Raw genomic sequence first — 115,343 nt, 5'->3', positions numbered from 1 at the left:
CATTTGACGATCGACAAGGCTAAGCGCTACTTGTTTAAAATTGTTACTGATCGCCACGGCTCCTGCTGCATAATCGGCAGCGTTGAGCGACATCGGTGGAAGGGTCTGCTCCCACACGCTTTCAACCGGGTAATAAACGGCGATTTGGGCGGATTGAGCTCCGCTGTCCATCATGTAGCCGATCCTGCCAACGAAGTTGGCAAATTGCTGGTTCTCCTCGTCGCTCATCCGGTCATATTCGTAATAGGAGTTGAAATGATCCACGCCAAAGGCAAATTGAACCGCTATCGCAGCCAGCCGTCCAAGAAAATCCGCCTTTTCTCCGTCAAAAGCATCCGAAATCTCGCTCATCACATGCTCTTTTCCATAAAAATAAGCGGATGAGCTCGCCAGCTTGGCCGTCGTGACCGCCCATTCTTTGGCCAGTTTCGGATAGGCGGTGAGCAAGTCAATCCCCGGCATCTGCATATGACGGTAAATTTCCAGCAAATTACCCTCGTAAACCGCCTGGTGGAACATCTCCTCTTCCAGCAGTAAATGCCCGGAGCAAGCTACCCCTGTCTCGCCGCAGAACTTCTCCAGCGGTTCAAAATAGCTCTCTACAACTAGCTCCGCTAATGTCTGGTAGTAGTCCAAACGCACCTGCCGCGCTTCTTTGCTTGTACCGGCCGCCAAATAAGGCAGCACGGGAAGCAAATCGTAGCCCCGGCGCTGTTTGAAGACATCAGCCAGCTGATTCCCCCAGTTTAATGTTTTTAACAAGGGCACATCCGGGTCCGGCTGATCCAGTACGGCCGGCTGACGGGGCGGTGAAGTCAAATACGTTCCTGTCAAGGCCGGCTCATCAGTGAAAAACGCTTCGATCCCCTTACCAAAATACGAGCCGAGCCGCTCAAAGTATTGACGATGTGTGACATCAATAAATTTCTCGGTCGCTTCTTTCTCTAGCAGATTGATATATCTGCGCTGTTCATACCAATTGTTGACGGCATGCGTGCCTTCATAGAAAGGTTTTTGCACGAAATAAAAAACAACCCATTCTCCATCCGGGGCTTTCCATTTCAGATTTCCTGTATCATCCAAAAAGGCGGTGAGATCAGTGGCAGCATCTAGCTGAAAGTTTTCCAAGCTGCCGGGGTAGGCGCTGACTGACACTACTTTCCCATGCCCTTGTGGATGGTTGATGACAACATCGCCTTTCGCAGCTACCTCTTTCTCAATGACCGCCAGACCTTGCGCTTCCAGGTCCGGACGCTCTTTTAGCACAAGTCCGCCCGCCGTACCGCTCGGGTAGCCTTTTTCGTCGTAGATCCATACGCGGAGACCTAGCTTATCGATGGCATACTCCACATTTTGTTTCAATATCTCCCAATACTCTTCATTCTGCAAATAGCCTTGATAAGGAACATTGGTTACCATTCCGCCATAGCCCAAATCCTTGATTTTTTTAATTACACCTGTATGCAGATTTTCATGGATCATCAGCAAGGGCCGGTATTTTATGTTTGGATTTTTGAATTCTGCCTCGTTAAACGGAGGCGGTTTCTCAGCTGCCTGCTTGTTGGACGATATATCTGGCAGATCTGGTTTATCCGGCTTTTGGTTAGTAGCTTCATTTTTTGTGTTCTGCTCGCTCATCAGTCGCTTGCTTCCTTTCCCATCATCATTCATCCGATTCATCGCAACTACAATGGCTGCAATTCCGATGACCACTACTGCTGCTGCCCGCCATTTTTTCAACACAAATTGCCCCTTCCCGTTACTTCACAGACACTGCATCGATAAAAGCTGTATTATCGCCCGCAATTGTCCCTTGGAACTTGATGGTATGTGTGCCAGCCGCCGTATAGAAAGCACCCGTCTCGTATGTCATAAATTCCGCCGAATCGGGCGAGTACATCCCTACTTTCCTATCATCCACATAGACGTCGAAGCTCTGCCGGCCGCCATAGCCCGTTCTCATCGCCGCTTGGAAGCGGATCGTATGAAGGCCTGCCGTGAAGGCCACATTCTGTTCCATCGAGGCTATACCCTGCACGAAGCCTGTCTGATTGCCCTCGGGCGCATTTTGGGCCCCAAAGCCGCTTCCGTTGCGCTGAACACCGGCGAAACTGCTGAAGGTCCATAGTCAATGGGCCGTAGATATATGTTGCCGTTGCAGGATTTTCAAAACCGGCATTAGCTACAGGAATACCGGCTGCTGTATTTGTTAACGCAATATAATCGATGTTCATTGACCCTGAAGTTTCAAATGGATCAAACCTGAGCTGCTTAATCGTTCCATTCCAGCCGCTTACAGTACCCATGTCGACTACATATTCGGCGTAATCAGTCATATTGGGCGCGATTGTGAACCATTTTGATTTGACTTGTGTAAAGACAGTATCCGCATTCGTTTTGAAAAACACCTGCGCTTGTGTCGCATTCGTATTGTTTTTTAGCCTGATCCTGAAATAACGATTGGATGAGTCCAGATCAAGTCCTTCCGCAGAAATCATATACGGATCGCCCCCGGTAGACGTGAGCGTCAGCATGCCGCCGGATACGTTCCCGCTCAGCTCATGAGCCATGACCCATTGTTGAAAATCATTGGCCGCGCTTGCCGGGTCGAAATTCCAGTTCTGAGTTCCGTATACATGATTGTTCGTATACGTTAATGACGCTGGCATCACATTGAACATACCGGCAGAAGGCTTGTAGTTGATGAATTGCGTACCTGTAATCGCGCCCGTAGAGTTTCCTAGAATGCGGACAGCGAAGTTTTCATCCGGAACACCCGGATTTTTGGCATAATTGGCAATCACATTGTTCTCCATTTTCATATTTTTGTTAACCCCGGCATTATTGAAAATAAAAACGCCTTCGGCATCCGTGTCATGGATGTAATAGTTTTTCAGCGTAATATTCTCGTTTGCTCCTTCGAAATCGAACCCGACCCCGTCATAGAGAGCTGCATTGCGCCTGATATCGCCCAGTTCGCCCCCATCGAATATTAAATCTCTGCACACCTGCACGATAATTCCTCCAACGCCAAACGGGTTATACACGCTCCCAAGACCATTCACACGCAGATTGGTCATCGTCCCGCCTTCGATCCAATGAAAATCGAATCCCCACATGCCGCCATTTTCCGTATACAAATTAGACATCACAACATTTGTAAATTTCGGTGCATTCACCTCATGCATAAACCCGATCCCGACCCGGCCGAAGAAGTTGGCTGTATCGCAGTCGTAGAAGAAGGAATTGGTGAGTGAGAAATCGTCGAGCGCCGTCCGTTTGATGCTGAAATCGGTTGCATCCCCGGCCTGCCCACCCGGCCAAGGCTGCAAGCCGCGTACATCGACCCCTGCCGATATATGCTGGTACGTTTCCGGCGCACTGTTATACGTATGATTCATGTGCCGGAACACCATATTGTCGATGTGAATATAGCTCTTGTCATAGACATCGTTATACGTCAGCATAATGCCGATCATCGCATTTTTCAGCTCCAGATTGCTGATGCTCCAGCCGCTAAGGCCATCCATAGAAATGCAAATCGAATCCATCATGCCTGGCGCGATGACCGGCTTGCTGCCCGTTCCATAGGAGGACAGAACAATTGGATTTGCCGGCGTGCCATCCCCGTGCAGTGTCAACGTTTGTCCGGTCCACGTATCCCCGGATTTCAACAAAATTTGGTCGCCCGTGCTGAATGTCATGCCGGAAACCTTAGCCAGCGTCTTCCACGGCGCCGAAACACTTGTACCGCTGTTGCTGTCGCTGCCTGCGGAATCGCTTACATAATACGTCGCGGCAGAAGCCTCGCCAGTACGGGCTGTAAGCAAAAAAAGCATAGCGAAAGCAGCGCAACAAATTGTCATATAAATGGTCTTCTTCAACATCATCATACCTCCGTTTCATGTGAATAGGCTGAGCAGTTTAGAGGAACGAATTAAAAATAACATGCCGGCTGGCACCTATCTATCCCGATATGGTTGAATTCTATGCGAATTTGGCGATATCTGTCCGCATGACTCAAAGCCCTGTCTCCCCGCTTATTTGAAAGCCAAAAAGCGGCTGAGCATGAATGTGTCATGCCCAACCGCCTTATATTTCAAAATTATAGCTCCAGCTTCATCCCGTCATAAGCGACCATAATATGATGCGGCGCGAAAATCGCCTCCAAATCCTCATGCAACAGATGAGCATTATGCGAAAAGTGCGTGACGACGATTTTTCCGTCTGCCTTCAGCACATCGTTAGCGAGCAGCCATTCCCTTGTTTCGAGAACGGCATCGACGCTCATATGATTGTTCCGGTATTCGGCATGGCCTACCGTACACTCCAATATAGCCAAATCGAGCTTGCAGCCCTTCAGCCATTCCCACGTCGCTTCAGGAAACCAGCCGCTGTCATGGCCGTAAAAAACCGTCTTGCCATTGCGCTCTATGTAATAGAGCAGACAGGTCTCGCTCTTGTCATGATCGGCGGGCAGCGGGACGATATTGGCCGTCTGCATCTCCACCCGCTCGAATGGCCGTACGACCTGGAGCTTGAATTTCTGCAGCGCATTAGCGCCGAGTTGCTGAATGCAATGACGGATCGGCATATCATGGCCGTAAATTTGGATCTGATGTTCCTCTGACTGCGCGTAACCAGGCATGCGGATAACAAGATCTTCTGCATATAAGTGATCACTGTGAGAATGAGTAATAATCAGATCTTGAATTTTGTCCATATCGATCTGATCGCGGATCGCATGATGGCAGCTATCCGGCGGAAAATCAACCTTCAGCACCTCATCGATAATGACAGAAGTTCGAGTGCGGATATTTTTGCCGCCGCGCGCACGCGCCTGTTGGCAAGTATCGCATTTGCAAAACAGTGACGGAATCCCTTCGAATGCAGCCGTTCCCAAAAAATGAACAATCATGCCCTGTCCCTCCCAAAAGTGGTCGTTCAGCAGCGGCCGGCCAGGCGGAACTGCTCCGGCGTCGCGCGCACAAACTTGACGAATGCACGGTAAAACTGGCTTGTGCTGGAAAAGCCGAGACGATAGCTGATGTCTGTAATAGTCTCATTTGTCCGCAGCAAGCAATCCTTCGCCTTCTGAACACGCAGTAGAAGTACATATTGATAAGGGGTCATGCCGACAGCCGCTTTAAACGATCGCATAAAGTGGTAACGACTCTGCAAGGCTATGGATGACAGCATATCGATGCTAAGCGGCTCTGTGTAGTAAGCCTGCATATATTCGAGCACACGAGACATATGCTCCTGCGCGCAAGCCTCCTTGCGATACACTGCCGGCCCGCTCCCCCACAGCAGCTTATGCAGGCTGGCAAGCAATTGCGTTTCAATTTCTTCGGCAGCCAGAGCTTCCAGCTGCTCAGCGGCGCTTGGCCCGGAGGTCCAGGCGATAAAGCGGTCATATATTTCTCCGGGATTGAATCGATGCCAGGCGGGCGGTTCACAGCGTTCCAGCCAATCAGGCGGATACATGCTGTCCGCGTCCACTTTGAGGATAACGATGCCCGCTCCCGGCTCGATATGCAAAGAGTGCCGATCATTCGGATGCAGAATCAAGCCGCTGCCGGCAGTCAAAATCCGTTCCGAATTTTCCTGCCGCAAATAGCATGTTCCGCGGAAAGGTACCGTAACTTGAAATTGCCCCTCATGACGGTGCGGAATATTTTCAAATTGATGTTCGATCCGGTGCAGCTCCATTTGTGAAAAGTTCATTTGAATTTGCATCTGCGTTCACCTGATTCGATTATAGCAAATCATGCTTGAATAATGTACAATCAGATACACCTGACTATCGGAGGCGTCTTACAGTGAAGCAACTGCACAATTTAGATCAAGTAATAAACGACATCACCGGGGACTCGCTGGCGCTGCTGCTTATAAAAACCGGGCAATGCGGAGTATGCGAATCCGTTCATGTTAAAATATCCGCTATGCTTAATGACTTTCCGGCCGTTTCGGGCAGCTATGTCTATATAGCAGATGTTCCTGATATAGCCGCTCACCACTTGGTGCTGACAGCCCCAACTCTGCTCATATTTTACAGAGGAAAGGAAGTTTACCGGGCATCGCGCTTCATCCGCTTCGATGAGCTGAAACATGTGCTTACAATCTATTCGCTTGAAGCAACTTACGCTGAGAATTAAACACCCCTAATTTGTTGGACAATCTCACAATTCGAGCCCCTTGATGTATCTCGCTTTTTTGCGCACATAGAATGGTCTACCTCAACGCACAATAATATAACTGTAACCACTTTGTATACGGTTGACTTCTCCCATTGCTGTAACTATACTAGTTACAGTTATTGTTTTCATATGTCCATACGACCTTCCAGTTGAAATAAGCAATCGAAAATGGAGGTATTATCAAGTGACACTTCACAAGCTGCCTTTGTCGATTTTGGATCTGGCTCCCGTCATTGAAGGCGGAACGCCAGCTGACTCTTTGCGCAATACACTTGATCTTGCCCAGCATGCTGAACGCTGGGGCTACAATCGTTTTTGGCTGGCTGAACACCACAATATGCCAGGGATCGCCAGCTCCGCCACTTCTGTCGTCATCGGTTATGTCGCCGCCGGAACATCTACGATTCGTGTCGGCTCAGGCGGCATTATGCTGCCGAATCATGCTCCGCTTATCATTGCCGAGCAATTCGGCACCCTGGAATCGCTGTATCCTGGACGCATTGATCTCGGCTTGGGCCGCGCTCCCGGCTCTGACCAGCTGACAGCCAAGGCGCTGCGGCGGGGACTCGATAGCGACGGCTCCCAGTTTCCCGAGCAGCTAGGGGAGCTGCGCTCCTATTTCCAACCCGCTTCCGAAAGCGGCAGCCCGCTGCGCGCTGTACCGGGCGAGGGGCTCAACATTCCCATCTGGCTGCTTGGCTCCAGCGGATTCAGCGCACAACTGGCGGGTTTGCTCGGACTTCCGTTTTCTTTCGCCAGCCACTTTGCGCCGGATTATTTGCTGCCCGCTTTGGAGCTGTACCGCAGCAGCTTCCGGCCTTCTGGCGCACTAACCAGCCCATATGCCATGGTCGGCCTTAATGTCGTCGTTGCAGATACAGATGAGGAAGCGAAGCGATTAGCCACATCCCAGCAGCAGCAGTTCCTGAACCTGGTACGCGGCCGTCCCGGCAAGCTGCAGCCTCCGGTCGATCATATGGATGAACTATGGTCCCCCCAAGAGCAAATGCTCGTTCATAAGCAGCTGCGCTATGCCGTTGCCGGCAGCCAAGAAACAGTGAAAAGGCGATTGGAGCAAATATTGGCAGAGACCGGCGCCGATGAGTTTATCGTGACCGCCCAGATTTATGACCATCAGGCTCGTTTGCGCTCCTATGAGCTGATGGCGGAAATTGTACAATAACGGGGTGGCGCCACTGATGCGAAAAGACGCAGGAGGCTGTCGTTCAAGAATGAGCGTGAGCTGAACGCGGACCGTGGATCCGTTATTTGTGAACAAAACAGCAAAAACGACTTGCTCGTGCACCTCGTCTGTCCACATGACTCACTGTTGCCCGCTTCCGCGGCAAAAAAATCATTGTCCACAGAAAATCGACAGCCTCCGTAGATCCGTTATTTGCCTCGAAACGCCGCGAAAACCCGGCAAAACCAGCAAATAACGGATCGTCTGTCCGCGAAACTCCGAACTAGCCTAGTTTCGACAAAATAACGAATCCTGCGTCCGCATACCTAAAAGCTGGACGTGCAAAGCGCCCCCTTCTAAAGCCTGAGAGGATGATTCCGTCCGCTAATGTTGCAGTTTCTGCAACAAATCACTGCCCGAAAACGAAGCATGACCCAAATTGTTGTATAGAATGCAATAATCTGCTCTCCTGGCGGGCGAAACGTGGCGAAACGGGGAAGATTGTTGCAGAAGGTACAACATTTCCTTCAATTTCAGCCCAAATCTCCTCAAATGTTGTGTTTTGTGCACAATTTCGCCCCATAGCCGACAACGCCCCCGGCGCGAAACCATGAGAAAAATTTGTTTTTCCGCACGGCTTAGAAATTTTTAAATTCTGGAAAAAAACCGTTTCTTCACAGATAAAGCGGTCATCTATTAGAAGTGACCTCCGTCTGTTAAGAAACGGTTTTCGTTAATCGATATCTCCTGCAAGCCCTTGTTCCGTCAAATAATCCATTTCCGCTTCCAGTATCGCATCGATCATAATTTCAGTCAGCTTAATATCCGGACGGCTCAGTACATAATCAACCAGCTCATCGCTGTCGATATCGACTTCTCCCTGCGCATTCGCCTTTGCCTTCCCGATAAAAGCCTCCTCATGCTTCAGCACTTGCTGTATACTTTTTATATCAGCTTTTGTGCGGTCTGCAATGTATTGAAGCATTGCTTGTTCATCGATCTGTTCTGCCATCATCATACTCTCCTTACAATCGTGTAATACTGCTATTGTATCACGTACGCAAAATTTAATTAATTTGCGCATCAATTTGATCATAACCGCCGGCTGGTACCGCCAAAAACTAACTTTACTTGAGAAACATTATTTTTGTAAGTATAATGAGAAAAAAAGGAGGAGAGCTTAACGATGGAGATCGGAATCAGCACTTTTTTGGAAGCAACTCCAGACCCCGTCACAGGAGCCGCCGTAAATCATGCCGAGCGTTTGCGCAATGCTCTTGAGGAAATTGTACTGGCTGATAAGGTAGGCCTTGATGTCTACGGTATTGGAGAGCATCATAGAGCGGATTATGCCGGTACGGCACCCGCTGTCGTGCTGGCGGCGGCTGCAGGGATGACGAAGCGCATTCGCCTGACCAGCGCCGTTACTGTGCTGTCTTCGGACGATCCTGTCCGCGTATATCAGGCGTTTTCCACGCTGGACGGCTTGTCGAATGGACGGGCGGAAATTATGGCCGGGCGCGGTTCATTTATTGAATCCTTCCCTTTGTTCGGCTACAGCCTCGACGATTATGAGGAGCTGTTTCATGAAAAGCTGGATTTGCTGTTAACGATTCGCGACAATGAGAAGGTCACCTGGCAAGGCAAGCATCGGCCGGCCATCAAGAATCTGGGCATCTATCCGCGCTCTGTACAGACGCCCCTCCCAGTATGGATTGCCAGCGGGGGCAGCCCCGAATCGGTCGCCCGGGCCGGCGCGCTGGGACTTCCGCTGGCGCTGGCCATTATTGGCGGCATGCCGGAAAGATTCGCTCCGCTGGTAGAGCTGTACAAACGATCCGCCGAACGGGCCGGCCTTGATCCGGGGAAGCTGCCGATTGCGACCCACTCGCACGGATTCATCGCCGATACTACCGAGCAAGCTGCCGAGCTATTTTTCCCTTCCACGCAGGCACAGATGAATGTTATCGGACGCGAACGAGGATGGCCGCCGTATACAAGGGAAGCGTTCGATGCGGCAAGAAGCCTGCAAGGCGCACTTTATGTCGGCGATCCGGAATATGTCGCCCAAAAAATATTGCTGCTGCATAAAAATCTTGGCGTATCGCGCTTCTTCCTTCATATCAACGTCGGCACCATGCCGCACAAGGACGTGCTCCATGCAATCGAGCTGCTCGGCACAAAGGTAGCCCCGCTCGTGCGCAAGGAGCTCTCACAGCATTAACCGGCCTTGCAAGAGTGGGCCTGCAAGCAAACAAGCAACTATCCAGCTTTTGTCTGATCTGCTTGCTTGCTCACTCTTCCGGCGTGTACCGGTAAATACTCAGATCAATACGTCCGTCCTCGCCGACCTCTACCCCTTCAATGTCAAGATTCAAAATCTGCTTTAGACGCCCTTCTTCATCCTGAATGGCAATTTCGCCTTTGACATTCACAACCCGATGCCAAGGAAGCCGATGGGCCGTGCTCATGGAGTGTAAAATCCGTACAACCTGTCTTGCTCCCCGCGGACTGCCGGCCTCTGCCGCCACTTGGCCATAGGTCATTACTTTCCCGGCAGGAATATTTTTAATAACTGCAATTACGCGTTGTGTAAAAGGCTCCATCATTCACCTCAACCTTATCCGTATAGCACCTACTATATCATGAATCGTTATTTCCCGGAAAATAGATACCGCCCTTAATCATCCTGCGAAGGGCTCGCATGATGGTCAAGAGCGGTATTTAATGACAATGGCCGCGGGCTCGCATCTCCCGGCCTTGGCTTGGATCTATTTTGAAGCTGCTTCCCACTGGTATTGGTACAGTTGAGTGTCTCGGGCAAAGTAAACATGCCCTTGCGGGTCGGAGGCCAGCAAAAAAGCATCCTCATCAAGCACGTCAAGCTGTCCCGTCCGGATATCGTAGGTGAATAAACGCTTTAACGTTGAGCCGACCAGCTTACCGTCCTCTCGATACAGCAAATAGCCGCCACGCCAATAATGGCCTACGCTGCTCCAGTCGAAAGCAAACAGCTCCACCGTCTGCAGCACTTTCCGGCTCTCCGGATCGAATTGGAACAGATACCCTGACGTTAAACCCCACAGCATGCCGCTATCGTCGAAGGCCAGTGCCGAAATCGCTTTTTCTCCGGCCACCGATATCCCCTGCCAAACGACAGCAGCGCGCTCAGCGTCCCACACGGTCAGCAGCGCTTCCTCCGTCGCAGGCACAATCCCCAGACCGCCCCAAATCGAGCCGCCCGCATAAATAAGCCCGTTGCGATAAGCGAGCGAGACAATGCTTTGTCGGTCGGCAATGTTGGTGTACGTATCATAATGATTGGCAACAGGATCGTACAAAGTTAACGCTCCGCCCAGACAACCGTAGTCGGGCACCGTCCCGATCGCCAGCCGCTGACCGGCGGCGGTGAACGCGAATGGGCGGTCCTGGCGATGAGCACGCAGTGAAAACAGCAGCTCCGGATTTTGCCCATTCTCCCATACCGACTCGGGGTCGTAACAGAAAATATTCGCCTTCGGGTAGACTCCCATATATACCTTGCCTTGGAAAGCAATCATATTTTCGATTTGACCAATTTTTCGGTAAAGCTGCATCGTCACGCTTGCCGGCTTATATACGGCCAGCGCCCCGGCAAAGTAGCCGCCTACATAAATATTGCCGTCCGGGCCCTGGGTCATCGATTGAATTGTCACCGGCTGGCCCTGCGGCTGCGGATCAACGACCTTCATCGCCCCTGTCGCCGGATGATAGAGCGAATACGTGCCGTCGCGATTCATCCAGAGCAGGCTTGCACCCGGCCTTGCCGGATCCCGCTGTTCAATCCAGCCAAAGTCCGCCGCCGGTTCGGGCTGCGGAATGCCGGTAGAGCGCAATTGCTTGGTCGCCAGATGGTAAACATGCAAATAACCGCTTTTGACGAAGAACACATTGCCTTCCTCGTCTGCAGGGGACACAGCGAGTCCCGCCGCATCGTCAATGCGGTCTGTCCACTCTCGTTCTTCCATATCGTATACAAACATCGCATTTGAAGGTGTACAGCGAATGATCAATTTCGGATAAACAATGTCCAAATCATAGACAAGCTGTTCCTGCTGCGCTTCGGGCGGCAGCGGAATAATACTTTTGTCACCGGTATTCGTATCCATTTCAACCAAATAAGGCCTTTGAGTGCCGATTCCGATATACAGCTTGCCATCCCAAGCCTTCATGCAGCGCACATATTGCTCGCCCTCGACAACGACGCCGTAATTGCGGAACTGCCCTGTCTGCGGGTTATATTGAAATGCTTTTCCTCCCGGATAGCAGCCGCCATAGATCATCCCCTCGGCATCGGCTGCCGCACGCCATGTGTAATGCTCTCCGCTAATAATGGTGCCCAGATTTTCGAGCGCCTCGCCGGCACGGTAACGATACAAATTGCCGTCTCCCGTAATATATACCCCGCTTGCCGTCGCTACAACTCCCCAGCTATGGCTTGCCCCTTCGAGCGGCCAGCGCTCTAGACACTTGCCGGCATGAGGATCGATAACGAGCAGCACGCACGGTTTGCCGGAAGATACAGCGTAAATCCGGTCCTGTCCGGCTTCCTGCCCTCGCCCATATGCCGCCGCCCATACGCAGACGGCCTCAAGCGGCTCGCCAATCCATTTTACACCCATGGACGAATCACCTCTTCACTAGTACTGCAGCACGATGCCCAGCGTATCCCGCGGATTGTCACGGAATACATGATAGGCTTGCTCAGCTTCGGCCAACGGCATGACTTTGGAAATAAGCGGTGAAATATGAATGAGTCCTTCAGCCATCAAACGAATAAATTCCGCCATGTTTTTGCCTTCTGTCCAGCGCACGTAGCCGATCGGATAGTCAATTCCTCCGCTTTCATAGGTGGCATCGTAGCGTCCCGGACCGCCTGCGCGAGAAATGAGCAGCTGCGCTTCCTTCGCAAACATTAATTCGCGTGAAAATTCCATCTGCAGATCGCCGACGACGACGACCTTCCCACGGTCGCGAATCCACTGCAAGCCTTGGTCGACCAGCTCTCCGCCTTTGCCGCCGGCCAGTATGACGCAATCCGCACCCTGCTCAGTCAAACTCGTCTCCAGCTTCGCCTGGACCTCCTCCGGCGACTGGCAAATATGCTGTAATCCAATCTTTTCCGCAGCCGCACAGCGCTCCTCGACAATATCGAGCGCAATGACATTCAGGCCGGCAGCCGCAGCGATCTGCGCAATTATTTGTCCCAAAATACCGAGGCCGACGACGACGACACTTTCACCAAACTGCAGGCTGGCTTGACGCAAAGCGTGGATGGCAATTGCCCCTAGTCCTACAGTAGAAGCTTCTACCAACGTCACATGATCCGGGACAGGAACAGCAAGGTGACGCGGCACGGTAAGCATTTCTGCATGCTTCACATAAGGGGCGCCATAGCAGGCAACCCGCTGCCCTACCTGCAGATGGGTAACTTCCTTGCCCACCTGCTTGACTATGCCTGACGCTGAATAGCCAAGGGCGACTTCCTTGTGCCGGTTGACATCCTGCATCATAAGCTCTGTGCCCGGACTTATTGCAGAGTATTCGGTTTGAACTAAAACGGAACGATCATCAAGTTGCGGAACTGGAACGTCGGCAAGTTGTATCTGTCCATCTAATGCAACAATTGCTTTCATCTTTTTCTCTCCCTCTCGCTGAATCCCAGTGTCCCTGCTGCTATTCCTTCACAGCGCCAATCATAACGCCTTTAACGAAATATTTTTGTAAAAATGGATAAACAACCAATATTGGTACGGTGGCGACAACGATCGTCGCATATTTAATCGCTTCACTGACCTGACTCAGTTCATCCTGCGCTACATTCGTCGTTAAGTTTTGCGCTGTCGATTGAATCAAAATTTCCCGCAAGATCAATTGCAGCGGGTATAAGGAACGGTCCTGCAAATAAATCATCGCCGTAAACCAGCTATTCCAATGCGATACGGCATAGAATAATGTCATGACGGCCATAACCGGCAGCGAAAGCGGCAGAACGAGCGACCACAAAATGCGGAAATCGTTGGCGCCGTCAATTTTGCCCGACTCAACCAGGCTCTCCGGTATCGTGCTTTGAAAAAAGGTCCGCATCACTATCAAGTTAAAGGCGCTGACTGCACCTGGCAAAAGCAATGCCCACACTGTATCGTACAAACCGAGATCGCGAATGTTCAAGTAACCCGGAATCAAGCCGCCGCTAAAGAACATCGTAAAGACGATAAAAGCCATAAAGAAACGTTTGCCGCCCAGCCCCGGACGCGATAACGGATAAGCGCCCAATGTCGTCAGCAGCAGGTTAATTGCCGTACCGCCAAGAACGTAAATCAGTGTATTGCCATAAGCATCCAACACCATGCTGTCGGAAAACACCAGCTTATAAGCCTTCAAGTTGAATTCTACAGGCCAGAAGGTGACCTGACCGGCAGCGATCGCATGGGCATCGCTAAAAGAAGATACGATAACGTACCAAATCGGATATAAAAATACAAAGGAACATACCGCTAAAAATATGAGATTGAAGCCATCAAATAATCTTTCGCCGACACTCGGTTTGGAAACCATACCATTCACCCCTTACCACAAGCTGCTTTCAGTCGTTTTTCTACTAACCCGGTTAGCGAGAATTAGCAAAGTGAAGTTGATGACCGAGTTAAACAGGCCAACGGCTGCGGAGAAGCTGTAATCTGCCTCCATAATGCCTCGGCGGTATACAAAGGTCGAAATCACGTCTGCTGTTTCGTAGGTGGCCGAGTTATACAGCAAAATAATTTTGTCCCAGCCTACGCTCATCAATGAACCGATATTTAAAATTAGCAGAATGAGAATGGTCGGTAAAATGCCCGGAATCGTCACATTCAGCATCTGTTTCCAACGGCTCGCACCATCGACAACCGCCGCTTCATACAAGCTGGGGTTAATGCCGGCCAAAGCGGCCAGGTAAATAATTGAGTTCCAGCCAATGCTTTGCCACAGACCGGAGCCAATATAAATCGAACGGAACCATTCCGGCAATATCAGAAAATTGATCGGCTCGCTCGCGATGCCAAGCGAGACAATCATCCGGTTAATAATGCCGTTCGGGCTCGTAAAATCGATAACCATCCCGCAAATAACGATCAAGGACACAAAGTGCGGCAGATAAGACATCGTCTGTACAAATGTTTTATAATATTTGCTGCGCACCTCATTCAGCAGAAGCGCAAATATGATCGACGCCGGAAAGATGATAACGAGCGACAACATGCTGATAAGCAGCGTGTTTTTAAGCAAACGCCAAAAGTAGTAGCTGTCAAAGAAGTGATAAAAATGCTTCAATCCCGCCCAAGGACTATCCCATATCCCCTGGTAAGGATTGAAGTTCTTAAAAGCGATAATAGCTCCATACATCGGCTTATACTCAAAAATGATAAAGTAGGCGATGACAGGAGCCAGCATAATATATAAATACTTGTTCGCCATAATCCGCTTGAAAGCGCCGGATCGTCTCTGTTTCGGCTGCTTCGCTGGCTGCGAGGCTGCCGTATTTGCAGGCGTCGCCATAACAATCTCCTTTCTGGAAGACTTCCCGGGCCCGCCCCTCTAAGGCAGGGCCGGGGAATGTCTGCCACGAGCCGCTGGTTTATTTTCCTTTGAAACGGTCGTAACCTTTTTGGTACTGCTCGAGCGCCTGCTCGAATTTCATTTTCTTCAGCTGAGCGATGAAGTCGTCATATTCCGAGATCGGCTTTTTACCCATAATAAATGCATTGATCGATTCATTTACATAAGTGGTTACGTCTGCCATAATCGGTACGACAATATCATTTTCTTCCGGCAGCAATTGTACTGGCGGCATTTTGTAATCGAATTTGTTGAATTGGCCGTATAGCTCCTGCGGATTGTCCGTTTGACCGCTCGCGTCGCGAATTTGCTGCGAGTAACGCGGATCTTCCACGGTTGCCCACTGTCCGCCGCCAACAGTATGCGTCAGCAATGCCTCTGTATTCGACTCGCCATTTTCCGGATGGGTAACGGCATCTTTAAATTTCGGCTGACCGTCGACCATATCATACGATTTGCCTTCGACACCGAAGTTGTTCATCACAATGCCTTCTTCGGAGTATTGGTAATCAAGCCATTGAATAATGGCATCGGCATTTTTCGTTTGCGAGGAGACCGCAATGCCATTGGCGCCTGCCGGCCAACGGAAGGAGACATGGCGCTGATCGCCATTAGGACCTTTAGGCGGCAATACCGGCGCAATCTTGAAGGTTGGATGCTTGCCGTCCATCAATTGGGTAAAGTTGCCCATATAGGAACCGGCCCATCCGAACCAAGCACCTGCACGGTCGGTCGTCACTTTCTCTGTCAATGTCTTGAAGGTCGTATCGACGAGATAGTTCGGATCGAGCAGTTTTTCATTGTAAAGTTTGTTCAGGTATTCCACCAGATCTTTGAAACGCGGATCAAAAGGTCCGTATTTGACTTTGCCGTCCTCTACAAACAGTCCGAATTCCACGCCAAAGGCCGGAGCAAACAAGAACATGACGTTTTCAAGGTTGACGGTAACAAACGGAATTTCATCCGCTTTGCCGTTGCCGTTCGGATCTTTTTCTTTAAACGCTTTCAGCACGTTGTACCAGTCATCAGTCGTTTCCGGTGCTGGCAAGCCAACTTTTTCTAACCAGTCTTCGCGAATTTGGCCAAACATTTGCGTCAAATACTTTGTATCGAGCATCAAGTTAGGCAAATAGTAAATATGACCATCCGGCGAAGTAATCAAGCCGCGGATATCGGGATTGGCGTCCAAGATTTTTTTGATGTTCGGCGCCTTTTCTTCAATCAGCTGCTCAAGCGGCAGTAATGCGCCTTGCGAACCATATTTCGAAGCTTCTTTATCCCACATTGCCGTGTAAATCATGTCCGGCAGCTTACCCGAGGACATCAGCAGGCTGAATGCCTCTTCGCTTGCTTCGGTAGCATGCTGGAAGTTCACGTGGATATTCGTGACTTCCTCCATTTTTTGAAAGGAGTATTTCTCGTTAAAATCCTTCCCTTTAAAGTTGCCGCCGCTTGGCGCCCAGAGGGAAACATCCAGTTTTTTATCAGCAATCGGCACTTGCAGCCCATTGCCTGCATCCCGTTTATTGCTTTCAGTTCCACCATTACCCTCAGCAGCCGGTTTGTCACTGCCCGAATTTGATGGTTTATTTGATGTATCTTTGGAACAAGCTGACAACATCATTGATGTAGTCATCGTCAAAACGAGCAGAGCCGTACCAAATTTCATTCCTTTTCTCATGCTTTTGCTCCTCCTGTCATTTGTGGAAATCAGTTGCTTTACATGTATTTTCTATTATTTTAGCTACAGTTTTCCCAAACAACGCCCCCTTCATTTTATGACTGATTTACAATAAGTAATATATAATCAATATTGTAAATCAGATATATATCTGTGGTCTTATTATAGCTACTTGCTGTAAGCGGTGTCAACAAGAAAATAGCGGTTTCATTTTCTGTCCCCTCTGTTTGTCCAACAAAAAAGCGCGAATTCTCTTCGATTCGAAGAAAATACCGCGCCTTTTCCATGCAAATTTCGTCCATATATACATCAGGTACTCAGTTCATAAATATCATCGTACATCAGCTATCTGTTTCAGCTAACTGCTTTACAATCAATTCCTTCAAATGTTCCTGCAGCATCGTCTCGTCAATCATTTCCGACCAATAGGCCTTTAGGCTTCTGCTAAAGGTTTTCATTGCGCGAATAGGCAGACCAATCTCATGATGATATTTGAAAGTAGGGAACAGCTCCCGATAGAACAAGGTTCGGGAAGGCCGGTTCAAATGCTCCTGACCAGCACCCGCTTCGGCCGCTGCCCGCAACGCCGGAATGCTGACTGTACGGTCGCGAATAATTTGCTGCGCTTCTGCCGATGCCAAAAAATCAACTAATGTACGGGCGGCCTCCTTCTCCCGTGAATTGTGGCTAATTCCCGCACCAATCGTAATCAGCAGCGTTTTTTGCGGATCACCGCGATGTATGCCCGGAATGGGACACACGTCGTATGGCAGCTGCAATTGATTGAAGGCATTCATATTGAAATGTGTCGTTATAATAATCGATACTTGTTCCTGAGCGAACAGTTGAATCGTCTCATCGTCACTGCGGTCGGCAAAATATTTCGGAAATATCGTATGGTCCTTCACCAGCCGACTGTAGAGCCGCAGGCTTTCGGCCATTTTTTCCCCGATACGGATTTGGCCACCCTCATCCATCTCCATTTGCATGCCGCCCTGCAGCAGAAAGATCGGATAGCGGTTTTCCGATGCAGGCACAAAGTAGATGGAATGCTTGCCCCGAACTTCGGAGATCCGCCTGGCCGCCTGCAGCAGATCCTCCCAGGTCCAGTAGCTGTCCGGCTCTGGAATGCCCGCTTCGGCAAAGTGAGCCTTATTGTAACATAGCACGACCGGCGAGAAGGAAATCGGGCGCACAAAATATTCCTCGCCCACGCGAAACGCCTCTGAGGTAATCGGATACAGCCCGTCCACTTCCTCCAGCGGCTCCAACATGGAGGTCATCCCCGCCTCGGCCAGCTCCTGAAACTGCACACTGTTGAGCGATACGACATCCAGCAGGCCGTTGGACATCATTTCACCGACTAATTTGACATGCTCGTCAACCGACATCGGTATGGCTCGAACGTAAATATACGGATGCAGCCGCTGAAACTCGGCCAATAAATCACCCAGCACGAAGTCTTCGTTTAATGTCGAATTATAACCGAAATTCAACGTAATAATTTGCCGGGCCGTCTCCGTGACCATGCTGCCTACCCGGTCGATCTTCACAATAAGCCCTTCCTCCACCAGCAGCTCCAGCCCTTTGCGCACCGATTTATTGCTGAGCTGAAACTGCTTGGCCATCGTGCTTTCCGACGGCAAATAGGTGCCTGGCTTCCGCAGTCCGCCTACTATTTCCGTCCGAATCGTGCTAATGAAATGATCCAGCCGTTCCTGGAACGACATCCGCGCTAATTTACTACTCATGTATAATTCTCCTCAACGGTTTAAGGTAAACATTAGTGTATATCGCTATTGTGCGTGAATCACCGCTTATTGTCAACAATAAGAGAAGCTTCGATATACAGAAAACGCCAGAATTCAACTCTGGCGTTCACGTTATGAATTATAGTTTGAAAAGAGGATATACGCGGTAATGAGGACGATTAAGCAAAATATCGTAAAGATCGTAATTTTCCACGGGCTGCGCGGCACCGTCCCGGTTACGCGCCCCGTCTGTCCATTGACCATATAGCGAAAGGACTTGGAACGATACTTATAATGCGCGTTCCAGACCGGCAGCAAAATATGCTTGTATGTCCGGTTATAAAACCGCGTTCGGATGTGCAGGCCGCGAATTTCGTCCCCTCCGATCATGGAACGAATATCACTTTCGAGATGCTCATCCATCTTTCTCCCCGCCTGCGACCAGCCGTCACTGCGGGAAACGGAATATTTTTCGGCTGTATATCCGCTTAAGTATTCCGGCTTGTATCCGGTCAGGCGGCGCAGGTCAAAATGGCCCACCTCATTAAGCAGCTTGCTCTCATAACGGCTCGAAGCCGGGACAAGCACATCGTCGAACTGATAATCGTACTCTCCGCCTACCCGATGCCACACCGTATATCTGACCTGTTCAGTATAGGTTTCCGTCTTCCCGTTAACGGTACGTGTCCGCACCTCGGTCCGGTAATGGTAGTCTCCCCGCTCTGCTGTATAGACAGAAGCACTGTCGGCATCATAGGTCCAGTAAGGCATATAAATCCCCTTCAGCCGCGCAGTGATTTTTTCCTTTTTGAATGCGTTAGGGACAAACCAGCGCTTTTTCTTCCATTGCTGGAACTTGGCCCCTGCCTCTTGCAAGGAAATCTGGAAAGGGATCATCGTCTCCGGCCGGATGCTTGTCACATCGCTGCCCTGTGTCAGCACCTTGGGCGAGCCGCAAAAGGAACAGATGGTCGCGGTCTCAATCTCCGGTATGACGCTTTCGCCTCCACAGCTCTCACAGTGTACGGTCCGCGTCCGCATGCCCCAGTCCGTCAGCCCTTCTTCAGTGCCCTCCGATAAATCCAGATCATGCTCGATCGGCTGCTGCGGAGAGCTTTCAATGCTGTCTTCGCGCCCGCAATAATCGCATTTCATCATTTGCGTATCGGAATTGAAAAGCATTGGCCCGCCGCAGCCTGGACACGGAAAGGAGAAGGCGGACTGCTGCTTGGTAGTCGCTTCACTGGTCATGCCCGTTACACCTTAGTGCCACAGTTAGAGCAGAATTTCGCATTTTCACCTAATCGCTCGCCGCATTCCGAACAGAACTTCTTGCCTGTGTCTGACTGCCCCTGTGCGCCGCCAGCGTTCATCGGCTGCTGCGTTTGCTGCTGCTGGACCGGGGGCTGCGCCTGTTGCTGCGGCTGCTGATTCATCATTTGGCTCATCATTTGCCCCATCATTTGCCCCATGGCCATGCCTGCTCCCAGCTCAGCTCCGGTACCTGCTGCACCCGACTCCGGATTGTTGGCCGCCTCCCGAATCGCTTCGGCCGTCTGATATTTCATATATTGGTCCAGATTGCCGGCAATGTTCATGGAAGATTTGCGGTCAATCATCCGCTCCACTTCCTCCGGAAGCGACAGATTCTCGATGTTCAGCATCGTCAAAGAAAGGCCCATGCCCGCCAGCCGCGGCTGCAGCCGCTGGGCCGCGGTGGCACTCAGCTCTTCATAGGAAGCGGCCAGATCCATGACCGGAATGCGGGATTCACTAATAAGATCGCTCACAGCGGTTACAATGATCGACTTTAAAAAGCCGGAAATCTGCTCAGTAGAAAAATCGCTGCGCGTGCCGAACAACTCCCACAAAAATACAGCCGGATCGCCAACCTTAATGGAGTAGCTGCCAAAGCCGCGCAGCCGCACCGCGCCAAACTCAGCATCGCGCATAATAACCGGGTTGGTTGTTCCCCATTTCAAATTCGTAAAGTTGGCTGTGCTGACAAAAAACACGTCGGCCTTAAAGGGAGAATGAAAGGCATGCGGCCATGATTCCAAAGCCGTCATTAGCGGCATATTTTGTGTACTTAATGTATAAGTCCCTGGGCCAAAAACATCGGCAATTTGACCCTCATTGACAAAGATCGCAGCCTGCGACTCGCGGACAATAAGCTTAGCGCCCATTTTAATCGCATTATCATATGCCGGAAAACGATATACCATCGAGCCTGAATCGTCCAACCATTCAATAACTTCAATAAACTGACCTTTAATAAAGGAAAATAAACCCATATTAAACAACCTCCTAACCTACAAGTTGCGTCATCTTTCTACATTATACTTGAAGTTAAGGAATGAAGATACCTACAGATCGCTCCCATTTATTTATATTCGCTGGGGTGGACGAATGCTCTCAGCTGCTTTCGGGACGGCTGTTAGCCAGTCTACTCATTCAAATGTTCGCGATAATTGTCCAGACCTGCAAAATGACCGCCCGCCGTACTGTCCATAAAGGAATAGTAGATCACCATGCCAAATGGTATACAATAAAACAGTCCAAACCCAATTCCGCTGGGAGCAAGAAACAAGAGCGCCGCGGCGGCGTCTTTACGGAACCACTTTTTCACGCCAAAAACCCCATTTCTTCATTGCCAGTCTCCCTCCTGTCCGTACTCGTCCAGAATAGAAAAAACTGTTTAAAAAGAAATAGGGTAATCTTAAAATTTTTAATTCAATATTGTACTACTTCAATGATATCGCAAACTTGGAGCCAGCTTCGCCGGCAAATACGATTCTGCCGTTTTCCGGCAATACGAACTCATATTTCTCGCTAACCACCGTGTTGTTTATGCAGATCCCTGCTTGATCATATACGGCAAAGCCACCGTTCGAGGGCATATTAACCGTCATGACCTTTCCTTTGGCAGCCGCAGGCACTGAAAACCACTTGGCATGGCCGTCCGCTTGGATGGTTGTCGCAGATTGTTTACCGGGATACAGCGGCTTTACAAGTTCTTCACCTGCGAATATGATACCCGCTACCTCAATATACTCGACTCCATTCTTCGAAAAGAAGTTCAACTCCTTTGTATCTCGGCCGTATAGAGTGGGAATTTGTAGTTCATTCACTGCTTTGTTTGCCCCTTTAATCTTGTTGTTTAACATATACCCTGGAGCTTCATTAACCGTATGAATTTGAAGGATGGGCATAGACATAAAATAGTCCAATGATGTATATTTCTCATTCACTAGATAATATTTCTTGCCTTCGCGCTTCTTCCATGCGGCAGCTACGTCTTTGGGTAATGGGTTGGCTTCGAGCTTCTCGGCGTAATATTCGGAGAATGCTAGCTGCCCAAGCCCCGGCATTGTCCCATACACTCGGGACCACAAATAGGTGCGCCCATTTTTCTCAACAATAAATTTAAACTTTGCCGTCCCATCCTCATTCACAAAAGAACCATCCGCCGTATACGTATATTTCTGGACAGGATTGCTCGAAGCGGGAATCGCGGATACGGACATTTCGCCCCCAGGATTGATCTCTACCTTCATTAACGAATTTAAAGCACCATAAATGCCCGCATACCGTGATACTTCCTGCGGCATTTGCGCCTTCACAGGCACGCCAAACGACTTCGCTGGCTTCCGCTCTTGAATAAGACCCTTCTCTTGCAGCGCGCTTAGCAGCAGCTCATTCGCTAACAATTGATCTGTTGTGCTGGCGCCGCCTGAAGAGAGAACGGCCGCAGCCATGTTGTATTCCGGAAGCACGACGAGCGAGGAATGATACAATAGCGTATCTCCGATCTTCGTAAGTGCTTGGATGCCATATTCGTTGAATGGGAACAAGTTCACGCTATCCCAACCTAACCCGTATGCAAAAGACGCATCGGCATCCTCCGGCCATATGCCTTTTTTATACTCTTCTTGGGCCATGGCCGCGATCGACTTGCTGGAAAGAATGCTATCGACTTGTCCCGTGAAGATTTGCGAGAATTTAACCATATCTTCAGCTGTAGAGTAGATGCCTCCGGCTCCGATGGCATTATGAGTCTCTGTAGGGAGTTGTCCCTGGTAAGCAGGGGAATAGGCCCCTGCCACTTTGGCTTGGTCCACATCCAGCGGAGTTTTCGTGTGGGTCATTGCTAAAGGCTCCGTAAAATACTTACGGATAAAAGCCGTAAAGTTTATACCGCTAACTCTCTCAACCAGAATCTCAGCTAACGTAAAGCCATCGTTACAATATACCGAAAAAGCCCCTGGGTCTGCCTTTAAGCTCTGAGTCGCCAATTGCTCTAACAAAGTATCGTGTGCATACGTATCGTTATCGTTAAATAATTCAACATTGCCGTACGTAGATCCGTCAAGACCGGAAGAATGGTTCAGCAGCATGCGCGGCGTAATTTGCTTGTAACGAGCGTCTTTCATTTTAAAGTTAGGAATATACTCCGTAAGGGGCAAATCTAAATCCACCTTGCCCTCGTCTACCAGTTTCATAACAGCCGCGGCAACCACCATTTTGCTCGTTGATCCTATTCCATACATCGTATCGGAAGTGAGCGGTTTATTTTCCTCCATGCCGTTGATGCCGGAATGTCCCGAAATGACGATATCTCCATGATCGATGAGTGCATACTGCACGCTTGCGTTGCCGTAAGTTCCTGTTAATAGGGAGGCTTTCTCCGAAGCCATTTTTTTCGTAGCTTCAAAGTTATGCTTATTGCCGTTGTTGTTCGCCGTCGCCATCGCCGGAGCGAGCATCGTTAGCACGAGCGTCAAAGACAGTATCGAAAATCGTTTTCTTCTCATTTTCATTACCTCTCTTCGGTAGATTGCCTATCCCAAGATGAACCCTTTCCAAGCTGCTTCCAAATCGGCTTTTATTCGCATCTCCTCCCGTCCGCGTGTATTAGGCTGCCTGGAACGGCCCTAGGGGAAGCTTACACGACAAAGATGTACCCCCCGTTACCCCAATATGAACGGAATATGAACAGACACAAAAAAAATGCTGCGGCGCCGCAGCATGGAGAGAAGGGAGTTATATGGACAATATCCCGCGGATGCTTATGCGGTCGGCGAAACAATCGGCTTAAACGCTTCTTGTCTCTTGGGGTCAGCTTGGGACTTCGCGCGGCAGGCGCACCTCGAATACGGTCCGGACAATATCGCTTTGGGCAGTAATCGAGCCTGCATGCTGGTTCACGATATTTTTGGCAATAAACAGCCCGAGTCCCGTACTCCCCTCATGGTAGGTGCGCGACTCGTCGCCTGTGTAAAACATTTCAAAAATATGCGGCAGCTCGTAAGGCGGAATTTGATCGCCATAGTTGATGATCTGCACAACCGCCTCTTCCCCGTCAAAGTAACCGTTAATATCGACATACTCGCCATCCCGTCCGTAGCGAATCGCATTGGCCAGCAAATTTTCCAGCACCCGGGCAAGCAGCTCGCCATCTCCCAATATCGGCAAATGCGGCTCCACCTGCCACCTCCCGGTCAAATGATTGCTCTCCAGCATAGGATAGACTTCTTCCTCCAGTTGAGTCAGCAGCTCACTTAAATCGATCGGCTGGCTGTCAATCGTCAACATCCCGTAATTCATTCGCGTAATTTCGAACAGCTCGTCCACCAGTTTCTCCAGGCGCTGCGATTTCGTGAACGCAATGCGCGTATAGTGCCTGGCCTGCTCGGTCGTAAGCTGCTCATCCCGCAAAATAAAATCCAAATAGCCGATGACCGAAGTAAGCGGCGTACGCAAATCATGCGCCAAATTCAAGACGAGCTGGTCCTTGCTGCTCTCCGCGAAATCGCCGCGTTCCACGGCTTCCCGCAGCTTGATGCCGGCTTGGTTAATGTCTGCAGCGATCTGGCCGAATTCATCCCGCGAAGACAGCTTCATCTGATAATGAAAATCCCCGCTGGCCAAACGGTGAATTCCAGCGGATATTTCCTGAAAATAGCGGGCGTAGCGCTTTGTAAGAAAATAAAAGAACATGACCGATAGGGGGATAAATAAGATGAGGAAAAAATTCACATCGCCAACTTTGCCAATGAAGGCGCGGTACTCCGCCATCGGATCCTCCAATTTCACTTCGGAGCGATAATAGGACTGCAGCACTTTATAGACGGCATAAGTGATCATCCCCGAAATCAGCATGCTTAGGCCGAACAGGAACAGCATTTGAGAGCGGAAGCTGCGCAGCTTTTTAGGCATTGAAGGTGTACCCCACTCCCCATACTGTCTTGATCAGCTTGGTTTTGTTCACATCTTCCCCGAGCTTTTTCCTTAACGTGCGAATATGCACCATCACCGTATTGCCCCGCTCAAAATAAGCCTCGCCCCATACCTGCTGAAAAATATTTTCCGTGCTGAACACCTTCTTCGGGTAGCGCGCAAGCAAATACAAGATATCGAACTCCTTGGGCGTCAGCTCGATTTCCTTGCCGTAAAGACTGACCGTCCGCCGATCGGGATCGATCATTAATTCCCTTATCTCCAGAACCGGCTTCATCTCTGCTGCCGGCTGGTTCAACTGGATATAACGGCGCAGCTGCGCATTCACGCGCGCCACCAGCTCCATTGGATTAAAGGGCTTCGTCACATAATCGTCCGCCCCGCGTACGAGTCCGGTTATTTTATCCAAATCTGTCGTCTTCGCACTGACAAAAATAATCGGCATCCGGTGCTCCTCGCGAATTAGCCGCGTCACCTCATAGCCGTCCATGCCGGGCATCATAATATCTAAAACCGCCAAATCGACGGCATGTGTCTGCACAATCCGCAGCGCCTCCGGCCCGTTCGCTGCAAGCAGACAGTGATAGCCTTCCTTTTGCAGATGCAAGGCGATCAGCTGTGCAATTTCCGCTTCGTCATCGGCAATAAGTATCGTAATACGTTTCATCGTATCCACCTCTGTATATAGTCGACCTTTACTGTTATTTTAGCAGATTTATTCAGGGAATAAATGGTACACTGCGGCGAATAGGTTTTCCATAGGACCCGCCCGGGATGAGCAAGCTACAGAGATATGGCGAATGAAACGCTAAAATGTATTTATATTTCGAGGAGTACTAGAAAAGTTTGGTAGGGGCTCTAACACGCCACATTTGATGTTGCAATTTAACTTAATCCAAAATTACCGGCTTGTCCGGATGATCCAAAAACTCAAACATTAACCGTACTTGCTCAGGCGTATTGCGCTGCAGCGAAAGCTCGGGCAGGCGGTCGCGCTCGAAAAAGCCGACAGCGCTCGTCTCGATCCCGCTCTCCGCCGTACCGCCCACAATTTCACATTGAATAAAAAGCTTATACACATGGTATGGCTCGGGAGGATGGTTATGAAATTTTTTGTCAAGCACCGCTAGCAGACGCACAGGTGTAACATCAAACCCCGACTCCTCCTTTACCTCCTTCACGGCAATCTCGGATGGGGACAGACCGATATCTGCCCAGCCGCCCGGCAGCGACCATGCGCCGTCCATATTTTCGCGCACCAGCAAAATTTTATTGGCGTGGAACACCACACCGCGTATATCTGATTTAGGGGTCGCATAACCGCGTTCGCTTGCAAAGGCAAGCTCGATTTTTTCCTTGCTGACAGAGGTGTAGCTCGCTAAAATTTCCACGCTCAGCTCCCGCAGTGCTTCATAACGCTCGATATCGTAGATATCCTTCGTGTAGGTCAACCCCGTCTGCGCAAGAGCTTGCATTTGTTTAGCCCATTCCAGCCATCTCAGTTCCATGGCAAACCGCCTCCTCTCGGCGTGTTTCAACTTGTCCTGCAGCTATCTGCCATATTGCTTGCCTCAATGTCCTGCAGCAAAAAATCGAGCATCTCGTGATTGATCGTTGCCGGCTGCTCGTGATTAATGCCATGCCCGGCCTGCGGAATAATTTTGTAGCGGTACATTCCGTGCTGCATAATGCGCATAAAGTCCTTTTTAGATTTGAGCCGGTGATCGGCTATCAGAAAATATAACTTGTCGCGGGCCGCCAATCCTTGCATATGATCGTATTTTTTCAGTTGATGGACAAACATCGCTTGCTGATTATGATGCTTCATAAGCAGGACAAGATGTTCCGCTACCCATGGATGCTCCTCCAGCATGCCGGAATCCGGATGGCTCATTTTTTTCAGCACCTTGAGCAGGTTCTCTTCTGTCGGATTCAGCAGTTCCGGGAACATCAGCAGCAAGGTTTGCAGCATCGCCTTGAACGGCTTGATGACCATTCCGCCTTCCAGACAGACGACCCTCGCTACTTTACCTGGATTTGCTGCCGCATAATTATAGGCCATGTAAGCCCCGTTGGATACCCCGGCCATATAGACCTTCTCTGCAGTAAAATGGGCGATCACTTCCTCCAGCCACTGCAGCTGCCGGAACGTTTTTTTATGAAAATGCTCGTTGGGACGGCTTTTGCCTGGCCCGCCGAGCGTATCGACCGCGATGCAATAAAAGTGCGCCGCCAAAGCCTCTATATTCAATGCCCACATGACCGCCGAGTTGTCGCCAACGCCATGCAGCAGTATGAGCGGCGGATTGCCGGGATTTCCCGCCACGATGCAATGTGTTGTGCCGTAGCTTGTGTCAATATCAACTTCCTGGATTGCTACCGGCCATCGTTTAAGCAGACGATCATAGGATGTAATTACTTGCTGCTGTCCAGCTTCGCTTTTGAACACGTTGACCATAATAAGCTTGTTCCTCTCCATTACTTTTTCAAAAACCGCAACACAATATCAGCCGTCGGAAATGGCAGCTTGCCTGAGGTTTGCGCCTGAGCAATGCCGAGCCCCTGTATAAACGAAAAATAGGTAATAGCTTGCATCATCGGATCTTGTTCGACAAATTCTCCCGCCTGCTGGCCTTCAATCAGTAGACGGATGAGATGCCCAAATGGTTTTTGCTGCTGTTCCCTTACGATTTGCTTCGCTTCCTCCGGGATTGCCTCAGAGGTTGATGTCTGCAGCAAAATAAGCCGCCAATGCTGCATCGCCAGGCTGGATGGAGACAGAAAAGCCTCAGTCAGCCAAGTCAGGCGCTCCGTTGGCGTACCTGGCATCTGTACGGCATAATAAACCGACTGCTCCGCCCCGCGCGCCGCAAGCTCTACAATTTTAGTAAAAATCTCATCCTTCGATTTGAAATAATTATATACATAGCCCTGACTAAACCCGGCACTGGCGGCAATATCTTTAATTTTGCAGCCGGTAAATCCTTTTTTGGAGAAGACCTCAATGGCATGCAAAATGATTTGCCTGACGGCATGATCAGTCACCATGCGCTCAAAATCAGCATGAAACTTTAATTGCAGCTGTTCACTTTGTGGCGACACTTTCTTCCCTCCAGCGGTGAATGAACGTTCATTCATATTTTATCATTATTTAGCAATTTTTCAATAAGCAATTATACAGTGTCATGCATCGACGGTGGTCAGGGGGCTAAATCCCTGAAGGAGGGTACGCTGCAAAGCGGATTCATCTAACGGAAGCTACAGACGCTATTTCGCCAATTCTCTTCCTTTTTGAAATCTAACGGATGTGAGCGATCTTAATGGGACGTTTTGGGCGAAATCGTGCTCCTGATCGTCAAATAGCGGCGCACAGTTCCGTTACAATTTCAAATCGGTCGAATTTTCGAAAATAGCGGCCATGAGATCCGTTAGCTTGGGCCACGCTAAAATATCAAGAAGAAACGGCTGACGCCATCCTTGAGACGCAGCAAGTTTCTTCCCTTAGAAATATAAGCCAAGTATAAGGTAAAACTTATACTTTCTTATATTTTGAAAAAGATCCGCTAGCCGCTCTTCATGAACGGCCGGCGGATCTTCCCGGCTTCTAAACTAAACGTTAGCTACACCTTCCAGATGCTCCTGTAAAAACGTCGGCAGCTGGAAGCAGCGAGTCATCACGTCTTGATTGATATATTGCGTCTCTTTATCGAAAACGACGCGTTCCGGTTCCCGGAGCGGTTGTTTGGAGCCGAGCGTAAAGCTCCATAACCCTCCCGGATAAGTCGGCACGACTGCCGTGTATAGTCTGCGGTCGGAAAATAATTGACCGATACGGTCGTAGGATTGCTTCATAATGTCCGCATGGAAGATCGGCGATTGGCTCTGCGAGACCATTATCCCGTCATCTTTGAGCGCCCGGTGCAAGCTTTGATAAAATGCGGTTTCGAACAGCTGCACAGCCGGGCCGACCGGGTCAGAGGAATCTACAATAATGACATCGTATTCCCGCTGCGCTTCTTTGGCGAACTGCACGCCATCTGCATAATGAAAATGGACGCGCGGATCGGATAAATTGCCGGACACCTCCGGCATATATTGCTTGCTCGCCCGCACAACCAGCTCATCGATTTCTACCATATCGACTCTTGCTACCTGGTTATACTTAGCCGCTTCCCGCGCCGCGCCGCAATCTCCCCCGCCAATAATCAGCACATCCCGGGGATTCGGGTGAAGAGACAGCGGAACATGAGCAATCATCTCATTGTAAATAAATCCATCCTTCGAAGTTGTCTGTACTGCCCCGTCAAGAACGAGCATCGGACCGAAATCGTAAGAGTCCAACACCATCACATGCTGGAATTCGCTTGTTTCCTCAAACAATACTTCTTTAATGCGATAGCTGATTTTCAGATCGTCTCTCTCGTCCTCGGTCAACCACAGTTTACCCTGTGCCTGATGAATATACTTTGGCAACCGTTTCATTTTCAACCTCCTGTAATTGTAGAGTATCCTCTCATTGTACCAAAGTTCGATCAGCAGCAGTACCTTAAGCGGCGAAATAGCACAAAAATGGGCGAAAATTCCCGGTGAATAACGGATCGTGTGTCCGCCCCCCTCCATTTGCCCGCCGTCGCAACAAAAAACAGGGAAAACCCGCTTCCCGCAGGCTCTTCCCTGTTTCTCTTACATTCCATGCTCCAATCGGACCGTTAATGGAACTGAACGTCGATTTTTTTCTTCGTATCGCCTTGCAGTTTGGGCATCCTGATTTGGAGCACCCCATTTTTGTAGCTCGCTGTAACGCCTTCGGATGAAACAGGAGACGGCAGGTTGACCAAGCGGTGAAAACGGCCGACAAAACGTTCCTTTCTATGCATATGCTCCTCTTCCAAGCCGCTTTCTCGTTTGATCGTGCCGCTAATCGCTAGAGCATTACGGTCAATATCAATATGGACATCCTCTTTTTTCTCCAGGCCTGGAATATCGCATGTAGCCACGACTTCATTGTCCGTCTCATGGACATCCACGCTCAAATTGCCGAAATGCTGCGACAATCCAGATCTCAAACCGGAAAAATCGCCGGAGAAAACACGGTCGAATTCCCGTCTTATGTTTTCAAGGTGACGAAAAGGTTCATATGGTACTAAAGCCATTGGGCCAGCCTCCTGATGGTGATTTATTTTACAAGGTAATTGTTACCGAATAGCCGAAAACTTATGCTCGCAAAAAATCGAATAAAGGGTTTTTCTCTGGAATGTGGAATACCTGATTTGAACATTGGATCGGGAGGGAAAAGCATGTACACGGTTCTGGTTGTAGATGATGAAGCGGTTGTATGCCAAGGCATCAAGGAATTTCTGGAGGCGTCCAACCTCAACATATCGCAAGTATTCACTGCTTGGAATGGTTACGAAGCATTGGATTATTTGCGCATGGAGAAGATTGATCTCGTATTGACTGATATTCAAATGGACGGAATGAACGGGATCGAGCTGATGGAAGCCATCTTATCAGAGAAACCGGATGTCCCCGTTGTTGTTATATCTGCACATGACAATTTCGAATATGCACAGAAATGTATTCGGCTCGGCGCTCGCGACTATTTGATTAAGCCCGTTCTACTTCCTCAACTCATCGAAATTACGGAGAGAGAGCTTTCCAAACAGCATGAAAAATATAAGCTGCTGCTAGAGGACTCTCTTAAACTCAAATTCTCCATGACAGGCATGGCCTCCCTGCGCACCTATATTTTAAACGAAATGATTTCGGGTTCTTTAGAGGATGCCGATGATTATCAATTTATTTTCGAACAAATCGGGGTTACTTTGAACGGGCCTGATTATTCCGTTTTTGTTATCGAGCTGCTTTGGGAGCGTAAGGATTTTGCAGGTGAAGCGATTTGCTCGCTGCGTGACCGCAATTTATTGAAGTATGCAGCTATCAACATTGTCGAGGAAACTTTGCAGGATTGGAATCCGCTCGCCTTCTACGGACAGGGCAGCCGGCTTGTAACCATTCTTCAGCATAACGAGGCCGAGCCTGCCCGAAAGAAAAGCAGCCTGCTTACCAGACTGAATATGGCGGGGAAAACATTGGCTAGCAATATCCAAAGCTATCTCCATATCGGAGCCGTTATCGGCATCAGCTCTGCTTGTCAAAAGCTGCAGACGCTTCCCCATGCTTATCGTCAGGCCGCCGAAGTGATCAAATGGCGCGGGCTGTACGATACGCAAAATATATTTTATGCTGAGGATTTCAGTCTGAAGGAAGCATCCGTGCAGGTGAACTGGCAAGCGCGTGCCGATCAGTTTGTTGAATATTTGAAGACCGGGCAGAAGAAAGCGGACATCCGAGACATGGTGGAACAGTTTATGACGGATATTTCACCTATTTTCGAAAGAGAGGATTCGACCGCGGGCATCCCGCTCAGCATCGCTTACCGGATCTATGCTTTACTGCTGGAGATGAAAGAAACGGTTGGCGACCGCTATCTGGAGCTTGATCCGATCGTATTTTTTCAATTTCCGCTATCAGGGAATGCGATCAGACAGCGGCTGGCTGCATTTTTGGCGGAGGCTGCGGAGCTTATCCATACCTCTATGATGGTACATGATCAGGCGATCGTCCAGCGGGCGATAACCTATATCCGCCAAAACTTCCGCAACAAAGGACTGAAAATCCAGGATATTGCTGACCAGGTTTATTTGAGCCCCAATTATTTGAGCTATCTGTTCAAGCTAATCGCACAAGAGACCGTATGGGAATTCGTCACCAGGCTGCGCATGGAAGAAGCCCGGCAATTGCTCCTCAATACAAGCAAAAAGCGTTATGAAATTGCCGATGAGATCGGTTATGAATCGCCTGAGCATTTCAGCCGGGTATTCAAGCGTTTTTACGGGGAGAGCCCTAATACGGTTCGCGGGTAAATGAGGAGGAGTGCGTTTGTTCAAAAGAATGAAGTCGCGGCGGTTAATAAAAAAGGTGGTGCTGTTCGTCATCCTGTTCATCCTCATACCGATGCTGCTCATCTTTTGGTTCGCTTCCAATCAGGCCTCGCTAGCCATCAAGCAGCAGGTAGGCAAAGCGTTGTCCGAATTAAACAAGCAGAATCATGTGACATTGGATCGCATCATGGATTCAATTGATCAAAATATCGTGAAAATTTTAAGCTCTGATTTGATTCAGCAGTGGAATGACGAGAGCGCCATACCTGAGGAACAGCGCGTCAAAAAATATATGGCCACCGAGAAGCTGCTGGCCAACTATTCAGCCAAGGTAAAATATTCCCTGTTTGTGCTGAACAGGCAGCAGCAGGATTATTATTTTGCCCCGCTGACCGATGTATCGGCCTCCGGCGTATTTTTTCTGCAGGAGATGAAAGAAAGACCGTGGTTCGAGAAGGCGATCCAGGCTGGCGGCAGCAAATCGATTGAACTGATCGATCAGCTCGGCTTTAGCCCGCAGCCCCAAAAAACGATTGCCTATTTGCGTGCAGTCAGCGATCTTACCAATCGCGGTAAAACAAGCAGCGTACTCGTAGCTACGGAAATTGAAAATGTATTGCGGGATGAAATGAATGCGATTGCCTTGCCGGATCAGACAAAGGTGTATCTGGTCGATGTTGGGACCGGAACGGTAATGGTGGGTCCGCAAGGAAGTGAAGCGACCTTCTCCTTACCGGATAGCGGGAAGCAGCTTTTGCCTAATGTATCGATTACGAGCAGCCATATGTATGTCTATCATGACAGCCCGTCATATGCCAACAGGCTCGTTTACGAAATACCGCTTAACTCCTTGCTGGGGTCGCATAACGATGTACAGGAAATTATCCAGATTACGGCTCTCTGCTATTTCATTGTCATACTGGCCTTTCTGCTTTATTTTGCGAAATCGATCTTGCGGCCGATGGCCAAGCTGGCGGCCCTGACCCGTACTTATGAGCCGGGAAAGCAGATGAAACGCGTCAAGGAAGGCGACAGACAAGACGAGATCGGCTCCTTCTACAGCTCGTTCTATCTGATGACAGAACGGCTTAATCAATTGGTCAAAGAGAAATATGTGATGGAGATCAAGCAAAAGGAGTCCGAGCTTGCTCTTATGCATTCGCAAATTACACCGCATTTGCTCTATAACACGCTCGACTCTATTTATTGGTACGGAATCCGGGGCGGCGTTCCGGAAGTAGCGGATATGGTACGCGATCTGTCGACGCTGCTGAGGATCGGGCTAAGCCGCGGTAAAGAAATGATTACCGTCCGGGAAGAACTCGAGCATGTCAACGCCTATTTGCAATTGCAAAGGAAACGGTATAATCAATCCTTCCACTTTCATATCGTGCTGGAAGACGAGCTTGACGAATGTCTGCTGCCCAAAGTCATCATCCAGCCTCTGGCAGAGAACAGCATTCTGCACGGGATCGGCAAAATGGACGGGGAAGGCGAGCTGTGGATCCGTATTCGGAAGAAGGCAGATCAGCTTCTCATTTCTGTAGAAGACAATGGCTTCCGCCCCGTCGATCTGGAGAAAATTCAGGCATTACTAACCGATAAAGCAGATCCTGACAAAGGCTTCGGTGTCCGCAATGTGCACAAGCGCATTCAATTCCGTTTTGGCAATGCGTACGGACTTAGCTATTCTTTGCGTGAGGAAAGAGGCTTAAATGCTGTCATCTGCCTTCCGCTCATCCGGTCTGCAAGCGAGCTTGCCTCTTATACAGAAACATAATCATTAAAGGCCAGGTTAGGGACAAAACTTCAATCCCCGCCTGGCTCTTTTTGTTATGGTTATGAGGATTGATCACAATGTCCAGTGGATTCGTCATAGGATCGGAAAATAGCAGCGCTTACAATTAATGCGGATGCAACATCACCTCAAAGGAGTGAATCATCAGTGGCAAAGAAATGGCTGGCAAGCGTAATGTTGAGTCTCGCGCTGCTTGTATCCCCCATGAATGGGCTGAGCTCGGGCGAAAGAACGACCGTACATGCAGCAGATGCTTTGCAAAGCGTATTAATTGGCAATTTTGAGAGCGATGAGGAGGTTTGGCAGCTTGGACTTGGCGATCAGGCAGGAGCAAAAGGTGAATTTGTGCGCGATGATGTTGACGCTCAGTCCGGTCAATACGCTGGCAAGCTAAGCGGAGATTTCAGTACTGGCGGAAACTATGTTTCGCTGGGCAAGACCTTGGTCCCGCTCGATGTGCAAAGCTTGGCATTCTCGATCAAATCGTCGGATATTGCCAAAATTCTCATCCGCATAAAGGATTCTACAGGCCAGGTGCACCAGCAATATGTGCCGTTAACACAAGCAGGCTGGCAGCAAATTGAGATTACTAAATTTGACGGCGGCGATAATTATACGGCTTTCGGCGGCGCGAACGACAAAAAATGGCATGGCCCGGCACAAAGGGTGGAGTTTTTGCTGGAGAAGCCGCGCCTGCTTGGCGGCAAGGTTAGCGGTTCGCTATGGCTGGACAATGTTACTGCTATGGCACCGCCCCAAGAGCCTCTATGGGAAGCGGCAGTAGGCGATTTTGAGAAGGCTTCCGAGCTGTGGGATGTCGGCTATGGCATGGAATTTCCGGGTGCAAACGGCGATTTTACACGGGATTCCACCGATGCCAAATCGGGGAATTACTCGGGCAAGCTAAGCGGGGATTTCACCAATGGCGGAAAGTATATTGCCTTAAGTAGAGATATTCCTCCGATCGATATGCAAAAGCTGTCATTCTGGGTTAAAACCGCCGATGCGCAGTGGTTCACCTTACGCGTGAAGGACGCGACAGGGCAGGCGCACCAACAACGAATTGCGCTATCCAAGAGTACGGACTGGCAAAAAGTTGAGATTTTCAAGTTTGACGGCGGTCAAAACTATTTATCATTTGGCGGAGCAAACGATCAAAAATGGCACGGCCCGGCACAAAAGTTCGAGCTATTGCTAGAGCAATCTTCCTTCTATAACGGAAAATTAAGCGGGGAAATTCGGCTGGATCATGTAGTGGCAACCGCCCCTTTCCCAGATTTGACGGTTCAGCAGGTTCAGCTCGGAAATGTTTTTCTGGAAAGCGAGCCTGTGTCATTCCAGCTTGCCACAAAAGGCGACACTGTACGCTGGCAAGTACGCGATCACCTGGATCACAAGGTACTTGAAGGAAGCAACCCGGTACAAGACGGATTAATCGATCTGACCATTCCGCTTCAGCAGCTTGGCTACTATACCTTGACCATTAAGGCAGAAAAGGACAGTCAGCTGGTAAAGAGCACGGAGGTTTCATTTGCTCGCTTATCCAATGCTGATCCTACTCTGACTCCAAGTTCCCCATTTAGTATATCTACCCATCTGGCATGGGCAAAAGAAGGCTGGTCGCCGGAATTAAGTCAATTGCTGCGCCGTGCCGGAGCCAAAAACTTCCGCGATGAAATTACGTGGGAAGCGCTCGAGTATGAAAAGGGAAAATATCGAAAGCCTGCGAACCGGGACATCTTTATGAGAAGAACGCATCAGGACGGGCTGAACCCGTTTATCATTTTAAATTATACAAATCCATTCTATGATCAGAACAGCACACCTTACACGGATGAAGGACGTCAAGGCTTTGCCAATTATGGGGCAGCGCTGCTTGATCTATATGGAAACCAGATTCAGTTCATCGAGGTCTATAACGAATTCAACGGCAGCTTCGGATCGCGAGGAAACGGCATCGCTAATTCAAGTCCGGAATCCTATTTCAAGCTGCTCAAACAAACCTACGAAACAATCAAGCAAGCACGGCCTGACGTCACGATTGTCGGGATGGCGACAGCTGGAACACCACTAGACTGGATTGAGGGGGTATTCAAGCTCGGCGGGCTGAAATATATGGATGCCGTCTCTATTCACCCTTATCAAAGCCAACGTCCGCCGGATGGCATGGTTGATGCTGTGCGCAATACACAAAATTTGATTCGCAAATATAATGATGGCCAGCTTAAACCAATCTGGTACTCAGAAATCGGATGGCCGACAGGCGGAAGCATCGGCATTGCCGAAAACACACAAGCCAGCTATCTGGTGCGCACCCATGTACAGGCGCTTGCAGAGGGCGTCGAGAAGGTGTTCTGGTATGATTTGATGAATGATGGTATGCAGCCGGATTATCATGAGCATCATTTCGGCCTTTTGCGCAATCGCGAGGATAGCAAAGGCGCGTTTGCGCCGAAGCCCGCTTATCCGGCATACGCAGCTATGACCAGGGCGCTGATTGATGCCAAATTCGTAGAGAAGGAAGCTGCAGCAGCTGATATTTTCAGCTATAAATTCGATCATAACGGACAAGATTTAAGAGTTGTCTGGGCTGGAAAAATGATGCAAGCGGTGATCGAAACCGATTCGCCGATTCAAATCTCCGATATTATGGGCAATAGCGAAACCTATACGCCGCAAAACGGCAAGGTGTATGTGACCTTATCGGGAGAGCCGCATTATATCGCAGGCAATATTCGTCAGCTCGCGCCATCCGCGGAGTTTTCGATTACCGGAGAGAAAGTCGTCGTCGGAGAAGATATTGTTTTGTCTCTGACAATGAACAATCCGAACCCGAATCCTGTATCGTATACACTGCAATTTGAAGGCAACACATATGAACTGTACGCTGCAAGCGGAGCACAAGTAACCCAGAAGCTGACTGTGGAGGGTGCAAATCGTTCAGGAGCAAGAGTGCTTACTGGCTTTTTGTCGAACAACGGCGCCAAAGCAGGCAAGCTGCAATTTGAAGTTAATACGCTGCAGCCGTATCAAGTGAAGGTCCAGCCTAGCATGGACACGTACAATCCCGCTGACAAAAAGATCCGCGTACACATCAAAAATCTTTCCAGCTTGAACGAGCTGACGGTAAATGGCCTTGATTGGCAGTTCGGGGATCATTCCGGGCATGTGGAGTTGAATACGGCTATTCAGCCTGATTCCGCAAGCGATATTGAAATTCCTATAGGTGAAGCTGAATTAGAAAAAAGCTATCCCGTTAAAGTGACCGTAGCCTTCGATAAGGCGAATCCTTTTGTCTATGAGGGCAAGTTTGATTTCAATCCCATTTATCAAAGAACGGTTACAAATGATGGCGCGCTCGATCCAGAGATCGAAAATAGCGTTCCAACGATTCATTTATCGCAAGGTACAATTAAGCTGACCGACTATAAAGGCAAGGATGATCTGGATGGCGACATCTGGCTCCATTTCGATCAAGATAATTTCTACTTAACGGCTAAAATCAAGGACGATGTTCATGCTTATCCTGCTACCGGTGCGGATATTTGGAAAAATGACAGTATCCAGTTCGCATTGTCACGCGGAATACCGGGCGAATCCTTCGAATGGTATGAATATGGCGTGTCGGATACGGCGAATGGTCCGCAAATTTACCGCTGGAATGCGCCTTCGGGCGTAGCAAGGGGGCCTGTTAGCAACGGGAAACTTAGTGTGACGCGGGACGAAGATCATAAAATAACGCTATATAAATTAGCGCTTCCTTGGTCAGAGCTGACTCCGATCAAGCCCGTCAAAGAAGAAGGAATCAGCTTCTCCTTACTAGTCAATGACAATGACGGCGCTGGGAGAAGAGGCTGGATCGAGTGGGGCTCTGGTATCGGTGTGGAAAAGAAGCCAAGCCTATTCCGCTCTATGCAGTGGATGGCTCCAAATGTTGTCGTTCCTCTTCCGGAAGCACATAACGCTTCATATTCAACCCGGGAAGGAGTGCCGGTCGAAGGGCAGCTGCAAGCAGATCATGCGGAAGGCACTACGCTCACTTACGAAATCGTCGACAACGGTACCCAAGGCACAGCCGAAATCACCGATGTCGGAACTGGCGCGTTCATCTACACTCCGAATGCTGGTGCCGAAGGTCAGGATACATTTACGTTCCGGGTGTATGATGGCCATGCCTATTCGAATACGGCGGCCGTGACGATCACGATTGTCCGTCCGGGCGAAGATGCGTCGCTGAACGATTTAAGATTGAATGGTGCAACGGTTCCCGGATTTAATCCGAATACGACGAAGTACACGGTAATTTGGGATCAAGAGGATGCTTTGCCGGAAATAACGGCGGAGGCTGCAGATGAGAAGGCCATCGTTCGTATCGAGCCGGCGGCGCAGGTACCGGGAATAGCGAAAATTCATGTAACATCCGCAGACGGTACGCAAAGGCGCGTCTATGAAATTGAATTTGTTCTGCGCCAGGTCGAATTGCCACTGCCGGAAGCGCACAATGCTTCATACACGACCCGTGAAGGAGTTGCGGTTGAAGGACAGCTAACGGCCAATCATGCAGAAGGTACTACGCTGACTTATGAAATTGTCGCAAATGGCGCTAAAGGCGAAGCCAAGATGACTGATGCCGGGAATGGCCGGTTTGTTTATATGCCTCATGCTTCCGCAACAGGTCAGGATACATTTACGTTCCGCGTGCATGACGGCCATGCCTATTCGAATACAGCGACCGTGACCATGACAATCGAACCGCAGCCGGTAAATCCGCCATGGAATCCGGGAATTATCGACCCCGGCTCCAACATTTCCTATACGGGGCAATTGTACCTTCCTGGCGGAGCTGCCGGTGAGGTGAATTTGGGCAAAGACGTCAAATTTGTCATTCCTGCCGGGGCTACGGATACAGGAGGCCGGATCATAATCGAGAAGCTTTCGGAATCGGACGCATTGGTCAAGGCTGCGAAGCAACTGGCGAGCCCCGTTTTCGAGCTGCGCAAGGAACCGGCTGGCAGCTTGAAGAAAGCAGCAGCTTTGAGCGTAGCGTTCGATGCCGCAAAAATCGGCAAAGATCAATATCCATCCCTCCGCTTCTATGACGAGGAGCAGAAAAAATGGGTAGAAATTGACAGCAAGTTGGATGGCAATACGCTAACAGCGGAAATAGACGTTTTCGGCAAATATGCCGTGTTCGCCATGGATCGCATTTCTGCTGAGCCAGAGCCGGGATCGGGACAGAAGGAGGTATCTCTCTCCGATATTAAGGGGCACTGGGCACAGCAAGAGATTGAGCAAGCCGTGCGGCTTGGAATTGTGCAAGGCTATGCCGACCAATCCTTCCGGCCCAATCAGTCCATTAGCCGGCAAGAACTGGTGGCCATGCTCGCAAGAGCGCTCAAGCCGGCAAGCAGCAATGAGGCGGCTCCGGCATTCACCGATCAGGGACGCATCGGCTCTTGGGCGCTCAAGGACGTGGCAGCAGCCGTTCAGGCCGGCTGGATCACTGGCTATGCCGATGGCAGCTTCCGCCCGCAGGAAGGGATTACGCGGACGGAAATGGCCGCGATCATCGCTCGTGCAGCCAAGCTGCCGATCGCAGAGAGCGCGATGACTAGCTTTAGCGATGACGAAGCTATTGCTAGCTGGGCTAAAGGCTATATCAATGCCGCTGCAGCCAGCGGTCTGCTCAAAGGGCAAAATAAGAACCGCTTCGTACCGAACGGTATTGTCACACGTTCCGAGGCGGCAGTAATAGCAGTCAGATTGTTGGAACAACCCTAATACGAGGGTCGAGTCGGGACGCATATTGCGTTCCTGGCTCGGCCTTTTCCCATTTCTCGTTCTTGAGAGGATTGATCACAAAATGCGGAGGAGTCGTCATGGGAACGATGGCGGTTCTTTTTTATAATGATGGCGGGAGTGATGCAAATGATGAGAACATCAAGTCGAAGAAAAAGGATGTGGAAAGGTTGAGCACCTCAAAGCCTTTCATGAAGAAATGCCAAGATTATTTCTGGGGGTTGATTTTCCTACTGCCGGCCATTGCCATCTTTTGCGTTTTTCTATGGACGCCAATCGTCAAAGGTATCGTGTACAGTTTCATGAATGTTGATTTCGTACATGGCAATAAATTTATTGGCCTTGACAATTATCGCGATATTTTCGCAAGCAGCTTGCTGGGTACCTCCGTCATAAACACCCTTTATTATATGCTGCTATGTATATTAATCGGATTCTGGGTGCCGAGTATTGTCTCAATTGCCGTATCCGAGCTGCGCTGGTTTCGGGGATCAATGCGATTGATCGTATACCTGCCGAATATTGTCCCTGCCGTCGTCTTGTACGGGATGTGGCAATGGCTGTATGATCCGCTCGGACCGGCCAATCAAATTATGTCCTGGTTTGACAGTCAACAGATTATGTGGCTGACGGATAAAAGCATGGCGATGCTCTCAATTGTAATTGCGGAAACGTGGCAGTCCTTTGGCACAGCAGCGCTCATTTATTTAGCCGGCATTGTCAGCATCCCTAAAGATTTGTATGAAGCGGCGGAAATTGACGGAGCAGGCGTCCTGCAGCGCATCCGCTATATTACGATCCCAGGCATTCGCCATCTGTATATTCTGCTGTTTATTTTGCAATTGATCGGTACATCACAAGGTTTCCTGACACACATGGCTTTAACTGGCGGCGGCCCTAACAATGCGACGCTCACCTATATGTATCAAATCATTAACGAAGCCTTCACCAATTTGAACTATGGCAGAGCCTCGGCTATGGGCGTGCTTATGTTCCTGGTCTTGTCCTCGCTGTCCATTATTCTTTATACGATTCAAGGAAGGAGTAAGCAAGCATGAGTAAACATGAGCGCAGCATTATGTCCTCCTTTGATTATAATAAAAAGAGCGTGCGCATCGGTTATTTCTTTATGCTGCTCGCCCTGCTTGTTCTCGCTCTTACGATGCTGTACCCTTTCGGGACGACGATTTTCTCCTCATTCAAGACCAAGCAGGAGATTTTCACCTTCCCGCCAAGCTTTCTTCCACAGCATTTTGAATGGAGCAACTATGCAGAAGGATTTCAATATGTCAATTTGGTGCGTGGCTTCACGAACACCTTGATCCTCTTTGCCGGCAACGCGATTATTCCGTTAATTGTTGTTGGGCTGGCCGCCTTCAGTCTTTCGCAGATGAAGCTGCCGATTCGCAAAGGACTTATCTTGTTTTTTATGAGCACGCTTATGATTCCAAGCGCTACGTATTTGATCCCGAATTTCTTGAACCTGAAAAGCCTGGGATTGCTTGATTCCTACTGGGCGTTCTGGCTGCCTGCCGGTGCGAGCGCTTTTAATATTATGCTGCTCAAAAGCTTTTTTGACGGTATTCACAAGGAACTATTCGAGGCCGCCCGCATGGACGGAGCATCGGAGCTTCGCTGCTTCTTTCAGCTTGCGATTCCGCTGTCGATCCCGGTATTTTCTACCCTGCTCATCTTTGCCTTTACGCACACCTGGAACGATTGGTACTGGCCGTCGCTCGTGCTGACCACGCAGGAGAAATATCCGATTGCCTCTATGGTCTATCGCAATATTATTGAATCCAGCATTATTCCTATGAATGTCAAATTCAGCGTTCTGACGGTTATTATGATACCGCCATTGATTTTCTTTCTCATTTTCCAGAAAAATATTATGCATGGCCTTAACCTCTCCGGAATTAAAGGCTAACCTCGGAGAATCGGTCATCACAATCGAAGAATACGTCATCGTCTTTAAGCCATCTGGCTAGTATGCTTGATTTGTAAATAAGATCTTTATAAGAGAAGGGGCAACCAGGATGAAAAAGAAAGCAAAAAAGCTCGGCCTGCTGAGCGTCATCGCCCTGACGGCGATCGTCACCGCATGCGGCGGCAATAACGGTAAAGTAAACGACAGCAAAGGCAATGAGACGCCGCCGAAAGAGCCATCCAAGACAGAGACACAAGATACTGGGCAAACAAGCGACAAAGAAATCCCGCTGACCGTACAATTCCCGAAATCGGATAACACAATTGAGATCCCGATTTACGAGGACAAAATGAACCGCTTCAAGGAGAAGTACCCGAATGTCACGATGACTAAAAACGACTGGTGGTACAAATCCGATGAAATCGGCATTAAAATGGCTGCCCATCAGGCGCCATCCGGTTTCTATGTTCCTGCCACGGAAGGCAGCACGCTGGTCGAGCATCAGTGGGCGGCAGATTTGACGCCGTTCCTTGCGAATTATGAACATGCCAAAGAATTTAATGAAAAGCTGACTGAGCAATTTACGATCGACGGCAAGGTGTATGCTGTTCCGAAGAACGGCTATATTATGTCGGTACTTATTAACAAAAAGCTGTTCGCAGATAAAAATGTAGCTCTCCCTTCCGCTGACTGGACTTGGGATGACTTCTACGAAGCCGCTAAAGCTACTGCCGATCCGGCCAAAGGCATCGCTGGCTTTGCAATTATGGCAAAAGGCAACGAAGGCGGCTGGAACTGGACGAATTTCCTGTACCAGGCGGGCGGAAGCGCACAAAAGGTAGAGGATGGCAAGGTCGTCTCTATCTTCAATTCGGATGCTGGCGTAAAAGCGATGGAATTTATGAAGAAATTAAGATGGGAAGGCGATGCGCTGCCGCAAAACTGGGCGCTGAACTACGGCGATGTCTACAATCTGTTCAAGCAAAGCCGGGCGGCGATCGTCCTGGGCAATAGCGGCCAGATCGAGGATGCTGTAAATAACGGCGGCATGAACAAGGACGATTTGCTGCTGCTGCCTATGCCTTCGATGGAAAAAGGCGGTCCACATGTAGGTGTTCTTGGCGGCAATTACATGATTGTAAACCCGCAGGAATCCCCGGAAACCCAGCAAGCGGCGTTTAATTTCATCACCTTCGACATGTTTAACGACAGTGAAATCGATGTTTTGAAAAAAACGATCGAAGATCGGAAGTCCAAAGGGCAAATATACACTTACGGCAACGCAGCTTATTACTACACACCGGATTCCGAGTTTGGCAAAAAAATGGCCAGCCTGATCGATCAATACCCGGACACCGTCTACAAAATCGATCCTGAAGTCATTAAAGCGACAACGGGTATTCCAGAAGCAGCCTACAATGGACAGGAATACTATGCGGCTATTACCAACGTCATGCAGGAAGTGTTCACAAACAAGGATGCAGATGTTAAAGCATTGCTGGATGCGGCCGCTAAAAACTTCGACAGTGAAGTGCTTTCCAAGGTCGTAGTAAAGTAACGCAATAAGATACAGGGGTTGTCCCATAAGTTGGCGGAAGATAACTTACGGGGCAGCCCCTTTGTAATTATTGGATAACATGCATTGACAGATCAGGAGGCAACAAGGATGCTGCAAATAAAGAAACTTACTGATCCCGCAACAGGCTTGAGCTATCTTGGTATAGGCCGAGAGGGCGCCCATACGGCACACCACTATTTCACTTCGATGTCCTGGCGTGCTGATAGCCGCAATCTTGTCGTCGCAACGGATGCCGATCCTATAACCGGGTACGCCACCCTCGCAGCTATCGACATCATCAGCGGGCATACCATAAAGCTTAGAGAAGGCGTCTGGTGGCAATCCGGGCTAGTCTCCAGGGATAACAACTACTTTTACGCAGAGGATTCACGGATTTATGTTCTCAATTTGGCGACGAATAGGCATGCACTAGTAGCTGAGCATCCTGCAGGCTGCCCATTTCTTGAGCCGCTATCTCTATCTGCTGACGGTCAATGGCTTGGCGTGTACTGGCACGAGGAAGGACGCTATACAATCGGTACAGTCGATACTGCAACCGGCAGCGTGCAAGCGGTCATTCGCCCCGATTTTGCAGAACCTTACCCGATAGCAAATCACGCGATGGTGAACCCTGTATACATAAATCAGATTTTTTTTGCTCATGAAGGCACAACCGAGCAAATCCCCGATCGGATCTGGGCAGTGGATGCCAAATCAGGCGAGGCGCGCAACTTATATGAACAGCGGAAACTTCCTGACGGTACGCTTGGCGAATATGTCGGGCATGAGATGTGGTCCTACGACGGAGAGTGGCTCTATTATGTCCAGTATCCCCATAGTCCGCTCAGGACAGGGATTTGTCGTGTAAGCAGAGAGGGCGGGGACGCAGAGTTTGTGAACGGCGATTACCGGTACTGGCATGTATGCCCAAGCCCGGACGGCAGGTATGTTGTAGCCGACACCTTGCTTGACCCCGGGCTAGGGAGCGAGATTGTGCTTATCGATCTTGCTACCCGCAAGTCCCGCCTGCTGTGCCGGGTCAGCAAATGGGACCGTCATCCCGGACATCCGCATCCGTCATTCAGCCCGGATAGCACCCACATTTCATTTACCTTTGTAGCCGAGCATGGCTTCTTGTGGGTCGGAGTAATCGAATTGAAGTGTTAATGCCTTTTACGTTGCATTCACTGCATTGCCTGTTCGTCCGCTATAGGTGTGTGAATGGGGCGGGCTGCCGTTGACCGTCGTATGTCCCTCAAACGAGTGATAATGTCCGCCGCCGGGAAGACCGATGGCTGCTCCGGTTGTTCCCTGTATGACATGGGTATGGCCTTTGTCTAACGATGTGACGGAATAATATCCATGTACATGAGGAATACCGGAACGGGCCGGAGCGGTCCAACCCGCATAATGATGAGAATGTCCAACATCGACGGAAGTTACCCCGGAAAACTGATGGACATGTACGGGGGCCCCATTCCAGGACGTTATATAAAGCTTGTGTGAATGATGCCCATCCTCATCTCTGAAATCCATTACGAATCCGGTAACAGGAATCTTCATATTCGGCTCCTTTCATCCTTTAAGGAATTGTTCTGGATTAGTATACGGATAATGATGTTTGTACGGGGACGGCGAATACCTATAAAAATGAAGAAACTTCTGCATTTGATGCCCAAATGCAGAAGTCATAATGATGTGGATTAGTCCAATATTGCCCGGGAAAATAAATCGCGGATCAACTCATCGTCTTCACAAGCTTGCTTGAAGCCCGCAGCGAAACGGCACAGCGCCTCCTTCTGATTCGAGTATGCGCAGAACATATCCGCCTCTGGATCAAATCGTACAATGTCTGTCAGCTCCGGCATCTTTTCCTCCAGGAACACTGCAGCAAGCGAACCCCAATCATAACCGTTGCCTTCAAAGCCTTCATCTGCTCTAGTTTCGAATATATCTTCTTTATAGGAGCCTACATTTAAAATCATGGACACATTGCCGCTGTCGTGCTCGACCCAGACGAACGGTTTTATTTGCTCTGTGATATCGAACGGTTCCAAGCTTATCTCGACCGCATTAAGCCGGTCGATCAAATCCGCCGCCGCGGACGCTGTAAAACTCAAAACGCCGCCGTTCTCCACGATCTTTCCTTGCCGCAGACGATCATCCAACCAATCCGAAATAAATGCCGGTGCATACCCTCCGGTACTGAATTCTTGTCCAAAGACGATGATGTTCTTATATTCCTCCAAATACTGCTCTCGCGTCACCTCTGGATAAGAGACCGTATACAGCCAAAACTGGACATCATACATCAGCATCGAGTGCTCATCTGCATGAAAAGCAAAAAAGCCTTTGTCCTCTACGATTTGCTTGCAGATCGTCCGGATCACCGCTTCGATTTGCTTTACTTCATGAACCTTGGCGCATAACTGTGCGAGCAGCGGAGAGAACTGTCCGTGCTGAACAGTATGCAGATCATCCAGCTTGTCCTGCTCAGAGGTGTCAAATACTTCTTCATTGACCAATCCAGTTATAAATGCGGCGAAGTTGGGTGCCAGAAAAGTGATTTCATAATCGGCTTCCTGATCCACATGTACAACCGCAGGCTCGCCCTCCTTGCCGCAAGCGCGATAATCCAGCATGACAACATCATGTCCGGCCGATGGGCAATCGCAAATGACCACGCCGATGTCTGGGTAGCCCCACTCCTCAATCATAAAAGGGCTGCCAAACTTCCCGCACAGGCTGTATGCTTTCTCACGTCCAATTCCCATAATACCCGTAATCGCGATATGATCCTCCGCCCAGGAGGTGTGCTCCGAGGTCGGAAAGCAAGTATTGACCGGGATACCGCCATTTTGCTGCTTCATGAGCCAAATATAATCTTCAGGAAGCTTATAGCCCAGCTCTTCCTCTACAGATGCAATCATATCCGCAGTAGGCGGTTCCTCCACATAGGATTCGTCGGCATAGTCACTTTGCTCCCAAAACTGGCTGAAATCGCGCTCCCTGAAAGGAATGTCCATCTCCGGCTTAATCGGTTGACGACGCGACATCTCCTTATGGCAATCCTTAATAAAATATAGCGTGTCCGCGTCTCCCGGCTCTAGTCTCTCGACATGCTCGAACGCTTCAAGCGCCTCTGCAAACCGGTCCAAATAATAATAGGCATAGCCTACGCGGAAATGCCATAGCCAGTCCTGCTGTCCCTGCTCCTTTACCGTCATTAGCTGCTGCAGCGCTTCTTCATGCCGATCCAAATTATTCAGCGCCCGGCCATAGTGGTTCACAATTTCATAGTCCCGCTCGCTCTCCGGAATCTCCTCAATGGCTTCTACAATTTTGAGGGATTGGCCGTTGGTATGCCACTTATTGAGTTTATGCAAAAGCTCCTGTCTCATGTCTCCACTCCTTTTCATAACCTGTTCCTATTAGCAGTATAACAACAATAGTCACATGGCTCATATGCGGCTATATGACTAATATTGCTTTTTTCTGGAGACAACGCCCAACAAAAAGAACCGCCCTCCTACAGTTGGAGAACGGCTCTTTTCTATCGGTGATCCTTACGGTACAGCTCCCGGCTCTTATAGCCCGCTTGCAAAATCATCTTCATCTCCTCGCGGCGTTTCGCCCTCGTCTCTTCCTGTTTCACACTATAAACATAACGCGCCCAATCTTTGCGGTAGCCTTGGGTCAGCGATTGATAGAAGGACAGCAGCGTCGGATCGCCCGCCAAATCCCGCTCGATGTCAGGAATCAAGTCGATATAATCATCGACCTGCTGGCTCGGCTTGGATGAAGCTGACGATGAGACAGCCGCTTTCTCCGCCTTCGCTTTGCCGGCCGCATCCTCCTTAAAGCCGACAACCGTAAACACGTCATCAAGCCCGACCATCCGCGCAAATTTCACACTGCTATTGCCAATATAGCCTTCCTCGTCGCTGCCCAGTATGCCGAACAATTCATCGCGATGGATGTAAGTCGGATATACCTTATTCCCTTTCTTCGGGTAGGCCGCGAATAAATAGCCATTCTTATTCAGGCGTTTCTCGGCAATCACTTGATCCGTCAACTGCTTCAACGCCTCCGAGTCCAGCACAAAAGCAAAAATAAGATCATAAGCATCTGCTTGCAGGTTGGTGTCGTAGACTGGCAGTGCGGCAAAGTAATCGCTGCCTGCCGGCTGGTTCAGCACCGCTTTTTGATCATACTTCTGCAGGTTCAACTTCTCTACAATCGATTTCGTCATCCTGCTTCATCTCCTGCTAGTCCGTAGTAGATCAAAGCTGCTGAACAGCAGCTTGATGTTGATAGGTTAATATCTTCGCTTTCGTATGAAGCTCGGCATATTCATCCGCAGCTGTCGAATCCCATATTACGCCGCCGCCTACGCCATAGACGGCTTGCTTCTTCTCGCTGTCGATCAGCACTGTCCGGATCGCAACATTGAAGGTAATGCCTTCGCCCGGCACGGCAAGTCCAATTGCCCCGCAATAAATATGCCGCGGCTGCTGCTCCAGCTCGGCAATAATTTGCATCGTCGAAATTTTCGGCGCCCCTGTGATCGAACCGCACGGAAAGAGCGCCTGAAACAGCTCAAAAAGGGTGCGCTCAGGCTGCACGGTCGCCTCAACGGTCGAAGTCATCTGGTACAAGGTCGGATATTCTTCAATCTCGAACAGTTTGGGCACATGCACGCTTCCCGTCTCGGCAATCCGCCCGATATCATTGCGCAGCAAATCGACGATCATCACATTTTCCGCCCGATTTTTCTCCGATTGATAGAGCGCCTGCTTATTCGCCGAGCGCGGCATCGTCCCTTTCATCGGCTTGGTGCGAATGGTTCTTCCCTTCCACTCAAAAAACAGCTCCGGCGACACGGAGGCAATCCGGTAGCGGCCAATATTCAGGTAAGCGGCGAAATCCGCCTGCTGCCCCTCGCGCAGCCTTTCATAATAGGCAAAGTCGTCGCCGGCAAAATCGGCCCGCAGACGTGTCGTATAGTTGACCTGATATGTTTCCCCGCGGGCGATGGCACCATGTATACGGGCAATATCGTCCGTATAGCGGTCACTGCTCGTATCCATCTTCCACTCGGAAAGCTCGTATCGTCCGCTGCCGGCTTCAGCCGTTGCGACGGTCTGCTGCTGAGGCTGCGGCTCCGTCTCCGGCTTCGTATAAGCGGCGAACCAGATCAAAGGCAGCTCATCACCGTCTGCTGCCAGACACACACAATAATGCTTATCAAAAGCAGCCGCACTCTCATAAGAGACATAGCCCACCACGTATAACCCATTGTCGATCGCCTGCTGAACCTGTTCGAATATCGATTCGATCTCCTGCACATCAGCAGTATGCCACACCTGCAGCGGGTTTTTGAACTGCAAGCGCCGGCGGTGAAAATCGATCACTATTTCCGGTTGCTGGTGCTCCATTCGTTGCACTCCACTTCTACGTCATTTTGCTGGATTTATTATACCATAGTCTGTGTGCTCGAATTGGGTTTCGTAGTACTGGAGGCTAATATCAGCGGAACCACGGTCCGCGGACAGTCCGTTTAGCCCGTTTTGTTCACAGATAGAGGATCTACGGTCCGGCAAACGGAAAAACACGCTCAAATGTTGCAGTTTGTACAACAAAGTCATGTGGGGAAGCAAGCATGCCCCCAAATTGTTGTATGAAATGCAACAATCTGCTCCTTCAAGGGGGCGAAATGGCGATGATTGTTGCAGAACATGCAACATTTTCGTGAAATACGGCAGAATCATGGTTCAAATGTTGCATTCTGTACAACATTGTGCCTCAACTCCCTCGCCGCACGACCACTGTGTATCGCCGGCCTGCCAATATCAATGCAAAAAAGCGGCTCATAAGAGCCGCTCGTACAAGCTGGGGATATGACGCATGTTTAGATATAGTCAACATGGTAGTGCATAATTTCAGTATTGTAATATCCTATACTATACTCGATCAGATCGCCGTTCTCATCATAAGAAAAGCGCAGCCGCTTGAGCAGCGGTGTACCTTCTTTCACCTTCAGCAGCGCCGCTATCTCGCTTGGGGCAATTTCGACTGCGAACTGGTCCTGAAATTTCATTAACATAATATCTTGCTCTTTGATCAGCTCATAGAGAGAATGAAAATTAAGTTCTTCTATTCCAACCTCGCTCATCTCAGGCGTCAAAAAGTGCGTAAAGTGGATGTAAGGCACTTCATCCAAATAATAAATCCGCTCCAGCCGCACGCACTGCTCGCCAAACAAACGATAGTTCTCTGTTGTTTTCCCGTTCTGTTCGAGCGCAGCTTTAATCCATTCCGTCCGGATCTTATGGCCCCGTTCCTCCAGCAGCTCAGTAAAACGTTTGCCTTTGATCCGTCCGGAGATCACTTCATTGCGAATAATCTTGGTTCTTTTCCCGCTTTTTGTTTCAAGGAACCCTTCCTGAACAAGCTCTTTGATCGCATTGCGCACCGTAATCCGGCTTACATTGAATTCATCGGCCAGCTCAGGCTCAGAAGGAAAATTCGAATGCAAAGGATACAGGCCATGCAAAATTCGATCCTTCAAAATATTTTTAACCTGTAAATATAAAGCTCCTCTATTTCGGGTTAATTTCATCCTCATTACCTCTCAACATCGTTCACCGATTGTTTCATTGCTTGTCTGATATCTTGTACAGTCGACATTGGCGTATCGCCGGCTATCGTATGAGCCAGCATGCCGGCCGCTGTAGCGAAGGCGATGGTATCGGCCGCCTCCCATTGCTCCAGCTCGCCATGCACAGTACCGCTGGTAAAAGCGTCGCCTGCACCAATTCTATCATAGACAGCAAATTTGCACACTTCTGAAAATGCAAATGATTGCGCCTTATAAAGATAACCAAGCAAGGTATGGGTATTGTCGGGATGGATCGTTCGCTGGGTACCCGCTATAGCGGCAATTCGATAGGTCGCTGCCACCTGGGGAATGAGCTCTGTCAGCTGTTCCTTGCGCTCCGTCGCCTCAGACTGCATGCCAAGGACATACAGAGCATCCTTCTCATTCATCATGACAATGTCGGCCAGATGCAGCATATCTTCATAATGCTCTTTAGCAAGCCCATAGCCACCTTCGCCCCACAAGGAAGGGCGATAGTTGCAATCGAAGACGACGATGCCGCCCCGCTGCTTGACTGCTGCCGCCAGCTGCTTCATCTGCTTGCGAACCGTATCATTCATCGCCAGCGTAATGCCGCAAAAGGCGACCACATCGACAATATCTGCTAGCGCCCGAAAATTGTATCTGTCAGCCTTAGCTGTATTAAAGCTGCTCTCCAGCCGATTGGTATACGTTACCCGGCTAGCCCTGGCCCCGAAGCCGTTCTCCAAAAAGTAGGAACCGATATATCGGCCGCCACGGCTGGAAAGCGAGATGTCTATGCCTAATTTTTGCAAATAGGATCTTGCAGCATCGCCGAGCGGATTGTCCGGCAATGTCGTGACCACGTAACCCGTATGCCCGAATCTCGCCAATGCCGAAGCCAGATTAACCCCTGTGCCCGAAAATGAATAGTTTAGCGTGCTGGATTGGGACAGCAGTGCGTAGCCCGGCACCTCCAGACGCATCATAACTTCCCCGAAGGCGGCAATCTTTTTAGCCATAATGATCTACCAGACGCTTCATAATTTGCGTTAGTACGCGTACATCCTCGACATTCGTTTTGCCTGTAGCTTTATCGATTATAGAGGTATACACATGGGGAATAACTTGCGGCACATTAGCCTCCAAAGCAATGCGCAGGATCGCTTCGAAATTTTCCAGATCAATGCCGCCTGTAGGCTCAAGCGCAAACTGCATTTGCCCGCATGCTTCGGCTACTGCGCGATATTCATCCTCCCGGCTAAGGCCGCCCATCGGGAAATATTTGAGCGCATTGCCGCCCATATCCCGTACAAGCCCGATCGCCGCGCGAATCGGAACAATCGCTTTATCCGCTTCTGCCGCGCTTGCCGGGCCTGTGGAAATATCAACAAAGCCTGCGCGCCCAGTAGGGGAAATCATGCTATTTACCCAGCTGTCCCGATCGCCCAGATTGCCGCGGGTAATGCCGACTGCCGGAAATACCTGATTAATATGTGTTCCTGAATAATACTTTGCAATACCAGACACCACCGCCGCTTGACGGTTATCGCCGCCGCCCAAACCGATCGATACGGCATCCTCAATTTTCTCGCCATAAGCCTTCATAGCTGTAACTGCTTCCTCTACAGTTGCATAATCTTTGGACAATACGCCAACAAGGACATAACCTTCCGCCGCTTCGAATACCTCTTGCGCATTTTCAATACTGTTTGCCAGTACATTCAAAGCTGCTCGCCCTTTATATAAACGATTCTTCATGCTTGTCATTTGCCTTCACCAACCAGCTCTTTAATTTTTGCCACGATAATTTCCAGGTCGTCCCCGCGCAGTGAACGGGAATCGATATCGAAGAAGCCTTGCTTCACGCCATAATCGCGCGTATAAATGGCAATTTCGCCTTGCTGCAAGCCTGCAGCCACCTGCGCAGCCGTCGTCTGTACTACTGATGGGTCAATCTGGATCCGTCCGCGGAAGATCGGGCGCCCGGCTTCGTCTTGCACAATCGCAATCTTTACCCCAGCGATGTCATTGAGCGGCATTAGCAGCTGCAAGCCCGCTTTTTCCTGCTCGCTTTTATCTTCCTTCACCATATATTCGTCAAGTGCCTGCAGTAAGCCAAACATCGATTCCTTGCCGACTTTCATGCTGCGGCCGATGCCATGCAGCTGCACTTTGAGCCAGTCGACGTACTGCTTTTTCCCGCAAACAAGGCCGGTCGTCGGCCCTTCGATCGCCTTGGATCCGCTATATATGACCAAATCAGAGCAATGAATGTAGCGCTGCAGATCCTCCTCGGCCGCTGCATCGATAATAAGCGGGATATTGCTTTTTTGGGCGACTTCCCAAGCTTCTACTTCAGAAATCATATTTTTTTGTACACAGTGATGCGACTTCACATAGAGTATAGCCGCTGTATTTTCATTGATAGCTTCCTCAATATGAACAGCCTTGCCTTCATTGGCATAGCCAACCTCGATCAGCTGTCCGCCCCCCAGGTAAACCATCGTCTCGACCGGTGCACCGTAATTTACATTATGCCCCTTAAGCATAATAATTTCTTTCTTGGCAATTGGCTCCTGATGCAGACGAATGCTGCGGCGCGAATCGCCCTTCGTTACCATAGCCGCAACCGATAAAGCAATGCCGCTCGAGGCCGAATTGACGATAACCGCCGATTCCGCTCCGACAATTCGGGCAATATGCTCGCCTGCTTTGTCGACCAGGTCGGCCATTTCTACATAATTTTGCCCCCCGTGCTTCATGGCATCCATTACGCTGTCTGTCGGCGCCGATACACCTAATATGCTCATCCGCCCGCTGGCATTGATCACCCGCTTCAGCCCATACTTAGCATTCAAAGAAGTTGCCATTTACTACTGCTCCCCTCACTTTGATCAGGCGATCCGCCTCGCGCTGTTCGCCCTCGCTGTCGATTAACATATAAGCTTCATCTGCAACACTAAACAAAGTCAAATTCGCGGCATCGCCAACCTGTATTCGCCCAAGCTCCGGTCTTCCAAGCCAGTCGGCGGCACGGGTCGTCACCGCTGCGATAATTTCTTCCAATGGGTAACCCAAATATAAAAATTTGGTCAGCAAATTAGCCATACTGTATACCGGCCCGTTCAAACGGTTGTCGCGATAAATATCCGTACTGATTGTGTTGAAGCGAATATTGTGCCGTTTGGCCGCTTCCGCGATCTTGAAGGAGAAGCTCGCTCTGCCATGGCCGACATCAAGATGAACCCCTCGGGCGATTGCCTCTGTTAGTTGCGGGATCGGCCGCCCCTGCTCGTCAAACAAATTGTTTTTCTTGCCATTGAGATAATGGGTAATGATATCCTTCTTCTCCAGCAGCGGCACAATATGCTTGATGTCCGGCGGACCTGAGCCGATATGCACCATCAGCGGCTTTCCGGACGCTTGCGACAGCTCGCGCGCAATATGCAGCGGCTCGATGCCGCTCGTGCGCACAACGCTATTGCTAATACGCGCCTTAAGGCCAACTATAAACTCCGGGTACTGCTGTACGCTTTCCATAACCTGCGCCCTGTCGATCCAATTCAGATTCGACAGCTCATCTGTACGATCCAGTCCAATGCGCGATATGTTCAAAAAAGCCAGTAAATTGGTCGCCGCCTGGACTCCTCTTGCCGCCAAAATACTGATCCGGTCGGCCCCGCAGCTCCCCGCATCTACAATGGTGGTGACGCCCAGCTTAACTCCGATTTCGTCAATTTCGTCGCCATACGGCGAAAAATCAGAGAAAGCATGGACATGCATATCAATCCAGCCGCTTGATACAAACATGCCCGAACAGTCATATACGGCAGTATGCGGATTGCTCCGCTCTCCGGCAGGCGTCCACGCCTCGATCTTGCCGTCGGCCACATAAATATCGATGGCTTTTCCTGACACTTGCTTAGCGTTGCGCAAAACGAAATTGTCCATCTTTATTTCAACTCTTTTCCGAACATTTACTCTCGCATGATGCCATACTTTTTCTCACATAGAATAGCACAGCATTTTTTTAAAGTAAATAACGTTATAATGTTTAAGGATAGAAAATCGCGAACAGGCTCCCTCGGTTTAAACGAGCTTGTTCGCGATTTTTTTCATGCCTGGTCAATACTGATTTTTATTCGCTATCGATATAAAAATTGTTCTCCCCAATTTGAATATCGCCAAGCGCTCCTCTTTTGGAGCTGTTGTGCACGAAGAACAGCAAGGTTTCGACTTTGCCGCCCTCGTAGGCGAGCACGATCGTGTTCCCGCTGATCCGGTATGCGCCGTTCGCTTTGGAACCGCTGGCGGTGTTCGTCGTCCCGGCGCCCTCTACTGTGCCGAGTGCCATGTCGTCGCTTTGGAATGTGCCGTCCTTAGAGAACACAATCGTTTTGCTCCATGCGCTGGAAGCACTATTTATGCCGACCATGCCGGAGTAGCCTCTATAAATATATTCCTGCGACAGCTTCAACTCGCCCGTGACCGGTTTGACCCGCTCCAGTTCCACATCATTAATGATCAGCATCCCGTCCTTCTTGGCGATCGTGTAGGAGTCTCCATTGCTTAGCGTCATTTTCCCATTTTTAATACTGTATGTGCTGCATTTATCTTTCTTGCAATCGATCGTCTCCGGACCGCCATTGACAGGATTGCCTACAACCACCTTGTTGCCGGGAAGGAAGGTGTACAAATCCCAGCAGGCTCCGCCGCATTCATAACCGCCAACATCCATCCGCAGACCATAGTACATGCCTTGCAGCTTCGTCAAATCCACGGCATCGGAGACAGCGGGCTTATATTCGCCGCTTCCTTTGGGGACTGCCGGTACCGTTCCCGGTTTCACAGCAGGGGCAGTCGGCTTCGTCTGCCCGGGGTGGGCAGCCTCCCATTCCTCTTTCAGCTTAGCCATCATCGTGTCAAGAACTTCCTTGGCAGCTTCCTTCGTAATGCCCAATTCTTGCAAAAAGGCTTCTGTATAAATGACAATTTGCGGTTTATAAGGGTTCCAAGCGACGAGCGCACCTGTCGACTCGCTTACAAAACGAATCGGCACCATTGTATTCCCGCTTATTGCCTGCGGCGGCTGTGCCAGATTGACAACTTCCCCGTTGACGGTAGCCTGCTTGCTATTCAGCTTCATCTTAAGGAGGAAGCCCTCCTTCGTGCCTGTAATCGTCTGCTGCTTGCTGTCCCAGCTCACCTTGATCCCCATTGCCTCAAACAGCGGCCTGAACTGTACGAGCACAGTACCGCTGGCCGCAACCGGATCCTTCTCGAACACGATCTGCTTCTCATCCAGCCATACTTCGATCGGTTTATCGGCCGTGGCAGCGGCGGCTTTACTAGAGCATACAATAAGCAGAATAGCAATGCTGCACAGAAGCATAATACCTGCAGCCAGCCAGCGTGGAACGCCAAGCTTTTGATTTTGAACGGGCATGGTTCTAATCACTCTCCCACAAGGATGTTTTAATTCTTGAATTGTAGGTGATTTTACCACTTGAAAAAAGGGTCATGAGAAATATTTTTCCAAATTAATGCTTCTGCCCTATTTTTTGCTGAATTGCTTCTCAAAGGCGACAATGCAAGACTGCGTCTTCGATCCGTCGAGAACGGCGAACACAATGCGGTCAAAATAGGCGCCGTACCCCTCCTCGGCCAGCAGCTCCTGCCACCATGCTGCAACTTTTATTGGATCATTGCGGAACACCCCGCAGCCGTATGCGCCAAGAATCAGGTTTTTATCCCCGCGCTGGGCAAAAATAGCAAGCGCCAGCCGCATTCGCTCCTTCATCACCTGGCAGGCCCGCACGGCGTCCTCCCCTTTCTTCAAGACCTCTCCATAATTGACCGCAGGCAAAGTCAGCACAGAGGCAGTTACGGGCTGTTCAATCAGTTCAAAGCGCTCATCGCGGAAAAACACCACATCCGGCGAGTAAATCGCGTGATCGGTATACATCATTGATTTGAACATCCTGTTGGCCTGATAGTATTCTTCATGGCGTATTAGCGTGCCATACAGGCCGCTCGACGCCGCCAGACTCTCCTCCTGCGCCATCGTCCCCCGCAAAAAACCGCCGCCCGGATTTTTCGCACTGGCAAAGTTAAGGACGCCTACTTGTTTGAGACCCGACTGCGCAAAATCTAAAATAACTTTCATAGTCGCCATGTTCCCCACAGTCAGCTCGGCCTGACGCTGCGGCGGCTGCTTCCCGCTCCATTCCTTGACAATGCCCGCTCCTTCCTGCGGGGTAATCAGCACACTGCTCTCCTCCGAATGCTTCTGTGCCGCGGTAAAATCAACCCGCCGACCATTATATTCATAAAACCCTTGCTCCATGAAACGTACTGTCAATTGTGCAATTTCTTTTCGGTTCATGTTAATCGTCCCCTTCCTGCTGAAGCAATTGATCCCGTACTTCCGTGAGCGCAAAGCCGAGCAAATTGCGCCCGCGCCATTTTACCGGGTTTTCCGCATCCGGGTTGGATTTGCCCATGCCAATGCCCCAGATCCGGTCCCGCGGGCTTGCTTCTACTAAAATCCGTTTCTTTGTCGTTTTCAAATATTGCCCCAGCGGCTCGTTCTGGGAAAACTTCGCCAAATTTCCCAGCTTTACTATCGCATAGCAGCGAGCGTCCCAAATCTCCTTATCGAAGTCCTTGACCGCCCGGCCATAAGCCTTCATTTCTTTGGGATGGCTCGTTTTCATAATTTCCCCCAGCATCTCTCCATCGCCAAAGAGGCGCGCCTTCTCGGCCATCATATACTGCTCCGTACAGCAATACTGCACACCGTCTACGATAAAATCGCTCTTCCACCATTGGCTGAAGCAGCTTTGATTGATGCTTCCATCCGTCGGCGGCGTATGCCCCCAGAAAAAAACGTATTTGAATTTCTCGCCTGCCAGATGCGCCTTTCGCAAATCTTCCAAATTGTATATCACTTATGTCCACTCCCAATTTCGCCGAAATAGCTGTGACGGCCGATGTCCGGCATTTTCCGTATAATGGTCGGTCTCCTGCACAAGATGCGTAATCTTTCTGCGAAACGCCGCCTTGAGCAGCTCTTTGCCTAAAATAACTTCATATACTTGCTGCAGCTCGGTCAATGTGAACAGCTTCGGCATCAAATGCAGCGCGATATCGGTATACTCGACTTTGCCCCGCAGCCGCTCGATCGCACAGGCAATAATTTTGGCATGATCGAAGGCCAGCCCTTCATTGGCGACTATGCTATACTCGGCGGCATACGCAGACTCGCTCGTGGTCGTCTTCCGCTCTACGATCGCTGTCAGCGTCTCCTCCTCGCCTGCCAGATGCAGCTCATATTGCTTTGTTATAATTGAGCCGTTCTCGAGCAGCTCTTTGGATTCCCGCAGCAGCCGATAGGACAATTTGAACCATGCCGCATGATCGGCATCGTCTCCTGCCTTTACCTGCACCTTGCTGCTATCAATCAACGCCATATATGAACAGCTCATTACCCATGTGCGCGGGTCGCGGCCCGGCTCGCTGAACGTATACAGCTGCTCCAAATAGACATTATCTACGCCCGTCTCCTCCTGCAGCTCGCGCTGCGCCGCCTGCTCCGTCGTCTCTATCGGCCGTACAAATCCGCCGGGCAAGGCCCATCTTTTCAAATATGGATGTCCTCCACGCTGAATAAGCAATACACGCAACTCCTTCTCAGGCAGCTTGCGGTAATTGTCTTCCGCGGCATCCATTACAGTGAAGATCACCATATCTGTAGCCACCGATGGCCGTTCGAAATCCTCTGCACGGTACTGCTCCAAAAACTCCCGTTCCGTCAAACCATTGCGATCCCGCAACTCCATCGTAACGACTCCTGTTCGTAACATTTAGTTAATATCTATTTGTTACTATCAACATACATGATTTATCCAGCTGCTGTCAAGCACGCGAAACGCAAAAAAAGATGAGGCAGACAATTTGGTCCCGCCCCATCTTTTTCTCTTAGGCAAATTTCCAGCAGCTCAAGCTCAAGCTGCCATACTGGTAACTCCGGTGAAGCAGCTCCGCCTTGCGGTTTTTGTCCCCTGTACCCATCGCAAGCAGCAAAGGAATAAAATGCTCGCTCGTCGGCACCGCTTCTGCCGCATTTGGCGCCTGCTCCCGATAGTTTACTAAGGCTTCGACATCCCAAGTCTCCAGCTTGTTTTGCAGCCAATTGTCAAATTCGGCCGCCCATTCATCCACACCGTCCGCCCGCCAATTGACTCTGCGCAAGTTATGCACCGTGCCGCCGCTGCCGATAATGAGCACATCCTGCTCCTTTAACGAAGCCAGTGCTTGACCGATTTTGTACTGCTGCTCATCCGTCAAATAACGATTGACAGACAGCGCAACAACCGGGATATCTGCTTCAGGATAGATGAGCTTCAAGATTGCCCAAGCGCCGTGATCCAGCCCTCTCTCCGCATCAAGCGAGCTGCGGATGCCATGTTCGGCAAACAGCTTCTGAATATGCTCCGCCAACACTTCGTTGCCTGGAGCCGGGTAAGTCATTCTGTACAGCTCATCCTGGAAACCGCCAAAATCGTAGATCGTCTCATACGTGCCTTGGACTGCACTCACGGTTTGCACCGGCTGCTCCCAATGCGCCGAGAACAATACGATCGCCTTCGGCTTTGGAATACTTCCAGCCAGCTGCTGCAAAAAAGCGGTATAGCTGTTGTTCTCAATTACGATGGACGGCGCACCGTGAGCGATAAAATAAGATGGCATCATGCGAGATCACTCCTTCTTATTTAGTAGTATGTTTCCTCCGCAGCAAATAATCAACAGACAATGGCGACGGCTCAGCTACGACCAGATAGAGAGCAACCATCATCAGTCCAAGATCTAATTCATAGCCTGCTCCTTCAGCGCCGCCAAGCAATCCCGCCGACAGTTTCATCATAAAGATCGCACTGATTAGCATGATAACAAATAGCGTCGATACATAACGCGAGAAAAGGCCAATAATGAGCATGATCCCGCCAACCAGCTCAAGCACTGCCGCAATATAGGCGAAAAACCCGGGCACGCCCATTGAATCGAACCAGCCCGATACATTGCCAAGCCCCATCTGGAACTTATCAAAACCATGCGCTAAAAATATAATTCCCAATACGACACGCATTATCGTCGTGACGAACGACAGTTTATTCATTTTGTTTTCTCCTCCAAAAGAAATATTAGTAATAGAGATATAAATTTTATATAACTAATTTAACGTGCGCGGGCTGGTATGTCAACAAAAAAATTGCTATTATAAATTTAATATTACTATTATCAATATTTCTCGAGGTGTTCTTTTATGGATATCGGCTCCAATATACGCACATTGCGCAAGCGTAAAAACATTACAATCGCCCAAATTTGTGAGGAAACAGGACTGTCCCAAGGCTTTATGAGCCAAGTGGAGACGAACAAAACCTCACCGTCCATTGCGACATTGGAAAGCATCGCGCAAGCGCTGAAGGTGCCTCTAGCCTACTTATTATTGAAAAAAGATGAGGGCATGCGCATAATTCGCAAGGATGAGCGCAAAATTACGACAATGGGCAGCCAGCAGCTCAAGGTCGAGCATTTGAGCGCTACTAAAAACGTTAGAATGATGATCGTCGAATTCCCGCCTGGCGCGTCGACTGGCGATGAGCCGCACGCCCATGAAGGCGAAGAGGTACATGTCGTGATTAAAGGGAAAATTTATGCGGAGCATGGCAGCGAGGGTGCCGAATTTGAGGAAGGGGACTCTTTTAGCTGGACAGCCTGCACCCCGCATTACGTCAAAAATATCGGAGAAGGCTGGGCTACTGTGCTGATTGCCGTGTACAATCAGTCCGATTACTCGGAGCTGTTTTAACGTCGGCGTTGGCGCGGCCGTACGAAGGGAATCGGGCACGGGCAGCATTAGCGTTGCTGAAGTTCGCAGCACTGCCTCTCACCCCCTCGGCAAATGGGAAATAGCGCTCAGATGTTGCAGGTTGTGCAACAATTCTATGGTGGGAAGCTTGCATACCCCTGAATTGTTGTACGAAATGCAATAATATGCTCCGCCAAGGGGGCGATATGGCGAAGATTATGCAGAACGTACAACATTTTCGGCCAATGCGGCAGAAGTCGGGGGCAAATGTTGCAATCTGTGCAACAATCGCGCCTCAGAGGCCCAAGGCTCTGGCCTAGGCTATGCTAGCCGACCAGCTTTAGCCCTGCGACCGAAAAAATGACGCCAACTATGCACCCTAACCGCAGCCAGCTTTTAGACTCTTTAAAGAAGATCATACCGACAACAGCGGCGCCCACCGTACCGACTCCCGTCCAGACCGCATAAGCGGTCGCCAGCGGAATGGTCTCCATCGCCCTTACAAGCAATTGAAAGCTGACTACAAAGCCCCCGATCAAAATCAAATTGTTCGTCCAGTTATTGTTTTGGGCAACCCGCTTTAAGCCGATAACCCCAACAATTTCAAGAAGGCCGGCCATAATTAGCAGCAACCAGTCCATTACCCGTCACTTCCTTTGCTCGTCAGCTTCAAACCGATAATACAGGCCAGCAGCGTCAAAATAAATACAATCCGCAATGGATGAATAGCTCCGCCCGACCAAACCATTTCGACGATCGTCGTCCCCAGCGTCCCCATGCCGGCAAATACCGCGTATACTGTACCGATTGGCAGCACCTTCGCCGCGCGAATGATCAGGTCGAAGCTGGTTAGCAGCGATATAAGCACCACTAATGACGGTATAGCTTCATATTTGAAACCGCTGGCCCATACCACCTCAAGCAGGCCGCCCAGAATGACATAGCTCCACGCCTTGGTCTCACTCATGCTGACCGCCCTCCTCCTGCTTCTGCACATGCTCCAGGTACCAGTCCACGATCCGGTCGATATATGCCATAACCTCGCGGCTAAGTCCATATACTCTGGCTTCCTCGCCTTCATCAGGGCGAATCATCGACCAATACTTTTCAATCAGCTGCTCGTCGTTATGAAACCAGTCCATCGTAAGCTCGAGTATACGCGCAGCAAGCTGGCGGGAAACTTCCGACGATGGCGGCTCATGCAGACTGCTTTTTACCAACCGCATCACCTTTGCCCATTCCATCGCCTGCGCCTGATCGGCTCCCAAGCCTGGTAGCTGTACAATAATTTCAGCCTCGGCAGGTGTGAAATTGTCGCGGAGGAAATCGGCTCTAGCCGAAGGCGGCGTTTGCAAAGCTTTGATGAACAAAAATATGTCCTCCGGCTGCAGCCCGCCATTCATCTCCAGAGCGTATTGCGCCAATTGCAGCAGCTTCTCCATCTCGTCCAGCCGCTCTCTTTCCGCTTTGATCGTTGCCAGCTCAAAATCGAGATAAGCCCGCAGGCGCTGCTCCTCAGGCTGCTGCTCTGCAGACAAGATTTCCTTAATCGAAGAAAGCGAAAGACCTAATTCCTTTAGTGCCGTAATATGCCTAAGCGTATTGATTTCGTTACTTGAATAATAACGATAGCCGGAATCCGCTACCTTCGCAGGCTTTAACAAGCCGATCTCATCGTAATAGCGAAGTGCGCGAATGGAAATATTGGTTTTTTTGGATAGTTCGCCGATACTGTACATCCGTCATTCCTCCTCTCCACTCCAGTATAAAGTCTACCGTATACGTGAGAGTCAAGCCCAGAATCGTTAGACCAGAATGGTCCATCTGCCCGGCATCCGCGGCCAAGCCTGTAGCAAAAAAAGAAGTCCCCGGGCATGAGGCTTCTCCTTTTGCATACCATTATGATTTCCGCACCTGACCTGCCAACCCGTAAAAAAACAATTCCAGCATCCGATCAACAGTGTGACTAAACTCTGCCGGACTGGAGTCCCTCATATGCCGCCCCAATTCGTTCTTGAACATCGTAAAGTAGAGCATCGCTACTTCTTCTGACTGCTCCCTATGAATGTAGCCTTCATCCTTGCCAAGTCTGACATACCTTATAAAAAAATCCGCAATCTTTTGCTCGCTATGCACCTCAATGCTCTGCATAAAGTCCGTCCGCTCATCATTTATAAGCTCATTGGCCAGCAGCTTTAAATTTTCGATCTCCAGCAGCATAATTTTCTTCGTTTTCTCGGGAAAAGTGAGACTAGCTTCTGCCAAAATCTCCTCATACTGCAACAGCTGCTTATCCATCCAATCCATCAGCATGTCCATATAGAGCCTCTCTTTTGTGCCGAAATAGTTGTAAACGGTAGCAGGGGACACTCGTGCCTTATGGGCAATTTCATTCACACTAACCTTCTGAAAACCATACTGCGCAAACAACTGAAAAGATGCGCTGTAGATCTGCTCGATCTTTTTTTCCTTCCGCCGTTCAAAGCCGTTCATCATCTCCACCTCCTCTGTAGTTTAGCCCAAGTTTTAGAGTAAATCAATACAATCAGTATAAATCTATTGATATATTTGAACTTTAAACATATAATAATTTTGTAGTTAAACAGTATATTTAGTACATAATTTATAAGGAGTGTTGTGAAATGAAACAAATTCGAATTCCTTCATTTTTGCATGATGTTTTTGGCGAAAAGCAACCGATCGGCTCCATAATCGCCATCCTGCTTTTTGGCGGGCTGCTGACGCTGGCTTTAGGGCTGATATACCCTGAGCTTACAAACAATTTGCCGATATGGCGCAGCTCGCTGGCTTTATTGCTCATTTTTGACATTTTATCTGGCTGTATCGCTAACTTTACACCTTCCACCAGCAATTTTTATGCTGCGCGAAAAACGAACCGAATCGTCTTCATTGCGATTCATGTGCATATCCTGGTTGTTGCGCTTCTGTTAGGGACGGATATTTGGTACGCCCTGGCGGTTTGGGGATATACGATTATGGGGGCCTTTCTTGTGAATGGACTGATCGCCAAGCAGTCTCAACGGTTTGTTGCCGGCCTGCTTCTATCCATAGGTTTGGGCGGCATACCTTTATTGCCGGGGATCGAGCCTTTTATGCTGGTCACCTATTTACTATTTATGCTCAAGGTTTTGTTCAGCTTCGCCGTGGACCACTATGGTTCGGCAATCAATGGCACCGGCGGTGATAGAGCATGAATCCTTCACATAGCATTTCCAAGCTGACAGCCGCAGACAAGCCGATGTTCGTCTCGCTCATGAGCAAAGCTTTTAGCAATGACCCTTTATTTCTGTACCTTTTTGGCAATCCGCAACAGGATAGCAAAGCAAGCAGCCGCATTACGGCCTTTGTTTCCTTTATGTTCGATAAAAGCTTTCTGCTCCATGAGGAGGAGGCTTGGGGGTATTTTGAAAATGATCGCTTGCTTGGCGCTTATATAATAGAGAAACCTCACGCAAGCAGGCTGCAACGTATAAAAGGCTCATTGCTGCTGGCCGGGAGGCTCATTCCTTGCCTGTTGCAATTATCCGGCAAAACGTTTGGGCTGCTTAATTCCTATATGCGTGCCACTAGAGCGGCTGCTCCTTCATTGAGCCATTACTATCTGATTATGATTGCAGTGAGAACAGACGGACAGGGGAGGGGCATCGGCAAGGCGATGCTGCAACATTTGGTGCGAAGGGCGAGTGAGGATTATACGTCGCATGGAGTGGCTCTGGATACGGAAAATAAAGAGAATGTAGGACTATATCGGAGATTTGGATTTACATTGAGCAGTGAAGCGAAGGTCGGCCATTTGCCTGTGTACTGTATGTTTTATGAATCTTCTTCCTTATCTTAATCGCTGCGCGTAGTGTCCGTTCTCCTTTTGCGCTCCGCCACATAGCCTAGAATAAATATTCCGATTAGGATGTGTTCGCATGAAGGAGAGCAGACCTACACACCAGCTGCTGAAGAGCCACGGCGATTTGCTGGGCGCTCACGGCAGCCTGCATCAAAAATGGTACTGCGCCTACGAAGAAATGCTGCATGTCCCCTTCCTCATTCATAACCGGCGGCTTTTCCCGCAAAATAGAGATATCCGCGGGCTCACCAGTCATCTGGATCTGCTGCCGACAATGCTCGGGCTGGCGAATGCCGACATGGATGCCATTCATGAGCAGCTGCAGGGCAAATTTAGCGAGCTTCGCCCGCTGGCCGGGCGCAACCTTGCTCCCGTTATACTGCACGGGACTGAGCTGGCTGATGAGCCCATCTACTACATGAGCGATGATGATGTTACCCGCGGCCAGCACCAGATCAATCCGTTAGGGCGGCCTTACCCATCGGTGGCGCAGCCTAACCATGTCGAGACTGTCATAGCGACGCTGCATAACGGCGCCAGAAAGGAGCTGTGGAAGCTGTCCCGCTACTTTGACAATGTCCAGTTTTGGAGCCAGCCCGGAATTCAAGATGAATGGTATACGCCCGTTTATGGAGAGGCAGACGGAACAGAAACACAGTGGTCCCTCCAAGTAAAAACAAAGCCGGAGCCTGACGAATACGAGCTCTACAACCTGAGCGACGATCCGTTAGAAACGCACAATCTTGCCTGTCATTCCTTGGCAACGCCCTATACCAGAAGCATTCAGGCCCGAATGATGCAGCTGCTGGAAGGGCAGCGGAAACACAAGCGTCTGTATCCCGCATCAAGTCAGCTTGCGCCTTAATAGAGGATAACTGCTGAACAGAGCTTCCATATGTCCTCCTTCTACCAAGTATTGATCATCGCCAAAGGCAAAGACACTGCTTACCATAACATTGCCGTCTCCCGCTTCACTATTTATTGTACGCCAGAGACGGCTGCCCTCCTCCTTAAGATATTGCGGGGTCGTATGACCAATCCCGGCAATAACGGTTGCCTCTACCTGACGATTTTTGACGACAACTTGATAGCTGTTCAGCTCATCCAAAAAATGATTTTTCACCTGCATTGACTTGTAGGGAACAAATCTCATCTCGTCTGACTCATTAACGATCAAATAATCGCCATAATCTTGCGACGGCACCAAGTCGATCAGACTTGGAAAATATCTATGTATCGCTTCCACGCGATTGAGCGGATATTTCCGCTCCAGATAATTAAGATACCATTCCATATAAAAGGAAATCGCATTCGCAGTGGCTTGTGGCGGAGACTGCTCGTGAGTGAGCTGCTGCCCTGTCCAATAGCTAAAGATGGCCGCCGAGCCTGCATTGGGCGTACCTAATAAAATAAGCTGCTCCACATCCTCATCATAATAGCCGCTCTGCACATACGCTCTGGCTACAAGTCCGCCCATGCTATGCCCGAGCACATTCACTTTGCTAGCGCCCGTCTGCCGTTTCGCTTCCCGGATAGTTTTGGCGAGATAAACATATGCTGCATAAGGGATTGGCTGCCGCCAATCATAATAAGCAATAAACAATGTGCGGTTTCTTTCGTAGCCCATCCACTCCAGCTGCTGGACAAACGGCTCGTAGAAGGCGCCTGCCAGTCCAAAGCTCCAGTTCCCCGTCCCGGCCACAATCTTATCGCTCATCGACCCGAACAGACCGGGAATAAATACTAGTGGTGTTTTGCCCATATATAGCCCCGCCCTTTTTTTGAAATACCAGCATGCACTAGGCTATATATTTATGCGTCCAGAAAAAGAGTTAGTCATTCGTTCGTTACAGCAAAAAATCCTCCGAGACAGCTCCAAGTCTCAGAGGATTCCATCCATTTTTATTTTCCGTCCGATTGGCTGCGCGCCATCCGAAAATCCTGCGGCGTCATCTCGTCATTTTGCTTTTTGAAAAAACGGATAAAGGCCAGTGCCGAATTATAACCTAGCGCCGCGGAAATTTCATTTACCTTCATCGAAGTGTTCAGCAGCATTTCCTTTGCCTTCATATTTCTGAAGTCATTGATATGCTTGGACAGCGAAATCCCCGTCATTTGCTTATACAGTCTGGACAGATACGATGGATTGAGGCCTACATAATCCGCCAGTGCAGTGAGTGAAATATCGATTGATATATGCTCTTCGATGAATCGGTGCACTTTATCGATGACCTCTGTCGGCAATTGAGAGCCGCGCAAGGAACTCCACTCAAAAATACAATCAGCCAGCTTCCAAAAATACTGCGTCAGCTCCTGCCATGAGGATGAGTCCGCATGACGAAGCAAAATATCGAGATCAAGCTGCTCATTCACATAATCGCGAATTTCGCGGTTTTTCTGGATATAGAACAAGAACACCGCAGACAGGGAATGATAGAGCTCTATCTTCCGTTCATACGAGGTGTCCTCTTCATTCCACACTGCTGTGAGCTCAGACAGCAGCTTGTTGAATTGCTCGCGATGATTGTTTTCCAGACAGCTCGTCAGCAGCTGAATACGCGCATGAAAGAACCCGTCATGATAATTGTATTCCGCCTTATCCTGGCTCTCCGTCCGCTGGATATCCTTGTCGGTCATAATGACCTCATGCAGCAGACCGGGTCCTTGCACCAAGCCATATTTGATGGCATGGAAACGGTCGGACAGCCGGCTCCAGTGAGTCGCTTCGCTGCCAAGCACGAAAGACACGGATAATCGCAGCAGCCGCTTGCACGTTTCCTGTACAACTTCCAAAATCCCGCTAACATAGCGATGGGCCTTGATCCACTCCGCCCCGCTAGTGTCTGCCGACAATCCAGGAGCGGCTTGAGGCTGAATGATCCAGACAATTTTGGACAAATCGAACACGACAGAGTAGCTGCGCAAATGTGCCGACAGGTATTCATCGCAAATATTTTGCAGCGCATAGGTAAGCAACGCTTTGTCCGGTGTTGTGAATATTTCTGTCCAGACATCCACCCTGCCGATAAGCAAATAGACCGGCAGCGCGGCGTCCAGCGGAATATCGATCTCCTTAAAAGCCTGACGCAGCTGCTCCTCCGTCACCTGCTTACCTTGAAGAAGCCCCCATATATACTCCTTTTGCAAGGAGGGCAATGCGAGCCTCATCTTGGATTGCGCCCTAGTGATCATTTGCGCCTGATCCTGTTCCTCTTCGATTTTGGCAATGGCGCGTTCGACGGCCTGAATAATTTTCTCATCGCTTTCAACCTTGAGAATGTAGTCAAAGCCGCCGAACGTGATGGCGCTTTTGGCATACTGAAAATCGTTATAGCCGGTCAAAAAAATGACCTTGCAGGCCGGCCATTGCGACCTTATTTCCTGCAGCAGCTCTATCCCCTCGATACCCGGCATTTTAATATCCGAGATGACGATATCAATCCGATGCTGAGCCAGCACCTCCAGCGCATCTTCACCGGAGTAAGCTTTCATCACCTCGAGCTGCAGATGCTCGGTCTGCTCGAATAACTCCATAAGGCCATCGACAATAACAGGGAGGTCGTCAACGATAAGCAGTCGATACATAGGCCGATTCTCCTTTTAGCTTATGCTCAGTTTGATTCTGACCTGCAGTCCGCCAAGCTCTGAACGAGATACGGTAAGGCCATACTCTGCCCCATACCGCAGTTGGATTCTACGATGTACATTCAGCATGCCCGTTGTTTCTTCCAGCTGATTGGTAGAATAACGCAGCTTCTTCTGTAGCAGTTCGATCTCCTGATCGGTCATCCCTTGACCGTTATCTTCCACATAGATGGAAAAATCCTGCTCCGTCTGTTTCGTATGAATCCATAACTCGCCAAGCTGAAGCATATTGCCAAGCGCATGCTTATATGCGTTCTCGATAATAGGCTGCAAAATCAGTCTAGGAACTAGCATAGCAGGATATTCGCCGTCAAACAAAACCTGAATCCGTTCACCATAACAAATCGATTGCATTTCTACATAGGTTCTGGAATGCTCCACTTCCAGATCCAGCGGAATTTCATCCTCGTCGTTGCGGGTAATAAAGCGGAAATATTGCCCGATATACAAGCAAAATTGATAGGCCTTTTCCTTTTGACTATCCGACCGGATTAAACGGCAGAGCACAAAAAAGCAATTATATAAAAAATGAGGATTAATTTGCGACTGCAGCCGCTTCAGCTCCGAGCGCTGATTGCGGATTTGCTGCTCGTAGTTTTCCTCGATTAATGTTTTCAAAGATCGCACAGTATCATTAAAGGCCTGATACAAATAACCGAACTCATCCGCTCCGCGGTCGATGACAATCGGTTCCAGACGGTTTTGCTGTACTTTGCGGAAGGAATGTACCAGTTTCATTAACGGCCGATAGATAAAACGCAATAAAAAGTAAGTAAAGAACAAGACGATGCCTACCGCAAGGGCGCATGCCCACCAAAATAACGTTCGGTATATCTGCAAAGAGCCTAATATATTATCTTCGGGTATCCATGTAACCGAGTAGCTGTTCCACAGCTTGGAATATTTATATACCGCAAGAAAATTGTGTCCGTCGTATTTGACTGTTGCCGATCCTTCTGCGGATTGCTGCCCCCATTTTTTCAGGGCAAAAGCCTTCATCTGCTCCAGCATTTCCGGCTGCTGCTCGCCGCCGCTCTCAATACTCCAGCCTAACTCCATATTATATAACATACTTTGCCCGCCGCGAGTACCGACAATTTGTGCCAATGTTTCTCCTATCTTGCTTGTTGACAGCTCAACCCCGACAATATACAACGGATTTTTCGCTGTATTGCTGGGGTATTGCATCGTAATAAATAACCGGTTTTTCCAGGATATAAATGGTTCTTCATAAAGCTTTGTATTTTGCTGCATTGCTTTATATTCCACTTCATCCAGATCGGGCTCAAAGTTGTTGCTCAGAATGGTGCGCCTGATTAACGGCACATACGCCTTCACCTCGCGGATAAAGGGACTTGAATTTTTCATCAGATCGATCCGGCGCTGGATGTCCAAAATCTTGCGGCTGCGATCGTATGAGCTCATAGCATCGCCTGTGGCGGCGAGCTCCATCAAGTCCTTATCCATGACATAATTGGGCAAATACCGGCTGATCCGGTCCGCCTCCTTATCGAGCGAATCCATATAAAACCGCGTCGTATTCAGTACAGACTCTGTAATCTCATTGCGGATGTTCTCCGCGCCTTTCTCGTTGATCGTCCACGTAATGGCCATCAGCGGCAGCAAAGCTGCCAGGAAGGCGGCCATAATCTTTTTGAAAATGGAGGAATCATGCATAAAGAATACACTTTTCATCGTCTGTTCTCCTGTTACGACCCGCAGCGCACCCCGATCTTATTCCTTTACACTTCCCATTACGATGCCTTTAATAAACATCTTCTGCAAGAACGGATAGATAATGAGAATCGGAAATGCCGCCACGAAAATTTGCGCTGCTCTGCTTGTGCGATCGGACAGCTTGAGCATCATCTCAATATTCTCCGACTTGATGAAACGGAAGTCCATCTTGACGATAACTGTCTGCAGAAAAGTTTGCAGCGGATAATTCTCAGTATGATTCATATACAACATTCCGTCAAACCAGGCATTCCAATGTCCCACTACGGTAAACAGCCCCGTTGTAGCAAGCGCCGGCAAGGAAAGCGGCACATAAATTTTCCATAACGTTTTAAAGTGGCCTGCACCGTCCATCCGCGAGGATTCATCCAGCTCCTTCGGCAAGCCGCGATAGAAATTAAGCAGCAGGATGATATTAAAGACTGGGATTGCCGTCGGAAGAATCAAAGCCCAAAGCGTATCGATCAAACCGAACGATTTGACGGTCAAGTAGGTGGGAATGAGACCGCCGCTGAACAAAATCGTAAACACGAAAAACCAGGCATAGAATGTTCTTAAACGGAAATGATGAACTTCCTTGGACAACGGGTACGCCGTCAAAATAACCAAAAACATGCTGAGCGACGTTCCGATTACAACGCGCTGCACCGAAATCCAGAACGCCTTCAAATATTCCGGTTTGCCGAATACGTTGTTATACGCCACAGTCGTAAACTCTACTGGCCACAGCGTTACCTCGCCGGCAGCCGCAGCGCTGCCGGAACTGAACGATATGGCTAAAATATGAATAATCGGCAAAAGGCACAAGATCGAAATAAACGCCAAAAAGATGATGTTGAAGACGTTGAATATCCTTCTGCTCATTGAACTTTTAATAGTCACAGGATGTCTCCTTTCTGCATAACGCACCGTACCGAGCCGGCACGGGCCGCTTGCCGGCCTTTAGAAAATGCGATAATTCGCTATCCGGTAGGCTAACAGGTACGAACATGAAATCAGGATGAACGACACGACCGATTTCAGCAAGCCGACAGCCGTAGCAAAGCCGAATTGCGCTTGTTGAATCCCCAGACGATAGACGAAGGTGTCGATAATATCCCCGCTTTCATAGACGGCAGGGCCGTACAAGTTGAAAATTTGGTCAAAACCGGCATTCAGCACATTGCCGATGCTCAGCGTCAGCATCAGGATGATAATCGGGAGCATGCCGGGCAGCGTCACATGCAGCGTCTGCTTGAAGCGGCCTGCGCCATCAATTTCCGCGGCTTCATACAGCGAAGGGTTGATGCTCGTCAGCGCCGCCAGATAAACAATCGTGCCGAAGCCGAATTCCTTCCATACATCGGAGATCACCATCACATAAGGAAACCAGGCGTTGTCGCCAAGGAAGAAGATTGGCTTGATGCCGAACAGTCCGAGAAATTGATTGAGGATACCCGCTGATGGCGACAAAATGTCAACCAGGATGCCGCTGAGCAATACCCAGGACATAAAGTGCGGCAAATAAACGAGCGTCTGAAACGTTCTTTTCATCCATTCCTTGCGCAGCTCATTAAGCAATATAGCAATTGTGACCGGGACAACCAGACCAGCAATAATTTTCATAACCGCGATATAAATTGTATTGAAAAACACCCGGCCAATATCCGGATAGTTCATTAACAAATCAAAGTTTTTCCATCCAATCATTGGAGAACCGAATAACCCTTTGTTCGGCACATATTTCTGAAAAGCCATAATAATTCCCGCCATTGGAACATAACTGAAGATCAACACCAGAACAATACCAGGAACAAGCATAAAATGAAGCGGCCATTCTTTTTTCCACATCCGCGCTAATGCATTCATCCAATTCACCTCGCTGTTTGGCTCGAATCAAGCCTCAGTATTCAAGAAGAAACGGCCTGCACCGTCCTTTGGGGGCGCGACAGTTTCTTTGGAGAAATATAAGTCTGGTTATAAGCGTGAAACTTATAAACCCTTATATTTCAAAAAAGAGGGAGGGACGGGTTGTTCGCCCAATCCCTCCGCAGCTTTCAGACGTTATTTATGCGTCGCGTACCACTCGTTGACTTCTTTCGTGATCTCGTCGCCGCCAAGTTTTTTCCATTCCTCTACGAATTTATCAAACTCATCAACAGAAACTTGGCCCATAATAATTTTGAAGTATACTTCATCACGCTTCTTGAGCAAAATTTCTTGTCTATCAGCCATTGTCTGCGTAGGAGCACCATAGAATTTGTTTTGCAGATACTGGCCGTTCGCCATAATTGCCGGGTTGTGCGAAACCGCGCCGTTCGGGCCGGAAATCAGATATTCCCACCACATGTTGACGTCTTCGCCATTCACGTACTTCATCGCACGCTCATAACGCGTTCTTTGGTCTTTTGTTTCCAAAATGCTCTCGTCTTTGTTCTCGATCGCTTTTGGCAGCACTTCGCCGTTGTTGTCCTTTTGTCTGCCTACGCGCAGCGGATTGAGCAGCCAGTAGTTGCTGCCTTTCTCTACGCGGTCTTTGCCGTATTCATATATTTTTTGTTCTTCATTCGGATTGTTGCCGACGATAACATATTGATTCAACAGTTTGATTACGCCTTCCGGATGTTTCGCTTTCTTGGAAATGACATAATACTCGTCTACGCCCAGACCGATTTGCCCTTGGGCCGGTTTATCGTCAACGGACGGGATTGGATATGCACCCCATTCTTGCACGACTTTACCGTCTTTTATCGCACCTTGAGCAAGCTGAGCAGGCGTCCAGGACGCGCCAAAGACGAGACCGATGCTGTTGTTGTAGATCAGTTCTGCCGCTTTCTCCGAATCTTTAACCGTAAACTCCGGATCAATCAGGCCTTTTTTAAACATATCTTGTAAGGCAGCCAGCGCCGTTTTCACTTCCGGTTGGATGTCGCTGTTTACAAGTCCGCCATTGCTGTCTTCAATCCACATATTTTCATACGCGTGGTAACCGTTCAGGAATGCGCGCAGACCGGTTACGCCAGTCTCGATGTTGAACGGATTTTTGCTGACTGCAAGGCCGTACGGCGTGTTTGTTTTGCCTGGATTTTTCGTCTTGAACGCTTCTGCGATCGTCATCAGATCTGCCATCGTTTTCGGCTCAGGAAGGTTCAATTCTTTCAGCCAGTCCGTACGTACATACAGATATTGATATTGGTACGGGTTATAAGAGCTTGGGATACCCATCAGCTTGCCGTCGAACGTCGCGGTTTTCATTTGCATGCCGCCGTCCATCGTCAGGAACTGTTTTGTCTCATCAGTAGCATATTGATCGTACAATTGTGTAATGTCCATGATCATATCGGCTTCGGTCAGCTCTTTAAGCTGTGTTGCGTTAACGAGCAAGAAGTCGGGCAGGTCGTCGGAAGCGATCGTAATTTTCACTTTTTCTTTGAACTGTGTAACGTCCGCAATCCATTTGTTCGTAATTTTCACACCGATGTCTTTTTCATAAGCATCGTATACTGCGTTTTTCTCCCAGCTCTCGCCCTCGTCGAATTTCAAATAAGGGTCGCTTTGCGAAGCGGTCGATACTTCTACCACTTCGTTGCTCTCCGTGTCTTCAGTTTTGGTTCCGTTGCTTGCACCCGTGTTCGTCTGTTTCTCCGGTTGCTTTGCCGGCTCTTCTGCGTTTTTGCTGCTGCACGCTGTTCCAATCATAGAAAGGACCAAGAAGGTGCACATGAGCAGCTTTGTATTTCTTTTCATAAACTTTACCCCTCCAACTTTGCTTAATGGGATTTCATAGCTCAAGTATAGGCAGGAGAATGGCCTTCATCCATATACTAGTCTTTACTTTCGTATACACATCTTGACGTGCAAAAATTGGAAAGCAAATTAGAGGTGCACACTCACAGCTCCACGTAAACAATTGTATATGAAAGTCAACACTTATCTATTTGAAGCGCAACGCGGGTTACTTATTATTGCAATAAGAAGAATCCACTATGCTTCTCTGTTGTAACATCATTCAATTAAAAAATGAAAGGGGTTTAAAAACCATGAAAGTCAAGAAGCGACTGGCTGCCAGCGCACTTGCAGGCACGATGCTGCTCACAATGGTCCCGCCAGTGGTGCAAGCTGAAGAGATTCAAGCGGCAGAAGCGGCAGAAGCTCAACCTGCAGATGCTCTTACAGCAGATGCTCAGGCTGCTCAAGTGGCACAAGCGGCAGAAGCTCAAGACGCAGCGCCTCACAACCTGGCTTTAGGCTTGCAGTATGAATTTAAAGGCGAGCCGAATGCAGCACGTCCGGACAAAGATTTTCAATTAACGAACGGTAATGAAGTAAGTAAGGACAGCAGCGACCCTTCATGGGTAGGGTTCAAAACCCAGCAATCTCCGGAAATTATTTTTGATTTGGGAGAAAAGAAATCGCTTACGAGCATTAAGGCCCGCTTTTTGCAGGATTGGCCAAAAGTAAGTCTTGTACCGCTATCAGTCTCCTTCTATGTGTCCGATGACGGCGAACACTGGGCAGAGCTTACTTCGAAGGCTACACAATTGCTCTGGCGGGACATCACTCAAACCGAAACCTTCGAATGGGACGGCCAAAAAGACGGCATTAAAGGTCTAGGGGAAAATGCCGGCATCGCGTATGCAAAATATGTTAAAGTATCTTTCCCGTTACATACTCATGCATGGAGCTTGATCGACGAGATCGAAATTTGGGGTACGGACGGCCAAGCTGAAGGCGCTGTCACCGTTCCGCCAGCCCAATTTGGCTTCTTGAAGCCAGGCGAAGCGACAGGCGGCATTCACAATCTTGGTCTTCTCTACAATGGCCACTATCCTGATGGCAAAGGCAATTGGAGCGTAGAGCGGATGATCCCGAATCTGAGCTATGTTGACAAAGAGGGACAACCGGTTGACCAGCTGTTTGATGGCGTCGCTCTGCTTGGACTGCAATCACCTAATAATGGCCGTGACTTCGATGGCAACGCTAACCCGGAAAACGGTGCGCTTAAGGTTGACTGGGATTGGTATTTGAACAAAACCTTCGGAACCGCTGAGCAACTGGGCGGAGATCTGAAGATTCTTGATGAGGCGACAGCCGAAGTAGCAAATAAGCTGAACAAGCCGGGGATGAAGGAAAAGGTCGTTCTGATGATTCCGAATCCGGGGGAGTGGATCACTGAGTTTGGAGAAGTTAACGGGGAAAACCTTAACTTCAATGCCGACTCTGTCGGTAAAGAGCAGGCGCTGGCTAACCGTGAAAAGGCTGTCGCCTGGTGGATCGATCAGCTGATGACGCGCTGGGATGAAGGAAACTACTCTAATCTGGAGTTGGTTGGCCTTTACTGGCTCGAAGAGCAAATCAGCACCAGCCCGGACGGACCTGCCCTGGTCAAAGCAACAAGCGAACTTGTACATCAAAATAACTTGAAGCTATTCTGGATCCCTCACTTCCTCGCTTATAAGTACTATATGTGGAAGGAAGTAGGCATCGATGCGGTAGCTTTCCAGCCGAACTATATGTTCGAGCCTATGGACCATAGCCGCCTGCCGGACTCGGCAAATATTGCGAAGCAGTTCGGCATGTCCAACGAAATCGAATTCGACGACCGGATGATCACAGATCCTGTATTCCGCGAGCGCTACGTCGACTATTTGAACAACGGCGCGAACTCAGGCTTGATGCAGGAAGGCTTCCTTGCCTATTACCAAGGCAACAATGCGGTATACAATATGGCGATGAGCAAGGATTCGTCCACTCGTATTTTGTATGAATGGCTGTATCAATTCTCCAAAGGCGAATATAAAGCAGACAGCTCCCTGCCTCCAGCTGCAGAGGTGCTGATGAACGGCAAGACTGTATCCGGTGAAGTATCTGTTCCGTTCGACGAAAAAGTAAGCTTCACCTGGAATGTCAAAGATGAGAATAACGGTGATATTGTTAAAACATCCGCTACCTTTGACGGCAAGGCGTACAATGCAGGTGAACCGCTTGATCTGGCAGACAAGTACGGCAAGCATGAGCTGGTTGTCAACGTAACGACAGGTAAAACGACCAAGACCTCTGTCGTCGTTAACGTAACAATCGATGCCAAAGGCATGAAAACATTGATGGATCGTTATGTGGGCGAGAAGCGCTTCAGCAATCCGCAAGGACAAATATCTCTGTACAATCATCTGGAAATGATGGATCGTGCAGCCAATAACAAAGAGCAGTTTACCGCCTACCTGCAAGCCTTCAATGCTAAGCTGGAACAAATGAAAACGGACAATCAGATCGATGATGCAGCGTATAAAGGATTAAAAAATGCAGTGCTTGCTGTCAGCGAAAATTTGGCGCTTCATAAAGAAGCTACCGCTTCCTCGATAGAATCTGCCCGTCCGGATTATGATGCTTCGAAAGTTGTGGATGGCAACGCTACTACAAGATGGGCTAGCAGCTATAATGATGACAACTGGCTCATCGTTGATCTCGGACAGCCGACAGAGATGAACACGATTGTCATTGACTGGGAGTTCGCACGCGCACAAGCCTACAAGTTGCTTGTTTCCGATGACGGACAGACATGGCGTAACGTATTTGCTGATGACAAAACCTTGTCCGCACCACAGGGCAAGCAATTCATCGAATTTGACAAACAAAGCGCCCGCTATGTGAAAATGCAAGGTATTCAGCGTGCGACTGGTTACGGCTATTCGATTTACGAGCTGGCTGTATACAATTTGAGCAATGCTCAAGCTGTGAACGCGCTTGACGGACTGAAGGCCACTGTAGATGCTGCCAAAAAGCAAGCTTCTATTGAAGGCCTTGTTATGGACGGTACCGTAAAAGACATTAATTTGCGTGTCGTAGATCCACAAGGCAAGGATTTCTACGAAACCGATATGACCAGCTCCGATGCAGGCAGCTTCAAGTTCTCCTTTGCTATTAACAGCGATGTAGAAGGTGTATACACCGCTTACTTGACAGCTGACGGTATGGAGAAGCCTGTACAAGTGACCTTCGAATATAAGAAGGACGGTAACGGCGGTGAGAATGGCGGCGAGAATAACGGCGGCAATAACAATGGCTGGACCTACGTCCCTGCGCCTGATCTGTTCCAGCCGCAAGCAGACGGCTCCGTAAAAGCAAGTGTGAACACCAAGCTTGATGGAGACAGCAAGGTCGCTGTCGGCTCCGTAACGGCACAAGATTTGCAACGCGCGGCCGCACAAGCGCAAGCCGACAAAGACGGCAAACGCAAAGCAATCGTCGAGCTGAAGAAAACGGACGGGGCAACCGGTTATGCCCTCAACCTGCCTGCGAGCTACCTGCAAAATGAACCGAACCTGCTGATCGAGGTTGTGACCCCGCAAGCAAACGTTGTCCTGAATGGACAAATGCTGGAGAAATCCGAAAGCGCAGGACAGCAGCTTCGCTTCGTAGTCGGAGCTGGCGATGCAAAAGCGTGGAACGAGGACGTGCAAGCGCAAGCAGGCGGTCGGCCAATCGTTCAATTGTCCCTGCTGGCCGATGGCAAGCCACTATCGTGGAGCAATGAGAAAGCGCCGATCGTTGTGACCATCCCTTACACATTGGGAGAGGGTGAGCAAGCTGCCAAGCTCGGCATTGTCGAGATCGATGCTCAAGGCAAGATGGTGAAGATTGCAAATGCAGTCTATTCTGCTGCCGACAAGCAATTCCGCTTCCAGACAGATCATACGGGCACATTTGCAGTCGTCTACAATGACGAGCAGCCGGTGCTTGCATTTACAGATCTGGGCAAGCACAAATGGGCACAAGAAGCGATTGCTGCGTTGGCGGAAAAAGGCATTGTAAAAGGCACATCCGCTACAACATTCGCCCCTGCCAAGGAAGTATCGCGCGCTGACTTTATCTTAATGTTAGTACGCGCGCTTGACTTGAAGGCAGATTTTACAAGTACGTTTGCGGATATTACGCCGCAGGACTACTATTATGAAGCCGCATCGATCGCTAAGCAGCTTGGCATCGTGACTGGCGTAGATAGCAGCAACTTCGCTCCGAAAGCAGCCATTACGCGTCAAGATATGATGGTGATGGCAGCGCGGGCCTTGAAAGCGACGGGCGCCGCGGATATTGCCGGCAAGCGCACTACGCTAGACAGCTTCAAGGATGCCGATCAAATATCCGGCTACGCGGCAGCCAATATTGCCGGCATGGTTGAGCTTGGACTGATCGAGGGCAGCAGCGCAATGATTAAGCCGCGCAGCAACACAACGCGGGCTGAGACAGCCGTGTTCCTGTACCGTGTATTGAATATGCTCAAATAGCAGGGCAAGAAGAAACGGCTGACGGCGTCCTTGGTACTATCGCCAAGTTTTTTCTTCTAACACCGGAGTTCAGGGGGCAAAAGCTCTAACGGAAGCCACGGACCTTATTTCGTCAATTACCTTCTTTTTTGAAATCTGACGGAAGTGAGCGCTCTTAATTCGACGTTCTCTTGCGAAATCGGGCTCATCACCATCAAATAGGGGCTCACAGTTCCGTTACAATTTCAAATCGGTCGAATTTTCGCAAATAGCGGCTGTGGCATCCGTTAGATTAGGCCACACCAACCGAAATTTTCTAAATTCTATACTATTTAAAAAGCCGCTCGAGTGGCAGACCAACTGGTCAGTCATTCGAACGGCTTGTATTTTTTACTCAAACTTTTTGATGAAGCCTGTTTTTTCGCCTTTAACAAATCCAGCATTCGCATAAAATTGATGGACTTCTTTCCGTTTAGAGCCCGTCAGCAGCATTACTTTGTAACAATTGTACTGCTGGCTTATTTCCAATGCTTTATGTAGAACCGTCCTTCCTAGCCCGCGTCTTCGATAATCAGCGTGAGTAACTACATTTTCAATGAGAGCGTATGGCATTGCGCCCCGGGTCAGATTCTTCATAATGCATAGTACGCAAGAGGCGATGATCTCCCCCTCGACCTCAACAACAATGATTTTCATGTATGGATCGTGCATGATCTCATCCCAAAGTTGCCCAAGCCTATCATCAGCAGGCAGTTCGGCATCCTGCGCATGCAAATGTTTGTACAATTGCAGCAACTGCGGCAGTTCATCTGCCTTTATTAATCGAGCTTCAATGGTAGACATCTGTATTCCCCCCAGCTCCAACTAAGCGGACCGTAAATCCTTTATTTATGAACAAAGTGGCCTGTTTGGTGTTCTCGCGGACACCTTTTCCGCTATCGTTCTCCATTTCATGAAAAAACGGCTAAGGCCTTGTAAAAACTCCTTGGCATGATCTACATTACTTTGTCATCATACCATAATATTAGGCATCCCTAAATTAGCACCTCTTATGAACTGCTTGTACTTTTCCATTCCTACCCTTAACATAAAAGAAAATGTGTTGGACCATTGTACATACAATCATCGAACCTTCTGCTGATGAAGCGGAAAACATAAAAGGACTCAGGTGAACGGGATGGATACAATTTTAATTATTGAAGATCAAGAGGATGTCAGCATGATGCTGGCGGAAGCATTAATCGGCGCGGGCTATAAGGTGAACACAGCCTTTACCGGCATTGATGGCCTCAAGGAAATTAAGAACAACGCCTATGACTTAATCCTGCTCGACATTATGCTTCCCTATAAAAGCGGGGATGAAATATTGAAAGAAACGCGGGCTATTTGCGAGACGCCTGTCATCATCATTTCCGCCAAGGACATCGTCGGCACAAAAATCGATTTTTTGAAGCTCGGGGCGGACGATTATATAACGAAACCATTCGATTTGGGGGAAGTCGCGGCGCGAGTGGAATCGATTTTGCGGCGTACCCGCAAGCAAGTACAAGGCGAAAAAGTGTTTCAGTATAAGGATTTGGCGCTCAATGACAGCACCAAGCGGGTTACGGTCGACGGCACCGAAATTGAGCTGACTGCCAAGGAATATATGATATTAGAGCTGCTGCTCAAGCATAGCGGCAAAGTGTTTACCAAATCAAATCTGTATGAATCTGTATGGAAGGAAGAATATCTTGGCGATGACAATGCAGTGAAAACGCACATTAGCAATTTGCGCAGCAAGCTCAAGAAAGTGCAGCCGAATGAAGAATATATCGAGACCGTATGGGGATTAGGCTATCGTCTATTTAAAGAATAAATGAATTATCTGTTTCCTATCGATTTGTGTGCTCCCCTTAACCTTTTCTAAACCATTGCAATTTACACTGTAGTCAGAAAGGACAGGTGAGCAACATGAATCCATATGTTGTGAAAACAAACGGACTAACCAAAAACTACCGCGGCTCCTTTGCGCTGCGCGATCTGTCGATCACGATGAGATCCGGCAAAATATACGGGCTGATCGGACAAAATGGCGCTGGTAAAACAACCTTCATGCGCATGCTGGCTGGGCTTTCCTTTCCTACGGCGGGCAGCATTGAGCTGTTTGGACATGGCGGCGAGCGCGCGTTGCAGGATGAGCGAAAGCGAATCGGCTGCATGATCGAACATCCCGGCTTTATCCCGACAATGACCGCCAAGGAAAATTTGACTCTGCATAGAATGATGCGCGGCATTCCCAACAAAGATATTGAGCGCGAATTGCTTGAGCTTGTCGGCCTTGCCGACACCGGTAATAAAAAAGCGAAAAACTTCTCGCTCGGCATGAAGCAGCGTCTCGGTATTGCGATCGCCCTGCTTGGCAATCCCGAGCTGCTCATCCTGGATGAGCCAATCAACGGCCTGGATCCGCTCGGCGTAGTTGAAATCCGTCATTTGCTCAAAAAACTATGCGAAGAACGGCAAATGACCATCTTAATTTCCAGCCATAACCTGCCGGAACTGTATCAGACCGCAACCGATTATATTATCATTCATAAAGGACTGCTCAAACAAGCGCTCTCACTAGAACAGCTGGATGAGCGCTGCAAGCGGCATCTTCTTATCCGCTGCAATGAGCCTGACAAGCTGGTAAGCGTGCTGGAAACGGCATTGCATACTACGCATTACAAAGTAATGCCTGATAATACCGTGAAGCTTTATGACTTTTTGGATGAAAAAGAACGGGTAGCGGGCGTCCTATTTGAGCATGGGATCGTCGTTACCAATCTTTCCAATGAGGGAGATTCTCTGGAAAACTACTTTATTTCGGTTATAGGCGGTGATCAAGATGGTTAATTTGGTTCAGGCAGATCTGTATAAATTGCGTAAAACAAAATCGATTAAAATCCTGTTTGCCATCACAACCGTTTGCGCGGCGGTTATGACAATGCTGGCTTATCTTATCCCTCAGGGCAAAATTGAGGACAGTATGGCCCAAATTGGCTTTATGTTTTCCGATGTGAACGTGATCAGCATTCTTGGCGCTGTTGTTGCCGGCATTTTTATATGTGGTGATTTCGATAATAAGATCATTCATAATGCTATTGCTAACGGCAGCGGCAGAGGCGCCGTCATCGTTAGCAAAACGGCCGTTTTTTGCTTTGCAATCGCCTTGATACTGCTCCCTTATGCCGTCATAACAGGGATCGCCCGCGGCTCAGGCTCCGAGTTCGGCATGGGCTCGATGTCGATCGGCTTCCTGAATCTTCTGACCAGTGAGAGCGGAACAGCGTTGTCTACGGCAGAAGTGTGGAAGCTGCTGGCTGTTATGCTTACCTTGCTCATCGTCTATATGGCCCAACTGAGTATTTGTGTTCCGCTGGCCCTCATGCTCAAAAAGCCCGTTTTTGTCATTGCCATTTATTATGCGTTTACGATCGCCTGCGGACAATTAACCGGACTAAAGGAAAGCTATCCGACATTTTACCGGATATTCTCCTTCACCCCCTATGGCGGCGATTATTCTTTTATGAATTTGCATACAGAAAGCGAAGATTTACTTCAGGCTGTCGGGGTCAGCCTGGCATTTATCATCGTCATGCTGGCGATCGCATATAGCACATTCAGAAAATCAGAAATCAAGTAGCCGCGGGCTGAGAGGCTGGTGAAAGCATTGACAATTGCTGTCGGTGTACTATCCCTTATTGTCATAGTACTCATCTTATACATCGTCTTTATCCAGCGGCAATTGCGCAGCATCAACCGGCAGCTGCACAAGCGGCTCACCGAAAATACGCGCCAGCCGATCAGCCTGGAGCTGCTGAACAAAGAGCTTAATGCGGTAGCGATCCATATTAACAAATGTCTAAAGGCGGAGGAAACCCTCCGTCTTAACGGCATTCGTGAGGAAAAAAACTTTAAAGAGCTCATCACCAACATTTCGCACGATTTGCGCACCCCGCTCACTGCGATTAAAGGCTATCAAGAGCTTATTGCCAGAAGCGAGCTGAACAAAGATCAGCGTAAAAAGCTGCAAATCGCCCAGAAGCACGCCGCGGAGCTTGGCCGGCTCATCGAGCATTTTTTCGAATATTCTTATCTCATCCATGCCGAGCCGGAGCTTAATATCGAACGCGTCAACCTGGCCAATCTTATTGCCGAATGCCTTGCTGCTTCCGTGGCCGCCCTGGAAGAACGCAAGCTGGCTGTACAGCTCGCAGAAATGCCGTCTTTATTTGTCTCTACCGATAAGAGCATGGTTACGAGAATCATTCAAAATTTAATCCGCAACTGCGTACAGCATGCAGCGGAAAAAATCGAAGTAAGCTTGCGGGCGAATGCCGGGAGTTTAGTGATTTCCTTTAAAAATCCAGTAAAAAATGCAGCCGCCATCGAGGTAAATCGGCTCTTTGAGCGATTCTACACAGGCGATAAAGCAAGAAACGGCAGCACCGGCCTGGGTCTGCATATTGTGAGGCTGCTGGCAGAGCAGTTGGGCGGCCGCACAGGAGCTGCACTTGAAAACAGGGAGCTTGAGATATGGGTAGAGCTGCCGGCTAGTAAAGAATGCGTTGATCTTTTGATAAAATAAAGGAAGAAGCGCAGATGTCGTCGAAATTGCTTGTATGATGCTAAAAGACAACCGAACAGCTTTGAAATACACAGCTATCATTCTTTTATTCCTTATGATTCTGCTTGGCTTGCGATGGACATGGTCCAAAATGTTCGAAACGCAGGATCATCCCGGTGCGGTCGACGGTGTGCTTGATCTTCGCGGCTGGGACCTGGAAAACTCGCCACCAATTTACTTGAAAGGACAATGGAAGTTTTATCCCGACCAATTTGTTACTAATCAGAATGTACAGTCCGTGGAAGGTGAGGTCCGTAATATTCAGGTCCCAGGCGACTGGAGAGACGCGCTGCCAGATGGCTCGAATTCCTCATTCGGATACGGTACATACCGGCTGCGCATTCTGGTCGATCCGCTAGAGGAGCCTGTTGCCTTCTGGATTAGGGGGCTTGAGGCCTCTTCTGCTGTGGAAATTAATGGTGCGGTCACCGGCCATATCGGACAGCTTGCCGATAATGCCCAGGCGTACGAACCTACGAGCGCTTCCTATACGGCCTCTTACTATGAACAAGGTGCAGCAGAGATTGAACTGATTATCCAAGCAGCCAACTTCGAGGATTATTATAACGGCGGTATTTTACGTCCGCTTGTCTTTGGCTCGCAGGCAGCGATTGACTATGTGCGCTGGTATTCGATTGGCTTCCAGCTCGTTACATGCTTTATACTGCTGCTTCACGGCGTATATGCTTTCATTCTATATATATTCAACCCCCGGGAAAGGACTTTGCTGCTCGTCTTTTTATTGACGATGGCGGTAGCAGTATCGGTGGTAATCGGTAATGACAACCTGCTCATGCTGTGGCTGCCGATCAACTATACCTGGGCACTCAAGATCAGGCTTCTTTCCTTGGTTTGGCAAACCTTTCTTATTCTCCTTGTCTTCAGGAGATTTAAGGCGGCCGCTTCAAAAAAACGCTTGATGGGGATGTACGCTGCAGCCCTCCTCGCGTATACGGCTTTTCTCATACTAGCAAATGCTCAGTTGGTCCATGCATCTGTGCATTTTATGGTTTTTGCCTTTTTCTACTTGGTTCCCACTTTCTGGTTCATGTATGTTGCAGGAAAAATGGTCTTCAGCAAGCAGAGCGACGTCGATGTTGTCTTTCTGCTGCTATCCGCGGCCAGCATCATGTCCAACCTGCTCTGGAGCTTATGGTGCACTTATTATGAGGTTACAGTTGTCTACTATCCGTTCGATATCGTAGCTGCCATTATCGGTCTTTCTGCCTATTGGTTCAAAAAATTTTTTCGCAACGCAAAGGCAAACGCGGATCTTACAGAACAGCTTAAGAAGGCCGATAAGCTGAAGGATCAATTTCTCGCCAATACTTCGCACGAGTTGCGGACACCGCTGCATGGCATTATGAATATTGCCCAGACCGTTGTAAACAATGAGCAAGACAAGATGAGCGGCAAAAGCATCAAAGATATGCAGCTTCTCATTACGATAAGCCGCCGCATGAAGCATATGCTGGGCGATCTGCTCGATGTCGCGCGGCTGCAGGAGCATCGCATTGTGCTGCAGAAAGAGCCCTTAAAAATTCAATCAGTCGCTCCCGCCGTCATTGCTATGCTGAAATTTATGGTCGAAGGAAAGCCTGTGCAGTTGCAGATGAATATCGCCGAATCCACACCGCCAGTGATGGCCGACGAAAAAAGGCTTGTGCAAATTTTGTATAACCTAATGCATAATGCGCTCAAATACACGGAAAAGGGGACAATCTCCATTACGGCTGATACTAAGGATGGAACGGCTGTCATCCACATCTCCGACACTGGGGTCGGCATGGATAACGAGACGATGACACGAGTGTTCCTTCCTTATGAACAAGGGGTGCATGGCATCAATGACGGGCGGGGAATCGGGCTTGGGCTCAGCATTTGCAAGCAGCTGGCAGAATTGCACGGCGGTGCACTAAGCGTGCAATCCGAACTTGGCAAGGGCTCCGTCTTCAGCGTCAGTCTGCCGTTGGCAGCTGCCTCGGAGCTGTCCGGGCAGCAGCAACCGCTTCACCATCATCAGATTATGGACGCAGTCGAAGACCGGGCCAGCGGATTAAAGGTTCCGGATACGTTAATTGCAGAGCTCGCGTCAGCCGATGTACATATTCCGCCGCTTCTGACAGACAGGAAGATAAAGATCCTTGCTGTCGATGACGATCCTGTCAACCTGAATGTACTTGCAGGCATGCTTTCAACGGAGCCCTATAACATCACGACAACTTATTCGGCACCCGAGGCGCTGGAGCTGGTTACTACCGGACAATGGGATCTGCTCATTGCCGATGTCATGATGCCGCATATGTCCGGGTATGAGCTCACGCAGAGAGTCAGAGAGCATTATTCGGTATCCGAGCTTCCGGTTTTGCTGCTCACCGCACGCAGTCAGCCCGCCGATATTTACACCGGGTTCGCATCGGGAGCCAACGACTATGTTACCAAACCGGTAGACGCGCTGGAACTCAAATATCGCATCAGAGCGCTGACAACGCTGAAGCAATCAATCAATGAACGGTTGCGCATGGAAGCCGCCTACCTGCAGGCACAAATCCATCCCCATTTCCTGTTCAATGCGCTAAATTCCATTATGGCGCTGAGCGATATTGACACGGAAAAAATGCGGAAATTAGGGGATGCCTTTGCCTCATTTTTACGAATCAGCTTTGACTTTTTAAATACCGAGGAACTGGTTGAGCTAGCCCATGAGTTGGAGCTTGCCAAAGCCTATCTGTACATCGAAAAACAACGCTTCGAGGATAAGCTGTCGGTTATATGGGAAGTTCACCCCGGCATTAACTTGCTTCTGCCGCCGCTGTCGATCCAGCCGCTGGTTGAAAATGCCGTCAAACACGGGCTGCTTAGCCGAAGTGTAGGCGGTACGGTTCATATTCGGATCGTCCGCCGAAACGATAGCACGCTTATTGAGGTGAAAGATAACGGTAAAGGTATGGATCAGGAAAAAGTGAATCAACTGCTGAATCCAACCATGAAGGGCAAAGGCGGGATCGGCCTTTCCAATACAAACCGGCGCTTGATCCAGCTCTATGGTCAAGGGCTAACGATAGACAGCAAGCCCAATGAAGGAACGACTGTCTCCTTCACGATTCCGGATAGCCGGAAGAGACAGAGTGCTGACGGGATGGATTGAAGGCTGAAGGAGAAAGCCGATGCTGTCCGCTGTTTTTGCGGGGCATCGGCTTATGAACGGCCAAGGCTTCTACTCGCGACAAATCATCAATTTGTTTCCATCCGGATCCTTTACGACGAACCACTGATTGTGTTCAATCCCCGTTACAAGCTCAGCGCCGAGTTTTTTCATATACTCGTACGAACCTTCCAAATCTGCTGTCATCAGCATAAAGGCGGGGGTGTCGATGGACGGCGCCCCGCCAGGCTCATTGCCTCCCCACATCGGCATCGTGTCCAGAATTATTCCGGTCCCTTCCATCGGTAGCGGGCATAAATGACCATTCATGATCTCACAATCCGATTCTTTCAGCCCTAATACCCGGCAATACCAGCTTCGAGACCTCTCGATATCTCGGACGGGGAGAAAGATGCTTCCGACCTTATTTTTAATCGGGCTTAACTCAATTTCTTTTTCCATAATAAAGTCGTCCATCACAAATCCTTTGCCTATATCGGCGACCTGAGTCCGTACAGTCTTAAACCCTTTTTTCTCGTAGACGGCGATCGTATCTGCATTGTGCCGATTCACAGTAAGCCACATCACGCCTAATCTTCGTTTCCGGCACAGCTCAACTAAAAAGTCCATCGCGCGGCTGGCGTAGCCTTTCCCCCGATTTTCTTTTTGTATGTAAAATTTGCTGAGCAGCAGTCTGCCATCCTCTTGTTTGATTCCAAGATAGCCGATGCTCTCGCCGCTCACATTCATAAAGTAATATTCGTAGCCTTGGGTATTGATTTGGGCAGTCAGTGCCGGAACGGATTGAAACTTATCAACCATGTAATCAATCTGCTCTTGCGTAATAATGCGGGTGAAATATTCATTCCAAATTTCGGCTGCCAGCTGTGCCAGCGACTCAATATCCTGTTCTGTCTTGACCCCTGTAAAATTGACTGTCACTTTGCTTTTCACTCCTTTTATTCAAAACTGATCTTTTCAGCAGAGTTCTCTCCTTTCCAAATATTTTATCTCATCACAACAGACAAATAAATGGCATCTTGTGGCGTTTTGACATGTTTGCTTTTAGGTGGATGGCTACTGCAACAAGGGAATCAATTCTATTAACGACTGAATGGAGTAGTCTGGACAATAATTACGTGGCAGCACTTTATTTTTCCGGTTAATCCAAGCCACCTTAATTCCAGCGCTCTGCGCACCTTGAAATCAAGCATTCCCGCTGCCGTCCATACGACCCGCTTAACAACAAAAGAAGCACCCTATTTTCGCAGGGTACTTCTTTTGTTTAGCAGTTATTTTTGCACTTTATACAGCTTCCCTTCACCGGCAGCCAAGTTTATTGTCAGGCTTCCCGCTGCAAAATTCGTTGCGCTTAGCTGGCCGTTGGTTTTCGAAACTTCCTTCACATCAACGATGGCAGGAGCAATGGAAAAAGAAACGGTCTGAGCGCTAGCTGTATTTTTGTTCACGACCATAACATAGATATCGCCCTCATCATGCTCAAATGAGCTAATTAGTAGAGGCAGTGTCTTATTATTAGGCTGGAACATAAAAGCAGCCGGCAATTGGACGGTAGAAGCTGGCAGACTGCTGCCTGAATGATACACAGCTGTTGATTTCAGCTTCATTAATGTGCCGCCCAGATTTTGTACTTCTTCATTCACGTTTTGCGCCCAGGTAAAAGAAGCATTTTTCATTCCATTTGGCAAGATGATCCCATTATTAAAGCTCTCCCCGCCGCTCGATTCCGGTGTCATGTAAGTAAAGTAAATGTACCCCTTCGCACCGTATGCCAGATTCGAGTATATCTGATATCTCATTTCACTCTCTGAAGGAGCCCGCCACACCCCATTCACACCAACGGATTGAATATAAGACCAGAAATCTCTGTTACCCAGCTTGGCCTGACGGCGAATCACTTCCAGGTTCGCATAATAATCGCTTCTGAATTGTCCATTCGCCAAATAAGGGTAATGATCGAAAGCCAGCACATCAGGTTCCGTATACATCCAACGGTATACATAATCCTCATAGGATCCGCCAACTATATTTTGATTAATCGTAAACCAAAAATCGGCTGCGATTTCAACCCCGTTTATATAGGCAGAACCATCATTGTACCAATTATCATTTGTATTCGAGCGGATAACCCAGCCTATCGACTTGTCTCCGCCCCCATTATGCGTCAATTCCATATAATACATGGTGTTCTCTTTCACCGCTGTATTCAAATGAAATTGTTGCCATTCGGAATCAGGTACAGAGATCGTATCTTGTGCGATTAAGCTGGTTTTGGCCGGAGAGTCCCAGAGCTTTAACTGTAAGGCTTCCCCCGCCCCCCATGTTCCTTTATCAATCCACCACTGTACGGAATCAATGTAGGTTTGGCCTTTTTTCGTTGTAAAGGTTTGACCTAGTGAAACTTGATCTGTTACATACTCCCCTGTTTTTTGGTCTAGGCCCAGCTGTGCTAATGAAGCGTAGCTTGGCAGCAAATTAACAAAAGACATGTGATCAGGATCGGTTGCTTTTATTCGGCGAATTGTATTCTGAATACTCGTCATCTGCAGGGCGGATGGCTCATCAAGCACATGATAGCCTTTGACTGCATTTTTTTCCCGATAATAATTAGCTATTTCATCAATAGTTGCAGCTGGAGGCTGCGTCCCATCCTGGTATGTCCGTTGTGAGAAACCAATCCGGAACCAAAAATCAAAGGCCTGGGCCACCCCATTCCTGTAGGCTTGACCATGATCATATACATCACCGCTGCTAGTTGTAACCCATCCTATAGGGGTAGGGTTGTCACTAGTCAGTTCCCAATAATACTCCCTATCGCTCTGAATGGCTGTATGGAGATTAAATACCGGATAATAGGTGGAAACAGGTGCCGTAATGGCATCCTTGGCAATAAGCTGCTGCTTAGCCGGACTATCGTACAAGCTTAACGTAATCGTAAAGCCGGCCGGCCAATTCAGTTTATCAATATACAGTTGAACCGTATTCAATCCCCAGCCTGTTCCAGCGGGAGTTCTAAAGGTTTGGCCTAAGGAAGTGGAATTACTTACGAAAAAACCATGCCCTGTCGCTTCCTGAGTGATGGATTTCTCTTGCCAAGCCAGACGGCTATCATCAACCAGTATTTTCAAACCATTGTTCGCTGCGTAAGTAAGCGCTAATGCATTACTGGCAAAGTCGCTTACACCGTTCCCGCCAACAATAAAATTTGCATGCATCGCACTAATATCGGCATAGCTGGCATCCGTCATCTGCGCTGGAGAAGGAGGCCAAAAGATCCCTATTGGAAATTGTTGATTGGCTAAGCTGCTTGCCGATCCCGCATTTGCTACTCCTGCTGCCACAATAAACATACTCAATACGGTAAACAACATTTTCCTATACATGAGCATTCCTCCACGGATATGGCTTAATATTCAACGATCGTCGTTTTATCCAGCAGAGACTTAATGATCCAAGTGATTACTCCGCCGATAATGGCCAGTAATACGCCGAAGGCTGACGCGGTGCCATATTGGCCATCAGTCACAAGATTAACGATTTGCAACGCTACTGTATTGGTAGAATAGTTCGGGCCGCCATTGCTTAGCAGTTTGGATTGAAGAAAAATGGTGAACGCACTGCTTGTTCCGATAATGACCAGTGTTGAAATCGTCGGCCAAATCATCGGGACAACGACCTTCGTTAATTCTTTCATTCTAGTAATTCCTTCTAACTCGCCTACTTCATAGAGGTCACCAGGAATTCTTCCGATTGCCCCTAATAAAATCGCCGCATTAAATCCAATCCCGGCCCACACACAGAAGAAAAATATTGTTCCAAGGGCGGTAGACGGATCTCCGAGCCAGGAGCGCTTCAAACTTTCCAGCCCGACTGCATCCAGGACAGCATTTACGACACCAACATTAGGGCTTACCATAAATGAAAAGACCATCGTAATAATGACAATTGATAATATGGATGGGAAGAAATAAACGATCCGATAAAAATTGTGAAACCTGATTTTCTTGGAAAACATATAAGCGGCATACAGAGACAGCGGCAGCAGGACGAAGATATTTAACGGAATCCATAATAACGTATTTTGCACCGCATACTTGTAAGGCGCCTCTGTAAACATCTTTTCGATAATTTCTTGAAAATTGTGTAATCCCACCCATTCGATAACGCCGCTTGAAATGTTCCAGCGTTTAAATGCATAGACGATTGTGTTAATATTTACATATATTGTAAATAATAAATAATGGGCAACTGGATAAATAATCATCGACAAAATAAATAATGCTCTCATTCTTTTTGTACGATTAGAGATCCATTGCATAAATATTCCCCTTCTTTCATAGAAGCCTGAGGAAGCCGGCTACCGGCTTCCTCCCCTGTGCTGCTTTATTCCATTCCCACTTCTTTCTTGTATGCATCCCACTTGTCCTTGGCAAAAGCCAAATCATCATCAAATTGCTGCTGGGCTGTTTTAGAGCCAAATACAATGTTGCCATAAGCATCTCCTGAAGGATACAGCGTCATTTTAGTAAACATAGGATTGTTAGAGTTAAAAGTGAATGGTTTATTATTGCTCATAATATCCATCACACTTTGTGTAAACTCAGACACCTGCACGCCTTCCAGGGAATAATTGAAAGGTCTAAAGTTACCTGTCAGTTCCGTAAATTTGCGGTTCATTTCTTTTGATGAAGCAAATGCGATAAATTGCTTCGCCAGCTCCTGCTCCTTCGCCTTGGCAGGGACAACCGTAATATCCCCTACCATACTGAAATATACATTGGCTTCTTTGGCCCCCTCTACAGCAGGTACCGGCATCATAGCCATTCGGAAGCCTTCCGGTGTCGATGCCTTCATCTCGCTTTCCAGCCAGTTGCCATTGGGAATCATCGCAGCTTTGCCATTAACGAATTCCATTTGCGCTTCTGTATGATTGAGTGCCTCAGAGCCCTTCAGCGTCCAGTTATTTTTAAAGATGGCCTCGAATTGTTGCAATGCTGCCAGTTTAGCCTGATTGCCCATAACATCGGGATTATCTATATTCAATATTTCGTTCAAATAATCGAATCCGCCTGCCTGAACGAACATCGGTTTCACCACAAAGTCCCAATAGCTGGCTACTTTTCCAGGGTACACGATTGGAGCAATACCTTTTGCCTGAATTTTCTCAGCCAAGTCTGCAAACTCCTGCCATGTTTTCGGTACTTCCCAGCCATTCTCTTCGAACATGCCTTTATTGTAAGCCATCCCCAGCACACCGTCAGACCATGGAATATTGTAGGCCTTATCTTGATAGAGCGCGTATTTCTGTGCCGCTTCATTTAACGATTCTTTAATGGTTACCCCGTCAGAATCTTGCCCTTCATAAAGGTCAGTCAGGTCAGCCAAATATCCCTGTGCCGCCCACATTTGCCAGTGTGTGTTTGTCAGAAAAGCCACGTCGGGCAGGTTTGCTCCGGACTCAAAACGGGGCCCCATTTTTTCCATAATGCCTGGATCGCCTTCAAGCTCAACGGTTACATTTTCATGCGAAGCTTCAAATCCGCTTTTCAGCTCCTTAAACCAGGCATCGCCAAAGCCTCCCTGAAAAAATGCCACCTTCAGCACTTTCTTTTCGCCCTTGGTTTCTTTCTCGCCATTTTCCTGTTTCACCTGGCTCCCGTTAGTACCGCTGCTGCTGTTCGAACCCGAACATGCACTTGTCGCCATTGCCATACCGAGTAGTACTGTGGAAAACAACATCATCCTGTTTTTCATTTTTGTAGTTTTCATTGAGCTGCACCCCTTAATATTTTATATATAAAGCGCCACGAAGCCCCGGAAAGGCGGCACTTTATTTTTCAAAATCAACCCATGTGCCTTGCCCTGGCGCTAAGTCCAGCTTTACTTCTCCATTTTCAACCTTGCTTTCTCCCCACTCGCCGTTCTTCCACCAAGAAATTCGTTTTACACTGGACTCCACGGTTAATGTTGTGACTGCATGCTGTGCAAAGCTGGCATTAACCGCAAGAATGCTCTGACGGCCATTATCGTCGCTAAAGCAGCCAATAATCGCTGGATCGCCAGCAATGCTTACGATCGGTTCGAACGATTTTTTTGGCTCTGCAATTAACGGAGGCTCAGCGCCATAATGAATAACACCTTCAGACTTCAAATGCATAAGCTTCGAACCGATTGCTTGTACTTCCCGGTTTAAACGTTGCACCTCCCCATAATGCCTTGTTTGCTTGCCCGCGCGATCGATAATTCCCTCTCCGAATGTTTCGCCCCCCGAAGGCTCCGGCGTCCAGTAGGTGAAATATTGAATTCCTTTAGCCCCATAAGCAAGACTTGTATAGACTTGCCAGCGCAATTCTTCCTCTGTTGGATCTCGATGTGTCTGATTAAATGACAATGTCTGGATAAATAGCCAAAACGGAATGTTATGCTTCACAGCCTCACTGCGGATCAATTCGAGATTATAAAAGTAATCCTCCGTAATGACCGCGCTTTCATCATCTGCAGCTTTCGTCAAGAATGGATAATGATCGTACGATAACACCTGAGGGTCGAACTGACGCAGATAGTCTTGCACATATTCTGTAGACGTTCCTCCCTTTTGCTCAAGAGAAGCATAGGTCGCAAACAGGTTTACATACGCTAATCCATTTGGAGCATATTTGCTATATTCTTGCTTCATCGCCGCCAGCCTTTCAAAATCGCGGCTCGAAGGCTCATCATAAAACACATGCCCCATATAAGCCGGATGATTGGCGTACAGCGTCACCATTCCTTTCATTTGATCCAGTTGATCCATACCCAGCTTATTGAGCCTCGGGTCCCTTACCAATACCTTCAAATCGTTGGCCTCGGCATAATCCAAAGATCGGCGGATCGCTTCCTCACCGCCCTCCCATTCTCTAAACCCGGTAATAAAGGTTATGCCGGCGTCCTTAATTTCCCGGTAACGCTCCAGCGTAATCTGTTCAACCGGCGGGGTAACCCATAATCCAATCGGAAATTCCGTTTGGCCTTCGTTATTTTTGTCCTTGTAAAAAAACATTGCTGCCAGCACCACCAATACGATAATTACAGAAAAAGAAGCAAGAAATCGACGGCTCATCCTTTAAGCCCCCCAGTCGTTAATCCGCTAATTAGCCGATCTTGAAGGAGAAAATATACAACCAGAATTGGAATTGTAGCCATAGTTAAAGCTGCGAACAACGTCGTCCAATCTGCCGCATATTGCTGTTTGAGCACCAAATCATATAATCCGACCGATACCGTAAACAGCTTCCGGTCCTGAAGAAAAATATATGGAAGAAAGTAATCATTCCATATGTTGATCATCGTAACCAGTCCTACAGCGGCAATCCCGGGCTTCGCCATAGGCAGCATAATCTTGAAAAAGATTTGCCAATCGTTGGCTCCATCGATATGGGCCGCTTCCGCGTACTCCCAGGAAACTCCTTTAAAAAAGCCATACAAAATAATAAAGTTCATGCCTAGACCGGCTGAATACAACACAAGCAGTCCGATATGCGAATTGAATAGGCTCAGATTGATCATGAGCTTATAAAGTGCCGCTAACGTTCCCACAGAAGGGATGAGAAAGGTAGATACCGCAAAAAAGAAAATCAGATTGCCGCCCGGAAACTTATATTTCGCTACGACATACGATGAGGTTGCCGCAGATAGCACGGCCAGAATGGTACCGACTCCTGTAATGAATACACTGTTTAAAAAGTAAGTGCCGAGCCCTGTATCGTTCCACGCTTTGGAATAATTGGACCAACCCCATTGCTGCGGCAAAGACCAAATATTTTGATAAAACTCCGGCCCGCTCTTGAAGGAATTAATAAACATCCAAATAAACGGATAAATAATGGAAAGCGCGTAAACCATAAAGGCTATTTGTGCAAAAATCATTCCCAACTTGAATCTAGGTTGCATAGCCTCCCCCTTCTCATCTAATTAATTACTTAACTTAACTTAATAATAAGCCGAACGGGATAAACCCGTCAACTTATTTTTGTTAGACCGCGCTATTCATCAAACAGCTTGCCCATCACATGATCCATCGCCACCGCAAAGCCGCCATAAATTCCCGAGCGCTCGCCCAGCTCCGAAAACACAATTGTTGTTGTCAACGGCACAAGCCGGTTAACCAGTTCCCTTAAAGGTTGAATAAACGCATAGCCAAGCTTAATAATATCTCCGCCAATCACAATAAGTTCGAGGTCAAGCAGTAAACTCATATTGGAGAGCACGCCGGCAAGGGTTTGCACCAGTTCCTTGGTCTTTTTCAAACAATACGGATCTTGGCTTTCCACCGCTTTACAAAAAACCTCGAACGTAACTTTGTCCAAATTATGCCGGCAGTAATCCAAAACCTTACTTTCCTGGCCATTTTGCAAATCTTGCTTGACGTTATAAATAAGGCTATTCAAAGATAGACGGAAATCCAAATAATGATTATTAAGATCGCCCGGCTCATCCATATTCGGCGTGTCGCACAGCCAATACCCTACCTCGCCTGCCGCCAGCCTGCTTCCCTCATATAATTGCCCGTTAATAATCATGCCGGCGCCAATGCCTATATCGATATTGATGCCCAGCAGGTTCGTAAACCCTCTGCCCGCGCCATAGCGGCTTTCCCCGATCACACTCAAATTGATATCATTCATGACAATGACATCGGACTGAAACTCGCGTTCAATCAACTGCCGGATGTTAATTTTGTTCCATTCCTTATAACGAGGAGCGACCTGAAAATATCCCGTCTCCTTGTTAATGATCCCCGGTGTCCCCACACAAACGACATGCACCTTTTCACGCGAAATACTTTGCTGTTCGAGCAAGCTCTGAAGCTTGCGTATCACAGCAAAGAAATCATCGCTTATGATCGCAGCATTCAGGGCGAACTGGACCTCATCCTCCACAATCGTATTGCCCATCAAGTCCCCGATCGCCAAACGGATTTTATCTCCCGCCAAATCAATCGCAATAATATAGCCGTAATGACGGTTAAAGCTCAACATGACCGGCGGCCTACCGCTTCCAACCAAATCGCGTGTGCCCATCTCTTCCACAATTCCCATCGCGATAAGCTGTTCCGTAATGGATGACACGCTAGGAGCACTGAGCTTTAAAATCTTGGCCACATCCGCCCGCGATATTGGTCCTTGCCGTCTCACTAACTCCGTAATCAAATTTAAATTTGTAGAGCGAACCAGCTTGGGGTTCCCTGTCTTTCCCTTCAATATAGATCCCTCGCCCATCTTATAATAGTTAACTTAACTAATATTTATAATATACGATTAAACCAGTTATGTAAAACGCCCCAAAACTTCAACCAACTGTATGTGCTGAAAAGGAACATGTCATGCTCCGCGGCGGAATAGCAAAATAAAAGTCGTAAAATTCAAAAAAACAAATTGTAAACGTATACTTTATATTATATTATGTATACGTAATAATCACTACATAAAGGCGGTGATTGGTCAGAAATTGGACTGGAGTCAGGATGGTCGCTTTTATCAATGGTAAGCACCAGGCAATCGGCAGACTATAAAAAAGCAAATAAACGGAGGTTGCATCGTAATGAGAAGACAACTATCAGTGACATCAGGTTTGCTCGCAGCTGCTCTTCTTATCCAGCTTTTTTTCGCATCTGCAAGCGCTTTCGCAGGGGCGTATGATCCCACACTCCGGCAATCTGAAGATGTATTCACTGGACAAGAGTTTTACCCCGATCTCATCATTAACGACTTCAACACGCCTGAGGATGCAGTAGCATGGAGCAAAGGCGCCAATACGAAGGAGGTCAACTTTGCGGCCAGCATACTTAATGGACCGGGCGGACCATACGAGGGTGCAGGCGCGCTGGAGCAAGTACCGGAGAATGTCAAAGTATACGAGTGGAGGACGATTTACCGCAGCTTCACTACGCCGCTTGATTTATCCGGCCAGCGTTATCTGGCATTGGCAGCCAACTCCTGGGGATGGCAGCCGGTCGGCTACTTCTTAAAGATTCGGCTGTACAGCGGCGAGAACAGCTTCGAGCGCATCGCCAAAATATCCAATGACCGTTGGAATCGGGTTTTTGTCGATCTGGCTGCTTGGGAGCATCGGGACTCGATTACAAAGATGGAACTGTCATTTATGCAAAATTTTGATCTGGAAGGAATCGCTCCAGGCGCTCCAGGCTACGATTATTGGGATGGCCGCTTCCAGATCGACTACATTATGGCCACCAATACGATAGACATGCTCTTCAATCACGACAATGAGACGGAAGGATTTGCAGCTCACTTGGGATCGCTTGCTGTCTCCGGCGGCAAAGCGGTTTTTGCGATTGAAAGTGAAGGCGCCTACCTCGAATCGCCGGCGGTTCGGGTCGATGGCGAAGCCCGGAACGGGATGTCGATCGTACTAGACAATCAAACGGCGGCATCCAGCCTTAAGGTGTCCTGGATTACCGAAGCAGACCCGGCATGGGACGAAGCGAAATCCAAGACATTCGACATCGCGCCGAACAGCAGCGGCCAGACGGTAATAGCCAATATGTCGGACCGGGACGGCTGGACAGGGACGATCAGGCAGTTTCGGATTGAAGCTTTAACCGCGGCAGCAGGAGCGATCGCGATCGACGAAATCCGGTTCAAGAAATTCCCGCCGGTTCAATCGCCGATGGAAGGCAGCATTACCGCTGCCGTCATCAATGACGAAGGCAGCATAACGATTGCCGGTACTGTAAAGCCGGATTACGCCGCTGCGCATGCTGGTGACGAGCTTGTTCTCTTCGAGCTGCCGACCTATGGCAAGACTGACGAACTGGCGGGCCTGACACCGATTGCCCAGCTGGCAATGGCCAAGCAATTTGCCTTTGCTGTTAGCCTTCACGACGGCGGGCACAACCGGCTCTATTCCAAATTTGCCGTTGCCTTCCGTAACGCGGCGGGTGAGCTGACCTTAGCCGATGCGCCGCATTACATTACAAACCCCGACAAGCTGGCGGCCAATCGCGAGCCCTTCCCGGAGGCAAAAAGCATTAAAGGCCTTCAAGTGCAAATGACGGATGACGCCGAAGAACTGGGTATCAGCCATGCGGCCATCAACGTATCCTATAACGGCATGCTCTATACGGCCAACAGCAATCCGGCCAATACGATTCCGTATGAGGTCGATGGCGAAACCTTCTATTTCAAAAAGAGCTTCGTCAACCATCTCGACTCGCAAATCAAAAGCCTGTCCGACAACGATACGATCGTCAGCCTTATTTTGCTCATGTACAATGAGATGGCGCCAGATACGCCGAATGCGCATCTCATCCATCCAGACTGGCAGCCGGGCGGAATCGTGTACGCTCTGAATACAAGCAACGAGCTTGGCGTCAAATACGTCAAGGCGATTACGACTTTTTTGGCTGAACGCTATTCGCAGCCCGACGAACCTCATGGGAAAGCGGTCAATTTTATCGTCGGCAATGAGGTCGGCCAAAATCAGATCTGGAACAACATGGGACCAAAAACGGTTGACAAGTATGTAAGAGAGTACGTGCAAACCGTCCGGCTGGTCGATACGATTGTCCGAAGCCATTACGCCAATGCAAGGACATATATTTCCCTGGATCATTTTTGGGATGAAAATATTTCAGCAGACTCCCTTTGGAAATACGACAACAAAGTCATCGTCGATATGCTGAACGACCTGTCGCGCGAAGAAGGCGATTTTGGCTGGAACATTGCGTTTCACCCTTACCCGGAAAATCTGTTTGATCCAAAATTCTGGAACGATGAATCACCTACGGACAGCTTTACTACACCAAGAATCACCTTTAAAAATTTACAGGTGCTCGTCCGGTATTTGCAGCAGCAGCCGTTTCTGCGAGATGGGCAAATGCGCCGGATCATTTTGTCCGAGCAAGGGCTGAACAGCCTGGCTAACACAGCGGCCGATCAGCAGTTGCAAGCAGCCGCTTACGCTTATGCTTTTTATAAAATCAAGTTTTTGGACGGTATCGATTCCTTCATTTTGCATCGCCATGTCGACCATGCGGAAGAAGGCGGCCTGAACTTGGGGTTGTGGACGCATGCTCCGAATACAATTTCGACGCCGTTTGAACACAAACAAATTTACGACGTGTTTAAATATATTGATACCGCGCGTTCGCTCGAGGTCACCGAGTTTGCCAAAGCGGTCATCGGTATTGACGACTGGGCCAGCGTCATTCCCGGCTTTGATCCATCCAAGCTGGCGACCCGGGAAGAACGGGCCGAAGTGGGCGTTTCCTTCGTGAAAAAGGGCAACAACCCGCTGCAGGTCGAAGGATTCGAGAACGGGGCAGGCGGCTGGTTAGCTGCTGATAATGCACAGTCAGCCGAAAGCACAACGGAAGATGCCGCGGCAGGCAGCCGCTCCCTGAAGATAAGTTTCAGTGACTATGCCGCGCTCAATTGGAAGGGTGCCGATAAACGGTTCGCACAGCCGCTCAATGCAGCAAACGCGCCTTACTTGACATTAGCGCTCAAAGTGCCGGAAGCTGCAGCAGACAAAGCCTATGAAGCCAAAATTAAAGTATACAGCGGCAGAAACATCGCAGAGGGAACAGTCATGCTCGATTCGCAGCTCGGCTGGAACCGTGCGGCTTTGAACCTGAAAGGCTGGAGTGGCGTTAGTGCTATCGACCGGATTAAGGTCTGGGTTCGCGGGGATAGCTCGGAGAGCTGGACCGGATCGTTCCTGCTCGACGAAGTGGGATTCCATAAAACAATGGCCCCGGTCGGCGGGTATTCCAATGTAAAGCTCGATGCCAAGCTGTTGGCAGCAAAGCCGCAGGCAGGGGCTAAAGTCGAAGTGATGGTGACGAACTATGACGAACAAGCGTTGAATGGCACAATTGCCGTCTCGGGCGGAACGCATCTCAAGTTCGATCAGGCAACGCTAAAGCCAGGTGGCCTGCGAACCGGCGAAAGCAGGAAATTTATACTGACCATCACCTCATATACGCCTCCAGGAGATGGCACGGTCAAAGCACTGTTCACCTATCGTGAACGAACGATCCAGCAAGTACTGGCCCATGTAAAAAAAACAGGCGAGGAGAATATACCTGCTAATGAAAAGCTTCTTTTCAACTTTGAGGACTCCACTGAGGGGTGGAAAGGAAAAGCAAACATAGCCAGCGTAAATACAGTCGAGCAGTTCGCAAATGGACCGACTAAACCGGTTTTAGGCTCCTACGTGTTGGCGGCCAGAGCCGCTACTGTTGCAGCAAGCGCTTGGAAGACACTGACCGTCACGCCTGAGACAGCTATTGATCTTAGCAATGCAAAAAGCTTTTTCTATTATATTGATTCATATGGCGGCGTGCCTGGAGCCTCTTACGAGACAAAGGTGACACTGTACAGCGGCACGGAAAGCATTTCGGCCACGTCCCCGATGTCGCCTGATCAATGGAACCGGACCGAAATCGATATTGCAGACTGGGAGCATCGGACCCAAGTAACCGGCATCGATATTTCGTTCCGAGCCGTCGGCAGCGACATGGCTTGGAATCCCGAATTCCAATTGGATTACATCGGCTATACGAAGTAAGCGACCAAAAAAAGCCGGGACGGAGCAATCTGCAAGCCGTCCCGGCTTTTCTTTCTGACTTTAAGTCCCTATTCCGATGCTGGATACAATCCAGAAGGGCCCGAGCTTTTTTACATAAAATTGATCGATTTCTTCTCCCGTCTGTCTATCCATGTATCCTGCTACATTGTACAAATGCCCGTAATCACGGTCATACCGTTCCATATCCGAAACATCTGCCGTGAGGCTGCCGATGAAGAAGCATATATCTTCTGATGGTTAGTTCAGGCGAAAAGAAGCTCACGATCCACATTGCCGCAAGAAAAATGATTAGCATAATAAGTACGGTTCGCTTGGATAGTTTTTTCAGTATCATTTGTTCAATTCCTCGACTTCATGTATATTGAAAACACAGAAATCAGCTAAACAAACCAGTGAATACTTACTTCTTGAGTAAAGATTAATCTTTTGTAAATTATTATACCAAAAGGAATAAGACCTATAAAAAATTAGTTCTGTAACTGTTAAAAATTAAAAAAAGACCGTTAGATTTTGATGGAAATAACCGTCTATATACTAGAAGCGAGCAAAGTTGTATTCTTCCATATCTTGAGAGGAGAATTAATATGATTTTAGAAAACGATGGTACACAGCGCAAAAAATCAATTCGCTTGTTTTCTATCCTGGCTACTCTAGCTCTTGCCATTGTTGGCACGGTTACTACTTATGCTGCAAATGATAAAACTCCAGATATGAATGAGATGGGCCATAAGGTCATTGCCGCAAATAAAGAATCACTCAAATCGGAACAGACGCCGGAAAGCGGGCAGAATACTAGTCAGGTTCGGAGGAATCTGCAAGTTACTACATCTAAGGTTACACTCGAAGTTGAAGATCTCCGTTTGCCATTTGACACAGAGACAAGCTTCTCAATTAGTCATACTGCTTTGGCTGTAGGTGGACAGACAAATAGTGATTCAGTGTATAAAATTTCCTCTGGTGATATTTTAATCTATACTGCTAATTGGTCCTCACTAGGACAGAATATTCAAATTGGATTTGTAAGCAAAGATAATCTAAGCAAGCAGTATTGGAAAGAGACAAAATCTTCTGGTAGTGCCACTGGAACAATCGATACAGAAGGTGTTCCAGTGGGTGAATATTATGTGGCTATTGGTGCACCAGATACCAACACGGAAACTATAAGTGTTGTTGGAACGTTTGAATGGAAAAGCAAATAATTCTGTTTTAGTTTTGACAGCTTGAAGGGCCATCCATTTTGTTGTTTTCCAATGCCTTTCCTGATATCCTAATAAATAATTTTAGAAAAAACGTTAGAAAGCTGCTTATTCCATCGTCTTCTTAATATCATGGTTTAATAAGGAGGATAAATTTGAATAAGTCGTCTACCAGAATGATGTTGGTTTTTGTATTTATTTTTGCATTAATTGTACCTAGTCGAACATTTGCTTTAACCAATGCCAGTTCTATAACTGATCCGCCACCGGGTACAGAGCCATTTACAGTATTTGATCCCGATTTTAAATATCTTGATAATGGGAACGGCTACATATCTGATCTTGGTAATGGAAAGGTCAGCATCGGCGGACAGACGTTGGGTACACGGATCCTTGACACTATCGGCGTTCAAGTAACATTACAACGCTGGACCGGTTCAGAATGGGTCAATGCAAGCATCGGTTCAAATGTTACAAATACTGATTCTTCCTACACGTATTCTAGCAGAGAGGTATCGGTTTCTAGTGGCTATTATTATCGAGTTGCAAATAGACACTGGATTACATATGGGAATACTCTGGAAGAAGGTACGGTATACACAAGCTCTATTCTTATTAATTGAGAACACTTGAAAAAGAAACCACCCTTTCAATAGGAATGGTTTCTTTCTTTTAAAAGCGTTAGCCTTACTTCAAAGTCTTTGCTAGCTCAATTATCTCTGTTTCCGTCAAGCGGCCTGAGATGTGCACCAGAATCCTTTCGTTTGTTAGCCACTCCAAATTCGTATTTCCATCACGGGGGATTAATAAAACTGCTGCATTTCCATTAACCATTAGTTCTTTATATTCTCCAGCAGTCAAATCCATCTCAATTTTCATACCGGTAGCTTTACCTTCCACAATACGCTGTATGATATGAATGATTTCTCCGGCGGCATTCATGTACTCTTGCTGAATATTGTGAAATTGCTCATCAGGAGAACCAAAACTACGTACCGCGTTCAAGTGAAATCCTTCAGGCAAAGCAGCTGGAACCAAGAGAGGAAACGAAGATTTATGAATGGCTTCTTCCAGCGTAACTTCCCACATTTGGCTACTATGCGATTCCTTCTCAGTCATAGTATCATCCGGTGGAGCTGTTTTGGCCTTGGATGGATCGTGACTCGGCTTTTCATAAAAAAATTCAACAACTTCACCTTTTATTTTTTTGAATAGTGATGCAACTTGAGAGTAGGCGGTTGGTGTTGTCATGTTAGCCAAAAAGCTCACGATAAAAGATCCCATAATGATGGCAGCACGCAGCTTTAATCTTCTCATCCATTCTCTTCGGCGTTTCCTTTTCTGAAGTCGCACCTGCACCTTTAACCAAGAAGGCGTACTATCGGGAATTACAATGTTGTTGCGCTCCCGTTTCAAGGCTTCTTTTAATTCTTCATCTTTCATAAAATCATTGTTCATAAGAATCCGCCCATTTTCTCCGGAAATTTTTGAGCAATTTTTTTCGTGCACGAGCTAGCTTTTGACTCACTGCTTGCTCGGATAGATCAAGTGTGGCTGCTATTTCCTTATAGGACATATCTTCAATATAAAACAGATTAATGATGGTTCGCTGTCCTGGACTTAGTTCAAGAATGCTTTGATGTAGCAGCTCATCTCTGATCTTTTTCTCTACTTCCTTCGCTACATTAGTCTGTTCTGTACTTGTTTCTAAATTTCTCTGTATTCTATGGACGTCATTTAAGCTAATGATCTGCTGGTTTTTATTCACTTTTTTCAAATAATCTATCGCCATGTTACGTGTGACTTGCCTCATCCATGCAGAGTAATTTGATATTTTATGTTTTCGTATAATCGATGTAATTTTAAGGAACGCTTCTTGAATTATGTCTTCTGTGAGTGAATGATCATGCAGGAGATACAAAATATCTGTATAGACAAGGGTGTAGAAAGAACGATAGGCTAGTTCCTGCATCTGTGGCGTGAGAGCATCAAAATCCTGGTAGAACAAAAAAGTCCAGTCCTTCACAGTTGCATCCCAATCTTTCTTAATAGTTTTAATTGAATCAGGTAGAAGTCATAGCTTAGTCCGTCTACATCAATAAAAATAAAACGTTAGATTTAAATGGAAACTGCCGTCTATAGAGTAGAACTGATAAATGGAATTCTTCACGTTTATTTACCTATCTTAAAAGGGAAGAGTCGAAACAAATCGGTAGTCATTTTATAATACCAAAATAAGGTTTAAAATGCAAAAAAATAATATTTTCATTTATAGTACTCACCGCAAAATAGAGGTTGATTTATAACTTTAAGAACTTCATTGTTATATAATACCTATCTAAAGGAGACATTTATGAAGAAAATTAGTTACTACTTAGGTCTCTGAAAAAAACAAGTTGCTGAAAGGGAATTTGCCCCATCCCTGTCGAAATATATAGTAACAAACTACATTCGGAATGGGGTGAGTGCCATGAAAATATCCTCGCAACAAGTCAATCAAATTTGTAAAGGCGATGAGGAAATCGCGGGATTTTTTCATGAACTGCTCGCTCAAAACCAACAACTCATGGAACGAGTTGATCAGCAAGCGAAAGAAATTAACGAATTAAAAATGGAAGTTCATGAGTTAAAACGGCAACTGGGTCAAAACTCAAAGAATAGCAGTAAACCGCCATCAAGCGATGGATTGCGTAAGCCGGTGAATCAGCGTCAACCTGGTGGTAAAAAAGGAGCGCCAAAAGGTCATCAAGGCCACACGTTGAAGTTTTCCGCGGTGCCGGATGAAGTCATCGAACACCGGATCGCCACTTGCCCGAACTGTCATCAATCCCTTCAAGATGCGCCTGACGTTGGCTACGAGAAACGACAGGTCTTCGACCTCCCTGTGCCTCGTGTAGTCGTGACGGAACATCGGGCCTATACGACGTGCTGCCCGCATTGTCAATGTACGCAGCAGGCTCCCTTTCCAAAAGAGGTACTTGCACCTGTGCAATACGGTCAAGGCTTCACGGCATGGGTTGCGTATTTAAACGTCTATCAACTGCTGCCCCTTGAGCGGATGAGTCAATTGTTGGCTGACATGTGTGGTGTTTGTCCAAGCGAAGCGAGTATCCTGTGGATGCTCCAAAACGTAGACAGCGCATTGGAACCTCTGGAAACCGAGATCCGAGAACAACTCGGGGAGAGCCCTGTTGTCCATGCCGATGAAACCGGTTTTCGCGTAGAAGGCAAAGGACAGTGGCTCCATGTCATCTCGAACGAAAAATGGACGCTACTCGGCGTCCATGAAAGCCGCGGCAGCAAAGCGATCGAAGCGATGGGACTCTTACCAGGCTTTTCCCACATCGTGGTGCACGATTGTTATGCCACGTATTTCCAATCATCCTATCCGTTCAGTCATGCGCTATGCAATGCCCACTTGTTGCGGGAATGCATCAGTATCGAAACGTATGACGGTCAGCAGTGGGCAACGTCGATGCGGGAGTTCCTGCAGGAAAGTTGGGAACTGGCGAAGACATCAAGAGTGGAGGGTATCCCGCTTGAAGAAGAGCTGTTGCAGACGATCGAGCAGCGTTATGACGACATTCTGACTGAAGGCAGACAGGAATGGTCAAAAGCGGATTCAGCAGAATCGCGTTTAGCCAAAGGAAAGAAAAAACAAAGTAAAGCGGCCAACTTGGGACAGCGATTTCAGCTTCATAAAGAAGCGATTCTTCGCTTTATTCGTGATGCCCGCGTCCCGTTTGACAACAATCAGGCGGAACGGGATATTCGAATGGCAAAGGTGAAAATGAAGGTTTCGGGTTCTTTCCGCACGAAGGAACAAGCGAAGCGCTTTGCCCGCATTCGCAGCGTCATTTCAACCTTACGCAAACAGCATTTGCCGATTCTTGCCTCGCTTGCTTCTGCCTTGCGGGGCCAATTCAGCTTTGCCCGGACCTAAGTAGTAACGAAAATTATTGCTGTTACCGCTGTTTTGTGTGCTGTCAGTGTGGGAAGCATAGCCATGGTGTATGCATCCACTGATAAGTCCCCTGGAGTTCCGCGCGGCCAAAAGCCTTTGAGTAAGCAGCAATATATACAAATGAGTGATATCATTATACGTGTTAATGATGGAGAGCCGTATCAGCTCTGAAAGAAGCACAGCCGCTACTCGAAAGAAAACCTGATATGTTACATCCTGAATATCACTTCGCTCTTGAAATGCTAGATATACCAAATGTGCAATAATCGTTACGAAACAATTGAAAAGTAACATTACTAATAAAAATGAGCAGCTTGTTCCTCCATTTAAGAGGTCAAGCTGCTCTTACTTTTCTGAATCTATTATTCTTCAGGATTCCACTTGAACATCGTTCCCCAAAAGCTGCATTATCGATAGCCGTCTTCTAATTTATTCAAGCGTATTTCGTAAAACAACGCGATTCCGCAAAATCCAAGCTGCAGCACGGGCGCGCCAAGCCAGCCCCCAGAGCGGGCCCTGGCAGTCCGGTGTAATTTTCTGCTCAATGGCCTCCTCCGCCGTCTCACATACGACCACTTCCACAATCCTGTCAAGAAGTTCATGCCGTTCGGCGGCGCTAGCCTCGTAAGCGTCGACAAGCAGACGAAGTTGCCGGGCGCGAACATCCAGAGCAGGGAGTCCCACTCTTTCTGCCACATCGTCATCATGAAGCTGCGGGAACAGCCAACAGACTCGCGCAAGCTCCATCAGCGGATCAACAGGACCTACAAACTCCCAATCGATCAACGCCACAGGCATACCATCCCGAGTTACGACATTCCAAGGCGCCACATCCCCATGACTGATGACTAGCCGCGAGCCGCCCAATTTTTGCAAAAACCAAGGCTTCCATTCGGCATCCGCAGTAGGCTGGAAAGCTTCGCTTGTGTTATGCAGTCTTCGCAACATCTGCCCGACCTGCACTAAAGCCGCGTCGGACCATGGACCAGGATGTACAAACTCTCCTGCAACAAAGCTTAACGTCTCCCGTCCTTCAGCGTCCACACCAGAGCCAACGATACTCGGCGCCTCTGTAAAGCCCGATGATTGCAAATGCCGAAGGAAAGAATGGACACTCGGCGTCCACGGGCCAGCAGGCCGCAGCACTACATTTCCCTGGCGAATGACCGACTTGTCCGGAGAAAGTACGATTTCGTCCAATTTACCAGCTCCTTTCGTTGAAATCCTGCTCGTATTGTAAGAGGAGGCCTCGTAAAGCTACATGTATCTACTTTTGTTATCTTATATACGAAAACATAAATCAAGGGAGAGATCTTTTTATAATTGATCTTTTCTTAGACATTAACCGTTTGCTCAATATTTGTAACCCCGAAGGGAACATGAGCAGAAGTTGTCATTGTATTCTATACTCAGAAATGAAAAATTACTCTTCTTTATTCCCAATGACATCGGATTGTCTCTTTAAAAAATATTGCCACGCTTTGATATCGATTTCTTCTTCTGCTGTCAGTTGCTCCTGAGGTTTCCGACAAAGTGTGTTTTTAAATTCCCCTTTATATTTCTCTTCGTAAAGCGCTATTTGACGTGCAAGGAATACTACTTCACTCTCTTCTTTAACTGGTTCATTTTCTTTATGCCACATTTCTACGACTTTAAAAATTGGAATTGTACCGCCAGAAGCAAGACGGAATAATGTATCTTCCGAAACACGTAGTTGTTTACCAGGAACGTAACTAACTCCTTCAAACCGGCATTCCTTGTGCCAATTTGTTATGGTGGTTTGACTGACTCCAAAATATTTAGCTAAATCCCCAGAAGTATAGGTCTTGAGAGAAGTCGGAACATTAGAATTAAGCTCGTTATCCACAGTAAACGCTGCAGCAACAGCAGCTGCATGCCTAAGTAAGGAATCAAAGCACTCACGAAACTTCTCTTGATCCGAAAATATGGTCTCATCCCATTGGCTAAGGAATGAGTCATTATTCTTTATTGATAGTGCCAGGACTTTAAACAATAAGACACTACTGTACTCACCTGTTTCTAACAAAAGCTTCTCCAAAACTGGTGTAACTTGTTGTGAGAACTGTGTTTTCTCATAATATGTTAGAGACATCTTCATCACCTCATACCTCCATTATACATATAACTACAATTAAGTAGCAATAGTTTTAACGTAACTAAAAGAAACTAAAAGTTACCTACAACTATTATTATTCACCTTTGCAAAATTTTAAAACTTACTCCGTTAAAAACGACATTTAAACCTGAATTTCGAAAGCCCTTAATCATGGCAGTCAACGAATTGCGATCCAGGAAATAGCAACCAAAAATGTCATCCAATTTCGTGTGTTTCTGAATGTTTGCCGCTTTTTTGCATGCAACTCCCCCCCCTCCCCACTCAAAGGACTTCGTGATTTTCAAGTATTATTTTGGGATTATTTGATTCATTTGAGTAAGATCGTTTTTTGCTCGATCCGCTGCCAATTATATCCATTCGCAAACGATTGAGCCATTTTTAACGTGTACTGACGGTCATGTTGGAACAACACGCCTAAGAAAGAACTCCCGTCGAAAGCGTTGAATCATAAACGAACGGTACACCGGCTCGCATCTGTTCATCTTTGAATCGTTCAAACAAATTGTAGTCCAGCAGCTTCAGCGGCAGGTCACTTTCGTTTGTAGCGAATTGATGCGTTGGCATCCGGTTGATTTATGTGAAGTGCTGCAACTTCTCAGTGATTGGAAACGTCTTATCTTACAAATGCAATTTAATCCAAAGTAGGAAACCCGTTGGGTTTCATCTCGTTGCCCTTCGGACAGATCGGGATGCCTGTCGGAGAAATCTGGATACCCCTGTCCGAAGCCGTATTTTTCTTGCTGCGGTTTTTGAGATCAATGAAGGGTTCGATGTTCAGGTGATCGAGAAACATATAAACTTCAGCATCATGAGCGGCATTGAGCAGCATCTTATCGATCACTCCGGGGTTGAAACGTTTCTAAAATTCAGCCATACTTAAGATTAGACTGACAGATCGTGTCTGAAAGCCGGCTCCAGTCTAGGGTACAAAGGCAAGTCTTGTTACTATCAGCCGCTGAAATCATATAGAAATGGTAGCTTTTAAAATACTTCTCTCTAATACTGTCCCAGCCCGAGTCGCAATCGGGCTGGGAGTAAACACGAGAATGTTGCAATCGACAATGCCTTGAGTGCGACAATCGCATGTACTTACTTCGGGGATAGGCTGAAGTGACAATCGGTGTGTCATCACCGGCAGCATTAAGCTCCGGAATATCCCTGAACAAACCTAAATTCGCTGACACAGTGAGAATCTGTGACTGGAAGAAGTCGAACAACGGATCGGCAGGCAAAGCCGTTTTCTTGTCGGCGGACGAGTGAAGAAGTCGTAGAATGTACCAACCCTGGAAGATCGTCAAGGGGAAAGCCGCTCAGAATGGCATAGATCGGCGTACGTCTCATCTCGTTGATCCATTCGGTTATTCCCATCGTCGGATTGGTCATGAGTAGGATTAGATAGGAACGCAGCAAGGATCAGATCCCGGGGTAACGGTCCCCGAGCTGGGCTAGTTGTGGTACAACAAGATCGTGATGACGGAAAGATCCGTCATCCAAAGCTTGACGGCGTGAGGCCAATCTTGGTTAATGAGAACGATGCTGGGCCCGTACGAAGTACGAAGTTGCTGGAAAACAAAAGCTTGGAAGTCTGAATGAGGAACGAAAATAGGCTTCATGAGGACAACACTCCAATCGCGAGAGTAAGGGTCATACCCCTTCACGCAATATCAGGAAATCAGGAGTTTGTCAAGCGATTTTTGAAATATATTAGCCACTATCCTGGAATTTTTATTTTCAGTTCAAAATGTGGCAGCAATAAAACTCCCCCTACGAAAGTAGGAGGAAGCATACATCCAGGGGGTATAGGCAAATCCTTGCCCTGTCTGGCTCGGCGAATGCCAAGAGTCTATTTACTATACGAGGAGGATTTAGGATGAAGAAAACGATAGCATTAATACTGACTACAATGCTATTCCTTGTGGCATGTTCAAACTCAAATCAAGAGATACTGCAAAGTTGGGCATTTGATGTTGTTACTTGGAATAACGGGGTCTACAAGGTGACAAATGAGGTCGTTACTGAAGTCGAGGGCGAAATTGGAACAATAAAAATACACTCTACAAATGAAAGTAGTGATTTACCGAATCTTTTTTCTAATAAGTATAAAAAAGGAACAAAATTATTTAAAATTAAGAATATCGAGACAATCGATTATATCGCAATACTGGATGATGACACTTACTATAAAGCAGAAAGAATGGAAGGAATGAAAACAGCAGCCAACTAGGCTGCTGTTTTTATTTAAAACATTTTTCTAAAAAGCAGAATCCTCAATTATTTTGAGTTCAGACATACTCTTTTGACTTTCTAAATTTACAAATTGCCCATTAGAATTTACTTTAAAGATACTAACGTCTTCATTAATTGGAATGTACTCATTATCGCCAATTTTCTTTAAATAAAGAATTACACTGTCATTTTCATTCAGAGGGGTTGTTCCATGATATTTTACTACTACATTTTGGTCTTCCCCACCCATTTGATATAGTATGACATTTTGTTGGAGTAGAGCAGAATCACCTTTTAGAACTTCTTGAATATTTATTTCGGATTTTTGCTTATAATCATAATAATTTTCTCCTGTAACAACTGTACCGTGTTTGGTAGTTACGTTTGCCTTAACAACTAAATCTGCATCCCTAGCAAGATCCTTTAAATTGAGATACCACTTACTCCAAGATAGACCAAGAGCAACTAGCTCCTTACCTTCTACAAAATCATTTTCATCAATATCGAATCGTGATGGAGATAAACTATTTTGATAAATGTTGTTTACCGAGTTCTCATCTCCAATTCCAGGAAAATATTGAATACGGGCAAACGTTCCATCTGAGAAAAAGGTACCTGGAACCATTACTGAGAGTGTTCTTGCTGGCGCATGGTCCAAACCCAAAGCATGACCTAATTCATGCGTCGCAACACTTTGAATTGCATTTTCTGTATTGACGTAATTTGACTGTGAAGTATAGAAATCATTCAACCAAACTTTAACCGATTTAAAAGTCCCGTTGGTATTATAGACAGGCTCCGTAGCCCCATCCCATGTAACAGTAGATAAAGTTTGATTCCCTACTGTAAAATTCGAATTGATACCAGATGACAATGTAACTACAGTTGCATCATTCCATTCCTTTGCTCCAGTATTCCACAGCGCTCTATAAGCGTTATTCGAACCATTATTCTGGTACGTTATATATTTGCTAGCCCATTTATACCCCAACGTTGGGGTATCTGCGGCAAATACTGAACTTGAGAACAAAGTGGTAACAAAAATTATAAGAACCATAGATAGAGTTCGCTTCTTCAAAAGAATTCCCTCCAATTTAAAGTATTTTTGCAAACATATAATTATGACGATCACGGACGGGGGACTAATTAGCTAATAATTGGTTCTACACGTTCTCCCTAGCCCTCCAGTAAAGCAAATTTTCATCAATTGAGGTCAAGTCAAGTTAATCAAAATACTTTCATCAGAGCCCCCCTTCTTACAAATTAGATGATTGAGCATGATCTAGTTACATATATAGTAACACACAAAATAGGATAAATCTACCTTTTTTTATATCATTTATAATTTCACAGAATCTTTTGTTAAAAACTCGTTACTACTTAGGTACGGCTGGTACACTTGAGCTTCCCAACATAACCGAACCGGCGAGATTCCCGATCGCGTTGGCAGCTTTCGAAGTCCGAGAGGATGAAAGGCACAATCCAAGCCGATTTTTCAAGATAAGTCAGCATAACTTTGCTGCCTGCAATATTTGTAGCATTTATTGTGGAAAATTCCGTATTCAAGTTCGTGGTTTTTGTGGTAAACTTCACCTTAAGGTCCACCCTCTTTTGGATGATGTGTTCTCGCAAACAGTATTCTACCAAAGAGTAGGGCACTTTTTTTATGAGGCGTTACTTTCGAAATTCAGGTTAAAATAAAAACCGCTTAAGCTTTATTGTGATTCTTTGCGAATCGCAACTAGCTTAAACGGTTCTCACCTGTTTATTTTGTTGCAACCTATGACTCCCCGCCATCAAGCTGCACAATTGTAACTGTTGAAGCCGCTGATTAATGGTACTTCATTGTTCTATGAGGCTGTCCAAAGTTACTTCCAGTTCCTTCTCCTTCTGATCCAGCGGATAAATTCTGGCCGTCTCCAGTTCATGGTCTACATGCTGAATGTATACCGCCTGACCCTGATACGTTACATTTGCCATGACTGGCGATTCTGCTATTTGCTGCGCCCGTTGCTTATTCATTTACCTTCCTCCATCTCAAAAATTGGAATCCCATCTATTCTCCCCTTCATACGCTGGTAATATGCCGGATTATCAATCCAGAGCAGAACATTAATAATAACTAGACATGGCGAACTATAAGTCACATCGGAAAACCAGGCTTATCCAATTTGTGTCTATAGAAAGAAAACTGCCTCGGATACAGGATTATAGCGATAATCTGTCGAAAGAGTTATTTTACAACAACATATCATCTTCCCGAGGTGCATCATGAAAAAATTCCGCTGGGCGGCGGTTATTATACTTGTGACTGTATTTGTCTTTGCGCTCATTTTGACAAGTCCTGGATCTACTCAGATAAACTCTACTGATACACTGATCACCGAATGGGAGGTTCAATGGATCAGCGCCGCGGAACTGGAGGCTTCGGCTCCTCCTAAAATTGATGGCTGGCATTCAAGTAATGACCGGCAATCTCTGACGACTATTCCGGAAGGTGCTGCTGGCGCATGGGTTCATATTGTTGTGCCGCCAACTTCAAATTGGCTTACCCCCGGATTGCTGATTGACCGCTTGTACGGGCTGAATATTAGCGTGTATGAAAATAGCCGGCTTGTCTATCAGTCAACGCGCGATTTTGATTTTGAACGGAATAATTTACTTATTCCCGTTCCTTTAACATCGGTGTCCAGCGATCTGTATATCCGTATTGGATCAAAAGAGCAGGCTGGAGTAAGCGGCAGCATTCGTATTGGAGAGTTCAACGGCTTGTCTGAAGACTTCGTCCGCACCGAGCTGCCTAATGTTCTGTTAGGCGCTTCTGTCGCGTTCCTGGCGCTAATCATGCTTCTTTGTTCGGGGTATCTGAATAGAAGTCAGCGAAGCTCATGGATTGCTCTGAGCCTGTTTGCACTGTCAACCGGCACATTGATTTTGACATACTCCGCGCTGCCTTACATCTATTTCGAAGAGTTTGGCCATACGCTGCTCCTGCTGTTCGATACATCGATGTACGTTCTCTTTCCGGCGCTCTACTATTACATTGTCCCTACCTTCGAAGGGCGATACGGCTTCTTCACAAAATGCGGACGATGGCTTACCGGTTACTTTGCCTTCTGCTTTATCATTATGATTATATATAAGCTGATTGGCGAGCCTTTCTATTTTTATTACAAGCTGTTTACGTTCTGGATACTGGCTCCATTAATTTTAACTTTGCTGATGCTCATAGTTGGGCTGTCGATTAAAAGCGCCTTGCGGGGGAATAAAAACTCGATCATTCTGTCCGGGGGGATCTGTCTGCTCGCACTCTTTGGCATCACCGACCTGGTTCTATTCTATTTGACGGATGCCAAGCATTTGCTATTTCTATGGAAAATCGGTATCGTCTGTCTGATCGCGGTGCTAATCATCATTCTGGCGCGGCGCATTTCGACAGACCACCAGAGACTCCTAACCTATTCAAAAGAACTGGAGCTGTACAATCATCAGCTGCAGCGGACCGAGAAAATGAAAATTATTAGCGACCTCGCCGCTTCAATTGCCCATGAGGTACGCAATCCTATGCAGGTTACGAGGGGCTTTCTGCAGCTGCTGTCCAGCAAATCGGATAATAATAACAAAAAGTATTTTACAATGGCTATTACCGAGCTCGATCGGGCCTCGGCGATTATTACCGATTTTCTTACCTTTGCCAAGCCTGAAATGGAAACGATCGTGCTGATGGATTTGCAGCAAGAGCTGAGTAAAGTAGAGACCATTATGAGCCCGCTTACCGTGATGCATGGCGGGGTCCTTCAAGTACACGTGCCTGAAAAACTGTATATTCTCGGCAACCCTTCGAAATTCAAGCAGGCCTTTATCAATATGGTCAAAAATAGTACCGAAGCACTGCAGCAAGAAGGAATCATCCGCATTGAAGCCTGGGCCGAAAAGGACACCGCCGTCATCCGCATAGCCGACAACGGAGAAGGGATGAACGGGGAGCAGCTCGCCAAGCTGGGGGAGCCGTTCTTTTCAACGAAGACTGTCGGTACCGGACTTGGCTTGATGGTAACGTTCCGGATCATCGAAGTAATGAAAGGAACATTGGAGTTCCACAGCGTGAAAGGAAAAGGAACCGAAGCTATCATCCGGTTCCCGCTTGCCGATCCGGATCAGTTCCAAACATAACCCACCGAGGTTCCCCCACCTGGCAGATCCTCCGGTTTCGGCGGAATGACCAAATAATACTTGGACGGAGTTTCCTCGACTGCATGGAGCTCGATATCCGCAGGAATATCTACACCGAAAGCATCCTTTATTGCCTGCTTGGGATTGGCCAGCAAGTCCGCCCTAAAGGCCGGATCCTCCCATGCTTTTTTAATAATTTGTACTTTTAAAGTTTCGACAGACATGAGATCACATTCCTTCCAATATTCGGATATACTACCTCCTTATGATACCATATTGGTAGGTTAATTGAACTATTATTTGTGAAATTTCGTCAAAAAGTAGGAAATTCCGCCCTCGGCTGCAAGACTCTCAACCGAGGCGTTCACCCCTTGGGCGTTATTGCGGATTCCCCGGGCAATCTCCTGTTGAAATGCGATGAGAGATTGAGGCGCAACAGAAAGCTGCCTTAGTCTCTCTCCATACTTCTCTACAACGTCCGCCAGCTGCTCCAAACATTGCCGATGATAGATAGCCCGTTTTACCCTCTTCTCATCTAGCACACAATCGGCTGACAGCCCAAGCTTCTCCCGAACAAGCGACAAAAAACCGTTGCAGCCAGGCTCCGGCAGATCGTCGCGCCAATCAGCCCAGTCATCGGACAGCTGCAGCACTGCAAGGGCAAGATCAACGGCTTCCTCTGCCGCCGCAATCTTCTCCTGGCGGGTTGCATGCATCAATAGTCCTGCCGCGCACAGCTTCACGGGCGCCGCTTTGCGGGCAAGCTGACCGGGATCGTAAGGATCGATTGGCTGCGCCCCCTCCGAAAAGACGGCTGCAGCCCATTCCCCCAAATATTTGCGATAATAGTCCCACAAAGGCGAGTCCGCAGCAAAATGCCGTTGATAGCGCTGCTGAAACTGTCCTTGCAACAGCTGGCCTAGTGCCAGTGACCCGCGCACCCCCGAATCCAGCCGTCCTGTCCCGCCATCCATTACATCGTCCAGCAAAAAAAAGTGCAGCATCGCATAAATATTGCCGATAGCCAGATCGCGGCACAGCTCTAGCGGGCTGCCCGTCTGCTCCCGAAACCAGTAAGGAAGCAAATAGCTGATGACATTGGCCCCACCGCCGTTCTGCAGCGGATTGCTGCGCTTTAGCAAAGCATGGCCGAGCCCGCTGAGCCCGGCCGGAAAAGACCCGATCTCTTGCTCTGCCTGTGAAAAAATATATTCTATTTCATCCCGGTAGGCTGCTATTGCTTCGATTTGACTCATAGATTCCAACAGTCCCCTTCTTTCCATATGCTTGTTTATATGTTATAGTACCGGGGAAGAAAACTAAAGAAGGAAGTCCGGATTGCCTTTTGCCCCTGCAGGCGATTGACACCGGGAGAGGTTCGCGAACTCCCTCTATAAAAAACTAAGGCAATGCGATGTCCCGCAAAAGGGTATCGTCGTCTTTGCGTTCGGCGCGAGGCAGCTAGACTGCTTCGCGCCGGTTCTTTAGTTGAGATGGGAAAAATTTCATGAATCTCGTTCTTCTCAATCCGAAAGGGAGATGACGATGAACGATTCAAAAGCTGTCGTTGTATTCAGCGGCGGCCAGGACAGCACGACTTGTTTATTTTGGGCGTTAGAGCGCTTCGGCGAAGTGACTGCCCTTACGTTCGATTACGGCCAGCGGCACAAGCTGGAGATTGAACGAGCCGCAGCTATTGCACAGGATTTAAATGTACCGCACCGCATTTTGGACATGTCGCTGCTCGGACAGCTTGCACCCAATGCGCTGACACGAAGTGATATCGCCATCGAAGAGCAGGAGGGCGCGCCGCCGACAACTTTTGTGGACGGGCGTAACTTGCTTTTCCTGTCCTTCGCCGCCATTGCGGCCAAGCAGCTCGGCGCAAAGCACATCGTGACCGGCGTATGCGAGACTGATTTTAGCGGCTATCCTGATTGCCGCGACGTTTTTATCAAGTCGTTGAACGTCTCGCTTAATTTGGCGATGGATTACCCGTTCGTCATCGATACTCCGCTGATGTGGCATGACAAAGCACAAACCTGGGAGCTGGCCGACCAGCTCGGCGCCTTCGATTACGTTCGGGAGCGCACGCTGACGTGCTATAACGGTATCGTATCGGACGGCTGCGGAGAATGTCCGGCTTGCATGCTAAGACAAAGAGGACTCGATCAATATCTGGCTCATCGGAGGGGAGGCGTGCATGAGCAATGATACAGCCCGTCTACCCCTCGGTGCACCATTCCTATTGTTACGAATTGAACAAAGATTTGCAGTTTGCCGCTGCGCATTACGTACCCGCCGATTCGGCAGGCAAATGCCGCAAGCTGCATGGCCATACGTATTTTGCCAACATTACGGTTGCCGGCGATACGCTTGACGACGCCGGCTTCCTGGTCAACTTTTCCGAACTGAAGCGGCTAATCCACGAACGGTTCGATCATACGGTGCTCAACGATGATAAGGAAAGCTTCGACGACAATGACCCGAACCGTTTTCCAACTACAGAAGTTGTCGCCCGCACGATTTGCGAACTGGTGCAGCGCCATTTGGACGGACTGGCGAACCAGCCGCGCTGTCTGCAGGTCTATCTGCGCGAAACGCCGACCAGCTACTGCCTCTACCGGCCCAAAGGGGGTGAACGGTGGTGACTGACCGCAACATTCCCGTTCTCGAAATTTTCGGCCCGACCGTTCAAGGAGAAGGCATGGTCATCGGGCGGAAAACGATGTTCGTCCGTACTGCCGGTTGCGATTATAGCTGCAACTGGTGCGATTCGGCCTTCACCTGGGACGGCAGCAGCAAACATAATATTCGGCTGCTGTCGGCGCAGCAAATCTGGGAGGAATTGTCGCATATTGGCGGAGATGGGTTCGCGCATGTCACGCTCTCCGGCGGCAATCCCGCTCTGCTGCCGCAGCTCAGCTCACTCGTCGGGCTGCTGCATGAGCATGGCATACAAGTTGCATTAGAGACGCAGGGCAGCCGCTGGCAGGACTGGTTTTTGGCCATCGACGAACTGACGCTGTCGCCAAAACCGTCCAGCTCCGGCATGGCGACCGATTGGTTGCGGCTCGATGCCATTGTCGCCAGATTGAAGGATCACGCTCGGACGTTCAGTCTAAAAGTGGTCATCTTCGACGATGCCGACCTTGACTATGCTGCAGACGTCCACAAGCGGTATCCGGGAGTTCCCTTTTATGTCCAGACCGGCAATGGGCAGTTAAAGGAAAGCGAAGCGGAACAACTGCTGCCTTATTTGCTAAAGCAATATCAGTGGCTGATTGAGCGGGTCATGGCCGATCACCGGCTAAAACGGGTCTCCGTATTGCCGCAGCTTCATACTTGGGTATGGGGCAATAAGAAGGGCGTATAGCCAGGGGGAAACAACTCCGGCTAAGCGCCGAAAAAACAAGGCGGGCCGCCAGCCGATAATGGCCAGCGGCCCAGAAAGGCGGATAACAAATGGCAGGAAGAACAGAAGAAGAATTGGCTGGCATTACGCAGCTTGGCAATCAGGGTACGGTATACCGGT

The 115,343-nt window shown here is 48.4% G+C and carries 96 protein-coding genes, 1 pseudogene and 1 riboswitch (2 of these 98 cut by a window edge); of the genes and pseudogenes, 30 read left to right on the top strand and 67 right to left on the bottom strand.

The window, feature by feature from the left end; genetic code table 11:
* The 5 genes from ACFQ0N_RS28140 to ACFQ0N_RS28120 all read right to left on the bottom strand — a co-directional run.
* Positions 1–1,743 carry the 5' portion of a glycosyl hydrolase gene (locus tag ACFQ0N_RS28140; protein ID WP_379332683.1) on the bottom strand. Its footprint begins 588 nt before the window's first position, so 1,743 of the gene's 2,331 nt are visible here — the first part of the coding sequence; its start codon is at positions 1,741–1,743; the stop codon falls past the left edge of the window.
* A 16-nt stretch (positions 1,744–1,759) separates the two neighbouring features.
* Entirely contained in the window at positions 1,760–1,921 is a 162-nt protein-coding gene (locus ACFQ0N_RS28135; protein WP_379332681.1) for a hypothetical protein, read from the bottom strand.
* Positions 1,914–3,887 carry a hypothetical protein gene (locus ACFQ0N_RS28130; protein ID WP_379332679.1) on the bottom strand — a complete coding sequence of 658 codons (1,974 nt, stop codon included), beginning with the start codon at positions 3,885–3,887 and terminating at the stop codon, positions 1,914–1,916. Before ACFQ0N_RS28130 ends, ACFQ0N_RS28135 begins: the two co-directional genes overlap by 8 nt.
* Before the next feature lie 218 nt (positions 3,888–4,105).
* Complete coding sequence (locus ACFQ0N_RS28125) at positions 4,106–4,918, bottom strand: MBL fold metallo-hydrolase (RefSeq protein ID WP_379332677.1); 813 nt, start codon at positions 4,916–4,918, stop codon at positions 4,106–4,108.
* 26 nt (positions 4,919–4,944) lie between these two features.
* The gene (locus ACFQ0N_RS28120) at positions 4,945–5,739 is read right to left on the bottom strand and encodes an AraC family transcriptional regulator (RefSeq protein WP_379332675.1); all 795 of its coding nucleotides are present in this window, start codon (positions 5,737–5,739) and stop codon (positions 4,945–4,947) included.
* 83 nt (positions 5,740–5,822) lie between these two features.
* On the opposite strand from ACFQ0N_RS28120, the gene ACFQ0N_RS28115 reads away from it, so the two are divergent.
* Together ACFQ0N_RS28115 and ACFQ0N_RS28110 are read left to right on the top strand one after the other, a co-directional pair.
* Positions 5,823–6,158 carry a thioredoxin family protein gene (locus tag ACFQ0N_RS28115; RefSeq protein ID WP_379332673.1) on the top strand — a complete coding sequence of 112 codons (336 nt, stop codon included), beginning with the start codon at positions 5,823–5,825 and terminating at the stop codon, positions 6,156–6,158.
* A 226-nt stretch (positions 6,159–6,384) separates the two neighbouring features.
* A complete protein-coding gene (locus ACFQ0N_RS28110; protein ID WP_379332671.1) occupies positions 6,385–7,383 on the top strand; it encodes an LLM class flavin-dependent oxidoreductase in 999 nt (332 codons plus the stop codon).
* A 733-nt stretch (positions 7,384–8,116) separates the two neighbouring features.
* On the opposite strand, the gene ACFQ0N_RS28105 is transcribed toward ACFQ0N_RS28110, so the two are convergent.
* On the bottom strand, positions 8,117–8,395 hold the full coding sequence (locus tag ACFQ0N_RS28105; protein WP_379332669.1) for a hypothetical protein: 279 nt from the start codon (positions 8,393–8,395) through the stop codon (positions 8,117–8,119).
* A gap of 174 nt (positions 8,396–8,569) precedes the next feature.
* On the opposite strand from ACFQ0N_RS28105, the gene ACFQ0N_RS28100 reads away from it, so the two are divergent.
* Positions 8,570–9,607 carry an LLM class flavin-dependent oxidoreductase gene (locus tag ACFQ0N_RS28100; RefSeq protein ID WP_379332667.1) on the top strand — a complete coding sequence of 346 codons (1,038 nt, stop codon included), beginning with the start codon at positions 8,570–8,572 and terminating at the stop codon, positions 9,605–9,607.
* Positions 9,608–9,677: 70 nt separating this feature from the next.
* Here ACFQ0N_RS28100 and ACFQ0N_RS28095 read toward each other — a convergent pair whose 3' ends face one another.
* From ACFQ0N_RS28095 to ACFQ0N_RS28010, 18 genes are all read right to left on the bottom strand, one after another.
* Complete coding sequence (locus tag ACFQ0N_RS28095; protein ID WP_379332715.1) at positions 9,678–9,989, bottom strand: MGMT family protein; 312 nt, start codon at positions 9,987–9,989, stop codon at positions 9,678–9,680.
* A 165-nt stretch (positions 9,990–10,154) separates the two neighbouring features.
* On the bottom strand, positions 10,155–12,044 hold the full coding sequence (locus ACFQ0N_RS28090; protein ID WP_379332665.1) for a WD40 repeat domain-containing protein: 1,890 nt from the start codon (positions 12,042–12,044) through the stop codon (positions 10,155–10,157).
* Positions 12,045–12,062: 18 nt separating this feature from the next.
* Positions 12,063–13,058 (bottom strand): zinc-dependent alcohol dehydrogenase, encoded by a 996-nt coding sequence (locus ACFQ0N_RS28085; protein ID WP_379332663.1) that lies wholly within the window; start codon positions 13,056–13,058, stop codon positions 12,063–12,065.
* 40 nt (positions 13,059–13,098) lie between these two features.
* The gene (locus ACFQ0N_RS28080) at positions 13,099–13,980 is read right to left on the bottom strand and encodes a carbohydrate ABC transporter permease (RefSeq protein ID WP_379332661.1); all 882 of its coding nucleotides are present in this window, start codon (positions 13,978–13,980) and stop codon (positions 13,099–13,101) included.
* Between the two features lie 12 nt (positions 13,981–13,992).
* Complete coding sequence (locus ACFQ0N_RS28075) at positions 13,993–14,958, bottom strand: ABC transporter permease (RefSeq protein WP_379332659.1); 966 nt, start codon at positions 14,956–14,958, stop codon at positions 13,993–13,995.
* A gap of 79 nt (positions 14,959–15,037) precedes the next feature.
* Positions 15,038–16,699, bottom strand: coding sequence for an extracellular solute-binding protein (locus ACFQ0N_RS28070; RefSeq protein ID WP_379332657.1), 1,662 nt, complete (start codon positions 16,697–16,699; stop codon positions 15,038–15,040).
* 341 nt (positions 16,700–17,040) lie between these two features.
* The gene (locus ACFQ0N_RS28065) at positions 17,041–18,450 is read right to left on the bottom strand and encodes an extracellular solute-binding protein (RefSeq protein WP_379332655.1); all 1,410 of its coding nucleotides are present in this window, start codon (positions 18,448–18,450) and stop codon (positions 17,041–17,043) included.
* Between the two features lie 132 nt (positions 18,451–18,582).
* Positions 18,583–19,701 (bottom strand): TFIIB-type zinc ribbon-containing protein, encoded by a 1,119-nt coding sequence (locus tag ACFQ0N_RS28060; RefSeq protein WP_379332653.1) that lies wholly within the window; start codon positions 19,699–19,701, stop codon positions 18,583–18,585.
* Between the two features lie 5 nt (positions 19,702–19,706).
* Positions 19,707–20,744 (bottom strand): SPFH domain-containing protein, encoded by a 1,038-nt coding sequence (locus ACFQ0N_RS28055; RefSeq protein WP_379332651.1) that lies wholly within the window; start codon positions 20,742–20,744, stop codon positions 19,707–19,709.
* Between the two features lie 152 nt (positions 20,745–20,896).
* Entirely contained in the window at positions 20,897–21,079 is a 183-nt protein-coding gene (locus tag ACFQ0N_RS28050; RefSeq protein WP_379332649.1) for a hypothetical protein, read from the bottom strand.
* Between the two features lie 115 nt (positions 21,080–21,194).
* On the bottom strand, positions 21,195–23,264 hold the full coding sequence (locus tag ACFQ0N_RS28045; RefSeq protein WP_379332647.1) for a serine hydrolase domain-containing protein: 2,070 nt from the start codon (positions 23,262–23,264) through the stop codon (positions 21,195–21,197).
* 304 nt (positions 23,265–23,568) lie between these two features.
* Complete coding sequence (locus ACFQ0N_RS28040; RefSeq protein ID WP_379332645.1) at positions 23,569–24,669, bottom strand: sensor histidine kinase; 1,101 nt, start codon at positions 24,667–24,669, stop codon at positions 23,569–23,571.
* Positions 24,662–25,357 carry a response regulator transcription factor gene (locus ACFQ0N_RS28035; protein WP_379332643.1) on the bottom strand — a complete coding sequence of 232 codons (696 nt, stop codon included), beginning with the start codon at positions 25,355–25,357 and terminating at the stop codon, positions 24,662–24,664. The genes ACFQ0N_RS28040 and ACFQ0N_RS28035 overlap by 8 nt, the downstream gene beginning before the upstream one ends.
* A 223-nt stretch (positions 25,358–25,580) precedes the next feature.
* Positions 25,581–26,198, bottom strand: a complete 618-nt coding sequence (locus ACFQ0N_RS28030) for an NUDIX hydrolase (RefSeq protein ID WP_379332641.1) — start codon at positions 26,196–26,198, stop codon at positions 25,581–25,583.
* A gap of 26 nt (positions 26,199–26,224) precedes the next feature.
* Positions 26,225–27,148: an alpha/beta fold hydrolase gene (locus ACFQ0N_RS28025; RefSeq protein ID WP_379332639.1), complete on the bottom strand. Its 924-nt coding sequence runs from the start codon at positions 27,146–27,148 to the stop codon at positions 26,225–26,227.
* Between the two features lie 20 nt (positions 27,149–27,168).
* A complete protein-coding gene (locus tag ACFQ0N_RS28020) occupies positions 27,169–27,792 on the bottom strand; it encodes a TetR/AcrR family transcriptional regulator (RefSeq protein ID WP_379332637.1) in 624 nt (207 codons plus the stop codon).
* 507 nt (positions 27,793–28,299) lie between these two features.
* The gene (speE, locus tag ACFQ0N_RS28015; RefSeq protein ID WP_379332635.1) at positions 28,300–29,172 is read right to left on the bottom strand and encodes a polyamine aminopropyltransferase; all 873 of its coding nucleotides are present in this window, start codon (positions 29,170–29,172) and stop codon (positions 28,300–28,302) included.
* Between the two features lie 227 nt (positions 29,173–29,399).
* The gene (locus ACFQ0N_RS28010; RefSeq protein ID WP_379332633.1) at positions 29,400–29,843 is read right to left on the bottom strand and encodes an Hsp20/alpha crystallin family protein; all 444 of its coding nucleotides are present in this window, start codon (positions 29,841–29,843) and stop codon (positions 29,400–29,402) included.
* Between the two features lie 144 nt (positions 29,844–29,987).
* Between ACFQ0N_RS28010 and ACFQ0N_RS28005 the strand changes: the two genes are divergently transcribed.
* The 7 genes from ACFQ0N_RS28005 to ACFQ0N_RS27975 all read left to right on the top strand — a co-directional run bounded on the left by ACFQ0N_RS28005 (position 29,988) and on the right by ACFQ0N_RS27975 (position 43,883).
* The gene (locus ACFQ0N_RS28005) at positions 29,988–31,616 is read left to right on the top strand and encodes a response regulator (protein ID WP_379332631.1); all 1,629 of its coding nucleotides are present in this window, start codon (positions 29,988–29,990) and stop codon (positions 31,614–31,616) included.
* Positions 31,617–31,632: 16 nt separating this feature from the next.
* The gene (locus tag ACFQ0N_RS28000; protein ID WP_379332628.1) at positions 31,633–33,414 is read left to right on the top strand and encodes a cache domain-containing sensor histidine kinase; all 1,782 of its coding nucleotides are present in this window, start codon (positions 31,633–31,635) and stop codon (positions 33,412–33,414) included.
* A 165-nt stretch (positions 33,415–33,579) separates the two neighbouring features.
* The gene (locus tag ACFQ0N_RS27995; RefSeq protein WP_379332627.1) at positions 33,580–39,213 is read left to right on the top strand and encodes an S-layer homology domain-containing protein; all 5,634 of its coding nucleotides are present in this window, start codon (positions 33,580–33,582) and stop codon (positions 39,211–39,213) included.
* A 98-nt stretch (positions 39,214–39,311) separates the two neighbouring features.
* Positions 39,312–40,289: a carbohydrate ABC transporter permease gene (locus ACFQ0N_RS27990; protein ID WP_379332624.1), complete on the top strand. Its 978-nt coding sequence runs from the start codon at positions 39,312–39,314 to the stop codon at positions 40,287–40,289.
* A complete protein-coding gene (locus ACFQ0N_RS27985) occupies positions 40,286–41,158 on the top strand; it encodes a carbohydrate ABC transporter permease (RefSeq protein ID WP_379332622.1) in 873 nt (290 codons plus the stop codon). The genes ACFQ0N_RS27990 and ACFQ0N_RS27985 overlap by 4 nt, the downstream gene beginning before the upstream one ends.
* 109 nt (positions 41,159–41,267) lie before the next feature.
* Positions 41,268–42,716, top strand: a complete 1,449-nt coding sequence (locus tag ACFQ0N_RS27980) for an extracellular solute-binding protein (protein ID WP_379332620.1) — start codon at positions 41,268–41,270, stop codon at positions 42,714–42,716.
* 108 nt (positions 42,717–42,824) lie between these two features.
* Entirely contained in the window at positions 42,825–43,883 is a 1,059-nt protein-coding gene (locus ACFQ0N_RS27975; protein ID WP_379332618.1) for a TolB-like translocation protein, read from the top strand.
* A 6-nt stretch (positions 43,884–43,889) separates the two neighbouring features.
* On the opposite strand, the gene ACFQ0N_RS27970 is transcribed toward ACFQ0N_RS27975, so the two are convergent.
* From ACFQ0N_RS27970 to ACFQ0N_RS27900, 15 genes are all read right to left on the bottom strand, one after another.
* Complete coding sequence (locus ACFQ0N_RS27970; RefSeq protein WP_379332616.1) at positions 43,890–44,279, bottom strand: YmaF family protein; 390 nt, start codon at positions 44,277–44,279, stop codon at positions 43,890–43,892.
* Positions 44,280–44,419: 140 nt separating this feature from the next.
* The gene (locus ACFQ0N_RS27965) at positions 44,420–46,117 is read right to left on the bottom strand and encodes an Imm51 family immunity protein (protein WP_379332614.1); all 1,698 of its coding nucleotides are present in this window, start codon (positions 46,115–46,117) and stop codon (positions 44,420–44,422) included.
* 152 nt (positions 46,118–46,269) lie between these two features.
* Positions 46,270–46,968: a YdeI/OmpD-associated family protein gene (locus ACFQ0N_RS27960; RefSeq protein WP_379332612.1), complete on the bottom strand. Its 699-nt coding sequence runs from the start codon at positions 46,966–46,968 to the stop codon at positions 46,270–46,272.
* 31 nt (positions 46,969–46,999) lie between these two features.
* Entirely contained in the window at positions 47,000–48,154 is a 1,155-nt protein-coding gene (gene pabB, locus ACFQ0N_RS27955) for an aminodeoxychorismate synthase component I (RefSeq protein ID WP_379332609.1), read from the bottom strand.
* 473 nt (positions 48,155–48,627) lie between these two features.
* Positions 48,628–49,338 carry a GntR family transcriptional regulator gene (locus ACFQ0N_RS27950; RefSeq protein WP_379332607.1) on the bottom strand — a complete coding sequence of 237 codons (711 nt, stop codon included), beginning with the start codon at positions 49,336–49,338 and terminating at the stop codon, positions 48,628–48,630.
* A gap of 5 nt (positions 49,339–49,343) precedes the next feature.
* A complete protein-coding gene (locus tag ACFQ0N_RS27945; protein WP_379332605.1) occupies positions 49,344–50,360 on the bottom strand; it encodes a sugar kinase in 1,017 nt (338 codons plus the stop codon).
* Positions 50,353–51,108, bottom strand: coding sequence for a 2-dehydro-3-deoxy-phosphogluconate aldolase (gene dagF, locus ACFQ0N_RS27940; RefSeq protein WP_379332603.1), 756 nt, complete (start codon positions 51,106–51,108; stop codon positions 50,353–50,355). The genes ACFQ0N_RS27945 and dagF overlap by 8 nt, the downstream gene beginning before the upstream one ends.
* Positions 51,105–52,211 (bottom strand): DgaE family pyridoxal phosphate-dependent ammonia lyase, encoded by a 1,107-nt coding sequence (locus ACFQ0N_RS27935; RefSeq protein WP_379332601.1) that lies wholly within the window; start codon positions 52,209–52,211, stop codon positions 51,105–51,107. Before ACFQ0N_RS27935 ends, dagF begins: the two co-directional genes overlap by 4 nt.
* Positions 52,189–53,292: an amidohydrolase/deacetylase family metallohydrolase gene (locus ACFQ0N_RS27930; RefSeq protein ID WP_379332599.1), complete on the bottom strand. Its 1,104-nt coding sequence runs from the start codon at positions 53,290–53,292 to the stop codon at positions 52,189–52,191. Before ACFQ0N_RS27930 ends, ACFQ0N_RS27935 begins: the two co-directional genes overlap by 23 nt.
* 187 nt (positions 53,293–53,479) lie before the next feature.
* Complete coding sequence (locus tag ACFQ0N_RS27925; protein ID WP_379332597.1) at positions 53,480–54,787, bottom strand: copper amine oxidase N-terminal domain-containing protein; 1,308 nt, start codon at positions 54,785–54,787, stop codon at positions 53,480–53,482.
* A gap of 108 nt (positions 54,788–54,895) precedes the next feature.
* The gene (locus ACFQ0N_RS27920; protein ID WP_379332595.1) at positions 54,896–55,726 is read right to left on the bottom strand and encodes a TIGR02452 family protein; all 831 of its coding nucleotides are present in this window, start codon (positions 55,724–55,726) and stop codon (positions 54,896–54,898) included.
* 1 nt (position 55,727) lies between these two features.
* On the bottom strand, positions 55,728–56,291 hold the full coding sequence (locus ACFQ0N_RS27915) for a riboflavin biosynthesis intermediates N-glycosidase (protein ID WP_379332593.1): 564 nt from the start codon (positions 56,289–56,291) through the stop codon (positions 55,728–55,730).
* Entirely contained in the window at positions 56,292–57,182 is an 891-nt protein-coding gene (locus ACFQ0N_RS27910; RefSeq protein WP_379332591.1) for an NUDIX hydrolase, read from the bottom strand. It abuts the gene before it with no gap.
* 139 nt (positions 57,183–57,321) lie between these two features.
* Positions 57,322–58,095 carry a DODA-type extradiol aromatic ring-opening family dioxygenase gene (locus ACFQ0N_RS27905; protein WP_379332589.1) on the bottom strand — a complete coding sequence of 258 codons (774 nt, stop codon included), beginning with the start codon at positions 58,093–58,095 and terminating at the stop codon, positions 57,322–57,324.
* 16 nt (positions 58,096–58,111) lie between these two features.
* A complete protein-coding gene (locus ACFQ0N_RS27900; RefSeq protein ID WP_379332587.1) occupies positions 58,112–58,519 on the bottom strand; it encodes a DoxX family protein in 408 nt (135 codons plus the stop codon).
* Between the two features lie 147 nt (positions 58,520–58,666).
* Here ACFQ0N_RS27900 and ACFQ0N_RS27895 point away from each other — a divergent pair, with 147 nt between their 5' ends.
* Positions 58,667–59,215, top strand: coding sequence for a helix-turn-helix domain-containing protein (locus ACFQ0N_RS27895; RefSeq protein ID WP_379332585.1), 549 nt, complete (start codon positions 58,667–58,669; stop codon positions 59,213–59,215).
* Positions 59,216–59,541: 326 nt separating this feature from the next.
* Here the strand turns inward: ACFQ0N_RS27895 and ACFQ0N_RS27890 are convergent, their stop codons facing one another.
* From ACFQ0N_RS27890 to ACFQ0N_RS27875, 4 genes are all read right to left on the bottom strand, one after another.
* Complete coding sequence (locus tag ACFQ0N_RS27890) at positions 59,542–59,856, bottom strand: DMT family transporter (RefSeq protein WP_379332583.1); 315 nt, start codon at positions 59,854–59,856, stop codon at positions 59,542–59,544.
* Complete coding sequence (locus ACFQ0N_RS27885; RefSeq protein WP_379332581.1) at positions 59,856–60,182, bottom strand: DMT family transporter; 327 nt, start codon at positions 60,180–60,182, stop codon at positions 59,856–59,858. Before ACFQ0N_RS27885 ends, ACFQ0N_RS27890 begins: the two co-directional genes overlap by 1 nt.
* A complete protein-coding gene (locus ACFQ0N_RS27880; RefSeq protein ID WP_379332579.1) occupies positions 60,175–60,954 on the bottom strand; it encodes a MerR family transcriptional regulator in 780 nt (259 codons plus the stop codon). The genes ACFQ0N_RS27885 and ACFQ0N_RS27880 overlap by 8 nt, the downstream gene beginning before the upstream one ends.
* A 160-nt stretch (positions 60,955–61,114) precedes the next feature.
* Positions 61,115–61,708 carry a TetR/AcrR family transcriptional regulator gene (locus ACFQ0N_RS27875; RefSeq protein WP_379332713.1) on the bottom strand — a complete coding sequence of 198 codons (594 nt, stop codon included), beginning with the start codon at positions 61,706–61,708 and terminating at the stop codon, positions 61,115–61,117.
* Between the two features lie 149 nt (positions 61,709–61,857).
* On the opposite strand from ACFQ0N_RS27875, the gene ACFQ0N_RS27870 reads away from it, so the two are divergent.
* The 3 genes from ACFQ0N_RS27870 (at position 61,858) to ACFQ0N_RS27860 (ending at position 63,942) form a co-directional block, all read left to right on the top strand.
* Entirely contained in the window at positions 61,858–62,430 is a 573-nt protein-coding gene (locus ACFQ0N_RS27870; protein ID WP_379332577.1) for a hypothetical protein, read from the top strand.
* Positions 62,427–63,074: a GNAT family N-acetyltransferase gene (locus ACFQ0N_RS27865; RefSeq protein WP_379332575.1), complete on the top strand. Its 648-nt coding sequence runs from the start codon at positions 62,427–62,429 to the stop codon at positions 63,072–63,074. The genes ACFQ0N_RS27870 and ACFQ0N_RS27865 overlap by 4 nt, the downstream gene beginning before the upstream one ends.
* A gap of 79 nt (positions 63,075–63,153) precedes the next feature.
* On the top strand, positions 63,154–63,942 hold the full coding sequence (locus tag ACFQ0N_RS27860; protein WP_379332573.1) for a sulfatase-like hydrolase/transferase: 789 nt from the start codon (positions 63,154–63,156) through the stop codon (positions 63,940–63,942).
* Here the strand turns inward: ACFQ0N_RS27860 and ACFQ0N_RS27855 are convergent.
* The 6 genes from ACFQ0N_RS27855 to ACFQ0N_RS27830 all read right to left on the bottom strand — a co-directional run bounded on the left by ACFQ0N_RS27855 (position 63,922) and on the right by ACFQ0N_RS27830 (position 72,185).
* Entirely contained in the window at positions 63,922–64,839 is a 918-nt protein-coding gene (locus ACFQ0N_RS27855) for a lipase family alpha/beta hydrolase (RefSeq protein WP_379332571.1), read from the bottom strand. The two genes, ACFQ0N_RS27860 and ACFQ0N_RS27855, sit on opposite strands and share 21 nt — an antisense overlap.
* A 140-nt stretch (positions 64,840–64,979) precedes the next feature.
* Positions 64,980–66,662: a response regulator transcription factor gene (locus tag ACFQ0N_RS27850; RefSeq protein ID WP_379332569.1), complete on the bottom strand. Its 1,683-nt coding sequence runs from the start codon at positions 66,660–66,662 to the stop codon at positions 64,980–64,982.
* Between the two features lie 15 nt (positions 66,663–66,677).
* A complete protein-coding gene (locus ACFQ0N_RS27845; protein ID WP_379332567.1) occupies positions 66,678–68,417 on the bottom strand; it encodes a histidine kinase in 1,740 nt (579 codons plus the stop codon).
* A gap of 39 nt (positions 68,418–68,456) precedes the next feature.
* The gene (locus ACFQ0N_RS27840; RefSeq protein ID WP_379332565.1) at positions 68,457–69,341 is read right to left on the bottom strand and encodes a carbohydrate ABC transporter permease; all 885 of its coding nucleotides are present in this window, start codon (positions 69,339–69,341) and stop codon (positions 68,457–68,459) included.
* Between the two features lie 60 nt (positions 69,342–69,401).
* Positions 69,402–70,307, bottom strand: coding sequence for an ABC transporter permease (locus tag ACFQ0N_RS27835; RefSeq protein ID WP_379332563.1), 906 nt, complete (start codon positions 70,305–70,307; stop codon positions 69,402–69,404).
* A 195-nt stretch (positions 70,308–70,502) separates the two neighbouring features.
* The gene (locus tag ACFQ0N_RS27830) at positions 70,503–72,185 is read right to left on the bottom strand and encodes an extracellular solute-binding protein (RefSeq protein WP_379332561.1); all 1,683 of its coding nucleotides are present in this window, start codon (positions 72,183–72,185) and stop codon (positions 70,503–70,505) included.
* Between the two features lie 293 nt (positions 72,186–72,478).
* Between ACFQ0N_RS27830 and ACFQ0N_RS27825 the strand changes: the two genes are divergently transcribed.
* Positions 72,479–76,723: a DUF4855 domain-containing protein gene (locus ACFQ0N_RS27825; protein WP_379332559.1), complete on the top strand. Its 4,245-nt coding sequence runs from the start codon at positions 72,479–72,481 to the stop codon at positions 76,721–76,723.
* Positions 76,724–77,092: 369 nt separating this feature from the next.
* Here the strand turns inward: ACFQ0N_RS27825 and ACFQ0N_RS27820 are convergent, their stop codons facing one another.
* On the bottom strand, positions 77,093–77,545 hold the full coding sequence (locus ACFQ0N_RS27820; protein WP_379332557.1) for a GNAT family N-acetyltransferase: 453 nt from the start codon (positions 77,543–77,545) through the stop codon (positions 77,093–77,095).
* Between the two features lie 334 nt (positions 77,546–77,879).
* Between ACFQ0N_RS27820 and ACFQ0N_RS27815 the strand changes: the two genes are divergently transcribed.
* The 5 genes from ACFQ0N_RS27815 to ACFQ0N_RS27795 all read left to right on the top strand — a co-directional run bounded on the left by ACFQ0N_RS27815 (position 77,880) and on the right by ACFQ0N_RS27795 (position 84,501).
* Positions 77,880–78,560 carry a response regulator transcription factor gene (locus tag ACFQ0N_RS27815; protein WP_379332555.1) on the top strand — a complete coding sequence of 227 codons (681 nt, stop codon included), beginning with the start codon at positions 77,880–77,882 and terminating at the stop codon, positions 78,558–78,560.
* A gap of 95 nt (positions 78,561–78,655) precedes the next feature.
* Positions 78,656–79,579, top strand: coding sequence for an ABC transporter ATP-binding protein (locus ACFQ0N_RS27810; protein WP_379332552.1), 924 nt, complete (start codon positions 78,656–78,658; stop codon positions 79,577–79,579).
* Positions 79,572–80,369 (top strand): ABC transporter permease, encoded by a 798-nt coding sequence (locus ACFQ0N_RS27805; protein WP_379332549.1) that lies wholly within the window; start codon positions 79,572–79,574, stop codon positions 80,367–80,369. The genes ACFQ0N_RS27810 and ACFQ0N_RS27805 overlap by 8 nt, the downstream gene beginning before the upstream one ends.
* A gap of 18 nt (positions 80,370–80,387) precedes the next feature.
* Entirely contained in the window at positions 80,388–81,314 is a 927-nt protein-coding gene (locus ACFQ0N_RS27800; RefSeq protein WP_379332547.1) for a sensor histidine kinase, read from the top strand.
* Between the two features lie 130 nt (positions 81,315–81,444).
* Positions 81,445–84,501, top strand: coding sequence for an ATP-binding protein (locus ACFQ0N_RS27795; protein ID WP_379332545.1), 3,057 nt, complete (start codon positions 81,445–81,447; stop codon positions 84,499–84,501).
* A 69-nt stretch (positions 84,502–84,570) separates the two neighbouring features.
* Here ACFQ0N_RS27795 and ACFQ0N_RS27790 read toward each other — a convergent pair whose 3' ends face one another.
* The 8 genes and pseudogenes from ACFQ0N_RS27790 to ACFQ0N_RS27755 form a co-directional block, all read right to left on the bottom strand.
* On the bottom strand, positions 84,571–84,975 hold the full coding sequence (locus ACFQ0N_RS27790) for a VOC family protein (protein ID WP_379332711.1): 405 nt from the start codon (positions 84,973–84,975) through the stop codon (positions 84,571–84,573).
* A 30-nt stretch (positions 84,976–85,005) separates the two neighbouring features.
* A pseudogene (locus tag ACFQ0N_RS27785) lies at positions 85,006–85,440 on the bottom strand (GNAT family N-acetyltransferase); the annotation flags it as partial.
* 350 nt (positions 85,441–85,790) lie between these two features.
* Positions 85,791–87,902 carry a beta-galactosidase gene (locus ACFQ0N_RS27780; RefSeq protein WP_379332543.1) on the bottom strand — a complete coding sequence of 704 codons (2,112 nt, stop codon included), beginning with the start codon at positions 87,900–87,902 and terminating at the stop codon, positions 85,791–85,793.
* A gap of 23 nt (positions 87,903–87,925) precedes the next feature.
* Positions 87,926–88,837, bottom strand: coding sequence for a carbohydrate ABC transporter permease (locus ACFQ0N_RS27775; protein ID WP_379332541.1), 912 nt, complete (start codon positions 88,835–88,837; stop codon positions 87,926–87,928).
* A 65-nt stretch (positions 88,838–88,902) separates the two neighbouring features.
* Complete coding sequence (locus ACFQ0N_RS27770) at positions 88,903–90,288, bottom strand: extracellular solute-binding protein (RefSeq protein WP_379332539.1); 1,386 nt, start codon at positions 90,286–90,288, stop codon at positions 88,903–88,905.
* Between the two features lie 61 nt (positions 90,289–90,349).
* Entirely contained in the window at positions 90,350–91,618 is a 1,269-nt protein-coding gene (locus tag ACFQ0N_RS27765; protein ID WP_379332537.1) for a beta-galactosidase, read from the bottom strand.
* Positions 91,615–92,448 (bottom strand): carbohydrate ABC transporter permease, encoded by an 834-nt coding sequence (locus tag ACFQ0N_RS27760; protein ID WP_379332535.1) that lies wholly within the window; start codon positions 92,446–92,448, stop codon positions 91,615–91,617. Before ACFQ0N_RS27760 ends, ACFQ0N_RS27765 begins: the two co-directional genes overlap by 4 nt.
* Before the next feature lie 92 nt (positions 92,449–92,540).
* Positions 92,541–93,758 (bottom strand): ROK family transcriptional regulator, encoded by a 1,218-nt coding sequence (locus ACFQ0N_RS27755; protein ID WP_379332533.1) that lies wholly within the window; start codon positions 93,756–93,758, stop codon positions 92,541–92,543.
* Positions 93,759–94,098: 340 nt separating this feature from the next.
* Between ACFQ0N_RS27755 and ACFQ0N_RS27750 the strand changes: the two genes are divergently transcribed.
* From ACFQ0N_RS27750 to ACFQ0N_RS27740, 3 genes are all read left to right on the top strand, one after another.
* Positions 94,099–98,091, top strand: coding sequence for a DUF5722 domain-containing protein (locus tag ACFQ0N_RS27750; protein ID WP_379332531.1), 3,993 nt, complete (start codon positions 94,099–94,101; stop codon positions 98,089–98,091).
* Between the two features lie 605 nt (positions 98,092–98,696).
* Entirely contained in the window at positions 98,697–99,311 is a 615-nt protein-coding gene (locus tag ACFQ0N_RS27745) for a hypothetical protein (protein ID WP_379332529.1), read from the top strand.
* Positions 99,312–99,463: 152 nt separating this feature from the next.
* Positions 99,464–99,931 carry a hypothetical protein gene (locus tag ACFQ0N_RS27740; protein WP_379332527.1) on the top strand — a complete coding sequence of 156 codons (468 nt, stop codon included), beginning with the start codon at positions 99,464–99,466 and terminating at the stop codon, positions 99,929–99,931.
* A 64-nt stretch (positions 99,932–99,995) separates the two neighbouring features.
* Here ACFQ0N_RS27740 and ACFQ0N_RS27735 read toward each other — a convergent pair whose 3' ends face one another.
* On the bottom strand, positions 99,996–100,766 hold the full coding sequence (locus tag ACFQ0N_RS27735) for a DUF4367 domain-containing protein (RefSeq protein WP_379332525.1): 771 nt from the start codon (positions 100,764–100,766) through the stop codon (positions 99,996–99,998).
* Positions 100,756–101,334 carry an RNA polymerase sigma factor gene (locus ACFQ0N_RS27730; protein ID WP_379332523.1) on the bottom strand — a complete coding sequence of 193 codons (579 nt, stop codon included), beginning with the start codon at positions 101,332–101,334 and terminating at the stop codon, positions 100,756–100,758. The genes ACFQ0N_RS27735 and ACFQ0N_RS27730 overlap by 11 nt, the downstream gene beginning before the upstream one ends.
* A gap of 444 nt (positions 101,335–101,778) precedes the next feature.
* On the opposite strand from ACFQ0N_RS27730, the gene tnpC reads away from it, so the two are divergent.
* Positions 101,779–103,251, top strand: a complete 1,473-nt coding sequence (gene tnpC / locus ACFQ0N_RS27725) for an IS66 family transposase (protein WP_379332521.1) — start codon at positions 101,779–101,781, stop codon at positions 103,249–103,251.
* Positions 103,252–103,701: 450 nt separating this feature from the next.
* Here the strand turns inward: tnpC and ACFQ0N_RS27720 are convergent, their stop codons facing one another.
* The 3 genes from ACFQ0N_RS27720 to ACFQ0N_RS27710 all read right to left on the bottom strand — a co-directional run bounded on the left by ACFQ0N_RS27720 (position 103,702) and on the right by ACFQ0N_RS27710 (position 106,238).
* The gene (locus ACFQ0N_RS27720) at positions 103,702–104,472 is read right to left on the bottom strand and encodes an aminoglycoside phosphotransferase family protein (protein WP_379332519.1); all 771 of its coding nucleotides are present in this window, start codon (positions 104,470–104,472) and stop codon (positions 103,702–103,704) included.
* Between the two features lie 223 nt (positions 104,473–104,695).
* Entirely contained in the window at positions 104,696–105,394 is a 699-nt protein-coding gene (locus tag ACFQ0N_RS27715; RefSeq protein WP_379332517.1) for a hypothetical protein, read from the bottom strand.
* A gap of 646 nt (positions 105,395–106,040) precedes the next feature.
* Complete coding sequence (locus tag ACFQ0N_RS27710) at positions 106,041–106,238, bottom strand: hypothetical protein (RefSeq protein WP_379332515.1); 198 nt, start codon at positions 106,236–106,238, stop codon at positions 106,041–106,043.
* 1,041 nt (positions 106,239–107,279) lie between these two features.
* Here ACFQ0N_RS27710 and ACFQ0N_RS27705 point away from each other — a divergent pair.
* On the top strand, positions 107,280–107,633 hold the full coding sequence (locus ACFQ0N_RS27705; RefSeq protein ID WP_379332513.1) for a hypothetical protein: 354 nt from the start codon (positions 107,280–107,282) through the stop codon (positions 107,631–107,633).
* 27 nt (positions 107,634–107,660) lie between these two features.
* On the opposite strand, the gene ACFQ0N_RS27700 is transcribed toward ACFQ0N_RS27705, so the two are convergent.
* Positions 107,661–108,713 carry a matrixin family metalloprotease gene (locus tag ACFQ0N_RS27700; protein ID WP_379332511.1) on the bottom strand — a complete coding sequence of 351 codons (1,053 nt, stop codon included), beginning with the start codon at positions 108,711–108,713 and terminating at the stop codon, positions 107,661–107,663.
* Between the two features lie 764 nt (positions 108,714–109,477).
* Positions 109,478–109,657, bottom strand: a complete 180-nt coding sequence (locus ACFQ0N_RS27695) for an H-type small acid-soluble spore protein (protein ID WP_379332509.1) — start codon at positions 109,655–109,657, stop codon at positions 109,478–109,480.
* A 249-nt stretch (positions 109,658–109,906) separates the two neighbouring features.
* Here ACFQ0N_RS27695 and ACFQ0N_RS27690 point away from each other — a divergent pair, with 249 nt between their 5' ends.
* Positions 109,907–111,808, top strand: coding sequence for an ATP-binding protein (locus ACFQ0N_RS27690; protein ID WP_379332507.1), 1,902 nt, complete (start codon positions 109,907–109,909; stop codon positions 111,806–111,808).
* Here ACFQ0N_RS27690 and ACFQ0N_RS27685 read toward each other — a convergent pair.
* Both ACFQ0N_RS27685 and ACFQ0N_RS27680 read right to left on the bottom strand, forming a co-directional pair.
* A complete protein-coding gene (locus tag ACFQ0N_RS27685) occupies positions 111,793–112,032 on the bottom strand; it encodes an NHLP leader peptide family RiPP precursor (protein WP_379332505.1) in 240 nt (79 codons plus the stop codon). The two genes, ACFQ0N_RS27690 and ACFQ0N_RS27685, sit on opposite strands and share 16 nt — an antisense overlap.
* A 72-nt stretch (positions 112,033–112,104) precedes the next feature.
* Positions 112,105–113,064, bottom strand: a complete 960-nt coding sequence (locus tag ACFQ0N_RS27680; RefSeq protein WP_379332503.1) for a hypothetical protein — start codon at positions 113,062–113,064, stop codon at positions 112,105–112,107.
* 111 nt (positions 113,065–113,175) lie between these two features.
* Positions 113,176–113,219, top strand: a riboswitch (PreQ1 riboswitch).
* A gap of 128 nt (positions 113,220–113,347) precedes the next feature.
* Here ACFQ0N_RS27680 and queC point away from each other — a divergent pair.
* From queC to queF, 4 genes are all read left to right on the top strand, one after another.
* On the top strand, positions 113,348–114,022 hold the full coding sequence (gene queC, locus ACFQ0N_RS27675) for a 7-cyano-7-deazaguanine synthase QueC (RefSeq protein WP_379332501.1): 675 nt from the start codon (positions 113,348–113,350) through the stop codon (positions 114,020–114,022).
* A complete protein-coding gene (locus ACFQ0N_RS27670; protein WP_379332499.1) occupies positions 114,019–114,459 on the top strand; it encodes a 6-pyruvoyl trahydropterin synthase family protein in 441 nt (146 codons plus the stop codon). The genes queC and ACFQ0N_RS27670 overlap by 4 nt, the downstream gene beginning before the upstream one ends.
* Positions 114,456–115,184 (top strand): 7-carboxy-7-deazaguanine synthase QueE, encoded by a 729-nt coding sequence (gene queE / locus ACFQ0N_RS27665; protein ID WP_379332497.1) that lies wholly within the window; start codon positions 114,456–114,458, stop codon positions 115,182–115,184. The genes ACFQ0N_RS27670 and queE overlap by 4 nt, the downstream gene beginning before the upstream one ends.
* An 89-nt stretch (positions 115,185–115,273) precedes the next feature.
* A protein-coding gene (gene queF, locus ACFQ0N_RS27660; RefSeq protein ID WP_379332495.1) for a preQ(1) synthase crosses the window boundary here: on the top strand, positions 115,274–115,343 show its 5' portion. Its footprint extends 428 nt past the window's final position; only the first 70 of its 498 coding nucleotides appear in the window; it begins with the start codon at positions 115,274–115,276; its stop codon lies beyond the right edge, outside the window.

Source organism: Paenibacillus sp. GCM10027626 (genome assembly GCF_042676285.1).
In the GTDB taxonomy this organism is placed as follows: Bacteria; Bacillota; Bacilli; order Paenibacillales; family Paenibacillaceae; genus Paenibacillus_Z.
This window is presented reverse-complemented; position numbering and strand designations above follow the sequence as displayed.

Coding starts and splice junctions, on each gene's coding strand:
- ACFQ0N_RS28130 (WP_379332679.1), bottom strand. CDS start 3,887: ATGTTGAAGAAGACCATTTATATGACAATTTGTTGCGCTGCTTTCGCT.
- ACFQ0N_RS28125 (WP_379332677.1), bottom strand. CDS start 4,918: ATGATTGTTCATTTTTTGGGAACGGCTGCATTCGAAGGGATTCCGTCA.
- ACFQ0N_RS28120 (WP_379332675.1), bottom strand. CDS start 5,739: ATGCAAATTCAAATGAACTTTTCACAAATGGAGCTGCACCGGATCGAA.
- ACFQ0N_RS28105 (WP_379332669.1), bottom strand. CDS start 8,395: ATGGCAGAACAGATCGATGAACAAGCAATGCTTCAATACATTGCAGAC.
- ACFQ0N_RS28100 (WP_379332667.1), top strand. CDS start 8,570: ATGGAGATCGGAATCAGCACTTTTTTGGAAGCAACTCCAGACCCCGTC.
- ACFQ0N_RS28095 (WP_379332715.1), bottom strand. CDS start 9,989: ATGGAGCCTTTTACACAACGCGTAATTGCAGTTATTAAAAATATTCCT.
- ACFQ0N_RS28090 (WP_379332665.1), bottom strand. CDS start 12,044: ATGGGTGTAAAATGGATTGGCGAGCCGCTTGAGGCCGTCTGCGTATGG.
- ACFQ0N_RS28085 (WP_379332663.1), bottom strand. CDS start 13,058: ATGAAAGCAATTGTTGCATTAGATGGACAGATACAACTTGCCGACGTT.
- ACFQ0N_RS28080 (WP_379332661.1), bottom strand. CDS start 13,980: ATGGTTTCCAAACCGAGTGTCGGCGAAAGATTATTTGATGGCTTCAAT.
- ACFQ0N_RS28075 (WP_379332659.1), bottom strand. CDS start 14,958: ATGGCGACGCCTGCAAATACGGCAGCCTCGCAGCCAGCGAAGCAGCCG.
- ACFQ0N_RS28070 (WP_379332657.1), bottom strand. CDS start 16,699: ATGAGAAAAGGAATGAAATTTGGTACGGCTCTGCTCGTTTTGACGATG.
- ACFQ0N_RS28065 (WP_379332655.1), bottom strand. CDS start 18,450: ATGAGTAGTAAATTAGCGCGGATGTCGTTCCAGGAACGGCTGGATCAT.
- ACFQ0N_RS28060 (WP_379332653.1), bottom strand. CDS start 19,701: ATGACCAGTGAAGCGACTACCAAGCAGCAGTCCGCCTTCTCCTTTCCG.
- ACFQ0N_RS28055 (WP_379332651.1), bottom strand. CDS start 20,744: ATGGGTTTATTTTCCTTTATTAAAGGTCAGTTTATTGAAGTTATTGAA.
- ACFQ0N_RS28045 (WP_379332647.1), bottom strand. CDS start 23,264: ATGAGAAGAAAACGATTTTCGATACTGTCTTTGACGCTCGTGCTAACG.
- ACFQ0N_RS28040 (WP_379332645.1), bottom strand. CDS start 24,669: ATGCCTAAAAAGCTGCGCAGCTTCCGCTCTCAAATGCTGTTCCTGTTC.
- ACFQ0N_RS28035 (WP_379332643.1), bottom strand. CDS start 25,357: ATGAAACGTATTACGATACTTATTGCCGATGACGAAGCGGAAATTGCA.
- ACFQ0N_RS28030 (WP_379332641.1), bottom strand. CDS start 26,198: ATGGAACTGAGATGGCTGGAATGGGCTAAACAAATGCAAGCTCTTGCG.
- ACFQ0N_RS28025 (WP_379332639.1), bottom strand. CDS start 27,148: ATGGTCAACGTGTTCAAAAGCGAAGCTGGACAGCAGCAAGTAATTACA.
- speE (WP_379332635.1), bottom strand. CDS start 29,172: ATGAAACGGTTGCCAAAGTATATTCATCAGGCACAGGGTAAACTGTGG.
- ACFQ0N_RS28010 (WP_379332633.1), bottom strand. CDS start 29,843: ATGGCTTTAGTACCATATGAACCTTTTCGTCACCTTGAAAACATAAGA.
- ACFQ0N_RS28005 (WP_379332631.1), top strand. CDS start 29,988: ATGTACACGGTTCTGGTTGTAGATGATGAAGCGGTTGTATGCCAAGGC.
- ACFQ0N_RS27990 (WP_379332624.1), top strand. CDS start 39,312: ATGGGAACGATGGCGGTTCTTTTTTATAATGATGGCGGGAGTGATGCA.
- ACFQ0N_RS27985 (WP_379332622.1), top strand. CDS start 40,286: ATGAGTAAACATGAGCGCAGCATTATGTCCTCCTTTGATTATAATAAA.
- ACFQ0N_RS27980 (WP_379332620.1), top strand. CDS start 41,268: ATGAAAAAGAAAGCAAAAAAGCTCGGCCTGCTGAGCGTCATCGCCCTG.
- ACFQ0N_RS27975 (WP_379332618.1), top strand. CDS start 42,825: ATGCTGCAAATAAAGAAACTTACTGATCCCGCAACAGGCTTGAGCTAT.
- ACFQ0N_RS27970 (WP_379332616.1), bottom strand. CDS start 44,279: ATGAAGATTCCTGTTACCGGATTCGTAATGGATTTCAGAGATGAGGAT.
- ACFQ0N_RS27965 (WP_379332614.1), bottom strand. CDS start 46,117: ATGAGACAGGAGCTTTTGCATAAACTCAATAAGTGGCATACCAACGGC.
- ACFQ0N_RS27960 (WP_379332612.1), bottom strand. CDS start 46,968: ATGACGAAATCGATTGTAGAGAAGTTGAACCTGCAGAAGTATGATCAA.
- pabB (WP_379332609.1), bottom strand. CDS start 48,154: ATGGAGCACCAGCAACCGGAAATAGTGATCGATTTTCACCGCCGGCGC.
- ACFQ0N_RS27950 (WP_379332607.1), bottom strand. CDS start 49,338: ATGAAATTAACCCGAAATAGAGGAGCTTTATATTTACAGGTTAAAAAT.
- ACFQ0N_RS27945 (WP_379332605.1), bottom strand. CDS start 50,360: ATGGCTAAAAAGATTGCCGCCTTCGGGGAAGTTATGATGCGTCTGGAG.
- dagF (WP_379332603.1), bottom strand. CDS start 51,108: ATGACAAGCATGAAGAATCGTTTATATAAAGGGCGAGCAGCTTTGAAT.
- ACFQ0N_RS27935 (WP_379332601.1), bottom strand. CDS start 52,211: ATGGCAACTTCTTTGAATGCTAAGTATGGGCTGAAGCGGGTGATCAAT.
- ACFQ0N_RS27930 (WP_379332599.1), bottom strand. CDS start 53,292: ATGGACAATTTCGTTTTGCGCAACGCTAAGCAAGTGTCAGGAAAAGCC.
- ACFQ0N_RS27925 (WP_379332597.1), bottom strand. CDS start 54,787: ATGCCCGTTCAAAATCAAAAGCTTGGCGTTCCACGCTGGCTGGCTGCA.
- ACFQ0N_RS27920 (WP_379332595.1), bottom strand. CDS start 55,726: ATGAACCGAAAAGAAATTGCACAATTGACAGTACGTTTCATGGAGCAA.
- ACFQ0N_RS27910 (WP_379332591.1), bottom strand. CDS start 57,182: ATGGAGTTGCGGGATCGCAATGGTTTGACGGAACGGGAGTTTTTGGAG.
- ACFQ0N_RS27905 (WP_379332589.1), bottom strand. CDS start 58,095: ATGATGCCATCTTATTTTATCGCTCACGGTGCGCCGTCCATCGTAATT.
- ACFQ0N_RS27900 (WP_379332587.1), bottom strand. CDS start 58,519: ATGAATAAACTGTCGTTCGTCACGACGATAATGCGTGTCGTATTGGGA.
- ACFQ0N_RS27895 (WP_379332585.1), top strand. CDS start 58,667: ATGGATATCGGCTCCAATATACGCACATTGCGCAAGCGTAAAAACATT.
- ACFQ0N_RS27890 (WP_379332583.1), bottom strand. CDS start 59,856: ATGGACTGGTTGCTGCTAATTATGGCCGGCCTTCTTGAAATTGTTGGG.
- ACFQ0N_RS27885 (WP_379332581.1), bottom strand. CDS start 60,182: ATGAGTGAGACCAAGGCGTGGAGCTATGTCATTCTGGGCGGCCTGCTT.
- ACFQ0N_RS27880 (WP_379332579.1), bottom strand. CDS start 60,954: ATGTACAGTATCGGCGAACTATCCAAAAAAACCAATATTTCCATTCGC.
- ACFQ0N_RS27875 (WP_379332713.1), bottom strand. CDS start 61,708: ATGAACGGCTTTGAACGGCGGAAGGAAAAAAAGATCGAGCAGATCTAC.
- ACFQ0N_RS27870 (WP_379332577.1), top strand. CDS start 61,858: ATGAAACAAATTCGAATTCCTTCATTTTTGCATGATGTTTTTGGCGAA.
- ACFQ0N_RS27865 (WP_379332575.1), top strand. CDS start 62,427: ATGAATCCTTCACATAGCATTTCCAAGCTGACAGCCGCAGACAAGCCG.
- ACFQ0N_RS27860 (WP_379332573.1), top strand. CDS start 63,154: ATGAAGGAGAGCAGACCTACACACCAGCTGCTGAAGAGCCACGGCGAT.
- ACFQ0N_RS27855 (WP_379332571.1), bottom strand. CDS start 64,839: ATGGGCAAAACACCACTAGTATTTATTCCCGGTCTGTTCGGGTCGATG.
- ACFQ0N_RS27850 (WP_379332569.1), bottom strand. CDS start 66,662: ATGTATCGACTGCTTATCGTTGACGACCTCCCTGTTATTGTCGATGGC.
- ACFQ0N_RS27845 (WP_379332567.1), bottom strand. CDS start 68,417: ATGAAAAGTGTATTCTTTATGCATGATTCCTCCATTTTCAAAAAGATT.
- ACFQ0N_RS27835 (WP_379332563.1), bottom strand. CDS start 70,307: ATGAATGCATTAGCGCGGATGTGGAAAAAAGAATGGCCGCTTCATTTT.
- ACFQ0N_RS27830 (WP_379332561.1), bottom strand. CDS start 72,185: ATGAAAAGAAATACAAAGCTGCTCATGTGCACCTTCTTGGTCCTTTCT.
- ACFQ0N_RS27825 (WP_379332559.1), top strand. CDS start 72,479: ATGAAAGTCAAGAAGCGACTGGCTGCCAGCGCACTTGCAGGCACGATG.
- ACFQ0N_RS27820 (WP_379332557.1), bottom strand. CDS start 77,545: ATGTCTACCATTGAAGCTCGATTAATAAAGGCAGATGAACTGCCGCAG.
- ACFQ0N_RS27815 (WP_379332555.1), top strand. CDS start 77,880: ATGGATACAATTTTAATTATTGAAGATCAAGAGGATGTCAGCATGATG.
- ACFQ0N_RS27810 (WP_379332552.1), top strand. CDS start 78,656: ATGAATCCATATGTTGTGAAAACAAACGGACTAACCAAAAACTACCGC.
- ACFQ0N_RS27805 (WP_379332549.1), top strand. CDS start 79,572: ATGGTTAATTTGGTTCAGGCAGATCTGTATAAATTGCGTAAAACAAAA.
- ACFQ0N_RS27795 (WP_379332545.1), top strand. CDS start 81,445: ATGTTCGAAACGCAGGATCATCCCGGTGCGGTCGACGGTGTGCTTGAT.
- ACFQ0N_RS27790 (WP_379332711.1), bottom strand. CDS start 84,975: ATGGACGACTTTATTATGGAAAAAGAAATTGAGTTAAGCCCGATTAAA.
- ACFQ0N_RS27780 (WP_379332543.1), bottom strand. CDS start 87,902: ATGTATAGGAAAATGTTGTTTACCGTATTGAGTATGTTTATTGTGGCA.
- ACFQ0N_RS27775 (WP_379332541.1), bottom strand. CDS start 88,837: ATGCAATGGATCTCTAATCGTACAAAAAGAATGAGAGCATTATTTATT.
- ACFQ0N_RS27770 (WP_379332539.1), bottom strand. CDS start 90,288: ATGAAAACTACAAAAATGAAAAACAGGATGATGTTGTTTTCCACAGTA.
- ACFQ0N_RS27765 (WP_379332537.1), bottom strand. CDS start 91,618: ATGAGCCGTCGATTTCTTGCTTCTTTTTCTGTAATTATCGTATTGGTG.
- ACFQ0N_RS27760 (WP_379332535.1), bottom strand. CDS start 92,448: ATGCAACCTAGATTCAAGTTGGGAATGATTTTTGCACAAATAGCCTTT.
- ACFQ0N_RS27750 (WP_379332531.1), top strand. CDS start 94,099: ATGAGAAGACAACTATCAGTGACATCAGGTTTGCTCGCAGCTGCTCTT.
- ACFQ0N_RS27745 (WP_379332529.1), top strand. CDS start 98,697: ATGATTTTAGAAAACGATGGTACACAGCGCAAAAAATCAATTCGCTTG.
- ACFQ0N_RS27735 (WP_379332525.1), bottom strand. CDS start 100,766: ATGAACAATGATTTTATGAAAGATGAAGAATTAAAAGAAGCCTTGAAA.
- tnpC (WP_379332521.1), top strand. CDS start 101,779: ATGAAAATATCCTCGCAACAAGTCAATCAAATTTGTAAAGGCGATGAG.
- ACFQ0N_RS27710 (WP_379332515.1), bottom strand. CDS start 106,238: ATGCTGCTCAATGCCGCTCATGATGCTGAAGTTTATATGTTTCTCGAT.
- ACFQ0N_RS27705 (WP_379332513.1), top strand. CDS start 107,280: ATGAAGAAAACGATAGCATTAATACTGACTACAATGCTATTCCTTGTG.
- ACFQ0N_RS27695 (WP_379332509.1), bottom strand. CDS start 109,657: ATGAATAAGCAACGGGCGCAGCAAATAGCAGAATCGCCAGTCATGGCA.
- ACFQ0N_RS27690 (WP_379332507.1), top strand. CDS start 109,907: ATGAAAAAATTCCGCTGGGCGGCGGTTATTATACTTGTGACTGTATTT.
- ACFQ0N_RS27685 (WP_379332505.1), bottom strand. CDS start 112,032: ATGTCTGTCGAAACTTTAAAAGTACAAATTATTAAAAAAGCATGGGAG.
- ACFQ0N_RS27680 (WP_379332503.1), bottom strand. CDS start 113,064: ATGAGTCAAATCGAAGCAATAGCAGCCTACCGGGATGAAATAGAATAT.
- queC (WP_379332501.1), top strand. CDS start 113,348: ATGACGATGAACGATTCAAAAGCTGTCGTTGTATTCAGCGGCGGCCAG.
- ACFQ0N_RS27670 (WP_379332499.1), top strand. CDS start 114,019: ATGATACAGCCCGTCTACCCCTCGGTGCACCATTCCTATTGTTACGAA.